General features: G+C 66.1%; 56 protein-coding genes and 1 pseudogene. 23 read left to right on the top strand and 34 right to left on the bottom strand.

Features of this window, described 5'->3' with window-relative positions; genetic code table 11:
- The 7 genes from ACWEO2_RS35980 to mftA all read right to left on the bottom strand — a co-directional run.
- On the bottom strand, positions 1-7,185 hold a 7,185-nt coding region (locus ACWEO2_RS35980; protein WP_452409434.1), incomplete at its 3' end, for an amino acid adenylation domain-containing protein.
- Positions 7,185-25,175 carry a non-ribosomal peptide synthase/polyketide synthase gene (locus ACWEO2_RS35975; RefSeq protein WP_452409433.1) on the bottom strand — a complete coding sequence of 5,997 codons (17,991 nt, stop codon included), beginning with the start codon at positions 25,173-25,175 and terminating at the stop codon, positions 7,185-7,187. The genes ACWEO2_RS35975 and ACWEO2_RS35980, both read right to left, overlap by 1 nt.
- Before the next feature lie 487 nt (positions 25,176-25,662).
- Positions 25,663-27,039 carry a GAF domain-containing protein gene (locus ACWEO2_RS35970; protein WP_452409432.1) on the bottom strand — a complete coding sequence of 459 codons (1,377 nt, stop codon included), beginning with the start codon at positions 27,037-27,039 and terminating at the stop codon, positions 25,663-25,665.
- Positions 27,040-27,167: 128 nt separating this feature from the next.
- On the bottom strand, positions 27,168-28,610 hold the full coding sequence (mftG, locus tag ACWEO2_RS35965; RefSeq protein WP_452409431.1) for a mycofactocin dehydrogenase MftG: 1,443 nt from the start codon (positions 28,608-28,610) through the stop codon (positions 27,168-27,170).
- Positions 28,611-28,654: 44 nt separating this feature from the next.
- Entirely contained in the window at positions 28,655-30,055 is a 1,401-nt protein-coding gene (gene mftF, locus ACWEO2_RS35960) for a mycofactocin biosynthesis glycosyltransferase MftF (RefSeq protein WP_452409430.1), read from the bottom strand.
- A gap of 228 nt (positions 30,056-30,283) precedes the next feature.
- A complete protein-coding gene (gene mftC, locus ACWEO2_RS35955) occupies positions 30,284-31,831 on the bottom strand; it encodes a mycofactocin radical SAM maturase (RefSeq protein WP_452409439.1) in 1,548 nt (515 codons plus the stop codon).
- Between the two features lie 14 nt (positions 31,832-31,845).
- Complete coding sequence (gene mftA / locus ACWEO2_RS35950) at positions 31,846-31,935, bottom strand: mycofactocin precursor MftA (RefSeq protein WP_354956351.1); 90 nt, start codon at positions 31,933-31,935, stop codon at positions 31,846-31,848.
- Between the two features lie 551 nt (positions 31,936-32,486).
- Between mftA and mftR2 the strand changes: the two genes are divergently transcribed.
- Together mftR2 and ACWEO2_RS35940 are read left to right on the top strand one after the other, a co-directional pair.
- On the top strand, positions 32,487-33,125 hold the full coding sequence (mftR2, locus tag ACWEO2_RS35945) for a mycofactocin system transcriptional regulator MftR2 (protein ID WP_452409429.1): 639 nt from the start codon (positions 32,487-32,489) through the stop codon (positions 33,123-33,125).
- Between the two features lie 43 nt (positions 33,126-33,168).
- Positions 33,169-34,224, top strand: a complete 1,056-nt coding sequence (locus ACWEO2_RS35940; RefSeq protein WP_452409428.1) for a 2Fe-2S iron-sulfur cluster-binding protein — start codon at positions 33,169-33,171, stop codon at positions 34,222-34,224.
- A 14-nt stretch (positions 34,225-34,238) separates the two neighbouring features.
- Here the strand turns inward: ACWEO2_RS35940 and ACWEO2_RS35935 are convergent, their stop codons facing one another.
- From ACWEO2_RS35935 to ACWEO2_RS35925, 3 genes are all read right to left on the bottom strand, one after another.
- Positions 34,239-34,973 carry a DNA alkylation repair protein gene (locus ACWEO2_RS35935; protein ID WP_452409438.1) on the bottom strand — a complete coding sequence of 245 codons (735 nt, stop codon included), beginning with the start codon at positions 34,971-34,973 and terminating at the stop codon, positions 34,239-34,241.
- 5 nt (positions 34,974-34,978) lie between these two features.
- The gene (locus ACWEO2_RS35930; RefSeq protein WP_452409427.1) at positions 34,979-35,740 is read right to left on the bottom strand and encodes a glutamate racemase; all 762 of its coding nucleotides are present in this window, start codon (positions 35,738-35,740) and stop codon (positions 34,979-34,981) included.
- Between the two features lie 117 nt (positions 35,741-35,857).
- Positions 35,858-37,057, bottom strand: a complete 1,200-nt coding sequence (locus ACWEO2_RS35925; protein ID WP_452409426.1) for an NAD(P)/FAD-dependent oxidoreductase — start codon at positions 37,055-37,057, stop codon at positions 35,858-35,860.
- A gap of 232 nt (positions 37,058-37,289) precedes the next feature.
- On the opposite strand from ACWEO2_RS35925, the gene ACWEO2_RS35920 reads away from it, so the two are divergent.
- The 3 genes from ACWEO2_RS35920 (at position 37,290) to ACWEO2_RS35910 (ending at position 39,604) form a co-directional block, all read left to right on the top strand.
- Complete coding sequence (locus ACWEO2_RS35920) at positions 37,290-37,646, top strand: SPW repeat domain-containing protein (protein ID WP_452409425.1); 357 nt, start codon at positions 37,290-37,292, stop codon at positions 37,644-37,646.
- A gap of 5 nt (positions 37,647-37,651) precedes the next feature.
- A complete protein-coding gene (locus ACWEO2_RS35915) occupies positions 37,652-38,275 on the top strand; it encodes a TetR/AcrR family transcriptional regulator (RefSeq protein WP_354956303.1) in 624 nt (207 codons plus the stop codon).
- 135 nt (positions 38,276-38,410) lie between these two features.
- Positions 38,411-39,604 (top strand): lipase family protein, encoded by a 1,194-nt coding sequence (locus ACWEO2_RS35910; protein ID WP_452409437.1) that lies wholly within the window; start codon positions 38,411-38,413, stop codon positions 39,602-39,604.
- On the opposite strand, the gene ACWEO2_RS35905 is transcribed toward ACWEO2_RS35910, so the two are convergent.
- Positions 39,601-40,410: an alpha/beta fold hydrolase gene (locus tag ACWEO2_RS35905; RefSeq protein ID WP_452409424.1), complete on the bottom strand. Its 810-nt coding sequence runs from the start codon at positions 40,408-40,410 to the stop codon at positions 39,601-39,603. The two genes, ACWEO2_RS35910 and ACWEO2_RS35905, sit on opposite strands and share 4 nt — an antisense overlap.
- A 200-nt stretch (positions 40,411-40,610) precedes the next feature.
- On the opposite strand from ACWEO2_RS35905, the gene ACWEO2_RS35900 reads away from it, so the two are divergent.
- The 3 genes from ACWEO2_RS35900 (at position 40,611) to ACWEO2_RS35890 (ending at position 42,004) form a co-directional block, all read left to right on the top strand.
- A complete protein-coding gene (locus tag ACWEO2_RS35900; protein WP_452409423.1) occupies positions 40,611-41,249 on the top strand; it encodes a DUF4232 domain-containing protein in 639 nt (212 codons plus the stop codon).
- Between the two features lie 139 nt (positions 41,250-41,388).
- Entirely contained in the window at positions 41,389-41,607 is a 219-nt protein-coding gene (locus ACWEO2_RS35895; protein ID WP_433628230.1) for a hypothetical protein, read from the top strand.
- A complete protein-coding gene (locus ACWEO2_RS35890; protein WP_452409422.1) occupies positions 41,594-42,004 on the top strand; it encodes a type II toxin-antitoxin system VapC family toxin in 411 nt (136 codons plus the stop codon). The genes ACWEO2_RS35895 and ACWEO2_RS35890 overlap by 14 nt, the downstream gene beginning before the upstream one ends.
- Before the next feature lie 292 nt (positions 42,005-42,296).
- Here the strand turns inward: ACWEO2_RS35890 and tuf are convergent, their stop codons facing one another.
- The 7 genes from tuf to hppD form a co-directional block, all read right to left on the bottom strand.
- Positions 42,297-43,487, bottom strand: a complete 1,191-nt coding sequence (tuf, locus tag ACWEO2_RS35885; protein ID WP_452409421.1) for an elongation factor Tu — start codon at positions 43,485-43,487, stop codon at positions 42,297-42,299.
- Between the two features lie 147 nt (positions 43,488-43,634).
- Entirely contained in the window at positions 43,635-45,737 is a 2,103-nt protein-coding gene (gene fusA / locus ACWEO2_RS35880) for an elongation factor G (protein WP_452409420.1), read from the bottom strand.
- A 140-nt stretch (positions 45,738-45,877) separates the two neighbouring features.
- Positions 45,878-46,348 carry a 30S ribosomal protein S7 gene (gene rpsG, locus ACWEO2_RS35875; protein ID WP_014353063.1) on the bottom strand — a complete coding sequence of 157 codons (471 nt, stop codon included), beginning with the start codon at positions 46,346-46,348 and terminating at the stop codon, positions 45,878-45,880.
- Between the two features lies 1 nt (position 46,349).
- On the bottom strand, positions 46,350-46,724 hold the full coding sequence (rpsL, locus tag ACWEO2_RS35870; RefSeq protein WP_014353064.1) for a 30S ribosomal protein S12: 375 nt from the start codon (positions 46,722-46,724) through the stop codon (positions 46,350-46,352).
- A gap of 295 nt (positions 46,725-47,019) precedes the next feature.
- Entirely contained in the window at positions 47,020-47,577 is a 558-nt protein-coding gene (locus ACWEO2_RS35865; RefSeq protein WP_355184581.1) for a DUF3558 domain-containing protein, read from the bottom strand.
- 11 nt (positions 47,578-47,588) lie between these two features.
- The gene (locus tag ACWEO2_RS35860) at positions 47,589-48,116 is read right to left on the bottom strand and encodes a DUF3558 domain-containing protein (RefSeq protein WP_354956318.1); all 528 of its coding nucleotides are present in this window, start codon (positions 48,114-48,116) and stop codon (positions 47,589-47,591) included.
- 71 nt (positions 48,117-48,187) lie between these two features.
- Positions 48,188-49,396 carry a 4-hydroxyphenylpyruvate dioxygenase gene (hppD, locus tag ACWEO2_RS35855; protein ID WP_452409419.1) on the bottom strand — a complete coding sequence of 403 codons (1,209 nt, stop codon included), beginning with the start codon at positions 49,394-49,396 and terminating at the stop codon, positions 48,188-48,190.
- Between the two features lie 157 nt (positions 49,397-49,553).
- Between hppD and ACWEO2_RS35850 the strand changes: the two genes are divergently transcribed.
- Both ACWEO2_RS35850 and ACWEO2_RS35845 read left to right on the top strand, forming a co-directional pair.
- Positions 49,554-50,078 (top strand): Lrp/AsnC family transcriptional regulator, encoded by a 525-nt coding sequence (locus ACWEO2_RS35850; protein WP_354956324.1) that lies wholly within the window; start codon positions 49,554-49,556, stop codon positions 50,076-50,078.
- A gap of 45 nt (positions 50,079-50,123) precedes the next feature.
- Positions 50,124-51,290 carry a low temperature requirement protein A gene (locus ACWEO2_RS35845; RefSeq protein WP_452409418.1) on the top strand — a complete coding sequence of 389 codons (1,167 nt, stop codon included), beginning with the start codon at positions 50,124-50,126 and terminating at the stop codon, positions 51,288-51,290.
- A gap of 35 nt (positions 51,291-51,325) precedes the next feature.
- Here ACWEO2_RS35845 and ACWEO2_RS35840 read toward each other — a convergent pair whose 3' ends face one another.
- Both ACWEO2_RS35840 and ACWEO2_RS35835 read right to left on the bottom strand, forming a co-directional pair.
- Positions 51,326-52,435 (bottom strand): winged helix DNA-binding domain-containing protein, encoded by a 1,110-nt coding sequence (locus tag ACWEO2_RS35840; protein WP_452409417.1) that lies wholly within the window; start codon positions 52,433-52,435, stop codon positions 51,326-51,328.
- 2 nt (positions 52,436-52,437) lie between these two features.
- Positions 52,438-53,412, bottom strand: coding sequence for an NADPH:quinone oxidoreductase family protein (locus ACWEO2_RS35835; protein WP_452409416.1), 975 nt, complete (start codon positions 53,410-53,412; stop codon positions 52,438-52,440).
- Between the two features lie 174 nt (positions 53,413-53,586).
- On the opposite strand from ACWEO2_RS35835, the gene ACWEO2_RS35830 reads away from it, so the two are divergent.
- Together ACWEO2_RS35830 and ACWEO2_RS35825 are read left to right on the top strand one after the other, a co-directional pair.
- A complete protein-coding gene (locus tag ACWEO2_RS35830; protein WP_452409415.1) occupies positions 53,587-53,883 on the top strand; it encodes a type VII secretion target in 297 nt (98 codons plus the stop codon).
- Complete coding sequence (locus tag ACWEO2_RS35825) at positions 53,880-55,040, top strand: transglycosylase SLT domain-containing protein (RefSeq protein WP_452409414.1); 1,161 nt, start codon at positions 53,880-53,882, stop codon at positions 55,038-55,040. The genes ACWEO2_RS35830 and ACWEO2_RS35825 overlap by 4 nt, the downstream gene beginning before the upstream one ends.
- 39 nt (positions 55,041-55,079) lie before the next feature.
- Here ACWEO2_RS35825 and ACWEO2_RS35820 read toward each other — a convergent pair whose 3' ends face one another.
- The 4 genes from ACWEO2_RS35820 to ACWEO2_RS35805 form a co-directional block, all read right to left on the bottom strand.
- Positions 55,080-56,255, bottom strand: a complete 1,176-nt coding sequence (locus ACWEO2_RS35820) for a DUF7373 family lipoprotein (protein ID WP_452409436.1) — start codon at positions 56,253-56,255, stop codon at positions 55,080-55,082.
- Positions 56,256-56,335: 80 nt separating this feature from the next.
- Entirely contained in the window at positions 56,336-58,285 is a 1,950-nt protein-coding gene (locus ACWEO2_RS35815) for a serine/threonine-protein kinase (RefSeq protein ID WP_452409413.1), read from the bottom strand.
- Complete coding sequence (locus ACWEO2_RS35810; RefSeq protein ID WP_452409412.1) at positions 58,285-60,126, bottom strand: serine/threonine-protein kinase; 1,842 nt, start codon at positions 60,124-60,126, stop codon at positions 58,285-58,287. The genes ACWEO2_RS35815 and ACWEO2_RS35810 overlap by 1 nt, the downstream gene beginning before the upstream one ends.
- Before the next feature lie 101 nt (positions 60,127-60,227).
- Positions 60,228-60,428 (bottom strand): DNA-binding protein, encoded by a 201-nt coding sequence (locus ACWEO2_RS35805; RefSeq protein ID WP_452409411.1) that lies wholly within the window; start codon positions 60,426-60,428, stop codon positions 60,228-60,230.
- Between the two features lie 180 nt (positions 60,429-60,608).
- Here ACWEO2_RS35805 and ACWEO2_RS35800 point away from each other — a divergent pair, with 180 nt between their 5' ends.
- Positions 60,609-61,376 (top strand): acyl-[acyl-carrier-protein] thioesterase, encoded by a 768-nt coding sequence (locus ACWEO2_RS35800; protein WP_355184600.1) that lies wholly within the window; start codon positions 60,609-60,611, stop codon positions 61,374-61,376.
- 41 nt (positions 61,377-61,417) lie between these two features.
- Here ACWEO2_RS35800 and ACWEO2_RS35795 read toward each other — a convergent pair whose 3' ends face one another.
- A complete protein-coding gene (locus ACWEO2_RS35795) occupies positions 61,418-63,088 on the bottom strand; it encodes an FAD-dependent oxidoreductase (RefSeq protein WP_452409410.1) in 1,671 nt (556 codons plus the stop codon).
- A gap of 181 nt (positions 63,089-63,269) precedes the next feature.
- On the opposite strand from ACWEO2_RS35795, the gene ACWEO2_RS35790 reads away from it, so the two are divergent.
- Entirely contained in the window at positions 63,270-63,761 is a 492-nt protein-coding gene (locus ACWEO2_RS35790) for a SixA phosphatase family protein (protein ID WP_452409409.1), read from the top strand.
- A gap of 17 nt (positions 63,762-63,778) precedes the next feature.
- On the opposite strand, the gene ACWEO2_RS35785 is transcribed toward ACWEO2_RS35790, so the two are convergent.
- The gene (locus ACWEO2_RS35785) at positions 63,779-63,982 is read right to left on the bottom strand and encodes a hypothetical protein (protein WP_354961774.1); all 204 of its coding nucleotides are present in this window, start codon (positions 63,980-63,982) and stop codon (positions 63,779-63,781) included.
- A gap of 59 nt (positions 63,983-64,041) precedes the next feature.
- Between ACWEO2_RS35785 and ACWEO2_RS35780 the strand changes: the two genes are divergently transcribed.
- The 8 genes and pseudogenes from ACWEO2_RS35780 to ACWEO2_RS35745 all read left to right on the top strand — a co-directional run bounded on the left by ACWEO2_RS35780 (position 64,042) and on the right by ACWEO2_RS35745 (position 69,093).
- On the top strand, positions 64,042-64,410 hold the full coding sequence (locus tag ACWEO2_RS35780; RefSeq protein WP_452409408.1) for a glyoxalase superfamily protein: 369 nt from the start codon (positions 64,042-64,044) through the stop codon (positions 64,408-64,410).
- 192 nt (positions 64,411-64,602) lie between these two features.
- A complete protein-coding gene (locus ACWEO2_RS35775; protein ID WP_452409407.1) occupies positions 64,603-65,073 on the top strand; it encodes a MerR family transcriptional regulator in 471 nt (156 codons plus the stop codon).
- Positions 65,070-66,131, top strand: a complete 1,062-nt coding sequence (locus tag ACWEO2_RS35770; protein ID WP_452409406.1) for an aldo/keto reductase — start codon at positions 65,070-65,072, stop codon at positions 66,129-66,131. The genes ACWEO2_RS35775 and ACWEO2_RS35770 overlap by 4 nt, the downstream gene beginning before the upstream one ends.
- A 38-nt stretch (positions 66,132-66,169) precedes the next feature.
- A complete protein-coding gene (locus tag ACWEO2_RS35765; RefSeq protein ID WP_452409405.1) occupies positions 66,170-66,463 on the top strand; it encodes a putative quinol monooxygenase in 294 nt (97 codons plus the stop codon).
- Between the two features lie 81 nt (positions 66,464-66,544).
- Positions 66,545-67,009 (top strand): annotated as a pseudogene (locus ACWEO2_RS35760) (carboxymuconolactone decarboxylase family protein); the annotation flags it as partial.
- Positions 67,010-67,021: 12 nt separating this feature from the next.
- On the top strand, positions 67,022-67,333 hold the full coding sequence (locus ACWEO2_RS35755) for a GNAT family N-acetyltransferase (RefSeq protein ID WP_355184639.1): 312 nt from the start codon (positions 67,022-67,024) through the stop codon (positions 67,331-67,333).
- A complete protein-coding gene (locus tag ACWEO2_RS35750) occupies positions 67,330-68,319 on the top strand; it encodes a pirin family protein (protein WP_452409404.1) in 990 nt (329 codons plus the stop codon). Before ACWEO2_RS35755 ends, ACWEO2_RS35750 begins: the two co-directional genes overlap by 4 nt.
- A gap of 129 nt (positions 68,320-68,448) precedes the next feature.
- Positions 68,449-69,093 carry a hypothetical protein gene (locus ACWEO2_RS35745; RefSeq protein ID WP_452409403.1) on the top strand — a complete coding sequence of 215 codons (645 nt, stop codon included), beginning with the start codon at positions 68,449-68,451 and terminating at the stop codon, positions 69,091-69,093.
- Here the strand turns inward: ACWEO2_RS35745 and ACWEO2_RS35740 are convergent.
- On the bottom strand, positions 69,072-69,944 hold the full coding sequence (locus ACWEO2_RS35740; RefSeq protein ID WP_452409402.1) for a helix-turn-helix transcriptional regulator: 873 nt from the start codon (positions 69,942-69,944) through the stop codon (positions 69,072-69,074). The genes ACWEO2_RS35745 and ACWEO2_RS35740 overlap by 22 nt on opposite strands.
- Before the next feature lie 101 nt (positions 69,945-70,045).
- Between ACWEO2_RS35740 and ACWEO2_RS35735 the strand changes: the two genes are divergently transcribed.
- Positions 70,046-71,059, top strand: a complete 1,014-nt coding sequence (locus ACWEO2_RS35735) for an aldo/keto reductase (RefSeq protein WP_452409401.1) — start codon at positions 70,046-70,048, stop codon at positions 71,057-71,059.
- Between the two features lie 206 nt (positions 71,060-71,265).
- Here the strand turns inward: ACWEO2_RS35735 and ACWEO2_RS35730 are convergent, their stop codons facing one another.
- The 7 genes from ACWEO2_RS35730 to ACWEO2_RS35700 all read right to left on the bottom strand — a co-directional run.
- Positions 71,266-71,631 (bottom strand): CD225/dispanin family protein, encoded by a 366-nt coding sequence (locus ACWEO2_RS35730; RefSeq protein ID WP_452409400.1) that lies wholly within the window; start codon positions 71,629-71,631, stop codon positions 71,266-71,268.
- 111 nt (positions 71,632-71,742) lie between these two features.
- On the bottom strand, positions 71,743-72,795 hold the full coding sequence (locus ACWEO2_RS35725) for a glycerophosphodiester phosphodiesterase family protein (protein WP_452409399.1): 1,053 nt from the start codon (positions 72,793-72,795) through the stop codon (positions 71,743-71,745).
- A 197-nt stretch (positions 72,796-72,992) separates the two neighbouring features.
- Entirely contained in the window at positions 72,993-74,066 is a 1,074-nt protein-coding gene (locus ACWEO2_RS35720) for a hypothetical protein (protein ID WP_452409398.1), read from the bottom strand.
- A gap of 34 nt (positions 74,067-74,100) precedes the next feature.
- Complete coding sequence (locus ACWEO2_RS35715; RefSeq protein WP_452409397.1) at positions 74,101-75,060, bottom strand: RNA polymerase sigma-70 factor; 960 nt, start codon at positions 75,058-75,060, stop codon at positions 74,101-74,103.
- 142 nt (positions 75,061-75,202) lie between these two features.
- The gene (locus ACWEO2_RS35710; protein ID WP_452409396.1) at positions 75,203-76,396 is read right to left on the bottom strand and encodes an NAD(P)/FAD-dependent oxidoreductase; all 1,194 of its coding nucleotides are present in this window, start codon (positions 76,394-76,396) and stop codon (positions 75,203-75,205) included.
- 378 nt (positions 76,397-76,774) lie between these two features.
- Complete coding sequence (locus tag ACWEO2_RS35705) at positions 76,775-80,728, bottom strand: DNA-directed RNA polymerase subunit beta' (protein ID WP_452409395.1); 3,954 nt, start codon at positions 80,726-80,728, stop codon at positions 76,775-76,777.
- 104 nt (positions 80,729-80,832) lie between these two features.
- The coding region (locus tag ACWEO2_RS35700) for a DNA-directed RNA polymerase subunit beta (protein ID WP_452409394.1) at positions 80,833-81,182 on the bottom strand (350 nt) is incomplete at its 5' end.

Raw genomic sequence — 81,182 nt, 5'->3', positions numbered from 1 at the left:
CGATGAGGGGCGGTGGTCGGGCGACGGGTGGGCCAGCGTCGCGTAGCGACTCGATGAGGGGCGGTGGTCGGGCGACGGGTGGGCCAGCGTCGCGTAGTTACTCGATGAGGGGCGGTGGTCGGGCGACGGGTGGGCCAGCGTCGCGTGGCGACTCGATGAGAGGTGGTGGTCGGGCGACAGGTCGGCCAGCGTTGTCCCATCGAAGGTCAGCGCGGGCGCGTTCGGGGTACGCGCCACCTGGGCGGCGAATAATGAAGCGAGCGTGAGGGTTTCGTCAATTGCGTGAGTGGTGTCGTTCCACCGGTCCAACAGCGACCGCTCGTCGGCATCCAGCAGCTCGATCGCACCGATCCGGGTCTGTGGCGTAGCGGCAGCGGCGGCGAGCACCCGCAGGAAGCGGGCGACGAAGGCGGCGATCGTCGACGCATCGAACAGGTCGGTGGCGTAGCGCAGACTGCTGGTGAGGCCGCCGTCCTCGGCACGTTCGTTCACCACCAGGTGCAGATCGAATTTCGCGCCGGTATCGGCCGGTTCGACCGGCTCCACCGTCAGCCACGGCACCTCGAACGCCCGGCTGCCCGCCAGCACACGCGGTGCCTCCCCGAAGCTGAACATGACCTGGAACAAGGGATGCGCGCCGATACCACGGTCCACCGCCATGGCATCGACCAGGCGCTCGAATGGCAGATCGGCATTGGCGAAGGCCGCAAGATCCGTATCACGCACGCCCGCAAGAAGTTCGGCGAAGGTCGCCGACGCGCTGACCCTGGTCCGCAAGACCAGGGTGTTGACGAACATGCCGATGAGCGCATCGAGTTCGCGGGCACCGCGCCCGCTGACCGGCGAGCCGATCACCACGTCGTCGGTGCCGCTCAATCGGGCAAGCGTGGCCGCGAAGGCCGCGTGCACCACCATGAACAGCGTCGCGCCGCCACGCCGTGCCAGTGCGCGCAGATCTGCCGCGACCTCGGGCGTCACCTCGAAATCCACGGCGGCACCGCGATTCGACGGCAGCGCCGGACGCGGCCGGTCGGTGGGCAGCGCGAGTCGGGCCGGCAGGCCGTCGAGGGTTTCGCGCCAGAATCCCAACTGCTGATGCGCCGGATCGCCGGGCCGGTCCTCGGCGCCGAGCAGTGCCCGATGCCAGAGACTGTAGTCCGCGTACTGCACCGGCAGTTCCTGCCAATCCGGTGTACGGCTAGGCCCACCCGCCACCCGGCCACCACCCCTCATCGAATCGCTTTGCGATGCGGTACCCAATCTGGCCAGATAGGCGCGCACCAGATCGCTGATCAACGGCGTCATCGACAGCGCGTCGGCGGCGATATGGTGCACGACGAAGACCAGCACGTATTCGTCACCGGGGATACCGCGCCGATCGTCGACGCGGTCGACGCTCAGCAGCGCCACCCGCACGGGCAGTTCGCTGGTCACGTCGAATCCGGCGCTGGTGATCGCGGTAATGGCGGCGGTCAGCTCGGCACGCTCGACGGGTGCCGGATGGAGTTTCAGCCCGATCTCGGCAGCTACCAGAATCGACTGGTACGGACCCGATTCGCTATCGGGATAGCAGGTGCGCAGCGATTCGTGCCTGGACAGCACATCCAGCACCGCGCGCTCCAACGCGTTGACATCGAGCCTGCCGGTGAGCCGGAGGACGACGGGAAGGTTGTACACACTGGCCGCGCGGTCCTGGGTTTCGATCCGATTGAGAAACCACAGTCGCTGCTGGGCCGGCGAGAGCGGAATGCGCTCCGGACGTTCCTGCCGCACCAGCGGCCGTGCGGGCGCGGCGGCCCGGCTGAGTTCATCGACGGCGGCCGCGAACCCCTCGACCGAGGACGCGTCGAAGAGGGCACGCACCGGGATGCGCGCACCGATGGCCTCCCCGGCCCGGGCGGTCACCTGGGTGGCGTCGAGTGAGCTGCCGCCGAGTGCGAAGAAATCGTCATCGAGGCCGACCCGTTCGACCCGCAGCACCTCGGCGAATACCGTCGCGACCAGGCGCTGGGCCGCATTGGTCGGTGCTCGGAAACTCTTGTGCCGCAATACCGGAAGCGGCAGGGCTCGGCGATCGAGCTTGCCACTGGTGTTGCGTGGGAACTCCGAAAGCTCGACCAGCGCGGTCGGCACCATATATCCGGGAAGACGTCGTGCCAGGCCCGCTTTGACCTGCTCCAGCTCCAATTCGCTGCCCGGTGTGCGGATCACATAGCCCGCCAGATAGTCCCCGGTATCGCCATCGATCAGCCGAACCGCGGCCTGCCCCACCGCTGGCGCCGCCAGCAGGGCCGCCTCGATCTCGGCGAGTTCGATGCGCTGGCCGCGGAACTTCACCTGGAAATCCATCCGGCCGAGGTAGACGAGCTCGCCATCGGCGCTCCAGCGCACCAGATCTCCGGTGCGGTACATGCGCGCACCGGATCTGCCGAAAGGGTTGGCCACGAACCGCTCCGCGGTCAGGTCGACCCGGCCGTGGTAGCCGCGGGCCAGCTGGTCACCGGCCAGATACAGTTCGCCGGGTACCCCGATCGGCACCGGATGCAGCCGCGAATCCAGCACGTACACCTGGGAATTCCACTCCGGCTCGCCGATCGGCACCAGTTCGTCGTCGGCGGTGATCTCGCGGTAGGTGATCGATACCGCCGCCTCGGTCGGGCCGTACAGATTGTGCAGCGCGGCATCGCTGACCGCATGGAAGGCCGCGACGGTCTCCGGCGGCAATGCCTCACCGATGACGAAAACATCGCGCAGCGAATCGAGTTCCGCCGCCTCGGCATGCGTCGCGAAGACGGCGAGCATCGATGGCACGAAGTCGGTCAGTGTGACGCCGTGGCGGGCAATGGTTTCCGCGATATAGCGCGGATCGCGGTGGCCGTCCGGCGCGGCGAGCAGCAGGGTCGCGCCCGCGCGCAGCGGCAGGAAATAGCCCCACAGCGATACGTCGAAGGTGGTCGCGGTCTTCTGCAGGTAGATATCGCCGCTGTGCGGCCGGTATTCGTCGTGCATCCAGGCCAGCTGGTTGGCGATGGCGCGGTGTTCGACCGATACACCCTTCGGCTTGCCCGTCGACCCGGAGGTGAAGATGACGTAGGCGGGGTGTTCGGGTCGCAGCAGCGCGCGACGCTCGCCGTCGCCGATCTTGGCGGCGGAGTACTCCGACAGGTCGAGCTCGTCGATATGGTGCAGGTGCACGCTCGGCGGCACGGTGGCGGGAAGGGTGAATCCGCCACCGCGCGTGGTGAGTACGGAATGCGGCCGGGCGGTGTCGAGAATGTGCCAGATGCGCTCGACCGGATGTTCGGGATCCACCGGGACGTAAGCGGCACCGGCGCGCAGCACCGCGTACATCGCGACGACCAATTCGATCGAGCGCGGTATGGCCAGCACCACCAGTGATTCCGGTCCGACGCCGGTACCGATGAGCAGGCGGGCCAGCCGATTGACCCGCTCGGACAGCTCGGTGTAGGTGAGCTCGGCCGTATCGGAGACCAGGGCAATGGCATTCGGCGTTCGACGCACCTGGTTGTCGAAGCCCTCGTGCAGAAATCGGTCGGCCACCTTGTGCCCGCTGGCATTCCAGCTCGCGGTGACGTAATCGAGTTCGCCCATATCCAGCAGCTCGATATCGCCGACCGCGATATCCGGATCGGCGACGGCCGCGCGCAGCAGCCGGAGGAACTTGGCCCCGAACTCGCGCACGGTCGCGGCATCGAACAGATCGGTGGCATAGGTGAATTCGGCACGGTAACCGGATTCGTCCGCGCCGGTGTCGGAAAGTGTCAGCTGGAGATCGAATTTCGCGAAGCCGGGATCGAAATCGACCAGCTCCGCGTCCAGCCCGGGCATGGTCAGCGCGATCGGCCCGATGTTCTGCATGAACAGCGCGACCTGAAACAGCGGATGCCGCCCCTGCGACCGCGCCGGATTGACCACCTCCACCAGCCGCTCGAACGGAATATCGCTGTGTGCGAAGGCATTCAGATCGCGCTCGCGCGCCTGGGCGACGAGATCGGCGAAACTCACCTCGCCCCGGACCTCGGTGCGCAGCACGAGGGTATTGACGAACATGCCGACGAGGTCGTCGAGCGCGCGCTCCCCGCGTCCGGCGACCGGCGTGCCGATGGCGATATCGGAGGTGCCGGACAGCCGCGACAGCAGCACGGCGAGCGCGGCGTGCACAACCATGAACGGCGTGGCGCGGCTGCGGGCGGCGATCCGGTCGATCGCATGACGCAGTTGTGCGTCGATGGCGAACTCGTGGGTGGCCCCGCGATAGGACGCCACCCCGGGGCGCGGTCGATCTGCGGGCAGATCGAGCTGTGCGGGCAGCTCGGCCAATTCGGTGGCCCAGAAGCCGAGCTGGCGCGCGGCCACCGAATCCGGATCGTCCTCGTCGCCCAGCACCTGTTGCTGCCACAGTGCGTAGTCGGCGTACTGCACCGCCAATGCGGCCCAACCCGGATTGCGGCCAGCGCGACGGGCGGAATAGGCGGTGACGAGATCGCGCATCAGCAGCCCCATCGACACACCGTCAGCGGCAATGTGATGCACGACCAGCACCAGCGTGTGATCCTCCGGTCCGCTGCGCAGCAGGCGCACCCGGACCGGAATCTCCTCCGTGACATCGAATCCCTGTACGGCGGTTGCCAATACGGCGCCGGCGAGTTCGGCCTCCGGCACATCGGTCGGCGATAGGTCGAATACGGCGTGCACCGAACGCACCACCTGGACCGGACCGTCCTCGGTCTGCGGGTAGACGGTGCGCAGGATCTCGTGCCTGGCCACGAGATCGGTAATGGCCGCGGACAGGGCGGAGACCTCGAGCACACCGCGCAGCCGCAGCGCGACCGGGATATTGTCCACCGCGGCGGTATCGAAGACGTAGGCCGATTCGGTGTATGTGCCGAACCGGTTGAGAAACCACATGCGGCGCTGCGCCGGGGACAGCGGAATGCGCTGCGGCCGGGCGACCGCCGTGAGTGTGGGCCGCGCGACTCCGGTTCGCGACAGTCCGGCCAGTGCCGCCACCGTCGGGCGGTCGAAGAAATCCCGGACATCAATGGTGATGCCGAGCGCGGTCCCGATCCTGGCGATGGCACGGGTGGCAATGAGGGAATTGCCGCCGAGTGCGAAGAAATCGTCATCCGCGCCGACCCGCTGCGCGCCGAGCAGTTCACCGAAGATCTGCGCGACCGCCACCTCATCAGCGGTCGCCGGGGCACGGTATTCGGCCGCACCGGAACCGAATACCGGTTCCGGCAGCGCGCGACGGTCCAATTTGCCGTTGGCATTGATCGGCATTTCGTCGAGCACCATGACCAGCGACGGCACCATGTAGTCCGGCAGGTCCCGTCGGGTCGATGCCAGCACGGTGGCCGGATCCGGCGCAATGCCACGGTGCGCCACCACATAAGCAACCAGATGATCCCCGCCCGCATGCCGATGCAGCAGCACCGCGGCCTGCGCGACCTGCTCATTGCGCAATAGCGCCGCCTCGACCTCACCGAGTTCGATCCGCAGCCCGCGCAGCTTCACCTGGAAGTCGATGCGGCCCAGATATTCCAGTTCGTCCGGACCGCCCTTGCCATCGGTGGCCCAGCGCACCAGATCGCCGGTGCGATACATCCGGTCACCCGGCGCGCCCTGGGGATTTGCCACGAAGCGATCGGCCGTCAGTCCGGGACGGGCCACATAACCGCGGGCCAACTGCACACCGGCGAGGTACAGCTCACCGACGACACCGCTGGCGACCGGCCGCAGATTATCGTCGAGCACCAGCAATTCGGTGTCGTCGGCGGGCGCGCCGATCGGCACCGTGGTGTGGTCGGCGGCGGTGACCTCATGGGCGGTGACATCGACGGCGGCCTCGGTGGGGCCGTACAGGTTGTGCAGTGTCGCGCCGCTGATATCGCGGAAGGCGGACGCGGTGGCGGCGGGCAGCGCCTCACCGGAGGCGAAGACCAGGCGCAGGCTCCGCGCCGCCGTTTCGATCTGCGGTTCGGCCACGAATACCGCGAGCATCGATGGCACGAAATGCGCGACGGTGATGCCGCGTCCGGCGATCGTGCGGGCCAGATAGGCCGGATCGCGATGACCATTCGGTGCCGCGATCACCAGCCGCGCACCGACCTGCAACGGCCAGAAGAACTCCCAGACCGAGACATCGAAGGTGAACGGCGTCTTCTGCAGTACCACATCGGCGCCGCGTAGGCGGTACAGCCGCTGCCGCCACCGCAGGTTGGCGAGGATCGAACGATGCGATACCGCAACACCTTTCGGGCGGCCCGTCGACCCGGAGGTGAAGATGACGTAGGCCGTATTGTCCGCCGACAGCGGCGCGCGGTCCAGCGCCTCGTCGGATATGGCGCCGCCGTCGAATTCATCGATCCGCAGTACCCGGATATCGGGCCCGAACTCCGGCTGGTCCTGGGTCGTGGTGAGCACCAGTACGGGTGCGGCGACCTCGAGGACGTAACCGATGCGTTCGGCCGGATGCTCGGGATCGATCGGCACATACGCACCGCCCGCCTTCAGGATCGCGTACATGCCGACCAGCAGGTCGAATGAGCGCCGAACGGCCAGCCCCACCAGGGCGTCCGGGCCGACGCCCAGGTCGATCAGGTGCCGCGCGAGGGCGTTGACCCGGCCGTCGAACTCCGCATATGTCAGCGTCGCGTAGCGACTCGATGAGGGGTGGTGGTCGGGCGACGGGTGGGCCAGCGTCGATCCAGCGAATTCCAGCGCCACCGCATCCGGCGTCCGGCGCACCTGCTCCTCGAATTCGGTGACCAGGGTCTCGACCGGCGCGAATGTCGTCGGCAGCACATGCGCCGCCGCCGTCAGCGCATCGTCGAGCAACTGCTCGAGTACCGTGCCCAGCGCACCGTCGGCCGATTCCAGCAGCGCGGGCAGCTGACCGGAGACCACGACCGATACCAGTGCGTCGGCGCCGAGCCCGCCGCCCATGGCCTCGTCGAGCACCATGATCTCGGTGGCCAGCACACCGTAGGTGATGGTGGTCCCGTCGTGCCGCAGGGCGACCCGGTCCGGGTCCAGTTCGGCGACCTTATCGATCAGGCCGGGCAGATCATCGATGCCGTACGCCCGGCGCAGCGCCGAATGATCGTGCGCGGCACTGCGATTGCCGAGTCCGCTGGATGCGACCGATTCTGCGTGGGACATCAGCTAATTCCTTCCGAATCGACTTCCAACCCCGAGTTGGAGATCACGGCCTGTGCCTCGGTGCGCAGGGTCCGCAGCACCGCGGCCAGACCACTGCCGCCGAGGGCGGCCAGGAGACCGGGCACCAGCCCGGCCAGGGCGACATTGATGAGCGCTTCCGGTTTCGCGGTCGCACCCATGGCCTTGGCGACCGTCGCGAGCTTGGCGGCCAGCTCGCCATAGGTCACCGTGTGCGCGTCGTGGGTGAAGGCGACGGCACCGGATGCGATATCGGCCGCGGCGGCAATGACCGCGGGCAGGTCCGCCAGCTTCGGCGCAGTGTTCTGATCATCGACGAGCCGCGACTGCTCGGCTCCGCCGCGCTCGGTGGCGCTGCGAATATCGATGGCACGAATCGCGATCGACGGGTCTGCTGCCACGACCGCGAGCACACGCTGAAGTCGCTCGGCGAACAACCGGACCGTGGCGGCATCGAGAATGTCGGTCGCGTACCCGAACCGCATATCCAGCCCGGCCAGCTCCCCCGCCGCGTCGAACATCTCGATGCCGATCAACTGAAGGTCGTATTTCGCCTCGGCCAGTGCGAGATCGAGCACCTCGACCTCGAGCCCGGGCAGCGCGACGCGGCCCGACGGCATGTTCTGGAAGGTGAACATCACCTGGAACAGCGGCGCATAGGCGCTGGATCTGGTTCGGCCCATGGCGTCGACCACCTGCTCGAACGGCACATCGGCATGCGAGAGGGCGGCGATATCGCGATCCCTGGCCTGGCGCAGCAGATCGGCGAAACCGGTGCGCCCATCGACTTCGGTGCGCAGCACGACAGTATTGACGAACATGCCGATCAGATCGTCGAGTTCGCGTTCGCCGCGACCCGCGACCGGTGCGCCGATGGCGATATCCGTGGTCCCGGAAAGCTTGCCGAGCAGGACCGCGAAGGCGCCGTGGATCAGGGTGAACAGCGTGGTCCCGTGCTCGCGGGCAATGGTGTCCAAACGCCCGGAGAGTTCAGCGTCGATCTCGAAATCGACTGCCGCGCCGCGCATATTCCGGCGCGGTGGCCGCGGTCGATCCGTCGGCAGCGGCAGCACCTCGGGCAGTCCGGCCAATTCCGTTGTCCAGTAGCCGAGTTGCCGCGAGAGCAGGCTGTTCGGATCGTGGTCGGAGCCGAGTGCCAACCGTTGCCACTGGCTGTAGTCGGCGTACTGGATCGGCAAGGGAGCCCAGTCGGGTGCGTGGCCCGCGGTCCTGGCCAGATAGGCGCGCATCAGATCCCGCGTCATCGGAGCCACCGAATAGCCGTCGGCGCTGATGTGGTGCAGCACCACGACGAGCAGGTGCTCGTCGGTATCGGTGCACAACAGCGCCGCGCGCACCGGCACCGTCGCGGTGATATCGAAACCGGTGGCGACGAATTCCTCGATCCGCGCGTCGATATCGTGCCGAGATACCGGAATCGGCGTCAGTTCGAATGACAGATCGGCGACGGTCAGCACCTCCTGCACCGGACCGGGTTCGGTATCCGGATACCGGGTGCGCAAGCTCTCGTGGCGTTCGATCACGTCGCGGATGGCCGAGTCGAGGGCAGCGATATCCAGTGCGCCGGTGAGACGCAGTGCCGCCGGAATGTGATAGGCCGAGGAGTCCGGTGCCAGCCGGTTGACCACCCACATGCGCTGCTGTGCCAGCGAAAGCGGAACGGGCGCAGTGCCGGACCGGCGGGTGAGCGCGGGCCTGGCATCGGCGTCGCCGAAGTCGGCCAGGTGTGCCGCGAGCAGCTCGACGGTCGGCGCTTCGAATACCGCGGCGACCGGAACCCGCACTCCCAGCGCGGCACCCAGCTGAGCGGCCAACCTCGTCGCCAGCAGCGAATTGCCGCCGAGCGCGAAGAAGTCGGTGCCGACCCCGATCTCGCTGTGCCGCGCCGCGGTACCGATCACCGATACGAAGGTGGCGGCGACCAACCGTTCCAATTCACTCGACGGTGCGCGGAATTCCGCCGCGGCGAACACTGGTTCGGGCAGCGCGGCTCGATCGACCTTGCCATTGGCATTGAGCGGCAGGGACTCCAGCACGACAACTGCGGCGGGCACCATATAGGTCGGCAACTCCGCGGCCACGGCGGTGCGGATCGTAGCGGCCAGTTCGGTCGAATCGGCCTCCGGCACTGCGACATAGGCGATGAGCCGCGCTCCCGCATTGTCGTCCTCGCGCGCCACCGCCACCGCGGCTCGCACATCGGGCAGCCGCAGCAGCGCGGTCTCCACCTCGCCGAGCTCGATCCGGAATCCGCCGATCTTGACCTGGAAATCCGCACGCTCCAGGTACTCCAGCGTGCCCTCCGGACGCCAGCGGACGATATCGCCGGTCCGATACATCGTGGCGCCGATGGCGGCCGCGAACGGATCCGCGACGAACCGGTCGGCGGTCAGACCCGGTCTGCGCTGGTAGCCGCGCGCCAATTGGGCACCGGCCAAATACAACTCACCCGGCACACCCACCGGAACCGGCCGCAAGCGACCGTCGAGCACATAGACCCGGCTGTTCCACGCGGGCGTCCCGATCGGCACGATATGAGTCGGATCGTCAGCGACCTCGAAACCGGTGATCGATACCGCGGCCTCGGTCGGGCCGTACAGATTGAACAGGCGCGCGCCGGTCCGTTCGGCCCTGCGCCGGAATTCGATCGCGGTAGCCGGCGCCAGCGCCTCACCAATGACGAGCACCTGCCGCAGTGATTCCGGCAGCGGCGCGGCCGACACCGCGAGCAGCATGCCGACCAGGGACGGTACCGCGTGCAGCACCGTTACCGCATGCCGTTCGATCAGGGCACGGAGCCGGTCCGGATCACGTTCGGTGCCCGGCGCGGTCACCACCAGCCGACCGCCCGTCGTCAGGATCGACCAGAATTCCCATACCGACAGATCGAAGGTCGCCGGTGTCTTGAGCAGCGCGCTCACATTCGGTCCGGATGCGAATCGGTCACGCAGCCAGGCCAATTGGTTGACGATCGCGGCGTGCGCAATGGTGACGCCCTTGGGCAGGCCCGTGGACCCGGACGTGAAGATCACGTAGGCGGGATGCTCCGGCCGCAGTGATCGAACCCGTTCGTCATCGGTGATCGGCATCGCGTCGTATTCCGACAGGTCGAGCCGATCCACTTCCAGTGCGGCAAGTCCGGTTTCGATGGGCATTCCGTCGCGCGAGGTCGTCAGCACACAGCTGGGTCCGGCGGTCTCGATAATGTGCGCGATGCGGTCGACCGGATGATCCGGGTCGATGGGCACATACGCACCACCGGCCCGCACCACCGCGTACATGGCGACAACCAGTTCGACCGAACGCCGCATCGCGAGCACGACGGTCGCCTCCGGGCCGACCCCGTCGGCTATCAGCCTGCGTGCCAGCCGGTTGACCGCGGCATCGAATTCCGCATAGGTGAGCACGGACTCGGAGGTCGCATCGATCAGTGCGACGTGGTCGGGCGTCAGTGCCACCTGGGCGTCGATGAGATCCGCCAGCGTCGCCGATGCCACCGGATGCGCCGTCCGGTTCCACTCCTCGAGCAACTGGGTACGGGCGCCCTCCCCGAGCAGGTCCAATTCGCCGACTGCCGTATCAGGCTGAGTAACAACACCTTCGAGAATCCGGAGCAGCTGCGCACTGAACCGCCGCGCACTCGCGGGCTCGAACAGATCGGTGGCATACCCGAGCGCCAGGTCGATCCCCTCGGGTGCGCCGTCCGCACCGTAGTGGTCGACCGCGAACAGATGCAGATCGAATTGCGCTACTCCGCTGTCGAATTCGAGCTCATGCACCTCGAGTCCGGGCAGCCGCAGCTCACCGCGCTCATGGTTCTGGAACGAATACCCGACCTGGAACAGCGGATGACGCGCCGTCGACCGTTCCGGATTCAGCACCTCCACCAGGCGCTCGAACGGCACATCGGCATGTGAGAAGGCCGCGATATCCGCGGCCCTGGCCCGCCCGATCAGCTCATTGAAGCCTTCCGCACCCTCGACCCGGGTCCGCAGGACCAGCGTATTGACGAACATGCCGATGACATCATCGAGTTCGGCATCGCCCCGTCCCGCGATCGGCGTGCCGACCGCGATATCCGAACTTCCGGACAATCGCGCGAGCAGCACCGCCAAGGCGGCATGGACAACCATGAACAGCGTTGCGCCGCTGCGTCGTCCGAGCGCGACGAGCGCGGCATGCGATTGTGCGTCGATGGCGAACTCGACCTTCGCGCCGCGCAGGCTCTGACGTGCAGGCCGCGGGTGATCGGTCGGCAGCGCCAGCTGATCCGGCAGCCCGGTCAATGCCCCCGTCCAGTAGGCGAGCTGTTGCGCCGATACCGATTCGGGGTCGTCCTCACTGCCGAGCAGATCCCGCTGCCACAGCGCATAGTCCGCATACTGCATGGCGGGTGGCGTCCAGCCGGGTGCGCTGTCGTTCCGGCGCGCGGTGTACGCCTGCATCAGATCCCGGACGAACGGTGCGAGCGAAGACCCGTCCGCGGCAATGTGATGCAGCACCGCGGCCAGAACGAACTCCGCACGTCCCGCGATCCGGAACAACCGCATCCGCACCGGGATATCGGCCGTCACGTCGAAGGTGGTGGCGGCCAGCTCCCGAATCCGTTCCGGGAGTTCGGCCTCGGTGCTGTCGATCGGGTAGAGCGCCGGAACCGCCTGCGCGACCGGCACGATCAGCTGCGTCGCCGCACCGTCGACCTCCGGATACCGGGTCCGCAGCGATTCGTGTCGGCCGACCAGATCGGCGACCGCCGCTTGCAGTGCCGCGATATCCAGTGCACCGGTGAGCCGCAGCGCCACCGGAATGTTGTAGGCGATCGAGTCCCGGTCGAACCGATTGAGGAACCACATCCGCTGCTGCGCGGGTGATAGCGGAAGCCGCGCCGGACGCGCACCGGCGATCAGCGCGGGCCGGATCGCACCCGAATCGTTCGCGACGACTGCCGCGGCGAGATCGGCCACCCGCGGCGACTCGAACAGCGCGCGGACGCCGACGGTACGGCCGAGCGCGGCACCGATGCGGGCGGCGGCCTTGGCGGCCAGCAGGGAACTGCCGCCGAGTGTGAAGAAGTCGTCATCCGCGCCGACCAGACCGTCGGCGCCCATGCCGAGGACATCGGCGAAGACTCCGGCGACGACTTCCTCTGCGACCGTGCCCGGCTTGCGGTAGGCCGTGGCCTCGAATACCGGCGCGGGCAGCGCGGCGCGATCCAATTTCCCATTGACGGTCAGGGGAATTCGACTCACCACCATGATCGCGGCGGGCACCATATGCTCGGGCAGCCGGTGCGCGAGCCGTTGGCGCAGCCCCACGGTATCTGCCCCTTCGGCGCCGACCACATACGCGACAATGCGCGGCTCATCCACCAGATCGGTGCGCACGATAACCGCCACCTCGTGCACCGATACGTCCGCATCCAGCAGCGCCGCTTCGATCTCCCCCAGCTCGATCCGGAACCCGCGCAGATTCACCTGCTGATCGGCCCGGCCCAGATACTCCAGCTCACCGTCGACGGTCCACCGTGCGAGATCACCGGACCGATAGGCCAGCGCACCATTGTCGGCATACGGATCGGCCACGAACCGGCTCGCGGTGAGCGCGGGCCGCCCGAGATAGCCGCGCGCCAACTGGCCACCGGAGACATAGATTTCGCCGGGCACGCCGACCGGCACCGGCCGCAGCCGGGCATCGAGCACCCGCACGACCAATCCCGGTACGGCACCGCCGATGACGCTCGCCGAGCCGGTGCCCGCATCGATGCGCCGGTAGGAGACGTGCACGGTGGTCTCGGTGATGCCGTACATATTCACCAGCTGCGGCGTGCCCGGATGCCGGGCCGACCAGCCGCCGAGCCGCTGCGGTTCCAGCGCCTCACCACCGAAGATCACATAGCGCAAGGCGAGTTCGGCAGGCGGTGCGGCGGCCTCGGCGGCGATCAATTGATAGAACGCCGACGGCGTCTGGTTCAGCACCGTCACCCGTTCCGCGGCGAGCAGTTCCAGGAACTGTTGCGGTGAGCGCGAGGTGAAGTAGTCGACCACCACCAGCCTGCCGCCGTGCAGCAGCGCGCCCCACAGCTCCCAGACCGAGAAGTCGAAGGCGTAGGAGTGGAACATCGTCCAGACATCCGATGGTCCGAAATCGAAATGGCCCCGGGTGTTGTCCAGCAACCGCAGCACATTGCGATGTGGGATGACCACACCCTTCGGCTGCCCGGTGGATCCGGAGGTGTAGATGACGTAGGCCGTATGCGCGGGGTCGAGCGGTGCCCGACGCTCGGCCCGGGTGATCGGCGCCGAATCCATCGAATTCAGGTTGGCGGCCATATCCAGCACCGGTCCGCCGAACCAGCCGGGTGTCAATTCCGCGGTGGCACTGGTAATCGCGCAGATCGGACGCGCGTCATCGAGGACGTATTCGATCCGATCCGCCGGATAGTTCGGGTCGATGGGCAAATATCCGCCCCCGGCTTTGACCACCGCGAGCAGCGCGACGATCAGTTCCACCGAACGCGGCAGCGCCACCGCCACCAGGGCCTCCGGTCCGACTCCGGCCGCGATCAGCCGCCGGGCCAGCCGGTTCGACCAGGTATCGAGTTCGGCGTAGGTCAGCGATCGGCCACCGGCGCGGACCGCGACCGCCGCCGGATCCAGCGCCGCGGCCAGCGCGAACCGGTCGACCAGTGTGCTGGTCTCGGTGACGTAGGTCGCCACCGGAGTGGCCCATTCGTACAGCGCCCGATGCTGTTCCTCGGCGCTGAGCAGTTGGATATCCCCCACCACCACTGTCGCATCGGCCGCGATGGCGGCCAGCACCTGGGTGAACCGGCGACCGAGCACCGCGATAGTGCTCGCATCGAAAAGGTCTGTCGCGTAGCCGATCTCGATATCCATGCCATCGGCGCGACCATCGGCATCATCGGATTCGACCACCGTGAACTGCAGATCGAATTTGGCCGCGGCCGCATCGAATGCGACCGGCCGCACCACCAGATCGGCGAGTTCGAGCCGGGGCAGCGCGAAGTTCTGGAAGGCCAGCGCCACCTGGAACAGCGGATGCCGGTTCTGTGCCCGGACGGGCGCGATGACCTCGACCAGCCGCTCGAACGGCACGTCCGCATTGGACAGCGCCTCGATATCCTGTGCGCGCACGGTGTCGAGCACCGTTTCGAAGCGCGCCCTGGTGTCGATGTGCGTGCGCAGCACCAGGGTATTGACGAACATGCCGACGAGCCCGTCGAGCGCGGCGGCACCGCGACCGGCGACCGGAGTGCCGATCGCGATGTCCTCGCCGACCGACAGCCGCGACAGCAGCACCGCCAGCGCCGCGTGCACCGTGCTGAACAGCGTGGTCTCCCGCTTACGCGCCAACTCGCGCAGTTCACTGTGCAGATCCGAGTCGATGCGCAGCCGGTGGGTGTCACCGCGATACGACGAGACGGCCGGTCGCGGACGATCGGTGGGCAGTTCCAGTTGCTCCGGCAGACCCGTCAGCGCGCCCCGCCAGTACGCGAGCTGGCGGTGCGCCTGCGACCGCGGATCATCGTCGGCGCCGAGTGTTTCGGCCTGCCACAGCGTGTAGTCGGCGTATTGCACCGGCAGTGTGGTCCATGCCGGCCCGACGCCCGCGCGCCGAGCCGCATAGGCGGTCATCAGATCGCCCGCGAGCGGGCCGAGCGAGAAGCCGTCGGCCGAAATATGGTGCAGCACAATCGCCAACACGTGCTCGACCGCGGCACCATCGATGATCGCGAACAGCCGGGCCCGCATCGGCAGCTCCGCCGTCAGATCGAAGGTGGCCGCCGCGAATGCGCCGAGGCACGGTGCGAGTTCCGCTTCGGTGACCGGCTCGGACCGCAGCGTCGGAACAGCCTGTGCCGCAGGGATGATCACCTGCTCCGGACCCTGGGAACCGTCCGGATAGACGGTGCGCAGGCTCTCGTGCCGGGCGACCACATCCGCCAGCGCAGCGGCCAGAGCCGCGACATCCAGCGCACCGGTGAGCCGCAGCGCGACCGGAATGTTGTCCACGGCATCGCCGGGACCGGTCTCATCTCCCGCGAGAAAACGATTGAGGAACCAGATGCGCTGCTGCGCGGGCGACAGCGGAATCCGCTCCGGGCGTACGCGAGCGGTCAACTCGATATCGCCGAGCCCCGGGAATCCGCCGCGCGACACCTCGTCCGCGAGCGCCACGACCGTGCACGCCTCGAACAAGATCCGTACCGGCAGCCGCACATCGAGCGCCGCACCCAACCTGGCCACGACCTGAGTGGCACTCAGCGAATTGCCGCCGAGGGCGAAGAAGTCATCGTCCAGGCCGACCCGCTCGACACCGAGGACCTCGGCGAAGGTCCGGGCGATGAGCACCTGCATCGCGGTGCCGGGCGCACGGAAGACGGCGGCTTGGAATACCGGATCGGGCAATGCCCTGCGATCCAGCTTGCCGGAGCCATTGAGCGGGAACTCATCGAGCACCGCATAGGCCGCTGGCACCATGTACGCCGGTAGTTCCCCGCTCAGCGCTGCTCGCACGGCATCGGTATCGACCGTCGCACCGGCTTGCGCGACGAGGTAGGCCACCAGCTGTTCCTCGCGCAGCACGACAACGGCCTGTCCGATCGAATCGACTGCGGCAAGTGCGGTTTCGATATCACCGAGCTCGATCCGCAGACCGCGCAACTTGACTTGGAAGTCGGTGCGCCCCAGATAGTCGAGCACCCCATCGGCCCGCCAGCACACCAGATCACCCGTGCGGTACATGCGCGCACCGTCGCCGAACGGATTCGCCACGAACCTATCGCTGGTCAGCTCCGGCTGCCCGACATATCCGCGCGCCAATTGCGCTCCGGCCAGGTACAACTCACCGGGTACCCCCACCGGCACCGGACGCAGCCACCCGTCGAGCACATAGACCTGGGTATTGAATACCGGCGCACCGATCGGCACGGTGTCGATATCGGCAGCGGTGACCGCGTGGCCGGTGACATCCACCGCCGCCTCGGTCGGGCCGTACAGATTGTGCACCGCCGCACCGGTCAACGCACGCAGCCGGTGGGCGGGCCTCGGCGGCAACGCCTCGCCCGAGGCGAATACCAGCCGCAACGAATCACATTGAGCCGCTAGCGGTTCCGCGACGAACACCACCAGCATCGACGGCACAAAGTGCACGACACTGACCCGCTCGCGGCGGATCACCCGGGCCAGATACGCCGGGTCGCGGTGTCCGTCCGGCTGCGCGACAACCAGGCGCGCACCGATCTGCAAGGGCCAGAAGAACTCCCACACCGACACATCGAAGGTCGCCGGGGTCTTCTGCAGCACCACATCATCGGCGCTCAACGCATAGGCGTCCTGCATCCACACCAGCCGATTCACGATCGCGGCATGCGAAACCGCCACACCCTTCGGCCGTCCGGTGGAACCGGAGGTGAAGATCACGTACGCGGCATTGCCCGGCAGCAACGCACCGAGCCGATCCGCATCGGTGAGCGGCGCGTCCGAATAGTCGTCGGTGTCGAACAGATCCACATCGAGCACTGCCCACGCCCGCGAGCGCCCCTCGACCTCGGTCGGCAGTTCCAATCCGTCATCCGAACGGGTCAGCACACAGACCGGCCGTGCAGTCCGCAGCACCTGCGCGATGCGCTCCGCCGGATGATCCGGATCGACCGGAACATACGCGCCACCCGCGGTGAGCACCGCGTACATCGCCACAACCAGATCGACGGAGCGCCGCATGCCGATCGCCACGGTGCTATCCGGACGAACCCCAATGGACACCAGCAACCGCGCCAGCCGGTTGACCCGGCCCGCGAACTGCCCATATGTCAGCGTCGCGGAGCGACTCGGTGAGGGGTGGTGGTCGGGCGACGGGTGGGCCAGCGTCGCGGAGCGACTCGGTGAGGGGTGGTGGTCGGGCGACGGGTGGGCCAGCGTCGCGGAGCGACTCGGTGAGGGGCGGTGGTCGGGCGACGGGTGGGCCAGCGATTCACCCTCGAACGAGATAGCGACCGCCTCCGGCGTCCGTGCCGCCTGCGCCTCGAACAGCGACACCAATGTCGCGTCGGCGGCGCCCGGATGTGCCGTCGCATTCCAGGAGTTCAGGATCAGCGTCCGCTCGTTCTCGTCGAGCAGATCGATATCGCCGATCCGCATCCCCGGATCCGCCATCGCGTCGAGTACCCGCTGCAGCCGGATCGCGAACGAGGCGACCGTCTCGGCGTCGAACAGGTCGGTCGCGTACTCGAGGGTCGCACCCAGCCCGGCGGGAGCACCGGCGGCATCGACAGCTTCGGCGAGTGTCAGCTGTAGGTCGAATTTCGCTGTCTGCGTATCGATATCGAGCGCCGATACCGCGAGTCCGGCCAATGCCAAGCTGGTCTGCGCGGTGTTCTGGAAGTCCAGCATGACCTGGAACAGCGGATGCCGCGCCGCCGACCGCTCCGGCTGCAGTACCTCGACCAGCCGCTCGAACGGCACATCGGCGTGTGCGAAGGCGCGCAGATCGCCGTCGCGCACGGCCACGATCAGGTCGGCGAAGCGCAATTCCGGACGCACATCGGTGCGCAGGACCAGGGTGTTGACGAACATGCCGACCAGGTCGTCCAGCGCCTGATCACCACGTCCCGCGATGGGCGTGCCGATCGCAATATCCTGCTGCCCGGCGAGTTTCGCCAATACCGTGGCGAACGCCGCGTGCAGGACCATGAACAGCGAGGCGTTCGCATCCTCGGCCAGGCCGCGCAGTCGCTGATGCGTCGCGGCATCGATGGTGAATGCATGGCGGGCACCACGGCCGGTGGCAGCCGCGGGGCGTGGCCGGTCCATCGGCAGGTTCAGGACCTCGGGCACACCGGCCAGTTCGGCGGCCCAGAACCGGATCTGTTCGGCGATCAGCGATTCCGGATCATCCTCGGCACCCAGCGTCGCACGCTGCCACAGGGTGTAGTCGGCGTACTGCACCGGCAGCGGTGCCCACCCGGGCTCGGCACCGGCCAGGCGGGCGGCGTACGCGGTGATGAGATCCCTGGTCAGCGGCGCGATCGACCAGCCATCGCCGCTGATGTGATGGATGGAGACGACGAGTACGTGCTCGCCGCCTTCCGGAGCGTCCTCGTCGATGCCACTGGCACCCTCGGACCGCATGCGGAGCAATGTCAGCCGAACCGGCGGCTCCTGATCCACGGCGAAAGGCATTGCCGCCACGGCACGGATCCGATCGGCCAACTCCGCCGCCAGCACCGGCTCCGGTACGAGCGAACCCGTGACTTCCCCGACCGCCAACACCTGCTGGTGCGGAATACCTTCCACCGCTGGGTATCTGGTGCGCAGCACCTCATGCCGGATGCGCACATCGGCAATGGCGGCGTTCATGGCGGCCACATCGAGCGCGCCCCGCAAGCGCACCGCGGCCGTCAGATTGTTCGCGACCGAATCGGCATCGAACTGATTGAGGAACCACATCCGCTGCTGCGCATAGGACAGCGGCAGCACATCGGGACGGGGACCGGCCACCAGCGCCCGACGGTTGCGCGCCGTGCCCTCGGTGGGCAGATGCGCCGCGAAGGCGGCCACCGTCGAATATTCGAATAGCAGCCGCACCGGCACCTCGACACCGGCGATGGCGCCGATCCGCGCCGCAATCTGCGTGGCCACCAGCGAATTTCCGCCGAGTGCGAAGAAATCGTCGTCCAGGCCGACCCGCTCGAGCCCGAGCACCGCCGCGAACACCTCGGCCACCGCGAGTTCGGCCGAGGTGGTCGGTGCGCGATACGCCTTGACGGTCAGCACCGGATCCGGCAGCGCACGGCGATCGAGCTTGCCGGAGCTGGTCAGCGGCATTTCGGCCAGCGCGACGTAGGCGGTCGGCACCATATATGACGGCAGCGTGGCGCGCAGCCGCTGCTCCGACACCGCGCTCAGCTCCGTCTCCGGGATGGCGGAAACCACATAGGCGACCAGCAGTTCACCGGCGGCATGTGCGAACACCCGAACCGCCGCCGCCCGCACATCGGCCGCGGCCACCAGCGCCGCCTCGATCTCGCCGAGCTCGATCCGCTGCCCGCGCAGCTTCACCTGAAAGTCACTGCGCCCCAGATATTCCAGTTCCCCGGCACGATTGCGCCGCACCAGATCACCGGTCCGGTACATCCGCGCTCCGGCCGGGCCATAGGGATTGGCCACGAAACGCTCGGCAGTCAACTCGGCCCGGCCGTGGTACCCCCGCGCCACCTGGACTCCGGACAGGTACAGCTCGCCGATCACCAGATCCGGCACCGGTCGCAGCCGCGCATCGAGCACCAGCGCCTGACTCGCGCGCACCGGACGACCGATCGGCACCGGGCCCTTCGCCGCGGCGTCGACCGCCGCGTAGGTGGCATGCACCGTGAACTCCGTTGGGCCGTAAAGATTGTGCAGCTCGGCTCGGCTCACCGCGGCGAAGTCGGCCGCGACCTCACCGGTCATCGCCTCCCCTGCCACAAAAACCGTCCGCAGCGAGGCGATCTCGGCAATGCCGGTGGCATCGGCGAATACCGTCAGCATCGAGGGCACGAACGAGGTCATCGTCACCCCGTGCGCGGCAATGGTGGCGGCCAGATACGCACTGTCGCGGTGTCCGTCGTGTTCGGCAACCACCACGCGCGCACCACGCGCCAGCGGTGCGAACAGCTCCCACACCGATACATCGAAAGTCGCCGGAGTCTTGAACAGCACCACATCGCCGGTCCCAATGCGGTACTCATCGGCAATCCACTCGATCTGGTTCACCACCGACGCATGCGGTACCGCGACACCTTTCGGCCTACCGGTCGATCCGGAGGTGAAGATCACGTACGCGGTATCGGTCGCCCGCAGCGGGTGGAGCCGATCCGAATCCGTCACCGGCGCATCCGAATAGCGCGAGCAGTCGAGCGCATCGATGGCCAGCACCGGCGAATCGGCTCCGATCGACCAGCCATCGCCGGTGCGCGTCAGCACACAGACCGGCCGGGCCGAGGCGATAACGTCCGCGCGCCGGGCCGCCGGTTGGTCCGGATCCACCGGCACATACGCACCACCCGCGGTCAGCACGGCATAGGCGGCCACCACGAAATCCACCGACCGCCGCATACCGAGCACAACCAGCGCCTCGGGACCGACCCCGGCGGCGATCAGCCGCCGAGCGAGCCGATTGACCCGCCCGGACAACTGCGCATACGTCAGCGGACCGTCCGCATCGACCAGGGCCACGGCATCGGGCGTGCGCCGTGCCTGCGCCTGGAACCCGGCCAGCAGGGTAGCCGGACTTTTCAGCGTCGACTCGGCGGTACCGCATTCGATCGCCCGCTGCCGACCGGCCGCGTCGAGCAGCGGCAGATCCCCCACCCGCGACTCGGCATCGACCACGACCGCCCGCAACAACCGGACCAGCCACTGCGCGTAGTCCGCGATGGTGGATTCGTCGAATAGCTCTGTGGCATAGGTGAATTCGGCTTCGACACCCCCCGATGACAGCTCCGCCGATGCCGAACCTTCCCCGAGTCCGGCACCGGCGAAACCTTCGGTGACCGTGAGTTGGAGATCGAATTTGGTCACGCCGGTGTCCAGCGTACTGGTGTCGACCGACAAATCGGGGAGTTCGAATCGGATGTCCGCGGCATTGTCGAAAGCGAGCAATACCTGGAACAGCGGGTGCCGTGCCTGCGAGCGCGGTGGGTTGACGGCCTCGACCAGCTGCTCGAATGGCAATTCGGCGTGTCCGAAGGCAGCGAGATCGATTTCGCGCACGCGCGCAAGCAGCTCCGAGAAGGGCGCGGCAGGATCGATCGCGGTCCGCAGCACCAAGGTGTTGACGAACATGCCGACCAGGTCGTCCAGCGCCCGTTCACCGCGTCCGGCCACGGGCGTGCCGATCACAATGTCATCGCTAGCGGACAGCCGCGCCAACAGCACCGCGAATGCGGCATGCAGCACCATGAAGTTCGAAACACCCTGGACACGTCCGAGTTCGGCGATTCCGGCGTGCAGGTCACCGGGCAGCTCGAAGCGGAAGACCGCGCCCCGTCCGGACGAGACCGCGGGCCGTTGCCGATCGGCGGGCAACTCGATCAGATCGGGCGCACCGGCGAGCGTGGCGGTCCAGAACTCCAGCTGCTGCGCCAGGGGTGCCGCCGGATCCGTAGCAGAACCGAGCAATTCACGCTGCCAGAGGCTGTAGTCCGCGTACTGCACCGGCAGTGGCGTCCACTGCGGCGCAGCGCCCGTATGCCGGGATCCGTACGCGGACATCACATCTCGCGCCAATACCCGCAGCGACAGCCCATCGGCCGCGATGTGATGCAGGACCAGCGCCAGCGCGCAGCTTTCGTCATCGACCAGGAAGATCCGCGCCCGAATGGGAATTTCGCGCTCGAGGTCGAAGCCGAGCGCCGCGAACCGGGCCAACTCCGCATCCAGCGCACCGGCACCGATCGGCTCGGGCGCGCCGACGACCACGGCCTCGTCCACGGACAGCACCACCTGCTGCGCGGCCACCTCCGGCGCCGACACCGCGGGAAAGATCGTGCGCAGCACCTCATGCCTGCCGACCACATCGGCCAGGGCCGCCCGCAGCGCGGCCACCTCGACCGCACCGCGCAACCGCACCACGAAAGCCATGTTGTAACCGGCGCTGGCACGCTCGAACCGGTTCAGGAACCAGATCCGCTGCTGCGCCGGAGATAGCGGAACCAGCGACGGCCGGTGACGCGCCCGCAGCAGCGCGAGCACCGGCACGTCGCCGGCTCCACCCGTCTGCTCGATCAGTTCGGCGAGTGCGGACACCGTTGTGGCGGTGAACAATTCGCGAACTCCGAGCCGACAGCCCAGATCCGCGCCCAAACGGGCCGCGACCTGGGTGGCCACCAGGCTGTTACCGCCGAGAGCGAAGAAATCGTCGTCACGCCCGACCCGATCGTGACCCAACACCTCGCCGAAAACCCGCGCGACCGCGGCCTCCACCGGCGTCACCGCCGCGGCGTATTCGGTCGAGCTGCGCTCGGGCGCGGGCAGCGCGGCACGGTCCAATTTGCCGGAGGCATTGACCGGCAGCGCATCCAGCACCACGAATGCCGCGGGCACCATATAGCCGGGCAGCGCCTGGCTCGCCGCGGCCCGCAACTGCGCGAAAGATACTGCGCCCGGCTCGGATTCGACGACATAGGCGACCAACTGCTCGCCAACTCCGGCGTCATCGCGCACCACGACCACCGCCCGCACCACCGCATCGACGGCGCCGAGCACGGCCTCGATCTCACCGAGCTCGATCCGCAACCCGCGCAGCTTGACCTGGAAATCGGTACGCCCCAGATACTCCAGCTCGCCATGGGTGGTCCACCGGACCAGATCACCGGTGCGGTACATCCGCGTGGCGGCGCCGTCCGGCCCACCGAACGGATCGGCGACGAACCGGTCGGCGGTGAGCCCGGGTCGGCCGATATAGCCACGGGCGAGCTGTACCCCCGACAGATACAGCTCGCCCGAAGCCCCGACCGGTACCGGCCGCAGCCGCGAATCGAGCACATAGAGCCGGGTATTGAATACCGGCGCGCCGATCGGCACCGAGAGGGTATCGGTATCGGTCACCTCATGGAAGGTGACGTCGACCGCCGCCTCCGTCGGACCGTACAAATTATGCAGCCGCGCACCGGTCAGCACCCGCAGCCGCTGGGCCAGCGCGGCGGGCAGCGCCTCACCGGAGGCGAAGACCGTGCGCAACGAGGTGCGGTTGGTGAACTCCTGGTGAGCCAGAAACGCTTCCAGCATCGATGGTACGAAATGCGCGGTCGTCACGCCGTATCGGCTGATCACCGCGCGCAGATAGGCCGGATCGCGATGGCCGTCGGGCTCGGCGAGCACCAGCCGCGCCCCGACCTGCAGCGGCCAGAAGAACTCCCATACCGACACATCGAAGGTCGCCGGCGTCTTCTGGAGTACGACATCCTCGGACGAAAGCCGATACATCTGCTGCATCCACACCAGCCGATTCACAATCGCCTCGTGCGTGACTGCCACGCCCTTCGGCAGTCCGGTCGACCCCGAGGTGAAGATCACGTAGGCGGGCTGTCCCGGCCGCAAGGCGCTGCCGCGCTCCCGATCCCAGACCGGACCATCGGCATATTCTGCGAGATCTACCAGGTCGACGCGGATTTCCGGGATCCCGGAAAATTCCGGTGCCGCAGCCGTTTCGGTGGTCAGCACGCAGGCGGGCCCGGCGGTGGCCAGAATATGCGCGGTGCGCTCGGCCGGATGATCCGGATCGAGCGGCACATAGGCCGCTCCCGCCGCGAGAATCGCGTAGATCGCGACGATGAGCTCCGGCGAGCGGCGGATGTTAACCGCGATCAGCGTTTCGGGTCCGGCGCCGAGCCCGATCAGATGCCGTGCCAGCCGGTTGCTGCGGGCCTCGAGTTCCCGATAGGTCAGATCCGGCGCACCGGCGAATCGCACCGCGACCGCATACGGTGTCCGCCCGACCTGCGCCTCGAACATAGACACCAGCGTCGGCGCACCGGCGAGCACCGTATGCATATCGAAGGCGGTCGCATTCCAAATCCTGGTGCTCACCTCGAGTTCCAGTTCGGTCGCCACCGCCACCGCCACCATCGGCGTATCGATCTCGGCGGCCACCACCCGCTCCAGGTACTGCAGGAAGCGGGTGTGATGGCGGGCGATGTCATCGGCGGAATACAGATTCGGATTCGCCTCGAAATCCACGTGCACGCTGTCGCGCTCGCCGTAGTACACATTGAGGCTCAGGTCCTCCACCGGCCCGGTGGAGAGCACGTGATACCGGCCGACCGTATCGCCGAGGGTCAACTCGCTGCCGAACAGCATGATGTTGGCCACCGGACCGAATAGCGCCCGGCGCGTGGGCTGCCCGTCGTGCTCGGCATCGCGCCGGATGTCCTCGTGCCGATACCGCTGGTGCCGCAGTGCGCCCGCCACCTCGACCCGAGTCGCGCGCAACAGCTCACCCCAGGTGCCGTCGACCGCGAGCCGCAGCGGCACGATATTCGACAGCATCCCCGCCGACCGCCGCATCACCGCCGTGGTGCGCGCGGTCACCGGCAGGCTCAGCACCGCCTCGTCCCGGTCGGTGAGCCGCCCGAGATATCCGGCGAAGGCCGCGAGCAACACCACCGCCAACGTCGAATCCTGGCTCACGGCAACGATATTCATCCGGTTGACCAGCGCTTCTGGCAATACCCGACCGGCGATCAGGTTGGTCGCCGAACGCGGTGCGGTGCGCCCGTCCAGCGTGGTCGTGCCGTCCAGCCCGGCCACCCGCTCGGCCCAGTACTCCCGGTCGGCCTCGAAACGGGTGCTGTCGCGGTAGGTGAGTTCGCCGTCGACCAGCGCGGTCAGCGCACCCGGCCGCACCGCTGGCGGCTCGGTGCCCAGCACCCGGGCGGTGTACAGCTCGGCCACCCGCTGGATATTGGTCAGCGCGCCGAACCCGTCGAGCACGATGTGATGCGCCCGCATATACCAGAACGACCGATGGTCGCCGACCCGCAGCACGGCACCCGCGAACAGCCGGTCGGCCAGCATATCGACCGGCGCACCCGCATCGGCCCGCATCCATTCATGTGCCGCCGCAACCGGATCGGCATGGTCGCGCAGGTCGATCGCCTGGATATCAATGGAATTCGCGGGATCCACCCATTGGCACGGTGCACCGCCGGATTCGCCGACCCGCACCAGCGCCGATTCGTATTCGCGCGCCGCCTCGACCGTCACCTCTTGCAGGATCGCGGTATCCAGCGCCTGCGGCACATCCACGTACTCGGCCACATTGATCGGCACGTCGGGCTCGAGCAACTGTGCGTACCAGATCCCCAACTGCGCCGGAGCAAGCGGAAACGCTCGCAATGCGGTATGCGCCGGCCCTTCCGGTCGCGCCCCACCCAACTCCGTATCGTGCACCAGAGCCTCCTCGTTCGGCGAAACAACAGCTGGCCGAACGCTTTTGGGCACGACGAATAAGCCGCTGCGGCAACGCTGTTCAGCATTGGACGCATGGCTGGGACGCCACCACAAGATGATTCGGCGAATGTGCGGGGCACGACGACGGCACCCACACGAGATCGGAACAGATTTGCGTGAATCGAGATCGGTGACCGACGGTCACCGCCGCGGCGACCGACGGTCACCGCATGCGCCTAGCTCTTGATCGCTCCTCCAACGTTGCTGCCGCGGTGCGGGGCGCCGAGGCTTTGTCAGCTTCATCACACGGATGTGATCCGTGCATTGCGAACATTAGGCGCTTCGTTAATAAAAAGGAACTTTTTGCACTAAAAAAAGTTGGTCAATCGTCCAGCGCGCTCAACTGGGCCGACGCAGCAGGGCAAAGCTGTGTCCGCGACCACATTTCGATCGCGTATGTGAGCTACGGCACTTTCAGATGTGCAGACTATGAGCCCGAACGTTGCATCCGCGTTGCATCGGCGCCCAAGCGTCGATCGAGCACCCGAATCTTGGCCTCGATCTGCGCATATAACGGCGAATCACGATCCACCGTCGCGCGATAGGCGGCCCAGGACGCGGCATCGTCACGCCCCTCGGCACATGCGGTCCACCGACGCAGCACCGCGGTATCGCCGGAACTGAGCACCGCGGTGCGCAGCCGAACCCGAAGTTCGTCCCGGATATCAATAATTCCGGGCGCGGTCGAGCGCGGCAGCACCGGACCGGCGTACAGCCGTAATGCGGAATCGACATCACCGGAGTCGAGTGCGGCCCGCAGCGCTTCGATATCGGTTGCGACATGCACCCGCAACCGATATGGGCGCGAACCGAATACGCTCGGGCCGACCACCGCACGCAGCCGCGACATGGCGGCACGAATGGTGCCGTTATCCAGATCCGTGTCGTCGAGCAGCAGCGCGAGATGGTCGGCGCCGAGTCCCTCGGGATGTTCGGCGAGCAGCAGCAGGATCTCAGCATGCCGCTGCGACAACGGAACTCGATCACCCGCGACACTCAGCAGCGGCTGCCCGAGCCCGAGCACGTCCAGACCGAGCCGGGCCACGGCGATTTCGCCCGTCGTGCTGTCATAGGCCACGGCGCGGCCCGAGGACCCGTGCTGCCCCGCCCGCATGGCACTCAGCAGCAGATCCATTTCGGCCGCCGTCGATGTCGCCTTCACCAGCGCCAGGATCTCCGGCTTGGCCACCCGTACGCCCCCGGCGATCATCAGCACGCCGACCAGCCTGCCGTCGGGATCGTGTACCGGCGCGGCGACACCGGTGATCTGATGCATTCGGTGCAGAAAGTGTTCGGGCCCATGGATCCACGCGGCCCGGCCGGTGCGCACCACCAGGCCGACGGCATTGGTTCCGATGCGACGTTCACTCAGATCGTCGCCAGCACGCAGACCGATTTCGGCGGCCGCGTCGACCTGATCCGAATTGCCGTGCACCCACAGCACCCGGCCGAACTGATCGGCCACCGCGACGATCAAACCCGTTCTGGCCGTGTCCTGTACGAGCAATTTGTCGATCAGCGGCATCAATGCAGCAATCGGGTGCGCATCGCGATAGCGCTGCAGATCGGCACCGCGCAGGCCGCGCCCGTCCAGCAGGTCCATCGGGTCGATGCCGCCGCGCACGCTGCGCAGCCAGGATTCGAGCACAACCGGACGCAGCAGACCGGCAAGCTGCGACAGCTGCTCGCCACCCGCGCTAAGGTATCCATGTGCTTGTGCGGCATAGGCTTCCAGAGCGCCGAGTTGAGTGCCGGGTTCGACGCCGTGCCGTGGGGGCCGCCCACCTGCAAGATTGCTGACCATTAGCCTTTCTTTCCGCCCCAAACTGTACCGGCGCGCATTACCAGACAAAGGCGGTTGTCTTGGTTTGTCCGCCAGCTCACATCCCGTTCAGACCTCGTACAAATGTGACCTACCCGTCTTTCAGATCCTTAGGTGAGATATTCGCTGACGCATTCGGCGATCATTACCGTCGTCGCCTTCGGACCGCGGCTCAGCGGCACCGGCACGACGGAAAGATCCACCACGGATAATCCGGTCGTGCCATGCACTCGGCACCGCTCGTCGACCACCGCGCGTTCGTCGTCCGCACCGCCCATTCGACAGGTTCCCGACAGATGCTGCGAGGTAGCCAGATTCGCGCGCAGCCACGCATCGGCGGGTTCCGGTTTCGATTCCGGTGCGCGCACCATCGGGATTCCGTGCAATACCTCGAGCGCCATGGTCACCGCTTCTCGCAATCGAATCCGATCGGCGTCCGCCGATAAGTAGCGGAAATCGATGAGCGGCGCGATGGTGGGATCGGTGGAACGCAGCCGGAGCACCCCTTCGGATCGCGGACGCATGAGCGCAACACCTAAACGATGAATATACGGGGTAAACGATACGGTGTACGGACGGATTTCGACATCGTCGAGTTCCAGCACATATTCCAGCGGGATACCGACGCCGCTCGCCAACGCTGGATCACCGCGATAGTCGATGCCGATCTCGGGATGATCACTGAACCACGCGCCGACCGGCGCGGGATGCAGCACCGGAACATCCAGCGCCCGTAGCTGTCCCGGATCGCCGATACCGGAGCGCAGCAACAGCGCGGCAGATTCGATGGCGCCCGCACACAGCACGATGCGATCGGCCGCGAGCGTGCCCGCCTTGCCGTCGTGCAAATAGTCGACGCCGACGGCACGGGTGCCGTGAAAGCGGATGCGAGTCACCAGCATCGCGCCGGTGACGGTGAGGTTCGGTCGGTCGAGCGCCGGTGCCAGATACGCCGTCCCGGTGTCGACCCGCCTGCCGTGCTCGATATTGCACGGCACCGGTCCCCAGCCTTCGGCCGGACCCGCGCCGGGCAGCGCGTTCAGGTCGGGAATCGCGGCAAGGCCGAGTGCCGCACAGGCCGAGGCGAATTCGCGACTCAGCGGGGTTGGCGCGGCGGTGCGGCGCACCGGTATCGGCCCGGTCGTGCCGTGCCCCGGCCGGTCGCCGTAATCGAGATCGCGCTCGAGGCGGCGATAGGCGGGCAGCACCGCGTCGAAGGACCAGCTCGCCGAGCCGCCCAGCTCCTTGCTCCACGCCGTGAAGTCGGCCGCCGTCGCGCGCACGAAGTAGCCGCCGTTGATCGCGCCCGATCCACCGATCACCCTGCCGCGCACAATATTTCCGGCAATATCGTCGGCCAGGTCGACGGGATAGCGCCACACCAAGGTCGATTCGGGGCCGATCGGCATCCGGGTCGCGTCGAGCAGTTGCGCCGCATCGATCGACACCGGACCGGCCTCGACCAGCCGCACACTATGGGCCGGATCCTCGCTCAGCCTGGCCGCCAGGACGCATCCGGCCGTGCCACCACCGACGATCAGCGTATCGACCATCTCTACATCAGCTCATCAGGTGGTACAGCCATTACACGTTCGATTCAGTTCCGAGGCGTACTCGGCTTGAGCGACTCCAGGCTGCGGGCGCGGAATGCGCCCAGCCACAGGCCGGTTCCGTACGCGATATCGTCCATCCGCTTGTAGGCCACATAGCGGAAGGGGTCGAGGCCGCCCGCATCGCGGTGGGTGAACCAGTCGGCGAAACCGTCCGCGACCGCCATGGTGACCGCGATGCGCCGGACCCGCCGCGACAGCATCATCGCCACCATGGTGATCGGCCAATAGTGTCGGCACATCGCCGAGGCCAGTCGCCAGATTCCCGCGAAGTAGCCGCGCGCCAGATAGATCGCCGCGATCCGCGTGGGGTTGTCCAATCCGGTGAAGACCCGGCGTAGTCGGGCCAGCGCGGTCACCATGGTGATCAGTCCGCCGAGCAGTCCCCACTTCGTCAGCGTGGCGAACAGTATGGTCGCCACCGCGGTCCACAACGGCATTGCCAGCGGCGTCACCATGCCCGGATGCCGCTCGCCGAGCGGTGCGGCGCCGGTGCCGTAGAAGAGCTTGCGACCGAACCAGGCGCGGAACGAGATTCGACTATCGTGCGCGACATGTGCCGCGGGCTCATAGCGCAGCCGCCAGCCCGCCTGCTCCAACCGCCAGCACAGATCGACATCCTCGGCCACCTGCATCGACTCGTCGAATCCGCCACCGGCCAGCAGCGCCCTGCGGCGTACCAGCAGCGCGGCGCTCGGCACATACGACACCAGCCCGCGCGACTGCACGGCCGATTCGCGCCGACCGAGATCGAGTGAGGAGCGGGTGTGCTCATAGCGCGCCAGCGCATTCGACTCCGGATCGAGTGTGACGATCCGGGGCGCGACCAGTGCCACCTCCGGATCGCTGAAATGCCCGAGCATCACCTCGAGCCAGCCGCTGCGCGGGACCACATCGGAGTCCAGGAAGGCGACGAAGTCGGTTGTCGCGGCCCGCAATCCGGCATTGCGCGCGGCGGCCGGGCCCTGTCTGCGGTCGTGGCGCAGTACCGTCACCCGGCAGCGGGTGCCACGGTTGCGCGGGATCTGCACGGGCTGATCCGAGCCGTCGTCGACGACGATCACATTGTGCCCGCGCAGGGCCGCGAGGAGTCGGGCCAGGCCGTCGGCGTTGTTGTGCAGCGGCACGATCACGGTCACGTCGTCGAGCGCGGGCAGCAGCTGGGGACGCGGATTACCGACACCGGAGTCGAGCAGCCGTCTGGCAACAACGGCCGACTTCGGGTCGGTGACCTCGAGGTACCCGTCGCCGATCATCTCGGCGGCCTCCGGGGCAAGTCGCAGCAACCGGGCGGGCGAACCCCCGATCAAGATGCGCCCCCCGGAGTATGCGCGTACCCGTGGATCGATCCGCACCCCGAATCCATCGGGCAGGCGATCATGGCGCATTCCTGGCATGCTAGGCGGAGATTCGCGCATTGGCATCATCAGTCCGGAAAAAAGGACGGAATTCCGCACGAATGCGCCCACGGGGCGGGATATCTCCCGACACGGCTTTCCGGCGGGTCGCGCGCGACTCGCCGAAGGCATTCGGCAACAATCTGGCAATCATCGAATTGCCACTCGATAGCCATCGTCGATTGATCGTGCAGCACATAACTGGCTACCGGTTCGGAATCATGTCAGTGGACTCTCGTCGCAGGCGCGCGCGGGTCGCCGCTCCGGTGATGTGCGTTCAGCGGCGGGGCGAGATACCGACAGCGTCAGCGGAATCGGGCCCGACTTACGCGATCCCGGTCGGCTCGGCGCGGACCGGCGCGAGTGGTCGACCGACGAGCGCGGGATCATCCGTCCGGCGTCGGCCAGCGCCGCCTCGCCGTAGCCCTGCACGCACTCCGGGTCCGGCCCATCCGCGGGCAGTCCGGTGAAGAACTTCGCCGCCATACAACCGCCGCGGCAGGCGTCGTAGTGGGCGCAGCCGGAGCACGCACCGCCACCGGTGGGCTCGCGCAGTTCGGCGAAGAGTTCCGATTCCTGCCACACGGTGCGGAAACCGCCGTCCGACACCACATTTCCGGCACGGAACCGGTCGTGAATCGCGAAGGGGCAGGCATACACGTCGCCGACCGGATCCACCAGGCAGACCACCCGGCCCGCACCGCACATGTTCAGACCGGGCAGCGCCTGGCCGAAGGCGGACAGATGGAAGAACGAATCGCCGGTGAGCACGCCTTCGCCATTGCGCACCAGCCAGTCGTAGAGCACCCGTTGCTGTTCCGGAAGCGGATGCAGTTCGTCCCAGACATCCGCACCCCGACCCGATGGCCGCAGCCGCGTCAAACGCAGTGTGGCGCCGTACCTATCGGCAATCGCCTTGAACTCGTCGAGCTGGGCGATATTGTGCCGGGTCGCGACCACCGAGAGTTTTGCATCGGTGAATCCCGCCGCCGCCAGATTCTCCAACGCCCGGATCGCCATGGCGTAGGACCCCGGTCCGCGCACCGCATCGTTGACCTCGGCGTCGGCGCCGTCCAACGAAATCTGTACGTCCACATAGTCACTGGCGGCCAGGCGCGCGGCGACCTCGGGTGTGATGCGAACTCCGTTGGTGGAGAACTTCACTCCGACATGGTGCGCGGTCGCATAGTCGACCAGCTCCCAGAAGTCCTGGCGCACAGTGGGTTCGCCGCCGCCGATATTCACATAGAAGATCTGCATGCGCTCGAACTCGTCGATCAACGCCTTGCACTGTTCGGTGCTCAGCTCGCGCGGATCGCGGCGGCCGGAGGAGGACAGGCAGTGCACACAGGACAGATTGCAGGCGTAGGTCAGCTCCCACGTCAGGCAGATCGGTGCGGCCAAACCGGTTTCGAACTTATCGATCAGCCGCCCGCCCGTGGCAGCTCTCGGCTGCCCGGTGTGCGGCAGCGGTGCGGGCGTCGGCGTGGGCGCACTGCCCGGCGCGGCCCGCCTGATCATGTCCGAATCGGCCAACTGCGCCAAGGCGCGCACGTACGGTCCGGCGAGGTCATCCGAGACGCCCGCCGCCCGCAGTGCCGCACGTGCCGAGACATGCGCGGGCAGCGAGCGGACGATCTCGAGGATCTGTCGACTCTTCAGAAAGGAGAGTTTGCGCGTGCCGAAGTGGTAGAGCAGCGCACCGAACGACTCCGGCCGCAGCGCCACCCGCGGATGCGGCTCCCATCGGGTATCGAGATCGAGCATGGTCGTACCGCCGGTCAGTAGACGCCGCACATACCGTCGATGGAGACCTCTTCGATGAGGGTCTCCTCGATCAGCGGCGCCTCCTCGATCGACCTGGATTCGATCGTCGCGATCCGCCCGGTGTTGTCGGTATCGGTGTGTCCGATGGATCCGTGCTCCGGCATGCCTACCTCCGAGATGCGACCAGTTACCACGGCCACGGGTGCGGCCGTGCTCACACGATAACGTCACGAGCTGACAAAATGGAACACGTTTCAGTATGTGAATTACACCAGCGCCGTATCGCCGCCGCCGCGACCTCACATGTCGCCGCAGGTCCGCCTCCCCACACACGCCGACCGAGCCGCGACCGCGCGCTCTAGACTGCGGGTGGCAAGCAGCTGAACAGGACGTGACGGGCGACATCGCCCGCAGTGGTAGAGGTGGCATGGGAGTCGGACGAATGCAGACGAGCGGGGGCGGCTACACCCCGCGGTGCGAGCTCGAGGCCCGGAGGCAGCAGCTTGCGTAACCAGGTAGGGCCCGGGAGCGCCGCAAATAGGACCCCGCGGTGCGAGCTCGAGGACCGGAGGCGGGAGCTTGCGTAACCACGGAGGGCCTGGGAGCACCGCAAATAGGACCCCGCGGTGCGAGCTCGAGGACCGGAGGCGGCAGCTTGCGTAACCACGGAGGGCCTGGGAGCACCGCAAATAGGACACTGTCGGAATCCGAGATCGTCGAAGCCGCGCTGCGCGTGGTCCGCGAGGACGGCGTGGAGAAATTGTCGATGCGTCGACTCTCCCGCGAACTCGGAGTTTCGCCGATGGCGCCGTACTACTACGTCGCCGATAAACGCGAGCTGCTCGACCTCGTCGCGAGCGCGGCACTGACCGGAGTTCGCAAGCCGGCACCCGATTCCGGGCCGTGGCAGCACCGGCTGCGCGATCTGATCGACCAGATCGACGACAAGCTGCGCAAACATCCCGGACTCGGCGATGTGCTGATCGAGCAGATGCTCGGCAAACAGCTCGATCTGATCGCCGCCATTATGGAGATCCTGTTCGAGGCGGGTTTCAATGACCGCAATGTGCTGGCCGCGTACGCGACGATCCACACCTACCTGTTCGGCCGCCGGCGGGTGAATCCGCGCGAGCGGTCGCCGCTGTCGGAGGTGGCACTGCCGGAGTCGGTGGAGCGGGCCACCAAATACATGGCGGACCTGCGCGGGAAGTACGCCTACGACTTCGGTATGGAAGTGCTGATCGACGGTCTGCAGGCCCAGCTTGTCCGTCAGCCCGGTCCCGACGTACGATGAAACTGAAACACGTTCTAGTTTTGGTTTTGTTCGAGAGGACGAAATGACCACCGTCGAAGTTCCACACGGTTCGCGTTCGGTCGTGCTGCGGGTATCCGCAGTCATCGCCGAAACGGCCGACACCTGTTCGCTGGTCTTCGACGTGCCCGACGAACTGCGCGAACGTTTCGACTACCAGCCGGGGCAGTTCCTCACCCTGCGCATCCCGAGCGACCTCACCGGCTCGGTGGCACGCTGCTATTCACTGGCCAGCTCACCGCACACCGACGACCGGCCCAAGGTGACCGTCAAGCGCACCGTGGGCGGCTACGGATCGAATTGGGTCTGCGACAACGTCAAAGCGGGCGATCAACTCGAAGTACTGCCGCCTTCGGGCGTCTTCACACCGAAGAACCTCGACGACGATCTGCTGCTGTTCGGCGCCGGCAGCGGCATCACGCCGGTGATGTCCATCCTGAAATCGGCGCTGGCGCGCGGGAACGGCCGAATTGTGCTGGTGTACGCCAATCGTGATCACGAATCGGTGATCTTCGCTGGTGAGCTGCGCGAATTGGCCGAGAAGCAGCCGCAGCGGCTCATCGTGATCCACTGGCTGGAGCACCTGCAGGGGCTGCCGACCGCGGACGGTCTGGCCGCGCTGGTCGCGCCGTACGCGGGCTACCACGCCTACATGTGCGGGCCGAAGCCGTTCATGGACCGGGTGCACGACGCGCTGGCCCGACTCGATGTGCCGCGTTCGCGCACGCACGCCGAGGTGTTCAATTCCCTTGCGGGAGACCCGTTCGCGGATCAGGCACCGGTCGAGGTGACCGACGAGGAGGCCGCCGCCGCGGCCACCGTCGAGGTCGAACTCGATGGCGAGGTGCACGAGCTGAAGTGGCCGCGCAAGCAGACCCTGGTCGACATCATGCTGTCGAAGGGCCTGGATGTGCCGTATTCCTGCCAGGAAGGCGAATGCGGTTCCTGCGCGTGCACGGTGCTCGAGGGCAAGGTCGAAATGGACAATGCCGAGATCCTCGATCCCGAGGATATCGAGAACGGCTATATCCTCGGCTGCCAGGCGCATCCGGTCACCGACCACCTGCGCATCCAATTCTGATCCGGCGCAACCGGCTACAGTCCGCGGTAGTGGACGCGGAGGGCGGGATCCAGGCGCTCGGTCGCATAGCTCAGTGCGGTGCGGCCCATCTCGGCCGCATGCTTGTCGAGGAAGCCGGTCAGCAGTCGCTCGTCGACGCGCTTGCCGACCTCGCGCAGCATCCAGCCGAGCGCCTTCTGGATCAGATCGCGGCGATCGTCGAGGAGTTGTTCGCAGAGTTCGAAGGTGGTCGAGGCGTCGCCCGCCTTGATGAAGGCAAAGGTCGACAGCAGCGCCACCCGGCGCTCCCAGAGCGAGTCCGCGCGCGCGAGTTCGAAGAGCAGGTCACGTGGCCGATCGAGCAGCCAGGGGCCGATGACGTTCTCGGCGGAGACGTCGACCAGATCCCAGTTGTTCACCCGGCCCCGGCGCACCGCGGCGAGATAGAGCTCGACCATCGCCGCCTGCCCATCGGTATCGAGCGTGCGCGGCTTGCGCGCCGCGGCGAATCTGGCATTGAGGATGACCAGCGCGGCCAGCCGGTCCTCGTGCACGGCACTGTCCAGCAGCGCATCGATCTCATCGAGTGGAAGTGCCGCAAAGCGTTTCGCGATCGATCGGGTGACGGGCACCCGCACACCGAGGAAGACATCACCTTCGCCGTACTCACCGGGCCCGGTCTTGAAGAACCGTGCCAGCTGGCTGGCATCGGCGGGGTCGGCGACCTCGGTCAGAGCCGCGTGCACCGCGGCGGCGGTCAGTTGGGCCAGCACTGCTATCCCTGCGCTCCCAGGATCCGTCCCGATTCGAAAGCTGCTGCGCTGACCGGCAATTCACCCGGTCGATCGCTGTTGAGCACCCGCACCGCACCATTGCCGGTGGTCGGCCTGCCGAGCGCATCCATCCGCCGAATCGTCTGTGCCGCAACGGCTTGCGCGCTGTCGAAGAGCCGAACGCCATCGGGCAGTGCGGCGACAATGGCATCGATGACCAGTGGGTAGTGGGTGCATCCGAGCACCACCCCCTCGACATCGGCCGGAGTCTGTTCGGCCGCGCGTGCAATCGAATCGCGGGCCGCGACCAGGTCGCCGCGATCGATCGAATCCGCCAAACCGTGACAGGCGATGCCGACCACCTTCGCATCACCGCCGAACCGGGCGATCAGATCCGCCTGATACCGACTGGCGGTGGTGGCCGCGGTGGCCCACACCGCGACCGACTTGCACACCGCCGCAGCCGGTTTGATCGCCGGAACGGTGCCGATCACCGGTACGCCGGGCCCGACCTCGGCGCGCACCTGGTCCAGCGCGGTGACGCTGGCCGTATTGCACGGCAGCACGATCACCTCCGCCCCGAGGCGAACCGAACTCCGCGCGGCGTCGACCACCCGGTCGGTCACCCACTGCTCGGGTTTGGGTCCCCACGGCGCGCCATCCGGATCCAACCGCAGCAGCAGGTCGACATCCGGCCGCAGCTTGCGCAGCCAGGCGGCCGTGGGCAGCAACCCCAGCCCGGAATCGATGAGCGCGACGATCACCCGACCACCGTATTACAGCGGACCATCACGCCCTACTCGGCCGCCGGGCTGGTTGTATCGAGCGCTCGGACGAGCAATCGCTACGACTGATCCTTTCGAGCGACCCGCGAGCAATCGCTAGGGTGTGGCCGCGAGCAGATCCGCGATCGGCGCATTCGCGGCGATCTTCGCGCGGGCCTTCATCACCTGGCCGGTCATGCCCGCGCCGACCACACCGGTCAGGTTGCCGTGCTGGGAGTAGTAGGCGAGGAATTTGCGGCCGTCGTCGGCGACGACGTGGATATCGTCGGTGGCGCTCGGGGTGCCGAGGGCCTGGATCTTCACGTCGTACTGATCGCTCCAGAAGTACGGCACCCGCGCCGCGGTCGGCGGTTCGGCGCCGAGTAGCGCGCAGGCCAGCAGCTTGGCCTGTTCACCCGCATTGGTCCAATGCTCGATGCGCTTGCGCAGCCCGGTCTCGTGCCGCCAGGCGGCCACATCGCCGACCGCCCACACCCCATCGACCGAGGTGCGGCCCACCTCGTCGGCGAGTACGCCGCCACCGGCCGCGGGCTCGGCGAGCTCGATACCGGAATCGGCGAGCCATTCGGTCACCGGACGCGATCCGACGCCGATGACCACCAGATCGGCGGATACCTCACTGCCATCGGAGAGCACGGCGCCGCGCACCCGCTCGGCATCGTCGGCGAGGAAGGTGTCCAGGCCGGTCTCGCAGCGCAGGTCGACGCCCTCGGCCCGATGCATGCGGGCCACCAGCGCGCCGATCTGTGCGCCGAGCACCGAGGCCAGCGGCGTCGGCTGCGGTTCGATCAGGACGACCTCGACACCGCTGGCCCGGAAGCTCGCCGCGAGTTCACAGCCGATGAATCCGGCCCCGACCACCAGCGCCGTACCCGCGCCGGACAATTCGGCGCGCAGCGCGGCGGCATCGGTATGTCCGCGCAGTACGTGCACGCCCCGCAGATCCGGCAGTCCGGGCAGGCGGCGCGGCCGCAGACCGGTCGCGATGATCAGCTGGTCATAGTCGAGTGTGCCGCCATCGGCCAGACGCACCTGGCGCGCGGCGGTATCCACGCCGACCGCCTCGGTATCGAGCCGCAGGTCGATCTGCTTCTCGTCGAAGAATTCGGCGGGCCGCAGGGTGGTGTCGTCGGTCTCGCCGCGCACGAACTGCTTGGACAGCGGCGGGCGGTCGTAAGGCAGCCGCGACTCCTCGCCGATGAGGATCAGTCCGCCCTCGTAGCCCGCGCGACGCAACTCCTCGGCGGTGCGCAGCCCGGCGAGACCGGCTCCGACGATGACAATCGGCCGGTTCATGCGGCCTTCCCTTCATTAGCGCCGAACCGGCGCCGGGTCGAGTTGGCATCCGTTACTGAGGGTGACACGAAGCTCACCCTAACCTTTGCTTGGTTGCAAACCGCAGTGAGGGCCGCCACACCGGATCACCAACCGATCGGTGCGCAATCGTATCCATATTTATATTGATCGGGCGGTCAATCAGAGTTAGATCGAAGTGCGGAGAACAATTCAGAGCCTGAGGAGGCACACCATGTTCACCGAAAGTCGCGCGCAGGATTTCCTGGCCGTTGTGCTGGGCATCTTTACCGCGCTGTCACCCCTGTGGGTGAACACGAACGACAACGGCATGTGGTCGTTGATCGTCCTGGGCGTGCTCATCGCCCTCACCGGCCTGACGCAGATGTACCGGGCGACCCTGGCGGCCGCCGACTATGCGATGGGCCTGTTCGGCGCATTGCTGTTCATCTCCCCATGGGCGATGGACTACACCGGCTACCGCGGCGCATCCTGGACCGCATGGGTAGTGGGCGTGGTGACGGTGGTGGTCGCGGTGGCGGCGCTGCCGACGGTATCGGGTCGGCTGCACGATATGGCGCCGCATCACTGATGCAGATGCCGAAACCCCGGCGAGGCGGGCGGCGCCGTAGCGCGAAAGTCGACGGCGACGCCCGTCAGCTTATTCTCGATGCCTCGGAAAAACTGTTCGCGGCACAGGGATTCGATGCGACCGCGACCGCGGCCATCGCCGAGGCTGCCGGTGTCCCCAAGGGCCTGGTCTTCTACTACTTCCCCACCAAGGATTCGATCCTGTCCACACTGATGGCCGAGCGGGTGCCCGCGGAGCCGATCGGCGATATCGGCACGGTGGTCGCACCGGGCGATCCGGCGGCCAGCCTGGTCAATCTCGATGCCGCGCTGAATCTGCGCGATCACCATTCCTCGGTGCTGCGCGTCATCATGTGGCGCGAGGCCGATACCCATCCCGATGTCCGCCGCCAATTGCGCCGCCTGCGCGATCAACTACTCGATATCACCGCCCGGGTGCTGCAGGCCAGCGCGCCCGTTCCGGTCCAGCCCGGCACGCTGCGTGCCTGCGCGGCCGCCTGGGTTTCGGCCATGTTCGCCATTGCCAGCAGCGATCGGCTGCACGCCCTCGACGGGGTGCCGCTGCCGACGGCGGATGAGATCTTCAATGTCGCGCGGGTCGTCGCGGCGGGCATGACGCAGCTCGGTTGAGCATGCTTTTTATTCTTTCGACTGGATAACTGAAAAGCGCGCCTTTACAGATGTCATCCGGGGCGCGTGATAGACCTTCGGTTTGTGCAGATCAATCGAACCCTTCGAGATCTGACCGGTCTCGCGACGCGCGCATTGATCGTCTGCCTCATCGTCGGCGCCTCGACGACATTTCTGGGCGGCACCGAAGCCCACGCCACACCGATTTACCCGACCCCGGATCCGGACCCCTTCTATGCGGCACCACCGGATCTGGCGAATAAGCGACCGGGTGAGGTGCTCGCGACGCGACCGATGCCGCCACTGCTGGTTTTCCCGGAAACCACGATCACGCAGATCAAATTCCGTTCGAACAATTCCGCCGGACAGCCGATCGCGGCGACGACGCTAATGCTGACGCCGCGCTCGCACCGCCCCGATGGACCGGTTCTGTCCTATCAGCACATCATCAACGGCCTCGGCACGCAGTGCACGGTGTCGCGCGTGCTCTACACCTCCGATCCGGCTCTCCAGCTGCGCGAGGCGGTGCTGCTCAACGCGCTGCTGTTCGCTGGCTGGAGCATCGCACTGCCCGACCATCTCGGGCCGAACTCTGCCTATGGCGCGGCCCGGCTCGGCGGCCAGATCACCCTGGACGGCATTCGCGCCATTCGCCGAGTTCCCGAACTCGAAATAGCGAACAGCAGAATCGCGATGGCGGGCTATTCCGGCGGCGGCATGGCCACCGCATTCGCCGCCGCGATGGCGCCGAGGTACGCGCCCGAACTGGATATCGCGGGCGCCGCGATCGGCGGCGTACCGATGAACCTGGTGAAAATGGTGGAATGGGTCAACACCGATCCGCATCCGGCATTCGGCCTGCTGATGGCGGCCGGTATCGGGCTGGAACGGGAGTACCCGTACCGCTTTCCGATCAGCGACTACCTGAACCAACGCGGGTTGGAAGCACGCACCGCGATAGCCAACGCCTGCACCAACGAAATCCTCTACATCGGCGCCGGGCACAGCGCCCGCGATTACGCACGGAATATGACCCTGGCCGATGATCGGAATGCCAGGGCGGTGGTCGAGGAGAACAGTCTGGAACTCTTCGACGGCATCCCGAATATGCCGATCTTCGAATGGCATTCGCCGAACGATCCGCTCATTCCGGTCGACGCGATCCTCAATGTCGACCGGCGGTATTGCGCTGCGGGTGTCGCACTGCAAGCCGAACTCACCTACTCCCCCGAACATCTGAGCGCCGCCGTGCTCGGGATACCCGCGGCGCTCTTCTGGCTCGACGCCCGCTTGCGCGGCGACCCGGCCCCGAACAACTGCGAAAACTAGTCCGCCAGGAAGGCGACGACATCGGGAACGAAGCGCTTCACGACCCCGATGTGGGTGGTATGCGGGTAGATGATCAAGCGCGAGTTCGGGATTCCGTCCGCGGTGCGGCGGAAGGTTTCCGTGCTGTAGCCGCCATCGCTGTCGCCACCGAGGACCAGGGTCGGTGCGGTGATATCGCTGAGCCGACCCGTGAGGTCGAAGGCGTCCTCGGCACGGATGAAGGCCAGGGTGTCGGCGGGATTCCGCGGGCGCGCAAGGGGATCGGCCAACCACATGCCCGCGGCGGCGAGGCGCTGCGCGACCGGTGATTTGAAGGCGACCGCGGCCATGTGATGCAGTCCGCGCTTGCCCGCATAGGCCGCCTCGCCGTAGCGCAGCTGCGCCGCGCGCGTGGCGTTTTCCAGGGTGTAGCCCGACGAGGCGATGATCAGTCGCCGGACGGCGGCGGGGTGGTCGGCCGCGAGCTGTAGGGCCAGCGATCCCCCCGAGGAGACGCCGACAACATCGACGGGTTCGCCGAATTCGTCGTGCAATGCCCGCGCATGTTCGGCGGCGATATCGGCCATCGTGGTGCCCTCGGCCATACCGGGCGCGCGGTTCACTGCGTAGACCCGGAAATGTGCCGCGAGCGGGGCCAATGTCCTGATCTCGGACTGTCGCAACCATCCGGTCGGATTGGCGTGATCGGGGGTGAACCACCGCAGGAAGACCAGCGGACGTCCGGATCCGAGTGCGAGATACGGCATGCCGTGCGTCCACGTCCCCTCGGTGACGTCGAGTGCGGTAGCCAGGGCCGAACTACTCATGCTTCCTCCGATCAACCGGTCTTACCTCTTCGCTCGACGTTAGCGCCGAGCCATGCCGACCCGCGATAACCTCCGAGGTCATGGGTTCGAGTACCCATTCGGAAGGGTTCGGCCACCGCACCGGCGCGAAGTTTCGCCACAGGCTCGCGTATGCGATGCGTTGTAGTCCCAGTTGCGCACCTGGCGGTTACCGTTGGAATATGCGCCTGATAGCAGCGGCCGCCCTGGTGGCGGCGTTGCCGATGGCCGCCTGCGAGAGTTCATCGCCCGCGCCATCGGCCAGCATGATCACCCGGCCCGCGGTTGCGGTAACTCCGCATACGCCGATTCCCGAACCATCGGTTCCCGCGGCATCGGTGCCCGGAGCGACAACGCCCGCAACCACCGGCCCGCCGACCGACGCGCAGCCCCTGGGCGCACCGTACTGTGCCGCCACGGATGTCGCACTATCGCTGGAGAATGCGGGCGGGGCGGCGGGGAGTATCTACGCCCCGATCGATTTCACGAATATCACCGCGCGCGCCTGCGCGCTCTTCGGCTATCCGGCAGTGTCACTGGCCGTCGGAGATCCGCCACTGTCGATCGGCCCCGGAGGCGAGCAGATCACCGACGGCGAGCCGCAACAGGTCATCCTCGGCCCCGGCGCGGTCGCGCATGCGACAGTGCGGTACACACAGGCGGGAAACTACGACTGCGAGCACGCTCCGGCCGAATATCTGCTGATCTATCCACCGAACCAGACCGTCGCGGTAACTCTCCCATTCGACGTCGACGCCTGCGTGCACCCCCCTATAGCGCTACTGCACGTCGATTATGTGAAGCCAGGCACGGCGAACTGAAACCCGCGCGGCACAACACCTTTCGATGCAACGGCGTCCGCGCCGATGCTCGAGCTCATGGCCGCGGTCGATGAGTCCATCCCGGACCCCGCCATGAGATCCTCGAGCTCGTCGAGGCTGTCTACCGTAGGATGTACCCGTGACCGCCGCGCGCGACTACTCCGAGCTTCACACGCTCATCGACCAACTGGAGCCCCAGCAGGCCGATGAGGTGCGGCAGCATGTGCTGCGGCTGGTCCGACCGAAATCTGACCGATTCTCAGTCCTACGAACGTTCGATGGTCCTGCGACTGACCTCGGCGCGCGCGCCAAAGACGTTCTGCGTGACGAGATCGGTCGAACCGATGCTGATCGTTGACACTGGTCCACTCGTCGCCTACCTGAACCGCCGCGATACCGACCATGCTCGATGTGCCGAACTGTTCGGTAGTCGGACGGACGAACTCCTGGTCACACCGTACGTAGTAACCGAGGCGTGCTATCTGATCTGCAAATATGTGGGCCCGACCGCGGAGAAGAACATCATCGAAGCACTTGTCGCCGGTGACCTGACCCAAATCGACATGACCGCTACCGACTTGCCCCGGATGGCCGAGTTGATGACCCAATACCAAGGATTCCCACTCGGTGTCACCGATGCATCGGTAATCGCAGTCTCCGAACGCCTCGGCCTGACCGAAGTCGCTACCCTCGATCACCGTCATTTCCACGCGATCACGCCCCGCCACACAAGTGCCTTCAAGCTGTTGCCCTGAGGGGCTCGATCAGGGTCGCTTCGAACGGTTTACCCACTATGGAAGTGCCCGCAAGAGCTAGACCGCCAATTGCTTCATTCAACTTCTGTTCGCGCCTGTACAGCGTCGATAAATCGGCATTAGCGCACAAAGGGCCTCCTCCCGCAAGGAAGCGGCCCTTTCGGTAGGAGCCAAATCCTATTGGATACCGACTGTTGTCCCCCGCCCACCAAACTGGCGGCTGCCAACCCCCGAAACGCCGAACGGCGCCGCCCCGTTCGGAGCGACGCCGTTCGATAAGCGATTCAGTGAATCACTTGACAATCTTCGTGACGCGACCGGCGCCGACGGTGCGGCCACCCTCGCGGATCGCGAAGCGCAGACCCTCGTCCATGGCGACCGGCTGGATCAGCTTGACGGACATCTCGGTGTTGTCACCGGGCATGACCATCTCGGTGCCCTCGGGCAGCGTCACAACGCCCGTCACGTCCGTGGTACGGAAGTAGAACTGCGGACGGTAGTTGTTGAAGAACGGGGTGTGGCGGCCGCCCTCGTCCTTGGACAGGATGTAGGCCTGACCCTCGAACTCGGTGTGCGGGGTGGTGGTACCCGGCTTCACGACAACCTGGCCACGCTCGACATCTTCGCGCTTGATACCACGAACCAGCAGACCGACGTTGTCACCGGCCTGGCCCTGGTCGAGCAGCTTGCGGAACATCTCGATACCGGTGACGGTGGTCTTGGTGCTCTTCTCGCGGATGCCGACGATCTCGACTTCCTCGTTCACGTTGATGATGCCGCGCTCGACACGACCGGTGACGACGGTGCCACGACCGGTGATCGTGAAGACGTCCTCGACCGGCATCAGGAACGGCTTGTCGGTCTCACGAACCGGGTCCGGGATGGACTCGTCGACAGCGTTCATCAGCTCGACGATCGCCTCGGTCCACTTCGGGTCGCCCTCGAGCGCCTTCAGACCGGAAACCCGCACGACCGGCGCATCCTCGTCGAACTCCTGGGCGGCCAGCAGCTCGCGGACCTCCATCTCGACGAGCTCGAGGATTTCCTCGTCGTCGACCATGTCCGACTTGTTCAGCGCGACCAGGATGTAGGGCACGCCGACCTGACGGGCGAGCAGCACGTGCTCACGGGTCTGCGGCATCGGGCCGTCGGTGGCGGCGACCACGAGGATGGCACCGTCCATCTGCGCCGCACCGGTGATCATGTTCTTGATGTAGTCGGCGTGACCCGGCGCGTCGACGTGAGCGTAGTGGCGCTTCTCCGTCTGGTACTCGACGTGGGAGATGTTGATCGTGATACCACGAGCCTTCTCCTCCGGCGCCTTGTCGATCTGATCGAACGCGAACGCCGCGTTCAGATCCGGGTACTTGTCAGCCAGCACCTTGGTGATCGCTGCGGTCAGCGTGGTCTTGCCGTGGTCGACGTGACCGATGGTGCCGATGTTGACGTGCGGCTTCGTCCGCTCGAACTTCGCCTTCGCCACTTGGTGTCCTCCTGGACTTGTTGGTGCGTGCAGTTGCAGCAGTGCGGTTTACATATTGGGGGTCGTGCTGACTCCCGGCTGATAGGGGCAAGTCTTGCACCTGCCCCCATCATGCAGGCGCGGAGCCTGCGGAGTGCCCGAAGACACCTACTCGCCGGTCGCCTTGGCGATGATCTCCTTCGACACGTTGGCCGGAACCTCCGCGTACGAATCGAACACCATGGAGTAGTTCGCCCGGCCCTGGGTCTTCGACCGCAGATCGCCGATGTAACCGAACATCTCCGAGAGCGGAACCAGCGCCTTGACGACACGGGCACCACTGCGTTCCTCCATGGCCTGGATCTGGCCACGGCGGGAATTCAGGTCGCCGATCACATCGCCCATGTAATCCTCGGGCGTGATGACCTCGACCGCCATCAGCGGTTCGAGGATCACCGGACCGGCCTTACGGGCCGCTTCCTTCAGGGCCTGCGAGCCAGCGATCTTGAAGGCCATTTCCGACGAGTCGACGTCGTGGTAAGCGCCGTCGAGCAGCGTGACCTTCAGGTTCACCAGCGGGTAGCCCGCGAGCACACCGTACTGCATGGCATCCTGCGCGCCCGCGTCCACCGAAGGGATGTATTCGCGGGGCACGCGGCCACCGGTGACCTTGTTCTCGAACTCGTAGGTCGCGCCGTCCTCGCCGACGAACGGCTCGAGGGCGATGATGACCTTCGCGAACTGGCCGGAGCCACCCGTCTGCTTCTTGTGGGTGAACTCGAGCTTCTCGACCGGCTTGGTGATCGTCTCGCGGTAGGCCACCTGCGGCTTACCGACGTTCGCCTCGACCTTGAACTCGCGCCGCATGCGGTCGACGAGGATGTCGAGGTGCAGCTCACCCATGCCGCCGATGACGGTCTGGCCGGTCTCCTGGTCGAGCTTGACCGAGAAGGTCGGGTCCTCTTCCGAGAGGCGCTGGATCGCGGTGCCCAGCTTCTCCTGGTCGGACTTGGTCTTCGGCTCGATCGAGACCTCGATGACCGGGTCCGGGAAGGTCATGGACTCGAGCACGATCTGGTTCTGCGGATCGCACAGGGTGTCACCGGTGGTGGTGTCCTTCAGGCCGATGACCGCGTAGATGTGGCCCGCGACGGCCTCGGTGACCGGGTTCTCCTTGTTGGAGTGCATCTGGAACAGCTTGCCCAGGCGCTCCTTCTTGCCCTTGGTCGAGTTGATGACCTGGGCACCGGAGTCGACCTTGCCCGAGTACACGCGCACGTAGGTCAGCTTGCCGAAGAAGGGGTGCACGGCGATCTTGAACGCCAGCGCCGAGAACGGCTCGCTGGTGGTCGCGTCGCGGTGGATGATCTCGTCTTCCTTGCCGGGGACGTGACCATCGGTGCCGCCGTCGTCCAGCGGGGTCGGCAGGTAGTCGATCACGGCGTCGAGCATGGGCTGCACGCCCTTGTTCTTGAACGCCGAACCACACAGGATCGGGTACAGCTCGGAGTTGACCGTCATCTTGCGGATGGCGCCCTTGATCTCCTCGATCGAGAGCTCCTCACCGCCGAAGAACTTCTCCAGCAGCGCCTCGTCCGACTCGGCGACGGTCTCGAGCAGTTCCTGGCGGTACTGCTCGGCCTTCTCCGCGAGATCGGCCGGGATCTCTTCGATCTCGTACTTCTCGCCGAGCTTGGTCTCGCCCTTCCAGACCTTGGCGTTCATCTCGACCAGGTCGACGATGCCCTCGAAGGTGTCCTCAGCGCCGATCGGCAGCTGGATGACCAACGGCTTGGCACCGAGGCGGTCCTTGATGGTCTGCACGGTGAAGTAGAAGTCCGCACCGAGCTTGTCCATCTTGTTGACGAAGCAGATCCGAGGCACGCCGTACTTATCGGCCTGACGCCACACCTGCTCGGACTGCGGCTCGACGCCTTCCTTGCCGTCGAACACCGCAACGGCGCCGTCGAGCACGCGCAGCGACCGCTCCACCTCGACGGTGAAGTCGACGTGCCCGGGGGTGTCGATGATGTTGATCTGGTTGTTGTTCCAGAAGCATGTGGTCGCCGCGGAGGTGATGGTGATACCACGCTCCTGCTCCTGCTCCATCCAGTCCATGGTGGCGGCGCCATCGTGGACTTCACCGATCTTGTAGGTGATGCCGGTGTAGAAGAGGATGCGTTCAGTTGTGGTCGTCTTGCCCGCATCAATGTGGGCCATGATGCCGATGTTGCGGACCTTGTTCAGGTCGGTGAGCACGTCCTGTGCCACGGAAATCTTCCCCGCTCGTAGCTAGTTGGGATTTTCGGGGACGACCCAGTGGTCGTCTCTATGTCAACGCCGGAAGCGGCAGGTTAGTGCCGCATTCCGACTCTGCCTCCCGACCCAGAAAACGACGGGCCGGGCAGACGTCACCAGCGGTAGTGCGCGAAGGCCCGGTTGGACTCAGCCATCTTGTGGGTGTCCTCACGGCGCTTCACCGAAGCACCGAGACCGTTGCTGGCGTCGAGCAGTTCGTTGGCGAGGCGCTCGACCATGGTCTTCTCGCGACGGGCGCGCGAGAAGTTGACCAGCCAGCGCAGCGCCAGGGTGTTGGCGCGGCCGGGACGAACCTCGACCGGCACCTGGTAGGTGGCGCCACCGACGCGACGGGGCTTGACCTCGAGCGACGGCTTGACATTGTCGAGCGCGCGCTTGAGGGTGACGACCGGATCGGTGCCGGTCTTCTCGCGCGCCTGCTCCAGCGCGCCGTAGACGATGCGCTCGGCGGTGGACTTCTTGCCGTCCAGCAGGATCTTGTTGACCAGCTGAGTAACCAGCGGCGAACCGTAGACCGGGTCGTTGATCAGCGGACGCTTGGGTGCGGGGCCCTTGCGTGGCATATCAGCTCTTCTCCTTCTTGGCGCCGTAGCGGCTGCGGGCCTGCTTGCGGTTCTTCACACCCTGGGTGTCGAGCGAGCCGCGGATGATCTTGTAGCGAACACCGGGGAGGTCCTTCACACGACCGCCGCGAACGAGCACCATCGAGTGCTCCTGCAGGTTGTGGCCCTCACCTGGGATGTAGGCCGTGACCTCGACCGCGCTGGTCAGGCGAACACGCGCGACCTTGCGCAGCGCGGAGTTCGGCTTCTTCGGGGTGGTGGTGTACACGCGGGTGCACACGCCACGACGCTGCGGGCTCCCCTTGAGGGCCGCGGTCTTGGTCTTGGCGACCTTGTCGCGACGACCCTTGCGGACCAGCTGGTTGATGGTTGGCATAGACCGGCTTTCCTTAATTAGTTAACGCGGTGTCTGGAACTTCATGTCTGTGTCATCGAGTCTTCACCCGCACGTCCGACCGCGTTTCTCGCGTCCCGAGGTCGGGCGTGTCGCACGCAAGACATAGTCCGAATTCCGGGCACGCCGGAAAGGTCGGCCGCTCTCGCTGGCCTACGTTTGCGCACGAACTTGCCCGCATGCTTCCGGGCACAGCGATCCACGATACCCGTGGCCTCGACACATGGTCAAAGTGGGGTCGGCCGACGCGGCCGAAAGGCCACTATCACCGGCCGGGCTACCTGGCCAGATTCAGGGTCAGCTCGACCAATTTCTGGGCGCCGGCACACGGATCAGGATGGCCGCCCGGTCGATAGTTGATCCACCAGCCGATGATGCCGGTATCGGCGGCGCCCGCACTCACCCCGCACGAGTCGGGATCGTTCGGACGCGTCGTCTTCAGACCGCGCCGCCCCTGCACCGTGATGTTCTCGGTGTTGTAGCCCAGCTTGTCGTTATTGGACTTCTCGTTATTCAGTGAGCCTTCCTCGTACCAGTTGAGGGTGACCATGGCCGAGCCGCCGGGTGCATCCTCGACATCCCACATGCAGACCGCGCCGTTGAACGACGACGAGACGATCTGCGCATTGCCCACCGCCGAACCGATCTGGTCGAGCCCGACCACCTCGCATTCGCGCAGCAGCTTGTCGAAATTGGTATTGACGGTGGTGGCTCCGCTGCCGCCCGCCGGATGCGCCGAACCGTTGACGGTCTTACCGCAGCCACCGGCGGTCAGCGCGACCGCGCACACCGTGGCGGCGACGGCCGCGATCCGGAGGCCCGGACGTGAACTCATCTGTGCTCCCCTCACTGCAACCGCTGCACGGTCAACTCGGCCAGCTTGCGGGTCCGGTCACATGGATTGCCCTGACTGGAGAACAGTCCGTAGGACATCGACCATTCGAAGAAGTCGTCATCGAGTTGCACCGCGAGATCGCAGACCGCACCGCTGGGGTCGAGCGCCTGGAATCCCTTGCGACCGCCGACATCGATGGTCTCCGGATTGCGACCGACATTGGAGACCCAGGCCTTCTCGCGATCGATCGGGCTACCCCGATACGACGCGAAAGTGACACTCGGCGAAGCGAGTCCGGCGGCCTGGAAGTTGCAGCCGACCGAGTTCCGATACACCCGCGCAAGCTGGGTCAGTCCGGCGATATCGCGGACCTCTTGTTCGGTGACATGGCCACATTCACCGACGAACGGGCCGAGCGCGGCGACCTTCGGCGGCGGACGCAACGGGGCGTTGGAGGAATCGGAGTCACCGTCCGAGCCGCAGGCCGCTAGCGTCAATGCCAAGGCCAGACCGGTGACGATCGCCGACGGGATCCGCATGCCGTGAACAATACCGGCGGAACCCGGGGTGCAGCCCGCTGTGCGGTGCGGGCTGCACCGACCGGGCTGGTTCAGAGGTTGCCCCTGGCGGCCTGTTCGCGTTCGATCGCCTGGAACAGCGCCTTGAAGTTGCCCTTGCCGAAGCCCAGGGAGCCGTGGCGTTCGATGAGTTCGAAGAAGACGGTAGGGCGGTCGGTGAGCGGTTTGGTGAATATCTGTAGGAGATAGCCGTCCTCGTCGCGGTCGACCAGGATGCCGCGGCTTTGCAGTTCGCGCACCGGGACGCGGACATGGCCGATGCGGGCGCGCAGTTCGGGATCGGAGTAGTAGGTGTCGGGTGTTTCGAGGAATTCGATGCCCTCGCGGCGCAATACGTCGACGCATTCGAGAATGTCGCTGGTGGCCAGTGCGATGTGCTGTACGCCGGGGCCGCGGTAGAACTCGAGGTATTCGTCGATCTGGGAACGCTTCTTACCCACCGCGGGTTCGTTGAGCGGGAACTTCACCCGGTGATTGCCATTGGCCACCACCTTGCTCATGAGCGCCGAGTACTCGGTGGCGATATCGTCGCCGACGAATTCGGCCATATTCGTGAAACCCATGACCCGGCGGTAGAACTCGACCCACTCGTCCATCATGCCCAGCTCGACATTGCCGACGACATGGTCGATGGCCTGGAACAGCCGGGTCGGCGTGCCGGGGCGCGGCTGATGGCCGGAGCGGCGGGCGATATATCCGGGCAGATACGGTCCGTGGTACCCGGAGCGGTCGATCAGTGTGTGCCTGGTCTCACCGTAGGTGGCCAGTGCCGCCGACCGGACGGTGCCGAATTCGTCTGTGTCGTCATGTGGTTCGGCGAGAATCGTCGCGCCGTGGGTGCGCGCCCATTCGATGCAGCGGTCCACATCCGGCACCTCCAGCGCGATATCGACGATGCCGTCGCCGTGCCGGTCGTGGTGGGCGACCAGCGGGCTGTCCGGTGCGACCGCTCCGGTGATGACGAATCTGGCCGCGCCGCTGCGCAGCACATAGGCCTTGTGATCGCGGTTGCCGGTCTCCGGGCCCGAGTAGGCCTCCAGCCGCATGCCGAAGGCGGACTCCAGGAAGTGGGCGGTCTGGGTCGCGTTGCCGACCACCCAGACCAGCGCGTCCCAGCCGATGACCGGAAACGGATCGACGGCGTCATCGTGATCGACCAGCCCGACGAGCCTGCGCAGCTCACCGTCGGTGGGCAGCGGGCCGCTGTGTCGCTGGGAGTTCGGCAGGTGCTCGATGGTCATGATGCAAGGAAATCGCCGCCCCTGCGGATAGGCAACATCATCGATTTTCGATAGACACTGTGGTGAATTCGGCTAGGAACTCACCCCTGATGCTGGACAATTTGAATAGCATCAGAGCGACCCGCACCACGCCGGTCGCGCCCGAACGGAGGCCGTCATGTCGCGCACGCCCGCGAAACTGGATGAACTCGATCTCGCCATCCTCACCGCGATGCACGAGTATCAGAAGGCGGGCATTCTCGAACTGTCCCGGCGCACCCGGGTCGCGCGGGCCACCGTCCAGTCGCGCATCGGACGGATGGAGGAGTCGGGCGTCATCGCCTCCTATGATCCGCAGATCGATGTCACCGCAGCGGGTTTCGATGTGCAGGCCTTCGTCACGCTGGAGATCGCACAGGGCGCGCTGGATGCCGTGGCGGCCGAACTCGATGCGATTCCAGGGGTTTTGGAGGCATACGCGACCACGGGCTCGGGCGATGTGCTGTGCCGAATCGGCGCGGATTCGCATGCCGGGCTGCAGGCGGTGCTGTTGAGCATCGACCGGACGAGTTCGGTGGTGCGTTCGCACAGCGTGATCGTGCTGTCGACGGTCATCGCGCACCGGACGCTGCCGCTATTGCGCACGCTGACACCGACCGGGACCACCAAAGCGCCCGCCTACCGGGACAACCCGGAGCGCTGAACCCATCTAGGCTCGTATTCCTGTGTCACCGAGTACGAGATTCCGATGAGCGAGCCTGCCGAATCCAACACCGCCACACCCCATGCCCGCGCCACCTGGGCCGAGTTGTTCTTCGATCTGGTCCTGGTCTTCGCGGTCACCCAGACCGCGCATGTGCTGGGCTACCACACCTCGATCGCCACCCTCGGCCACGCCCTGGTCCTGCTCGCCCCGCTGTGGTGGGGCTGGGTCGGCGTCACCATTCTGGTGAATACCGTCGAGGAGACCAATGCCCAACGTCTCGTGCTGTTCGGCTGCGGGCTGTTCATCTACTTGATGGCGGTGGCGGCGCCCGCGGCACTGGACCAACCACGCGGGGCCGCAATGGTTTTCGCGGGTGCGCATCTGCTGTTGCGCATCGTGCTGTTCATCGCCGTCACCCGCACGCACGGCTTCGAGACCACCATCAATCCGTTCAGCATCGGATTGGTCACCGCGATAGCGATTTTCGCGAGCGCGCCGCTGCCGGAACATACCCGCATCTGGGTCTGGACCGGGGCGCTCATCGTGCAGTTGGGCGCACCGCTGCTGTACGGCAGGGCCGTGCGCAACCGGGCGATCGGGGTCTCGCATCTGGTGGAGCGGTTCGGCCTGTTCATCATTATCGCGCTGGGTGAATCGGTGGTCGACGCGGGCGCGCAGGCCGCATCGACCGACCTCGATCCGCAGGTGGTGACCACGCTGGTGCTGGCCTTCCTGGTAGGCGCAGGGCTGTGGTGGATCTATTTCCATCGCTCGGCGCGATTGCTCGAGCACGCGCTGACGACCATGCCCGCGCCCGGGCTGATCGTGCGAGATGTGCTGAGCTATGGGCATTTGGGGCTGGTGGCCGGACTGGTCGCGGTGGCGGTCGGGCTGGGTCATGCGGTGGCCGATCCCGGTCACATAGCGCACGGTGTTGCCGCCGCGCTGGCACCAGGCGGCGCTGCGCTGTTCCTCATGGCGCTGGTGGTGAATCGGTGGCGAATGCTGGGCAATGTGGCCACGACCCGCATTGCGGCGGCGCTGGGTTTGATCGTCGTGGCGCTGGTGTCGTCGATGCTGCCCGCCATCGCCGTGGTCGGACTCACCGCGGCGGTGCTGGTGGCAACCGATATCGCCGAGCAGATGGTCGCCGGACCCGGTCAACCGTTGCCCGTGGTCCGGGTGCGGCGGCAACCGCGCTCGATGTAGCGCCGGGCAGGTCGGCGCAGTCCCGGCCGACCTCGTCAGGGTCGCAAATCGGCGTCCACATCGAGGATTTCGACGCTCGGCTGCTTATCCGACTCCAGGAATCCGATCAGCGCATGGGCCTCGGCATCCACCGCTGCGCGCTCCGCGGCCGTCCACTTCCTGGTCGGCGTTATGCGCAGTCGCGCGACGCCCTTCGCCGGGAAGATCTTATAGAAACCCGCGAGGAAGCCGTCGACCAGTACTGGTGAAACCGCGGCGGCGAATGCCCGCAGCGGCGGCGCCGCGCCATCGGGCACGATTCGGGACCGATCCTGATGGGACAGGATCGCGTTGTCGTACCAGCCGAGCAGCCGGACCGGAGCGGGCACGTCCGCATCGGCGAGTTCGCCGTCGGCGACGTCGTAGAGGGTGCGGCCGCGTTCGTCGGTGTAGGTGCGCAGGCGATCGCCGAGTTGTGTCACGGCGGCCTTCATACCGGTCAGCTTCGACCAGGTCTGCATATCCATGGTGCTGGCCGGGCCGAAGGCGCGCAGATAGCGAAAGACCAACTCCGCCAGTGGATAGCTCGGATCCAGCGGTGCGCCGAGCCAGGGTTCGACACGCGACCACACCGGCCTGCTGTTGTCCTTCCACTTGCCGCGCGGTGGGGTCTGCAGCACGGGCAATTGGTACAGCCAGGTCTGCAGCACCGCACCGGCATCGCGATCCGGGTAGATCGCCGCGGCCTTGGCGCGCAGATCGGTCGCCGACATCGGCTCATCGCCCAGCGCCGCCTCGCCGTGTTCGCGCACCTCATCCGGATCCAACCCGACCATTGCGCCGTAGTTGAAACCCTTTCGGAAGGGGACCTTTTCGAGTTCCGGCTGAATATGCGGCGCAATGCGCAGCGCATCCGGCGGCGTCACCAGATGAATTGTGCCGCGCATCAATGTGATCCGCACCAGCGAGCGATCCTCCAGCCCGGCCGAAACTGTCGCCGGATCGAAATCCGCTATGCGACTCCACAATCCGACGAACGGCGGCGGCGAATCCTGCGCCTGCAGCCCGACCAGATGCTCACACATCTCGAACACATTCAGCGTCGAACGCTCCAGCAGATGCTGACGCGCGAGCAAGGTCCGATTCAGTACCCGATTGGACAGCATGATCAGCGCAGGGTGACGACGATCTTGCCGGTGGCGGTGCGATTGTCCAGAGAGGCGACGGCCTCGGCGGCGCGCTCCAGCGGGTAGAGCACGGGCTCCGGCGGGGTGATCTTGCCGGAGGCCAGCAGCGGCTCGACTTCGGCCCACTGTTCGGTCAGGTAGCCCGGATGGGTCATGATCCATTCGCCCCAGGCCGCACCGGTCACCTCGACGTTCTTCAGCAGCAGTCGATTCACCTTGACCGTGGGGATCTCCCCCGCGGTGAAGCCGACCACCAGCAGGCGACCCGCCGAGGCCAGGCTGCGGATGCTGTCGGTGAACCGGTCGCCGCCGACCGGATCGAGCACGATATCCACACCGCGACCACCGGTGAGTTCCTTGACCGCGGCGAGCCAGCCGTCGGTCAGCACCACATCGGTGGCGCCGTTGGCGCGCGCGACCGCCGCCTTCTCCTCGGTACTCACCACCGCGATGACCCGGCCCGCACCCAGCGCCGCCGCCATGCGCAGCGTCGAGGTGCCGATGCCACCTGCCGCACCGTGCACGAGCACGGTCTCCCCGTCGGCCAGTCTGCCGCGGTTGCGCAGGCAGAAGTGCACGGTCAGATCGTTGAACAGGATCCCGGCCCCGGCCTCCAGCGATACGTTGTCCGGCAGGCGGAACACCATCTGCGCCGGTACGACCGCCACCTCGGCCATGGCATTGCCGAGCAGCGTCAGCGCGACCACCCGGTCGCCCGCCACGACGTGCGCGCCCTCCGGGGCCTCGCGCACGATCCCGGAGATTTCACCGCCGACGACAAACGGCAACTCCGGCTTCATCTGGTACAGACCGCGCGTCATCAGCACATCGGGAAACGCCACCCCGGCCGCGTGCACGTCGATGACCACACTGCCGGGATATGCCGCGGGTTCGGCAATCTCGACGACCTCGACCGCTTCCGGCCCCTCCAGCTTGCTGACCTGGGCTGCGCGCATATGCCGACCTCTCTGTCCACTCGGCGACACTCAGACCATCACCGACGCCGTGACCAACCTAACCGCCCCCATCGGCCCCCTGTCCACACCACCCGTTTTTGGCTATGCTGACCGCAACCTGAGGTGGGGACGAAGGGGGAGTTTTCCGTGGTAGACACCAATGACCCGGGGACATTGAAGGTCGACGCGGGCGCGCTACAGACCTTCGCCAAAAGTCTTGGCGATGAAGCGAGCGGCATCAAAAAGCTTAATGCCGGCGACGGCTTCAACTCGGCGATCAACGCATTGCCCGGCACCCAATTCGGCGGCGCGGTGCAACCGGCCACCGATATCGTCAACCGCAGCCTGACCCGAATCGGCGAGCGCCTCGAGAAGATCGCGTCGATCACCCACAATGCGGCGGGTGCCTTCGAAGTCGCCGAGGCCGACTTCACCAACAACTTGAAGACGATCGGGCTGCAACTGCCATGACCCTCACCATCGACGACGTCGCCAAATGGGAGCCCGACCACCTCACCACCGCCGCGAACAACGCGGGCAAGATCTCGACGGATCTGGATACCGCGGTCCGCAAGGGCACCGAGGACACCGCGAAACTGGGGACCGACAAGACGTGGTCCGGCGTGGCCGCTACTGCGGCCAATACGCGGATAGGGACCGAGCAGACCCGCGCGTCCGAAGTGAGTAGACGATTGCTCGAGCTCCAAACGGCGTTCCAGGCCGAGGTTGGTCGGCTGGAGTACATCAAGGACGAGATCGGGAAGCTGCGCAACACAATCTCGACCGCTTCGCCGGTTCCCGCCGATGGCGTGGGTCTCATCACCGGCTTCCCGGTGAACCCGAATGGAACGATCGATCCCGAAAGCCGGGTTGCTGAACTGCTCGGCCCGCTGTCCGGTCAGGAAGACCAGAACACCGACGCCCAGAACCTAGCGATGCGAGCCCGCCGCGACGCCGCGGATTGGTCGAACCAGATCACCGGCAAACTGAGGGAAGCCGAGCAGGCGGCCAAAGACGCAAAAACGAAGGTGGACACCGCCGTACAGAACCTCGAGACGGCCTTCAACGCCCTCGGAGACCCGAACCGCGGCACGGCAACGGCAACAAATACGAAGTCCAGCACTACCTCGACCAATACGCCGTCGACATCCAACTCGTCCAAGCCCAGCTACGTATCGAGCAACCACAACGGCAGCGGCTCGGGAACCTCTTCCGGCACTTCGTATTCGGGTGGCACGACGTCCTACAACGTCCCCACGACCATGCCGACCGGCGACCAGAAGAAGTGGATCGAGGAAGCCATCAAGGCCCTGCGCGAAAAGGGCTACAACATCAGCGACAGCGACGCCGCCATCATCGCCACCATCATCGAAAAGGAATCCGGCGGCAACCCCAACGCCATCAACCTCTGGGACAGCAATGCCGCGGCGGGCATCCCATCGAAGGGTTTGATGCAGACCATCGACCCAACCTTCAATGCCTACAAGCTGGATGGACATGACGACATCTGGAATCCGGTGGACAACATCATCGCCGGATCGCGGTATGCGATCGAGCGATACGGTTCGTTGAGCAACGTACCGGGCATCGTTGCCATGAGTCAGAAAGAAGGCTATGTCGGTTATTGATCGGCACGGCCCGATCGAAGGGCTTACTGGACGAAGAACTTACTGGGTGTTCGCCAGCAACGCGTACTGGGCGACAACTCGCTGTTGCGCATCGTACAACTGCGCGCTCTGCACATAGATTGCAAACGACCGATATGCGATCAAGCACCGGAATCTGTCGTCCGATGTCGCTCGAAGATCCTCGTAGCAGTATGAATCCCGAACATCCAGGGGCGGGTCGTAATCGCGCCGAAAGCCTTCGGCATCGATCCTGGGATAGTCGCTGACGAACTTGCGCGCTGCCGCAACACCATTGGTTCGGAACACAGTCGATAAGCCCGACACCGCCACGCGGTCGACTTGTGCGTCGGTCATGATCTGATGGCGACCGGCCTGGTTCGTCACGAACGCGACATACGACGAGCGCGACGTCTTATTCAAGAAGCCGCGCCTGGTGTAGACCACCTCGCCCGAGCTCGGACGCTGAACCACCATGTCCACGTGCAGGGTTCGCACGAGCAGCCGATCGGGGTCCTGCCGCAGGGTGTTGAATTTATCGCGCGGGGTCGGTGTGTATCCATCCAGTGCCTTCGTCTCGGCATCGAGATACTTCTGCGTCATCTCGACCAGCGCATCGATATTGGTGTCGCGCCGCTCCGCCAGGATGCTGATGACGAACACTCCGTGCGATGTGGTACTGCCCAGAGTCGGCACCGATGGCCGCCAGTGCGCCGTGGCTTGCGAGTATCGGGGCAACTGCACCGCGACATTATCCGGGTTCCACGAGAAATCGGCGTCGTTCATCTCCGTCGCGGCCGATTCGGCGGACTGTTCGTCGGGAAAGCGCGATACCGCCACGAATAGGCCTTCGCGGTCCTTCGATGAGTCACGAGCGTTCGCGAGCGGCGTCGACTTGTCCGAGGCGGAGGAGAAGAATCCCAGCACCATGCCGTACTTCTGCAGCACCGCCTCGACCGGTGGGACCAGGTATCGCGTCATATCCTGCGCCGTGAGCGCCGGGCCAGCAATAGCACCTTGCCCGTATTTGGAGTCGACCTCGTAGGGGTTCAACACCGAGTCGGACATGCGCACTGCCTCGAGAAACGGATAGTCCTGCTGATCCAGTATGTCTATCAGGCGGGACTGCCGGACCGGGTACTGACCAGCATCCAGTTTTCGAACATCCGGTTCGCCGGACAGCGCGGACCCTCGAACGGCCTGCCCACATGCTGTCACCGCGACAATGACGAACAGAGCCACAAACGAGCCAACTATCAAGCGACGCACGCCAATCCCTCCCAAGCCCGCTGATAAGTTCACCGAGGCGGCAGATTCGAGACAACATTCTTCAGAACCGCCGCCGCGGCTGTGCAGAGTCGCTCCGGGTCGACCGTCTGATTCGAAACCCGCACCGTCACGACCTCCGCAAGATGCTGATCGATAAAGCGGTGCGCATATTGGGCCGAGCACTCCCCACGTTGGGGGTCATCGACAGGCCGATAGCCGACGAGCCCTTCGACATCGATCTGTTTCAGTCCCGATGCGCGATCAGGCCTGGCCGCCCGATCCAGTTTCAGGGTCAAGACATTGGTCGCTGTCCATTTGCAGCTGTACACATCATTTGCAACCCCCGGCGGAGGCGTGCCGACATTGAACTTGATGGCAATCGGTGAGACCAGCGTGCAGGCATCGAGTCGCGCCAACGAGCCCTGAACGTTCGGCAGCTGAAATGACGACGACCGCAGCCGAGCGATCACCTCGGCCAGGGCCGACTCCGCGGCTTCGCACATTCCTGCCTTTGCGGCCGAGTCCGAGGTATTCACCTGAACGAACAGACCGAACTGCGGCTCCATTTTCGCGGGCACCAAACCCCGCGTGCAGTCGAGCCCCAGGTTCGTACGGTTTTCGAGCACCGGAACGCGATCGATCCTTCTTCCGCTCTCTTGGTAGGCGGCTGTCGACGCCTTCCACAGCTCAACGTTGTATTTCGCGCCCTTGGCTGCGCAGGAGCCCCACTGCAAGGGATATGGTGCTGCCTTCCACTCACCCATCGCGGTAAACGGTTTGTTCATCAAGCCACATAGGTCGACCAGCCGCAGTTGCGTCAGGTTCATCGCACTGAGCGGATTCTCGATCGCACCAACGGGATTCGCCGGATCATCGCCCGTGCGCATGACCCCGACCACGACTCCGGTACCGATCAGCAGCACTAGTGCGATCAAAGCCGCAATCAGCAGCGACCGACGGTTTCTGTTCGAGCCCTTGTCCTGTGAGCTGGCTTCCAATCGACGGAGTCGCTGCTCGAAAGTTTCCTCGTCGGGTATCGACATCGCGGCCGCGCCAGCGGATGGCATCCCGACGATCTGCGTCGATTCCGGATCGGACGTCAACGCCGACAACTCCGCGGCCTGCTGCCGAATCGCGCCGTGGACAGCGGACGACCACGGATTCGGCGCCTGTGGCATCGGTCCGAGGTAATCCAGGATCTGCACCGTCGTCGGACGTGTCCCCGGATCCTTGCGCAGGCACGGCTCGACCAACTGCCGGATCTGCGCGGGAAGGCCGGTCAGGTCCGGATCGGTGTGCACAATGTTGTACAACGTGTGCGGCACCGATGCCCCGGCGAACGGGCTCTTACCTCCGGCGGCCATCGCGATGACGGCTCCGAGGGCAAAGATGTCGCTAGCCGGCGTCAGGGGCATCGACTGCGCCTGCTCCGGTGACATGAACGCTGGCGACCCGATGATCGAGCCCGTATGGGTCAGCTCGGACCGTCCCTCGACCGCTCGCGCAATACCGAAGTCGATAACCCTCGGCCCGTCCTCGGCAAGGATGATGTTGGCGGGCTTCAGATCTCGGTGTATGAGCCCGATCCGATGGATCGCAGTCAGCGCCGAAGCCAACCCGACCGCGAGAAACCGCACCTGATCGACTGGAATCGGACCGAACTGCGCCACCGCTTTGTCGAGTGGCAGTCCTGGTACGAAAACCGAGGCAAGCCAGGGCATCTCGGAATCGACATCGAAGTCGACAACAGCGGCGGTGAAGGCTCCGGAGACACGCGCGGAGGTCTGCACCTCACGGCGAAAGCGCGGCAGGAAGTCCTCTTCCTCGACCAAATGCGGATGAACCTGCTTGATCGCTACCGGCCGACCATCGGGACCGACTCCAAGGAATACACGCCCCATTCCGCCAGCACCCAGCTGTCCGAGGAGCCGATACCTTCCGATCCGAGCTGGCTGGCCGGGATCCAAGCGCTCGACCATTATGTGCTCCGCAGTCGGTTCAGCACCGACATCAGAATCGGATCCGAAGGCGCACAACTGTTATCGGACGCGATCGCCGGTTTTGGAACCACCGTCACAATTACCATCTCCCCCCGATTTTCGAGCGTCGATCGGACCATGTGGTACGTCACGCATTCTCCTTTGTCATCGGTCGAACGCGAGACATCCAGTGGCCCGAGCTGGCCGCCGCTCAGTCTGAGGTTGGTGAACTTCGAGTCCCCGGCGTCGACCCGCTTGGTCTCGGTGAGCTCGACGGTGACATCCGCCTGTGCGCCCGACCATTTACATTTGTGCGCGTCGATCGGAGTCGCTTTGACACCAGCGCCCAACGAAGCGTCGACGACCGACTGATCGACCGCATTACAGGGGTCCATCCGAATCACGGACTGCCGTGGCAGCGAGGCCAACGGCGGATTCGTGGCGAGTCGGCCGATAACGGCCTTCAGTGCGCTCATCGCCAGCTCGCATGATTCGGTGTCGCTACCCTTCACGCTCATTTCGATTCCGATACGTGGACTTTGCCGCAACAGCGCCGCGCGCCCGCACAGGTCGACAATGCTGGATCGAAACGTCGAATCGAGTACCGGCAGACCCGCGACGGTCACACCGCTGTCCTTGTATTCCGTTGCGGGCATATCGATTCCGACACCCAACGTGACCGTTGTCTGCCTACCGTTGCCCTGGCGCAGACCCACTGCGCATGTCGTGGATCTCAAAGCAAAAGTCGAATCCGGAGTACCGAGCGAACCGAGAACGTCGGAGCTGAGCAGTTTGCATGTGTCAACCAGCCGCAACTGCTCATCACTGAGCTCCAGCTTCCGATTCGCGAGTGGGTCCGGTGGTGCCGACTCACCGCGAGTCAGCAGAGCTGCGCTTGCACCACCTGCGGCTATCAGCGTCGCGACCGCGGCGGCGGCCACCCATCGGACCCGGCCGCGTCGCTTGCCGGACTCTGGCACCCGCCCGTCCAACGCGACCCAGCGCTCCGCATCGGAGCGATCGTGCGCAATCTGCTGCCGCACAGCCGCCGCCCAACCCGAGCGCGCCGTGATCGCCTCGACCGATTGCAGCAGTTGCGGCGGTGTCGGCCGATGCGCGGGGTTCTTATCGAGACACGCTTCCACCACACCACGGAGGGCAGGTGGAACCCGGCTGGTGTCCGTTCGATTGTGGACGACGTTGTACAGAGTCTGCGGGGTTGACGCACCAAGGAAAGGGCTCTCGCCAGTCGCCGCCAAAACCAACATGGCACCGACCGAAAACACGTCGCTAGCAGTCGTCAACTGATGGCCTTCGGCCTGTTCCGGTGACATGAATGCGGGCGATCCGACCACCGAGCCCGTACCGGTGAGCTGAATATCCCCTTCCAACGCCCGCGCAATTCCGAAGTCGATGACCCGCGGACCATCCTCAGCGAGCAACACATTGCTGGGTTTGAGGTCGCGGTGCACCATTCCCGCGCGATGGATTTCCAGGAGCGCCGACGCTAGGCCCGCAGTGAGCAATCGGAGTCCGCCCAGTGACATCGGGCCGAATTGGTCCACGGCGGCGCGTAGGGACGGGCCCGCTACGTACACCGAGGCCAGCCATGGCTCGGCGGCGTCGGGGTCGGCGTCCATGACCGCGGCGGTATAGGCACCAGTGACGCGCTGTGATGCTTGGACCTCGAGGCGGAACCGGGCGCGGAATTCCGGGTTCCGCGCCAGGTGGCGGTGAATCATCTTGACCGCGACGAGGCGTCCGTCCGGCGATCGGCCGAGCAGTACCCGTCCCATCGTCCCTTGCCCGATGACACCGAACAAGCGATAGCGGCCCGCCATGCGAAGATCATGCGGCCCCAATGATTTCAACCCCGCCCCTCCCCTCGGTCCTGCTCGGGATAGTACCGGCGCGATCGCCGATCGTCCCCGCGGCGGAGCGCTCAGGCGAAGCTCTTGCCGCGTTCGGCCAGGGCGGTGCGGAGTTTGGCGATGGCGGTCGGGCCGACGCCGTGTAGGGCGGCGACGTCGCGTTCGGTCCAGCTGGTCAGGTCGGACAGGTGCTGGATGCCGGCGGCGGCCAGCGCGCGTTCGGCGGGTTTGCCGAGTTTGGCGGGTAGGTCGGAGTTGGGGGCACTGGTCACCGGGCACCACCTCTCATCGAATCGCTGCGCGGTGCTGCACTCATTGCCCGTCCTGCTCGGCGGGACCGACAAGTGAGAGTAGAGGCGGCTCGACGCGAGGGTGTGACGTACGCCCCGTAAAGTCGTCTCAGAACAGCAGCGTAAAAGAACGCGGCACACCGTGCAGCGCGAGGAGCACCAGTGTCACTCGATCAGCCACTCGCCCCGCTTCCCCAGGAGGGCATGGGGTTTGCGTCGGCGTGGCCCATCCGGGCTGGCGATGTAGATCCGTACAACCGCTTGCGGTTCGACGCCGTCGCACGCTACCTGCAGGATATTGCCTGGGAGCAGCTGCAGCAGACGAATCTGCATACCACCGATCCGACCTGGATCGTGCGTCGTACGGTCATCGACGTCATCCGGCCGATCCTGTGGCCCGACGAGGTGCGGCTGCTGCGGTGGTGTTCGAGTATGTCCACCCGGTGGACGAATATGCGGGTCCGGGTTACCAGCGCCAACGGCGGATTGATCGAGACCGAGGGCTTCTGGATCAATATCAGCGAGTCCAACAACATGCCGGCGCGGATCAGCGATGAGGGCCTGGCCTATCTGGCCCAGACCACCAATGAGCACCGCCTGCGCTGGCGGCCCTATCTCATCGACGCCACACCGCCGGAATCGGATACCGATATGCCGTTCCCGGTGCGGGCCACCGATATCGACCAGTACAACCACGTCAACAACGCCTGTTACTGGCAGGCGGTGGAACAGTTCCTGGTCGAGTACCCCAAGCTCGTCGCGGGCCCGCATCGCGCGGTGATCGAGTACGTGGCGCCGGTACTCGCGCGTCAGCACGTCACCGTGCGCAGCCGCTATGAGCCGGGCGATCGCTCCGGGCGGCCGGTACTGCGGTTGTGGTTCGTGGTCGGCGGCACGACCACCACGGTCGTGCGCATCATGCCCCTGTAAGAAACCGGCCCCGTTCACTGGGAACGGAGCCGGTCGCCGGTTCAGCCGCGCGCGGCCTTGAGCAGGTCCTCGCGGGTGGTGAACTTGACCCGCGGACGTCCCGAGGCCTTGCCCGCGGATTTCTCCGCCGTATCGATCGCCTTCCAGCCCGCGCGGTCGACCAGATCGGCCTGCCGCTGCGCGAGCAAAGCCTTCAGTGCGGCCCGATCGGCCTGTGGCGCACCGAGTCTGCCGGTGCTGAAGTCGGCGAGCAGCTGCTCGACGGTCTCCTCGGAGTCCATGCGGTTGGACCCGATGACACCGCGCGGACCGCGCTTGATCCAGCCGCTCACATAGACACCGGGCAGCGGGATACCGTCTTCGCCGATTACCCGCCCGTGCTCATTGGGAATGACCGCGCGGCGCTCGTCGAAGGGCAGACCCTTGATCGGTTCGCCCTTGTAGCCGATCGAGCGCAGCACCAGCCCGGTCTCGAGGGTTTCGGTGCGATCGGTCGCGCGCGCCACCAATTGGCCATTCTCACTGACCAATTCGTTGTGCGCGAACTCCACCGACTCGACGTGCTCGGTGCCGTGCAACGCGGTCGGCGAGGTCAGGTAGCGGAAGACGATCCGCTTGTTCGCCGGATCGCGGCGGCCCGCCGCGAACTCCTCGGCGAGGGTGTACTTGAGCTGCAGTGACGGCTCGACCTCCGGATCGTCGAGCAGCGCCTGGCTGGCCGGGTCGAGCGCGAGGTCGGCCTCGTCGACGACGATATCGACGCCCTTCAGATGCGCGAGCGCCAGGAACTCCGGCGAGGTGTAGGCCGCCTGCAGCGGACCACGCCTGCCGAGCACGACCACCTCGCGGATATTGCTGGCGCGCAGCGCATCCAGGGCATAGTCGGCGATATCGGTCTTGGCGAGTTCGTCCGGATCCACCGTCAGCACGCGGGCGACATCGAGGGCGACATTGCCATTGCCGACGATCACCGCGCGCTCGGCGGACAGGTCGAAGTGTCGGTCCGCAAAGTCGGGGTGGCCGTTGTACCAGGCGACGAACTCGGTCGCCGAATGGCTGCCGGGCAGATCCTCACCGGGCACGCCAAGGTGCCGGTCGGAGGATGCGCCGACGGCATAGATGACCGCGTGGTGATGGGCCAGCAGTTCCTCGTGCGTGATGTGCGTACCGACCTCGACATTGAGGTAGTACTGCAGCGTCTCGCGACGGAACGCCGACTCGAACAGGCCCGAGACCGTCTTGGTGCCTGGGTGGTCGGGGGCGACACCCGCGCGCACCAGCCCCCACGGCGTGGGTAGCCGGTCGAACATCTCGACCTCGACATCGCAGCGCCGCAGCAGTTCGTCGGCGGCGTAGCAGGCGGCGGGCCCCGCCCCGACAATGGCGACGCGCAGGGTGCCGAGCTCCTTGGGCGGACGTGCCGGCGTGACGATCGGATCGAAGTTCGATTCGAGCGGATGCCGTTGGAAGTAGGCGGCATTGATGTCACGGAACCTGGCCAGTGACGCGGTCAGATCATCCTCGGAGAAGATGGCCTCAACCGGGCACGCGTCGACGCAGGCACCGCAGTCGATACAGGTGTCGGGATCGATGTAGAGCATTTCGGTGGTCGCGAACTCCGGCTGATCCGGGGTAGGACGAATGCAATCGACCGGGCACTCAGTGACGCAGCTGGCGTCGTTGCAACAACGCTGCGTGATTACGTAGGCCATATTGTGCAGATCCTCGAAAATGTACGTGGGTTGTAGCCACCCAAGGGGTCAGGTGTGGGCGGGAGCGTCACCGCCGCGGAGCCTGCGGGGGGTGCCCCGGGGGCGCCGCGTTGTGATGCCGCTTTCAGTTTGCCTCGAGTGTGGTCGAGGCCTCTCTTCCGCTAGGCCTTACGGTATCTGCATGGTGCGGACTCTGATCCTCATGCGGCACGGTAAATCGGCCTACCCCGACGGTATCTCCGATCACGAGCGCCCGCTCGCGCGACGCGGTCAGCGTGAGGCCGGCCTGGCCGGACAGTGGTTGCGCGATACCCAGCCACCGATCGATGCGGTGCGGTGCTCGACCGCCACGCGCACCCGCGAGACCCTGGCCGCCACCGGCGTCACCGCGCCGGTGGTCTATGAGGCGGGCATCTATGAGGCGTCGCCGCGCACGCTCATCGAGTTGATCCAGCTCAGCGATGACGATGTCGAGACGCTGCTGGTGATCGGGCACGCGCCCGGAATGCCGTGGACGGCATGGGAGTTGGCGAGCAACCGGGATTCCGATCCGGCGATCGAGCTCAGCAGGAAATTCCCCACCTCGGCACTCGCGGTGCTCGAATTCGACCGGCCGTGGGCGCAGGTGGATGAGGGCACCGGCGATCTGGTGCGCTTCCACATCCCGCGTTGAGCACGGGCTCGGCGTCGTCAGCGCAGTAGCTTGCCGCCGACGACCACAACGACGCCGAGGACGACGAGCAGGACGAACGCGGCGAATCCGCCGAGCAGCCACCACACGACGCCGAGCGCCAGCACGAACGGTGCCACCGCGATGGCGGTGATCACCGGGCTTTCCTTGACCGTGGCCCAGGCCGCGCGGCCCCTGATCCGGTCGATGTCCTTACCTGGCATGTCACCAGGGTAGGTGCGAAAACCAGTTCTCGCCGTCGAGCCGGTGGGATGCTCAGCGGATGGATTGGAAAATCGAACTGGTCGCCATTCCGGTGACCGACGTGGACCGCGCCAAGGATTTCTACACCAAGATCGGCTTCAATGCCGATCACGACCACCGAGTCAGTGAGAGCCTGCGCTTCGTCCAACTCACCCCACCCGGCTCCGGCTGCTCCATCTGCATCGGCGAGGGCATCACCGACGCCGCACCCGGCAGCGTCGTGGGCATGCAGGTAGTAGTCGCGAGCGCCGAGGACGCATACCAACAGCTTGTCGCAGCAGGTGTGGAGGCAACCCCCGTGAAAGATATGGGCTGGGGCCTGTTCACCTTCTTCGCCGATCCCGACGGGAACAAGTGGGCGGTACAGGAGTTGCCCGAGCGCGACTGAGTCCGAGACATCGGCCCACGTCGGTCATCGCCGCGCAGCAGTGCGCGGCGATGACCATGTTCAGGCTCCGATGGCCCATGCAAGGTACGCAGGCGGCGGCGAGCGGTTCCGAATTTCGGCAGAATCAAGACTTGCTTGGAGTGCACTCCAGGTTATTAACGTCGTTGGTGTTCATCGAGAAGGGCGAGTGCAGTGGGTGGAGCCGTAGGTCAGGTTGTCGGTGATCAGCAGGCCGTCGATATCGATCGGGAGAAGCCGCAGTATTCGATCGGCGAGGCGGCTGATCGGTCCGGGCTCAGCCGCGACACGTTGCGCTGGTACGAGCGGATCGGGTTGATGAACTACATCGGGCGCGATCACGCCGGGAAGCGCCGGTTCAGCAATCGCGATCTGGAGTGGTTGGCATTGATCGGCCGGCTGCGCGCCACCGGCATGTCGGTGGCGGACATGGTCCGCTACGCCGAATTGGTGCGGGAGGGGGAATCCACCGTGCCCGAGCGGCTGCAGATGTTCCGCAATACCCGCGCCGAGGTGCTCGCCAAGATCGACGAACTTCGCCAGACGGTGGCCGTGCTGGATTACAAGATCGACCTGTACGAGGGCAAGACCTCCGCCGTCAAACCGGCCGCACTCACACAACCATGCGAAGGGACCAAGATATGAATGCTGCACCGCGTAGCGATTCCACGGAGGGTGGCGACCGGGTGACGGGTGGGCAGCTTCCCACCACAACCTTGGGCGCCAGCGGCATCCAGGTGGGCGCACAGGGCCTGGGCTGCATGGGAATCAGCGATTTCTACGGCCCCTCGGACCTGACCGAATCGCGGGCGACCCTCGATCGCGCACTGGAACTCGGCGTCACGCTGTTCGACACGGCCGATATCTACGGCTCGGGCCACAACGAGGAATTCCTCAGCGATTTCGTGCGGGCCAACCGCGACCGGGTGGTACTCGCCACCAAGTTCGGCATTGTCCGCAAGGCCGACGATCCCACTTACCGCGGCATCGAGAACTCCCCCGAATACATCCGCAAAGCGGTCGATGCCAGCCTGGCCCGTCTCGGCATCGACACCATCGACCTGTACTACATGCACCGTCGCGATCCGGCGGTCCCGATCGAGGAATCGGTCGGCGCGATGGCCGAGCTCGTCGCGCAGGGCAAGGTTCGGGCGCTGGGCCTATCCGAAGTGACCGGCAACGAACTGCGCGCAGCCCATGCGGTGCATCCGATCGCGGCCGTGCAGTCCGAATGGTCGCTGTTCTCCCGGGATGGCGAGCGCAGCGCGGTACCCACGGCCGCCGAACTCGGCATCACCTTCGTGCCGTACTCGCCGCTGGGCCGTGGATTCCTCACCGGCTCCTTCGCCGCGGCCAGCGAATTGACCGATGGCACGGACTTCCGACACCTGCAGCCACGCTTCTCCGGCGATAACGCGGCACACAATGTCGAACTGCTCGCGCCGCTGCGCACCATCGCGGACGCCCGCGGTATCTCGCTCGCCCAGGTGGCATTGGCGTGGGTGCACGCGCAGGCGGGTGTGCACGGGCTGACGGTGGTCCCGATTCCGGGCACCCGCAGCCGCACCCGGCTCGCCGATAACGTTGCCGCCGCGACCATTTCGCTCACCGCCGAGGAACTGGCCACGCTGGACCCGATCGCCGACAAGGTGGCCGGAGACCGGTACAGGGATATGTCCTTCACCTCCGTCGGCCGGGAATGACCGCGCGTAATGCACGCACGGCAGATCAGGAGTAATCGGTGTCCACACTGACCCTCAATGTCCGGTTCACCGCCAAGCCCGGTCACGAGACCGAGTTGCGCGAGACGCTGGAGGATATGGTCGCGCCGACGCTCGCCGAACCAGGTTGTCTGGCCTATGAGCTGTACCTGCACCCGAGCGATCCGAGCCGCGTCGTGCTGCTCGAGGAGTGGGTCGACGAGGCGGCGCTCGCGGCACATTTCGAAACGCCGCATCTGAAGGAGTGCGCCGCCACATTGGCGGAGATCCTGCTCGAGCCGTTGCAGGTCCGGCGGTTCAACAACGTCGGCTGAGCCAGCACGGCAAACGATCGCAGCACGGCGATCCGGACCACAGTCCGGGCACATCGCCGTGCTGCTCTACTATCCGGACCCATGGAGTACCCAGACGGGCGTGTGTTCATGGATAAGCAGACCCCGGAAGCGTTTCGAGCGCTGAACACCGTGGCCAGCACGGTCCGCGCGGCGGGCGCCGCGGCCGGACTCGACCGCAGGCTCATCGAATTGATCAACGTGCGTGTCTCGCAGATCAACGGCTGCGCCTATTGCCTCGACGTGCACCATCGCGCGGCCGTCGCGGCCGGGGCCACCGAGCGCGAACTCGCCGTGCTGCCCGCATGGGACCGCACCGAGCTGTACACACCGCAGGAACGGGCCGCGCTGGCACTGGCCGAACTCACCACCACATTGCCGGATGAGGCGACGATGGACCGTGAGTACGCTCGGGCCCGAGAGCATTTATCCGATGATCAGGTCTCGGCGATCCTCTGGATCGCCACCACGATCGGCGCGTTCAACCGGGTGTCGATCCTCAGCAAGCATCCAGTGCGCCCACGGAAGGAGAAGCCGACCATGACCGAACCGACGCCCGAGAGCAAGGTCGTCCGCAATGACGAGAAGAGCCGCTATGAGGTGTTCTTCGATGGCGAGCTGGCCGGGTTCAGCGAATACGAGGAGCGCGATGACGAGACGGTGTTCATCCACACCGAGATCGATGGCGGGTTCTCCGGTAAGGGCCTCGGCAGCATCCTGGCCAAGAACGCGGTCGAGGATGTGATCGCCCGCGGCCGGGTGATCCGGCCGCTGTGCCCGTTCATCAAGGCATATCTCGAGAAGCATCCGCAGTACGACGCGCATGTGGTCGGCAAGGGCGTCACGCGATGAGTGATCTCGAGCTGCATCCGGAGGAGGCGGTCTGCGAGGCATCGCCCGGTTCCGGACCGGTCGCGGAGTTCTATCCGGCACGCGAGGTCCCACTCGGCGGTGTGCGCGGCGTCTACGTGGAACGCGTACTGCCGCAACGTGATCTGCCGACCGTCGGCGCCTGGTGCTTCCTCGACCATTTCGGCTCGCCAACGGTCACCAAGACGGGTGCGTCGCCGGATATCGACCCGCATCCGCATATCGGACTGCAGACCGTGACCTGGCCGTTCGACGGACGGATCCGCCATCGCGATTCGGTCGGCTCCGATGTGGAAATCGAACCGGGTCAGCTGAACCTGATGACCTCCGGCCGCGGCATCGCGCATTCCGAGTACGGCATCGCCGGTGCGCACGCCGGGCACGGGCTGCAGCTGTGGATCGCATTGCCCGGCGACAGTCTCGGCATCGATCCGCATTTCGAGCAGCATCGCGACCTGCCGGTCTACCAGGGCGCAGGGCTGCAGGCCATCGTGCTGATCGGCACCTTCGCCGGACTCACCTCACCCGCCAAGGCCTATACGCCGATCGTCGGCGCGGATGTGCGGATCGAGCCCAGCACCGACACCACCATCACCCTCGATCCCGATTTCGAGCACGCGCTCATGGTGATCGACGGCGACCTCACCGCCGCCGACACCGAAATCGCCGCCGGCCCACTGCTCTATCTGGGCACCGGACGCGACGAACTGCGACTCAGCAGCACCGCGGGCGCCCACTTCGCGCTGATCGGTGGCGAACCGTTCGGCGAAGAACTGGTGATGTGGTGGAACTTCGTCGGCCGCAGCCACGAGGACATCGTCGCGGCCCGAAATGATTGGGAAAAGCACGATCTCGACCGTTTCGCCGATATCGCGGGCCACACTCCGGAACAGCGCATCCCGGCTCCGCCATTGCCGGGTCTGCATCTGAAGCCGCGCAAGCGTCGAATCGGCCAGGCCAGAACCTGAATTCGAGGCGCCGCCGCGCGGCACCGGTGAAATCACCGGGCGTGCCCCTCTTCTGATGTCGATCACGAAACGGTATCGTCGGCAACCAAAACGGACATTCCACTCGGGTGGCGCGACGAGAAGAGCACGATGAGGATCTCCACTATTACCGCGACAGCACTGCTGGCGCTGGCGACCACCACCATCGGAGCCGGTGTCGTGCACGCGGAACCCGCACCGCCCGTGGCGAATTCGACCGCCGACGCACCACTCGATCTGCAGGGCGTATTCCAGCAGATCGGCTACCACGTCACGGCGGCCGAGAACCGCCATGCCGTGGTGACCACCATTTCGGAGGGTCGCTGGGATCTGGTCCGGGAGAACAGGGTCGTCTCGCTGACCGATCACAACGGGCAGGTCGTCGCCGCGCTGCCGACCGCGCTGAATATCGGCGGACACCGGATCAATCTGGCCCCGGTCATCGATGAGGCGGGTACGCGGCTGTCGCTGACGCCCATCAGCAAGTCGGATGAGCCGGTGCGCGATGTCAGCACCCAGGAGCGCTTCTTCGGTCAGATCGAGAAGTCGATGCCGCAGGTCCTGACCGGTGCGGCCATCGGTGCGGCTATCGGGTTCGTACTCGGCTTCCCCCTCGGCCTGTTCGTCGTCGACTTCGTCACCGTTCCGATCACCACGGTGGTAGGTGGCGTCATCGGCGCGTTTGCCGGTCTGTCGACCGGCGGTGGTGAGCCCGCGGTCCAGGCCGCGATGGACTACTTCAACGTCAATCCCTGAACGCCATTGTGGGTGGGGAGCAGGCGCTGCGTGCCGATCACCCGCAGCAGATCCAGCTTCTCCGCCGCATCGGTACCCGGACGGGGCAGGTAGACGAGTAGTCGCTGGGCCTCGTTCGGGGTGAGCAGGGTTTCGCAGATGGTATCGATCAGACCGACCTCGGGATGCAGGATCCGCTTGGTGTCGGAGATCCGCACCGCCACTTCGTGTTCGTTCCAGAACCGCTCGAATTCCGCACTCGCGGAACGCAATCGGCTCACGAATTCGGTGACATCGGCGTCGCCGGAACGACGCGCGGCGGTCGCGCGCAGGTCCGCGACATGCTTGCGGCCCAGCCGATCCCAATCCTCCGCCGGGAAGATGGCCCGCGATGACGGGTCGGTGAACCAGCGCCAGGCGTAGAACCGATCCCAGCCGCGCCGATTCGCGTGGTCACCGACGAGCAGCGTGTGCATCCGGTTCTGCACCAAGACCTCGCCGAGGTCGGTGATAACGGTGGCCGCGGTGTCGTCGAGCTTCGCCAGCACATGCAGGATCCCGGGGCCGACGTGCTTATCCGCGAGCTCACGCCCGGGCGCGGCGTGGTCGCACAGGTGGTAGAGATGGTCGCGTTCGTCATTGCTGAAGCGCAGCGCCCGCGCCAGCGCGGCGAGCACCTGCGTGGACGGCCGCGGGCCACGGGACTGCTCCAACCGGGTGTAGTAATCGGTCGACATGCCCGCGAGTAGGGCGACCTCGTCCCGGCGCAGGCCGGGGGTGCGCCGGCGGACCCCCGGCGGCAGCCCGACATCGGCAGGCGTCAGCTGTTCGCGGCGCCTGCGCAGGAAATCGGCCAGTTCGGATCGGTCCATGTCACCACTGTCCCGCAATAACCGGCGCCGAGCCAGGGATCGCCGATCCCCCGATAGGCGATCTCTGCCGCACCCCTTTCCTAGGGGGCAGGCTTGATGCCATGACGACATCGAAGATCACCACCGATACCGAACTCGGCAAAACCGGCCCTGCGGTCAGCCGCATCGGACTCGGCGCCATGGGCATGTCCGGCATGTACGGCGCCGCCGATGACACCGAATCGATCGCGACCATCCACGCCGCTCTGGACTCCGGCGCCAACCTCATCGACACCGGCGACTTCTACGGCGCGGGCCATAACGAGATGCTGATCGGTCGGGCCATCGCCGAACGTCCCCGTGCGGATGTGGTGCTCAGTGTGAAGTTCGGCGCGCTGCGCGGACCGGGTGGCACCTGGGGCGGCACCGACAACCGCCCCGTCGCACTGCGCAACTTCCTCATCTACAGCCTGCAGCGCCTCGGCGTCGACTACATCGACATCTACCGACCCGCGCGCCTGGACCGGAACGTGCCGATCGAGGACACCATCGGCGCCATGGCCGAACTCGTCGAGGCGGGCTACATCCGACACATCGGACTGTCCGAGGTCGGTGTGGAGACCATCCGCCGGGCCGCGGCTGTGCATCCGATCGCGGATCTGCAGATCGAATACTCGTTGATCTCGCGCGGTATCGAGGCCGAAATCCTGCCCGCGGTACGGGAACTCGGCATCGCGATCACCGCGTATGGCGTGCTGTCACGCGGTCTGCTGAGCGATTCGGTGCGCCGGGGCACGACCTTCGCCCCCACCGACTTCCGTGCGCACAGCCCGCGCTTCCAGGGTGAGAATCTCGACCAGAACCTCAAATTGGTCGAGGCGCTCGCGAATATCGCCGCGACGAAGGATGTTTCGATCGCACAGCTGGCCATCGCCTGGACGCTGACCCGGGGCGCGGATATCGTGCCGATCCTCGGCGCGCGCACCCGCGAACGCTGGGCAGAATCCCTTGGCGCACTGGATATCCAGCTCAGCGTCGAGGAACTGGCGAGCATCGAGGCCGCGGTGCCCGCGGATCGGATCGCGGGTGAGCGCTATGCGGCCGCGCAGATGACGTTGCTGGACAGCGAGCGCTGATCTGGCCGGGAGAGCGGCTCGGCCGCCCTCCCGACTACCGCCTGTCCGATATGCGCGGTCACTTGGGATGGATGACCGCGATGAAAGCCGACGCGGCAACCGACTTTCCGGTGTTGTCGGTAATGTCCACCGGCACCGCCAATTCGACATCGACCCGCGCCGCGATATCGGCACAGACCCGCTCGATCGGCGGCAGCGGGAAACGGTCAGTACGAGGACGTACTCGTCAGCGTGACGACGAGATAGCCGATCGCGAGCACCGCACAGGCCACATTGGCAACGGTGGCGGCGATCGCCCAAGTCTTCGCCTTCTTGGACGCATCGAACGCACCCGCGAAATCCCCGCTGTGCCATTTCGAATGCACCTGCGCACCGAAGAGAATCGATACGATGCCGAGCACGGAACCCACCATGCAGGTGAGGGTCCCGAGGATGGTGGCCCCGATCGCCCAGCCCAGATGGGCGGGCGGCTCCGCCGGCGGGTACTGCGGATATCCGTACCCCGGCTGCGAACCATATCCCGGCTGGTTGATGGGGTAGCCGTAACCGCCTGGCTGTTGCCCATCAGTCATGGCAGTGATCCCGTCTCGAAGTCGGCGGCAGGGCCCGGCAGTTCCGGCCGCGGCCGTTACCAGCGTACGAACCCAACCCGCGTCGCGCACCACAGCCCTGCGCCGGATGGACTAGCCGTGATACGACCTGGGCAGCCGGTAACCGCGTTCAGCGAGGATGGCGCGCAACAGATCCGGACGGTTGGTGATCAGTCCGTCCACGCCGAGATCGATCAGCGCGGTCATGGTGGCGCGATCATCCACCGTCCACGGCACCACGGTCATGCCGCGCTGATGTGCGGCGTGGACCAGTTCGGCGGTGGTGAACGCCGCATAGCGCGGATCCTCGACCGTGCCGTCCTGCGGGCTGCCGTGCACCGGCGACAGGATATTCGCGCCGAAGGACGCCGCTGCCGCCACATATTTCTCCGGCAGCGTGCCCGAGAAATCATCGATATCGATTCCACCCAACCAGGGCGACGCACCCGGCTGACCGGCCTGCAGAAACTGCTGCCCATTTGTCAGCGCGACGATCGGCAATTCCGGCGCTACCTGCCGCATCCGCATCAGCGCACCCCAGTCGAAACTCTGTATGGTCACCCGGTTTTCGAAATGCGCCCGATGCACCTGCGCCGCGACCACCTGGACGAACTGCTCCCGCGGCGCGGTCTGCTCCGGAGCAGACGCCTCCACCTTCGTTTCGATATTCAGCATGACGTCATCGGCTCGATACGCCCGCACCAGATCGAATACCTCCGATAGCAACGGCATTCGCTCCCCCGGCACGGTTCGCTGATCCGGAAATGCGGCCGATCGCTTGGAGCCACAATCGATTGTCCGCACCTGAGCCAATGTCAGATCCCGAATGAACTGCGTACCGGGCACATACGGAAACCGCGGATCACCCGGAAACGCGGGCGCGGTGTCGACACATTTGTCCGGACTCGGATCCCGATCGTGGGTGACCACTGCGAACCCATCCGCGGTGATCTGCACATCCAACTCCAAGGTACTGACGCCGAGCTCCAAGGCATTCGCGAACGCGGCCAGAGTGTTCTCCACCACCAGCGCGGCACCACCCCGATGCGCCTGCAGATCGAAACTTCGCCCCGGTCCGTCCGCCGACGCCGCACCGGCGGCGGCCATCAACGCCCCAGCCAGACCAGCCACGAACCACGGTCGCATGCACCTCATCGTGGCAAACCCACCCCACGACCGCGCAACCATCGAATGAACAACCAACGCGGGGACCCGGCTTCGGCTCCGGACTGCGGCATCGTCGCCGATCAGTGCGGCGACCAGCCGCCGACTCCATCCGACCTGACATTCGTCGATCCTGGCCGTGGTCATGGTCCGGCGGATCGGCCGGGATGGTGATCACGTTATGCACGCTGCCGTGGCTGGGGTTCATGCCGGACAAAGCGGCCGTCGGCCGCCGATTGCGATGGCCTACGCCCCGCTGCGCCATCGACGGTCCGGCGAGCGCGCAGGCCGCCGACCAAACAGAGCACTGCACCCAGCGCGACCCAGGTGACCAGCACGCTGACGGCGTGGGCGGCGCCGCGGCCGTCGAAGAAGGCGGTCGATCGCAGCAACCGGCCACCGGCCCCTGGCGGCAGCAGTTGGCCGAGCGTGCCGGACCAGCCGGGCAGCATCTCGGGTGCGGTCGCCGTGCCCGAGAGGGGGTTGCCGATGAGCATCATGACCAGCGCACCGATCCCGATTCCGGCAAATCCGAGCAGGGATTCCAGCCCGAGGACCGTTAGGGAGGTGGCCGCGATGGTCAGGGCGACGGCCGCGCTGTTCGCCGGATAGGACCCGCTCAGTGAGCCGAGCCAGAACTGCAGGATCGCTGCCACGGTCAGGCCGGCGGTTGCCGCGAAGGCGAGCGCCCCAGTAGCCCGACGGACGGCGCCGTGAACGAGCCTGGTCAGCAGCACTGCGGCCAGCAGACCGCCCATCACCAGTGGCAGGGCACCTGCGGACAGGCCAGCGCCGCGTGGGTCGTCGCCGGGCAGGGCGGCGAGGTCGCGGACAGCGACCGGCGAGCCGGTGCTGCCCGCCTGGCCGAGGGCGGTCGCCATGGACTGCAGGGTCTGGGCGACCGCGGTGCTGGCGGCGGAGGCGACGATGACGTGCGGGGTACCGGAGCTGAGGTCGATCGCCCCGTACACCTGCCGGTTGCGGATGAGTTGTTCCGCGGCGGCGGTGTCTGCAACTTCGGTGATCTCGAAGCCGCCCGGCAGATGCTGATCGAGTGCGGCGCGAATCTGTGCGACCGCGGTGGTCGGCCCGGCGACGGCGATCGGCACATCGTGCACCGACGACCGTACCGATGGCCAGGCAAAAGCAATGAGCAGCACGCTGATGATCGCGGTGAGCAGGACGACTGCTCCGGCCACAACCGGCCATCGTGACGGAAGCGCATCGCTGGCGAGCGGTGCCTGCGTGGTCATATCTACTCCTCGAACATTGGGCCGTGACCGGTGTTCATCGCAGTGTGAGTGGAGTTTCGGATTCGATGTGGGTCAGTTTCTGCGGGTTGCGGACGTAGTAGATGCCGCTGATGTGGGTGTCCTCGACGCGTATCGCGATGACGCCGTCGAGTTCCCCGTCCACGTGCAGCGCCAGTGCGGGGCTGCCGTTGACCATGGTCGCCGCGACGGTGAGCGTGACGCCCTTCTTGGTGAGTCCGCCGACGATGAAACGGGCCACCTTGTCGGCGCCGATAATCGGCCGCGGTGTGGCCTGCTTGATGCCACCTCCATCGCTGATCGCCACGACGTCGGGTGCGAGCACGTCGAGCAGGCTCCGTAGGTCGCGGGTCTCGAGCGCGCGTCGGAACGCCTCGACAGCCGCCTCGGCCTGGCCCGCGGTGACCGAGCGGCGTGGGCGGCGGGCTTCGACGTGGCGGCGGGCGCGATGGGCGATCTGGTGCACGGCGGCAGGGGTCTTGTCGACCGCGGCCGCGATCTCGTCGTAGCCGATCCCGAACGCTTCACGCAGCACGAACACCGCCCGTTCGGTCGGGGTCAGTGTCTCCAGGACGAGCATCAGTGCCATCGACACGCTCTCCGCGAGTTCGACGTCGCAGGCCACATCCGGGGTGGTGAGCAGCGGCTCCGGCAGCCAGGAGCCCACATAGGCCTCTCTGCGGCGCTTCATCGCGCGCAGCCGGTTGAGCGCTTGGCGGGTGGTGATCCGGACCAGGTAGGCGCGCGGCTCGTCGACCTGCACCGTGTCGACTCCGACCCAGCGCAACCAGGTTTCCTGCAAGACGTCATCGGCGTCGGCCGCCGATCCGAGCAGCTCGTAGGCCACGGTGAACAGCAGGTTGCGGTGGGCGAGGAAGGTCTCCGTCGCCGCGACGATGATGTGATCGCCGCCGTCGCGACCCACGGCCGCGCTGTCGGCACGCGGCTGCCCGCCGGGTTCACCTGTCGTGTCCATGAATCCCTCTCCTGTCGGCCGTCAGTAGTCGTTGGAGCCCACCGGCCGCCGATGACGCGCGTGCGGCAACGCCTTCGATCCAGGGCGCTGCCGCACATCGCGCCGTCACGTGCAATTGGGCGCGGTGACGGCTTTCGGTGCGTTACGCGACCGGTGCTGCCGCCGCGTCGCCGCGCTGTGCCTGCAGCAGCTGCGGCCGGTGCCTGCCGTCCTTGGGCCAGGAGTGCGAACCGGGCTTATGCGCTTCGGTCACCAGATGTTTCACGCTGGCAGCGCAGGCGAACTCCTTGAGCTTCTTGCCTGCGACCCCGCTGAAATACAGCCGCATCGCGGTGTCGTCCTTGCGACCGAGTTGGAAGATCCCGGTGCCCCGGCCGAAGCTGATGCACATCGCGGGGAACGACAGGTCGATCGTCGACGGCTGCTCCCCCGCGATCCGGCTCAGCACCGTGTCGGCTGCCTGTGCGCCCAGGCATCCCGCGGCATAGGCGCTCATCCGGAACGGCAGGCCCGACGGTGCAGACGAATCCCCCGCCGCCAGGATGCGGTCGTCATCGACGCTGGTCAGTGTTTCGTCGGTGAGCAGACGCCCGGCGGTATCGGTGCGCAACCCGCTGTGGTCGGCCAGATCGGGCACACCGAAGCCCGCGGTCCAGATGGTGACCCGACTCGCCAGCATGCGACCGTCACCGAGTTCCACGGCACCCTCGGTCACCTCGGCGACCGAGGCCTCGGGGCCTTCCAGCACGGTGACGCCCAGTCCGGCGAGATATTTGCGGGCCGTGCGCCGAGCCCTCGGGTGCAGGTACGGACCGAGGACACCGCCACAGACCAACGTGATCGTGCGCCCCTGCTCCGCCAGTTCGGCAGCTGTCTCAATGCCCGTCGGGCCGCCCCCGACGACCGTCACCGGGACCGTCATGGGCGTGTCGTACAGCACCGACCGCACCCGCTGCGCCGCCTCCAATGTCGCGATCGGATACGCGAACTCGGCCGCGCCCGGCACCCGCGGGCCGGAGCTGCCGCTGCCCACCGCATAGATCAGGTAGTCGTAGCCGATACTGCCGCCCTCGGCCAGCGTCACACTGCGCCCGGCCACATCGATCCGCGTCACGCTGTCGACGACCAGCCGGACCCCGTCGGCCAGCACTTCCCGGTAGTCGACGACCGCATCGTGCGTCCCGCCCACGAGCTGGTGCAGACGCAGCCGCGGCACGAAGACCGGACGCGGATTGATCACGGTCACCGTCACGTCGTCGCGCTGCGTCAAACGATTGGCCGCCATCACACCGGCGTATCCGCCGCCGACAACGACCACACCGACGTTCGTATTCATGGTGTCTCCTTCGGTCCGAGAGGCTCGAATACAAGACACCGCAGCGCCGAACATCCTGACATCATGTGATGCAGATCACTGAATAGGCTGGGTGTGCGTCACTCATCACGCGGTGCAGGAGCTGGCTGCGACCAGGTCTCGGCACAGCAGTCGCCGAGCATCTGACCAATCGCCCGACAGGTCAGAAACGAAGGTTCGCAAGATGCCGTCGCCGAACTCGATCACGCCCCGATGAGCGAACGCACCCGCGACGGCTCGGCGCAGCCCGCGCGGCCGCACCGGCGGCCAGAACCCGTACGCGGACCTTTGATACGGAAACGCAAATCGGCCCCCGCTCCGAATGGAACGGGGGCCGAATGCTGTTACGGCACTGCCGGATTACCGGTAGTCGCTGAAACCGTAATCGTCGAGCGGAACCGCGGCACCGGTGGTGGCGCCGAAGCTGTCCGGGCTGTAGTAGGTGTCGTCGTAGGACGGCACGGCGTACGCCGCGGCACGAGCCTCTTCGGTCGGCTGAACCTGGATGTTGCGGTAGCGGTTGATGCCGGTACCGGCCGGGATCAGCTTGCCGATGATCACGTTTTCCTTGAGGCCGATGAGCTTGTCCGAGCGGCAGTTGATGGCCGCGTCGGTCAGAACTCGGGTGGTCTCCTGGAAGGATGCCGCCGAGAGCCACGAATCGGTCGCCAGCGACGCCTTCGTGATACCCATCAGCACCGGGCGACCCGCCGCGGGCTCATTGCCCTCGGCGACGACGCGACGGTTGGAGGCCTCGAACTCGGACCGCTCGGTGAGCGAGCCGGGCAGGAACTCCGTGGCACCCGAGTCGATGATCGTCACGCGACGCAGCATCTGGCGCACGATGACCTCGATGTGCTTGTCGTGGATCGACACACCCTGCGAGCGGTAGACCTCCTGGACCTCGTGGACCAGGTGGATCTGCACCTGACGGGGGCCCATCACGCGCAGCACCTCGTGCGGATCCGCCGCGCCTTCCAGCAGCTGCTGACCGACCTCGACGTGGTCACCATCGGAGAGCAGACGCTCGGTGCCGTCGTCGTGCTTGAACACACGCAGGCGCTGACGCTTCGAGAGCTTGTCGTAGACAACCTCTTCGCCACCGTCATCCGGGATGATGGTGATCTTGTAGAAGCGATCGTCGTCCTCGAGCCGCACCCGTCCCGAGACCTCCGCGATGGGCGCCTTGCCCTTGGGCACACGAGCCTCGAAGAGCTCCTGCACACGAGGCAGACCGCCGGTGATGTCATCACCCGCGACACCACCCTGGTGGAAGGTACGCATGGTCAGCTGGGTACCGGGCTCACCGATGGACTGCGCGGCGACGATACCGACGGCCTCGCCGATATCCACCAGCTTGCCGGTCGCCATCGAGCGGCCGTAGCAGGTGGCGCAGACGCCGGTGCCGGTGGTGCAGGTCAGCACGGAGCGGACCTTCACATCGGTGATGCCGGCGTCGAGCAGTGCCTCGATGGCCGGGTCGCCGAGGTCGGCGCCCTTCTCCACGATGACATTGCCCTTCGCGTCGATCGCGTCGGCCGCGAGCGTCCGCGCGTAGGCGGAGGTCTCCACGTGCGCGTCCCGGATCAGCGAGCCGTCGAGCTGCTTCTCCGCGATCGGCACCAGGATGCCGCGCTCGGTGCCACAGTCGTGCTCGCGCACGATGACGTCCTGCGAGACGTCCACCAGACGACGGGTCAGGTAACCCGAGTCGGCGGTGCGAAGCGCGGTGTCGGCCAGACCCTTACGGGCACCGTGGGTGTTGATGAAGTACTCCAGAACCGTCAGGCCCTCGCGGAAGGAGGACTTGATCGGCCGCGGGATGAACTCACCCTTCGGGTTGGTAACCAGACCCTTCATACCGGCGAGGGTACGAGTCTGGGTGAAGTTACCGGTCGCGCCCGAGTCGACGATCGTGATGATCGGGTTGTCGGCCGGGTAGTGCGAACGCAGCGCCTTACCGACCTCTTCGGTCGCTTCCTGCCAGATCTTGACCAGGGCGTTGTTGCGCTCCTGATGATCGAGAGCACCACGCTGGTACTTCTTCTCGATCTGATCGGACTGCGCCTCGTAGCGCTCCATGATCTCGGTCTTCTCCGGCGGAACGAGCACGTCCGACATCGAGACCGTCACACCGGAACGGGTGGCCCAGTAGAAGCCAGCGTCCTTCAGCTTGTCGACGGTCTGCGCGACCACGATCATCGGGTAGCGCTCGGCCAGATCATTGATGATCGTCGCCTGACGCTTCTTCGGCATCTGCTCGTTGATGAACGCGTAGTCCGCCGGGAGCAGCTCGTTGAACAGCACGCGACCAAGGGTGGTCTCGGCAATCCACGCGTCGCCGCGGCTCCAGCCCTCCGGGAACAGCTCCGCCTCGATAGCCTTCGGCGGGCGCTGGTCGGTGAGCCGCACCTTGATCAGCGAACGCACGGTGAGCTCACCACGGTCCACCGCCATCTGCGCCTCGGCGGGCGAGGAGTACACGCCCTGCTCCGGTGCGTCCTTCGTGGCCGCCTGGTACTCGCCCCGCGCGCCCTCTTCCAGGCGGGTCAGGTAGTACAGGCCGGTCACCATGTCCAGACGCGGCATGGCCAGCGGTCGACCCGAGGCAGGCGACAGGATGTTGTTCGAGGACAGCATCAGGATGCGGGCCTCGGCCTGCGCCTCTGCCGACAACGGCAGGTGCACGGCCATCTGGTCACCGTCGAAGTCGGCGTTGAACGCCTCACAGACCAGTGGGTGCAGCTGGATGGCCTTACCTTCCACCAGCTGCGGCTCGAAGGCCTGGATGCCGAGGCGGTGCAGGGTAGGCGCACGGTTCAGCAGCACCGGGTGCTCGGCGATGACCTCTTCGAGGACATCCCACACCTGGGGCCGCTGCCGCTCGACCATCCGCTTGGCGGACTTGATGTTCTGCGCGTGGTTCAGGTCGACCAGACGCTTCATCACGAACGGCTTGAACAGCTCCAGCGCCATCAGCTTGGGCAGACCGCACTGGTGCAGCTTCAGCTGCGGACCGACCACGATGACCGAACGGCCCGAGTAGTCGACACGCTTACCGAGCAGGTTCTGCCGGAAACGACCCTGCTTACCCTTGAGCAGATCGCTCAGGGACTTCAGCGGGCGGTTACCCGGACCGGTGACCGGACGGCCGCGGCGGCCGTTGTCGAACAGCGCGTCCACCGACTCCTGCAGCATCCGCTTCTCGTTGTTGACGATGATCTCGGGCGCACCCAGATCGATCAGTCGCTTGAGGCGGTTGTTGCGGTTGATCACGCGGCGGTACAGGTCGTTCAGGTCGGAGGTGGCGAAGCGGCCACCGTCGAGCTGAACCATCGGGCGCAGCTCCGGCGGGATCACCGGAACGGCGTCGAGCACCATGCCCATGGGCGAGTTGCCATTGGCCTGGAAGGCCGCGACAACCTTGAGCCGCTTGAGCGCGCGCAGCTTCTTCTGGCCCTTGCCGGAGCGAATGGTTTCGCGCAGCGACTCGGCCTCGGCGTCGATGTCGAAGTTCTCCATCAGCTTCTGGATGGACTCCGCACCCATGGCGCCGGTGAAGTACTCGCCGTAGCGGTCGATCAGCTCGCGGTAGAGAACCTCGTCCACGATGAGCTGCTTGACCGACAGCTTGGTGAAGGTGCTCCAGATCTCGTCGAGCCGGTCCAGTTCGCGCTGGGCCCGGTCGCGGAGCTGACGCATCTCGCGCTCGCCGCCGTCCTTGACCTTGCGGCGCACATCGGACTTGGCACCCTCGGCCTCGAGCTCGGCCAGATCGGCCTCGAGCTTCTGGGCGCGGGCCTCCAGGTCGGCGTCGCGCTGATCGGCGACGGCCTTCTTCTCGACCTCCATCTCGGCCTCGAGCGTGGAGAGCTCGTTGTGACGCAGCTCCTCGTCGACACCGACGATGACGTAGGCGGCGAAGTAGATGATCTTTTCCAGATCCTTCGGCGCCAGGTCGAGCAGGTACCCGAGGCGCGAAGGCACACCCTTGAAGTACCAGATGTGGGTAACCGGAGCGGCCAGCTCGATGTGGCCCATCCGCTCACGGCGCACCTTGGCGCGAGTCACCTCGACGCCACAGCGCTCACAGATGATGCCCTTGAAGCGCACCCGCTTGTACTTACCGCAGTAGCACTCCCAGTCCCGGGTGGGACCGAAGATCTTCTCGCAGAACAAGCCGTCCTTCTCCGGCTTGAGCGTGCGGTAGTTGATGGTCTCCGGCTTCTTCACCTCGCCGTAGGACCACTGGCGGATGTCTTCGGCGGTGGCCAGACCGATCCGGAGTTCATCGAAGAAGTTGACGTCTAGCACGTAACTTCCTTTCCCCTATTCGGGTCGAATTCGAGCAAAAGTTCACTAGTTGGTGGAACGCGGAGCCGAATGCGGTTCGCAATGAACAACATTCGGCCTACCGCCTAGTTCGCCAGATCGTCGACGGTGGCGGCTTCGTTCCTGGACAGGTTGATGCCCAGGTTCGCGGCCGCGCGCTCCAGATCCTCGTCGTCACCATCGCGCATCTCGATCGCCGCGCCGTCCGAAGACAGCACCTCGACGTTGAGGCACAGTGACTGGAGTTCCTTGAGGAGCACCTTGAACGATTCCGGGATGCCCGGCTCCGGAATGTTCTCGCCCTTGACGATCGCCTCGTAGACCTTCACGCGGCCGACCACGTCGTCGGATTTGATGGTGAGCAGTTCCTGCAGCGTGTAGGCAGCGCCGTAGGCCTGCATGGCCCAGCACTCCATTTCACCGAAGCGCTGACCAC

This window comes from Nocardia sp. NPDC004278, from assembly GCF_053602975.1.
Note: the sequence above shows the minus strand (reverse complement) of the source record. Positions and strands in the feature narration are given on the sequence as shown.

Coding starts and splice junctions, on each gene's coding strand:
- ACWEO2_RS35795 (WP_452409410.1), bottom strand. CDS start 63,088: ATGGCCTACGTAATCACGCAGCGTTGTTGCAACGACGCCAGCTGCGTC.
- ACWEO2_RS35825 (WP_452409414.1), top strand. CDS start 53,880: ATGACCCTCACCATCGACGACGTCGCCAAATGGGAGCCCGACCACCTC.
- ACWEO2_RS35940 (WP_452409428.1), top strand. CDS start 33,169: ATGACCACCGTCGAAGTTCCACACGGTTCGCGTTCGGTCGTGCTGCGG.
- ACWEO2_RS35740 (WP_452409402.1), bottom strand. CDS start 69,944: ATGGACCGATCCGAACTGGCCGATTTCCTGCGCAGGCGCCGCGAACAG.
- ACWEO2_RS35865 (WP_355184581.1), bottom strand. CDS start 47,577: ATGAGTTCACGTCCGGGCCTCCGGATCGCGGCCGTCGCCGCCACGGTG.
- ACWEO2_RS35750 (WP_452409404.1), top strand. CDS start 67,330: ATGAGTGATCTCGAGCTGCATCCGGAGGAGGCGGTCTGCGAGGCATCG.
- ACWEO2_RS35780 (WP_452409408.1), top strand. CDS start 64,042: ATGGATTGGAAAATCGAACTGGTCGCCATTCCGGTGACCGACGTGGAC.
- mftF (WP_452409430.1), bottom strand. CDS start 30,055: ATGCGCCATGATCGCCTGCCCGATGGATTCGGGGTGCGGATCGATCCA.
- ACWEO2_RS35905 (WP_452409424.1), bottom strand. CDS start 40,410: ATGAGTAGTTCGGCCCTGGCTACCGCACTCGACGTCACCGAGGGGACG.
- ACWEO2_RS35915 (WP_354956303.1), top strand. CDS start 37,652: ATGCCGAAACCCCGGCGAGGCGGGCGGCGCCGTAGCGCGAAAGTCGAC.
- rpsL (WP_014353064.1), bottom strand. CDS start 46,724: ATGCCAACCATCAACCAGCTGGTCCGCAAGGGTCGTCGCGACAAGGTC.
- ACWEO2_RS35845 (WP_452409418.1), top strand. CDS start 50,124: ATGAGCGAGCCTGCCGAATCCAACACCGCCACACCCCATGCCCGCGCC.
- ACWEO2_RS35900 (WP_452409423.1), top strand. CDS start 40,611: ATGCGCCTGATAGCAGCGGCCGCCCTGGTGGCGGCGTTGCCGATGGCC.
- ACWEO2_RS35790 (WP_452409409.1), top strand. CDS start 63,270: ATGGTGCGGACTCTGATCCTCATGCGGCACGGTAAATCGGCCTACCCC.
- rpsG (WP_014353063.1), bottom strand. CDS start 46,348: ATGCCACGCAAGGGCCCCGCACCCAAGCGTCCGCTGATCAACGACCCG.
- ACWEO2_RS35860 (WP_354956318.1), bottom strand. CDS start 48,116: ATGCGGATCCCGTCGGCGATCGTCACCGGTCTGGCCTTGGCATTGACG.
- ACWEO2_RS35745 (WP_452409403.1), top strand. CDS start 68,449: ATGAGGATCTCCACTATTACCGCGACAGCACTGCTGGCGCTGGCGACC.
- hppD (WP_452409419.1), bottom strand. CDS start 49,396: ATGACCATCGAGCACCTGCCGAACTCCCAGCGACACAGCGGCCCGCTG.
- ACWEO2_RS35815 (WP_452409413.1), bottom strand. CDS start 58,285: ATGGTCGAGCGCTTGGATCCCGGCCAGCCAGCTCGGATCGGAAGGTAT.
- ACWEO2_RS35715 (WP_452409397.1), bottom strand. CDS start 75,060: ATGGACACGACAGGTGAACCCGGCGGGCAGCCGCGTGCCGACAGCGCG.
- ACWEO2_RS35840 (WP_452409417.1), bottom strand. CDS start 52,435: ATGCTGTCCAATCGGGTACTGAATCGGACCTTGCTCGCGCGTCAGCAT.
- ACWEO2_RS35850 (WP_354956324.1), top strand. CDS start 49,554: ATGTCGCGCACGCCCGCGAAACTGGATGAACTCGATCTCGCCATCCTC.
- mftC (WP_452409439.1), bottom strand. CDS start 31,831: ATGCTCGATCTCGATACCCGATGGGAGCCGCATCCGCGGGTGGCGCTG.
- ACWEO2_RS35770 (WP_452409406.1), top strand. CDS start 65,070: ATGAATGCTGCACCGCGTAGCGATTCCACGGAGGGTGGCGACCGGGTG.
- ACWEO2_RS35720 (WP_452409398.1), bottom strand. CDS start 74,066: ATGACCACGCAGGCACCGCTCGCCAGCGATGCGCTTCCGTCACGATGG.
- ACWEO2_RS35970 (WP_452409432.1), bottom strand. CDS start 27,039: ATGGTCAGCAATCTTGCAGGTGGGCGGCCCCCACGGCACGGCGTCGAA.
- ACWEO2_RS35730 (WP_452409400.1), bottom strand. CDS start 71,631: ATGACTGATGGGCAACAGCCAGGCGGTTACGGCTACCCCATCAACCAG.
- ACWEO2_RS35710 (WP_452409396.1), bottom strand. CDS start 76,396: ATGAATACGAACGTCGGTGTGGTCGTTGTCGGCGGCGGATACGCCGGT.
- ACWEO2_RS35735 (WP_452409401.1), top strand. CDS start 70,046: ATGACGACATCGAAGATCACCACCGATACCGAACTCGGCAAAACCGGC.
- ACWEO2_RS35925 (WP_452409426.1), bottom strand. CDS start 37,057: ATGAACCGGCCGATTGTCATCGTCGGAGCCGGTCTCGCCGGGCTGCGC.
- ACWEO2_RS35920 (WP_452409425.1), top strand. CDS start 37,290: ATGTTCACCGAAAGTCGCGCGCAGGATTTCCTGGCCGTTGTGCTGGGC.
- ACWEO2_RS35835 (WP_452409416.1), bottom strand. CDS start 53,412: ATGCGCGCAGCCCAGGTCAGCAAGCTGGAGGGGCCGGAAGCGGTCGAG.
- ACWEO2_RS35810 (WP_452409412.1), bottom strand. CDS start 60,126: ATGGCGGGCCGCTATCGCTTGTTCGGTGTCATCGGGCAAGGGACGATG.
- ACWEO2_RS35890 (WP_452409422.1), top strand. CDS start 41,594: ATGCTGATCGTTGACACTGGTCCACTCGTCGCCTACCTGAACCGCCGC.
- ACWEO2_RS35725 (WP_452409399.1), bottom strand. CDS start 72,795: ATGCGACCGTGGTTCGTGGCTGGTCTGGCTGGGGCGTTGATGGCCGCC.
- ACWEO2_RS35755 (WP_355184639.1), top strand. CDS start 67,022: ATGACCGAACCGACGCCCGAGAGCAAGGTCGTCCGCAATGACGAGAAG.
- ACWEO2_RS35785 (WP_354961774.1), bottom strand. CDS start 63,982: ATGCCAGGTAAGGACATCGACCGGATCAGGGGCCGCGCGGCCTGGGCC.
- mftG (WP_452409431.1), bottom strand. CDS start 28,610: ATGGTCGATACGCTGATCGTCGGTGGTGGCACGGCCGGATGCGTCCTG.